79 protein-coding genes and 1 pseudogene are annotated in these 86,220 nt (G+C 43.7%); 22 read left to right on the top strand and 58 right to left on the bottom strand.

Translation table 11 applies throughout. The features are described 5' to 3' along the window. From KUG37_RS06300 to KUG37_RS06280, 5 genes are all read right to left on the bottom strand, one after another. On the bottom strand, positions 1-190 hold a 190-nt coding region (locus KUG37_RS06300; RefSeq protein WP_240627330.1), incomplete at its 3' end, for a GTP-binding protein. 92 nt (positions 191-282) lie between these two features. Then, positions 283-2,418 (bottom strand): elongation factor G, encoded by a 2,136-nt coding sequence (fusA, locus tag KUG37_RS06295; protein ID WP_216940315.1) that lies wholly within the window; start codon positions 2,416-2,418, stop codon positions 283-285. A gap of 128 nt (positions 2,419-2,546) precedes the next feature. Then, positions 2,547-3,017 (bottom strand): 30S ribosomal protein S7, encoded by a 471-nt coding sequence (gene rpsG / locus KUG37_RS06290; RefSeq protein WP_004279240.1) that lies wholly within the window; start codon positions 3,015-3,017, stop codon positions 2,547-2,549. Between the two features lie 178 nt (positions 3,018-3,195). Next, entirely contained in the window at positions 3,196-3,570 is a 375-nt protein-coding gene (rpsL, locus tag KUG37_RS06285; protein WP_002050319.1) for a 30S ribosomal protein S12, read from the bottom strand. 156 nt (positions 3,571-3,726) lie between these two features. Beyond that, complete coding sequence (locus KUG37_RS06280; RefSeq protein ID WP_216940314.1) at positions 3,727-5,211, bottom strand: EcsC family protein; 1,485 nt, start codon at positions 5,209-5,211, stop codon at positions 3,727-3,729. 274 nt (positions 5,212-5,485) lie between these two features. On the opposite strand from KUG37_RS06280, the gene KUG37_RS06275 reads away from it, so the two are divergent. Continuing rightward, positions 5,486-6,715 carry a beta-ketoacyl synthase N-terminal-like domain-containing protein gene (locus KUG37_RS06275; RefSeq protein WP_216940312.1) on the top strand — a complete coding sequence of 410 codons (1,230 nt, stop codon included), beginning with the start codon at positions 5,486-5,488 and terminating at the stop codon, positions 6,713-6,715. Positions 6,716-6,738: 23 nt separating this feature from the next. After that, positions 6,739-7,191: a CopD family protein gene (locus KUG37_RS06270; protein WP_216940311.1), complete on the top strand. Its 453-nt coding sequence runs from the start codon at positions 6,739-6,741 to the stop codon at positions 7,189-7,191. An 897-nt stretch (positions 7,192-8,088) separates the two neighbouring features. Here the strand turns inward: KUG37_RS06270 and cfa are convergent. From cfa to KUG37_RS06245, 5 genes and pseudogenes are all read right to left on the bottom strand, one after another. Then, positions 8,089-9,228, bottom strand: coding sequence for a cyclopropane fatty acyl phospholipid synthase (gene cfa / locus KUG37_RS06265; protein ID WP_216940309.1), 1,140 nt, complete (start codon positions 9,226-9,228; stop codon positions 8,089-8,091). A gap of 481 nt (positions 9,229-9,709) precedes the next feature. Further along, positions 9,710-11,130, bottom strand: a pseudogene (locus KUG37_RS06260) (amino acid permease). A gap of 168 nt (positions 11,131-11,298) precedes the next feature. Beyond that, entirely contained in the window at positions 11,299-11,664 is a 366-nt protein-coding gene (locus tag KUG37_RS06255; protein ID WP_216934881.1) for a RidA family protein, read from the bottom strand. A 47-nt stretch (positions 11,665-11,711) separates the two neighbouring features. Then, positions 11,712-12,824 (bottom strand): alanine racemase, encoded by a 1,113-nt coding sequence (gene alr / locus KUG37_RS06250; protein WP_216934777.1) that lies wholly within the window; start codon positions 12,822-12,824, stop codon positions 11,712-11,714. Between the two features lie 34 nt (positions 12,825-12,858). Beyond that, on the bottom strand, positions 12,859-14,118 hold the full coding sequence (locus tag KUG37_RS06245; RefSeq protein WP_216934779.1) for a D-amino acid dehydrogenase: 1,260 nt from the start codon (positions 14,116-14,118) through the stop codon (positions 12,859-12,861). 139 nt (positions 14,119-14,257) lie between these two features. On the opposite strand from KUG37_RS06245, the gene KUG37_RS06240 reads away from it, so the two are divergent. Beyond that, complete coding sequence (locus tag KUG37_RS06240) at positions 14,258-14,725, top strand: Lrp/AsnC ligand binding domain-containing protein (protein ID WP_216934781.1); 468 nt, start codon at positions 14,258-14,260, stop codon at positions 14,723-14,725. 78 nt (positions 14,726-14,803) lie between these two features. Here the strand turns inward: KUG37_RS06240 and lysM are convergent, their stop codons facing one another. From lysM to KUG37_RS06210, 6 genes are all read right to left on the bottom strand, one after another. After that, positions 14,804-15,301: a peptidoglycan-binding protein LysM gene (lysM, locus tag KUG37_RS06235; protein WP_216934783.1), complete on the bottom strand. Its 498-nt coding sequence runs from the start codon at positions 15,299-15,301 to the stop codon at positions 14,804-14,806. Between the two features lie 185 nt (positions 15,302-15,486). Continuing rightward, positions 15,487-15,723 (bottom strand): acyl carrier protein, encoded by a 237-nt coding sequence (gene acpP, locus KUG37_RS06230; protein ID WP_004646101.1) that lies wholly within the window; start codon positions 15,721-15,723, stop codon positions 15,487-15,489. Positions 15,724-15,806: 83 nt separating this feature from the next. After that, on the bottom strand, positions 15,807-16,541 hold the full coding sequence (gene fabG, locus KUG37_RS06225; RefSeq protein WP_216934786.1) for a 3-oxoacyl-ACP reductase FabG: 735 nt from the start codon (positions 16,539-16,541) through the stop codon (positions 15,807-15,809). Beyond that, on the bottom strand, positions 16,538-17,524 hold the full coding sequence (gene fabD, locus KUG37_RS06220; protein WP_216934788.1) for an ACP S-malonyltransferase: 987 nt from the start codon (positions 17,522-17,524) through the stop codon (positions 16,538-16,540). The genes fabG and fabD overlap by 4 nt, the downstream gene beginning before the upstream one ends. Before the next feature lie 222 nt (positions 17,525-17,746). Beyond that, the gene (rpmF, locus tag KUG37_RS06215) at positions 17,747-17,929 is read right to left on the bottom strand and encodes a 50S ribosomal protein L32 (protein ID WP_004279227.1); all 183 of its coding nucleotides are present in this window, start codon (positions 17,927-17,929) and stop codon (positions 17,747-17,749) included. A gap of 77 nt (positions 17,930-18,006) precedes the next feature. Beyond that, positions 18,007-18,564 carry a DUF177 domain-containing protein gene (locus KUG37_RS06210; protein ID WP_216934790.1) on the bottom strand — a complete coding sequence of 186 codons (558 nt, stop codon included), beginning with the start codon at positions 18,562-18,564 and terminating at the stop codon, positions 18,007-18,009. A gap of 97 nt (positions 18,565-18,661) precedes the next feature. Here KUG37_RS06210 and KUG37_RS06205 point away from each other — a divergent pair, with 97 nt between their 5' ends. The 3 genes from KUG37_RS06205 to KUG37_RS06195 all read left to right on the top strand — a co-directional run bounded on the left by KUG37_RS06205 (position 18,662) and on the right by KUG37_RS06195 (position 20,359). Then, positions 18,662-19,324 carry an elongation factor P hydroxylase gene (locus tag KUG37_RS06205; protein ID WP_216934882.1) on the top strand — a complete coding sequence of 221 codons (663 nt, stop codon included), beginning with the start codon at positions 18,662-18,664 and terminating at the stop codon, positions 19,322-19,324. A gap of 87 nt (positions 19,325-19,411) precedes the next feature. Then, positions 19,412-20,029, top strand: coding sequence for an L-threonylcarbamoyladenylate synthase (locus KUG37_RS06200; protein ID WP_216934792.1), 618 nt, complete (start codon positions 19,412-19,414; stop codon positions 20,027-20,029). A gap of 45 nt (positions 20,030-20,074) precedes the next feature. Next, on the top strand, positions 20,075-20,359 hold the full coding sequence (locus KUG37_RS06195) for a hypothetical protein (RefSeq protein WP_216934794.1): 285 nt from the start codon (positions 20,075-20,077) through the stop codon (positions 20,357-20,359). Positions 20,360-20,441: 82 nt separating this feature from the next. Here KUG37_RS06195 and KUG37_RS06190 read toward each other — a convergent pair whose 3' ends face one another. Further along, positions 20,442-20,921: a hypothetical protein gene (locus KUG37_RS06190; RefSeq protein ID WP_216934795.1), complete on the bottom strand. Its 480-nt coding sequence runs from the start codon at positions 20,919-20,921 to the stop codon at positions 20,442-20,444. Positions 20,922-21,435: 514 nt separating this feature from the next. Between KUG37_RS06190 and KUG37_RS06185 the strand changes: the two genes are divergently transcribed. From KUG37_RS06185 to rluB, 3 genes are read left to right on the top strand one after another with little or no spacing between them, the layout of a single operon-like run. Beyond that, on the top strand, positions 21,436-22,230 hold the full coding sequence (locus KUG37_RS06185; protein WP_216934797.1) for a ScpA family protein: 795 nt from the start codon (positions 21,436-21,438) through the stop codon (positions 22,228-22,230). After that, entirely contained in the window at positions 22,227-22,817 is a 591-nt protein-coding gene (gene scpB / locus KUG37_RS06180) for an SMC-Scp complex subunit ScpB (RefSeq protein WP_216934799.1), read from the top strand. Before KUG37_RS06185 ends, scpB begins: the two co-directional genes overlap by 4 nt. A gap of 41 nt (positions 22,818-22,858) precedes the next feature. Next, positions 22,859-23,914, top strand: coding sequence for a 23S rRNA pseudouridine(2605) synthase RluB (rluB, locus tag KUG37_RS06175; RefSeq protein ID WP_216934800.1), 1,056 nt, complete (start codon positions 22,859-22,861; stop codon positions 23,912-23,914). A 633-nt stretch (positions 23,915-24,547) separates the two neighbouring features. Here rluB and KUG37_RS06170 read toward each other — a convergent pair. From KUG37_RS06170 to KUG37_RS06145, 6 genes are read right to left on the bottom strand one after another with little or no spacing between them, the layout of a single operon-like run. Beyond that, on the bottom strand, positions 24,548-26,278 hold the full coding sequence (locus tag KUG37_RS06170) for an ABC transporter ATP-binding protein (RefSeq protein WP_216934802.1): 1,731 nt from the start codon (positions 26,276-26,278) through the stop codon (positions 24,548-24,550). 10 nt (positions 26,279-26,288) lie between these two features. Next, positions 26,289-27,440, bottom strand: a complete 1,152-nt coding sequence (locus tag KUG37_RS06165) for an ABC transporter permease (protein ID WP_216934803.1) — start codon at positions 27,438-27,440, stop codon at positions 26,289-26,291. A 7-nt stretch (positions 27,441-27,447) separates the two neighbouring features. Continuing rightward, positions 27,448-28,386 carry an ABC transporter permease gene (locus tag KUG37_RS06160; protein ID WP_216934804.1) on the bottom strand — a complete coding sequence of 313 codons (939 nt, stop codon included), beginning with the start codon at positions 28,384-28,386 and terminating at the stop codon, positions 27,448-27,450. Between the two features lie 12 nt (positions 28,387-28,398). After that, positions 28,399-30,405 carry a M3 family metallopeptidase gene (locus tag KUG37_RS06155; RefSeq protein WP_216934806.1) on the bottom strand — a complete coding sequence of 669 codons (2,007 nt, stop codon included), beginning with the start codon at positions 30,403-30,405 and terminating at the stop codon, positions 28,399-28,401. Positions 30,406-30,425: 20 nt separating this feature from the next. Further along, the gene (locus KUG37_RS06150) at positions 30,426-32,228 is read right to left on the bottom strand and encodes an ABC transporter substrate-binding protein (RefSeq protein WP_216934808.1); all 1,803 of its coding nucleotides are present in this window, start codon (positions 32,226-32,228) and stop codon (positions 30,426-30,428) included. A gap of 22 nt (positions 32,229-32,250) precedes the next feature. Next, complete coding sequence (locus tag KUG37_RS06145) at positions 32,251-34,008, bottom strand: ABC transporter substrate-binding protein (RefSeq protein ID WP_216934810.1); 1,758 nt, start codon at positions 34,006-34,008, stop codon at positions 32,251-32,253. A gap of 741 nt (positions 34,009-34,749) precedes the next feature. Between KUG37_RS06145 and KUG37_RS06140 the strand changes: the two genes are divergently transcribed. From KUG37_RS06140 to KUG37_RS06120, 5 genes are all read left to right on the top strand, one after another. Then, complete coding sequence (locus KUG37_RS06140) at positions 34,750-37,416, top strand: TonB-dependent receptor (RefSeq protein WP_216934812.1); 2,667 nt, start codon at positions 34,750-34,752, stop codon at positions 37,414-37,416. Between the two features lie 149 nt (positions 37,417-37,565). Continuing rightward, on the top strand, positions 37,566-38,270 hold the full coding sequence (locus tag KUG37_RS06135) for an energy transducer TonB (protein ID WP_216934814.1): 705 nt from the start codon (positions 37,566-37,568) through the stop codon (positions 38,268-38,270). 36 nt (positions 38,271-38,306) lie between these two features. Then, positions 38,307-39,197, top strand: coding sequence for a MotA/TolQ/ExbB proton channel family protein (locus KUG37_RS06130; protein WP_216934817.1), 891 nt, complete (start codon positions 38,307-38,309; stop codon positions 39,195-39,197). Positions 39,198-39,213: 16 nt separating this feature from the next. Continuing rightward, a complete protein-coding gene (locus KUG37_RS06125; RefSeq protein ID WP_216934819.1) occupies positions 39,214-39,642 on the top strand; it encodes a biopolymer transporter ExbD in 429 nt (142 codons plus the stop codon). 21 nt (positions 39,643-39,663) lie between these two features. Continuing rightward, positions 39,664-40,080, top strand: coding sequence for a biopolymer transporter ExbD (locus KUG37_RS06120; RefSeq protein ID WP_216934821.1), 417 nt, complete (start codon positions 39,664-39,666; stop codon positions 40,078-40,080). 57 nt (positions 40,081-40,137) lie between these two features. Here KUG37_RS06120 and bfr read toward each other — a convergent pair whose 3' ends face one another. Next, positions 40,138-40,602, bottom strand: a complete 465-nt coding sequence (gene bfr, locus KUG37_RS06115) for a bacterioferritin (protein ID WP_216934823.1) — start codon at positions 40,600-40,602, stop codon at positions 40,138-40,140. A 388-nt stretch (positions 40,603-40,990) separates the two neighbouring features. Next, a complete protein-coding gene (gene rlmF / locus KUG37_RS06110) occupies positions 40,991-41,965 on the bottom strand; it encodes a 23S rRNA (adenine(1618)-N(6))-methyltransferase RlmF (protein WP_216934825.1) in 975 nt (324 codons plus the stop codon). A gap of 314 nt (positions 41,966-42,279) precedes the next feature. On the opposite strand from rlmF, the gene KUG37_RS06105 reads away from it, so the two are divergent. Next, on the top strand, positions 42,280-43,347 hold the full coding sequence (locus KUG37_RS06105) for an aldehyde reductase (protein WP_216934883.1): 1,068 nt from the start codon (positions 42,280-42,282) through the stop codon (positions 43,345-43,347). A 70-nt stretch (positions 43,348-43,417) separates the two neighbouring features. Here the strand turns inward: KUG37_RS06105 and ligA are convergent, their stop codons facing one another. The 5 genes from ligA to KUG37_RS06080 all read right to left on the bottom strand — a co-directional run bounded on the left by ligA (position 43,418) and on the right by KUG37_RS06080 (position 51,746). After that, a complete protein-coding gene (gene ligA / locus KUG37_RS06100; RefSeq protein ID WP_216934827.1) occupies positions 43,418-45,457 on the bottom strand; it encodes an NAD-dependent DNA ligase LigA in 2,040 nt (679 codons plus the stop codon). A gap of 115 nt (positions 45,458-45,572) precedes the next feature. Then, on the bottom strand, positions 45,573-46,583 hold the full coding sequence (locus KUG37_RS06095) for a cell division protein ZipA C-terminal FtsZ-binding domain-containing protein (RefSeq protein WP_216934829.1): 1,011 nt from the start codon (positions 46,581-46,583) through the stop codon (positions 45,573-45,575). A gap of 1 nt (position 46,584) precedes the next feature. Next, positions 46,585-50,037 carry a chromosome segregation protein SMC gene (gene smc, locus KUG37_RS06090; RefSeq protein WP_216934884.1) on the bottom strand — a complete coding sequence of 1,151 codons (3,453 nt, stop codon included), beginning with the start codon at positions 50,035-50,037 and terminating at the stop codon, positions 46,585-46,587. Positions 50,038-50,048: 11 nt separating this feature from the next. Further along, positions 50,049-50,744 (bottom strand): GntR family transcriptional regulator, encoded by a 696-nt coding sequence (locus KUG37_RS06085; protein WP_216934831.1) that lies wholly within the window; start codon positions 50,742-50,744, stop codon positions 50,049-50,051. 198 nt (positions 50,745-50,942) lie between these two features. After that, on the bottom strand, positions 50,943-51,746 hold the full coding sequence (locus KUG37_RS06080; RefSeq protein WP_216934833.1) for a sulfite exporter TauE/SafE family protein: 804 nt from the start codon (positions 51,744-51,746) through the stop codon (positions 50,943-50,945). A 27-nt stretch (positions 51,747-51,773) separates the two neighbouring features. Between KUG37_RS06080 and KUG37_RS06075 the strand changes: the two genes are divergently transcribed. After that, on the top strand, positions 51,774-52,529 hold the full coding sequence (locus KUG37_RS06075) for a biotin--[acetyl-CoA-carboxylase] ligase (RefSeq protein ID WP_216934836.1): 756 nt from the start codon (positions 51,774-51,776) through the stop codon (positions 52,527-52,529). Positions 52,530-52,543: 14 nt separating this feature from the next. Continuing rightward, positions 52,544-53,287, top strand: a complete 744-nt coding sequence (locus tag KUG37_RS06070) for a type III pantothenate kinase (protein ID WP_216934838.1) — start codon at positions 52,544-52,546, stop codon at positions 53,285-53,287. Here KUG37_RS06070 and KUG37_RS06065 read toward each other — a convergent pair. The 3 genes from KUG37_RS06065 to ffh form a co-directional block, all read right to left on the bottom strand. After that, complete coding sequence (locus KUG37_RS06065; RefSeq protein WP_216934840.1) at positions 53,238-53,843, bottom strand: alpha/beta hydrolase; 606 nt, start codon at positions 53,841-53,843, stop codon at positions 53,238-53,240. The genes KUG37_RS06070 and KUG37_RS06065 overlap by 50 nt on opposite strands. A gap of 138 nt (positions 53,844-53,981) precedes the next feature. Next, on the bottom strand, positions 53,982-54,554 hold the full coding sequence (locus KUG37_RS06060) for an alpha/beta hydrolase (protein ID WP_216934842.1): 573 nt from the start codon (positions 54,552-54,554) through the stop codon (positions 53,982-53,984). Positions 54,555-54,706: 152 nt separating this feature from the next. Continuing rightward, positions 54,707-56,113 (bottom strand): signal recognition particle protein, encoded by a 1,407-nt coding sequence (gene ffh, locus KUG37_RS06055; protein WP_005172436.1) that lies wholly within the window; start codon positions 56,111-56,113, stop codon positions 54,707-54,709. Between the two features lie 138 nt (positions 56,114-56,251). On the opposite strand from ffh, the gene ccsA reads away from it, so the two are divergent. Next, the gene (ccsA, locus tag KUG37_RS06050; protein ID WP_216934843.1) at positions 56,252-57,061 is read left to right on the top strand and encodes an inner membrane protein YpjD; all 810 of its coding nucleotides are present in this window, start codon (positions 56,252-56,254) and stop codon (positions 57,059-57,061) included. Between the two features lie 60 nt (positions 57,062-57,121). Here ccsA and KUG37_RS06045 read toward each other — a convergent pair whose 3' ends face one another. Then, a complete protein-coding gene (locus KUG37_RS06045) occupies positions 57,122-57,883 on the bottom strand; it encodes a class I SAM-dependent methyltransferase (RefSeq protein WP_216934844.1) in 762 nt (253 codons plus the stop codon). 209 nt (positions 57,884-58,092) lie between these two features. Here KUG37_RS06045 and KUG37_RS06040 point away from each other — a divergent pair, with 209 nt between their 5' ends. Next, positions 58,093-59,028 (top strand): tRNA-dihydrouridine synthase, encoded by a 936-nt coding sequence (locus KUG37_RS06040; RefSeq protein ID WP_216934845.1) that lies wholly within the window; start codon positions 58,093-58,095, stop codon positions 59,026-59,028. A gap of 52 nt (positions 59,029-59,080) precedes the next feature. On the opposite strand, the gene KUG37_RS06035 is transcribed toward KUG37_RS06040, so the two are convergent. The 4 genes from KUG37_RS06035 to rpe form a co-directional block, all read right to left on the bottom strand. Next, positions 59,081-59,743, bottom strand: coding sequence for a nuclease-related domain-containing protein (locus tag KUG37_RS06035; protein ID WP_216934846.1), 663 nt, complete (start codon positions 59,741-59,743; stop codon positions 59,081-59,083). A gap of 34 nt (positions 59,744-59,777) precedes the next feature. Beyond that, the gene (locus tag KUG37_RS06030) at positions 59,778-60,260 is read right to left on the bottom strand and encodes a methylated-DNA--[protein]-cysteine S-methyltransferase (protein ID WP_216934847.1); all 483 of its coding nucleotides are present in this window, start codon (positions 60,258-60,260) and stop codon (positions 59,778-59,780) included. 72 nt (positions 60,261-60,332) lie between these two features. Continuing rightward, positions 60,333-60,650, bottom strand: a complete 318-nt coding sequence (gene sugE, locus KUG37_RS06025; protein WP_216934848.1) for a quaternary ammonium compound efflux SMR transporter SugE — start codon at positions 60,648-60,650, stop codon at positions 60,333-60,335. 626 nt (positions 60,651-61,276) lie between these two features. Next, positions 61,277-61,963, bottom strand: a complete 687-nt coding sequence (rpe, locus tag KUG37_RS06020; protein WP_216934850.1) for a ribulose-phosphate 3-epimerase — start codon at positions 61,961-61,963, stop codon at positions 61,277-61,279. A gap of 174 nt (positions 61,964-62,137) precedes the next feature. On the opposite strand from rpe, the gene KUG37_RS06015 reads away from it, so the two are divergent. Next, positions 62,138-62,434, top strand: a complete 297-nt coding sequence (locus tag KUG37_RS06015) for a DUF2218 domain-containing protein (RefSeq protein ID WP_216934886.1) — start codon at positions 62,138-62,140, stop codon at positions 62,432-62,434. Between the two features lie 48 nt (positions 62,435-62,482). Here KUG37_RS06015 and fghA read toward each other — a convergent pair whose 3' ends face one another. From fghA to KUG37_RS05980, 7 genes are all read right to left on the bottom strand, one after another. Continuing rightward, positions 62,483-63,319, bottom strand: a complete 837-nt coding sequence (gene fghA / locus KUG37_RS06010; protein WP_216934851.1) for an S-formylglutathione hydrolase — start codon at positions 63,317-63,319, stop codon at positions 62,483-62,485. Between the two features lie 47 nt (positions 63,320-63,366). Further along, positions 63,367-64,749: a C13 family peptidase gene (locus tag KUG37_RS06005; RefSeq protein WP_216934852.1), complete on the bottom strand. Its 1,383-nt coding sequence runs from the start codon at positions 64,747-64,749 to the stop codon at positions 63,367-63,369. Positions 64,750-64,869: 120 nt separating this feature from the next. Further along, positions 64,870-65,691, bottom strand: coding sequence for a class I SAM-dependent methyltransferase (locus KUG37_RS06000; protein ID WP_216934853.1), 822 nt, complete (start codon positions 65,689-65,691; stop codon positions 64,870-64,872). Next, positions 65,685-66,509: an undecaprenyl-diphosphate phosphatase gene (locus tag KUG37_RS05995; RefSeq protein WP_216934854.1), complete on the bottom strand. Its 825-nt coding sequence runs from the start codon at positions 66,507-66,509 to the stop codon at positions 65,685-65,687. The genes KUG37_RS06000 and KUG37_RS05995 overlap by 7 nt, the downstream gene beginning before the upstream one ends. A gap of 16 nt (positions 66,510-66,525) precedes the next feature. After that, entirely contained in the window at positions 66,526-67,191 is a 666-nt protein-coding gene (gene tsaB / locus KUG37_RS05990) for a tRNA (adenosine(37)-N6)-threonylcarbamoyltransferase complex dimerization subunit type 1 TsaB (RefSeq protein WP_216934855.1), read from the bottom strand. Positions 67,192-67,327: 136 nt separating this feature from the next. Beyond that, a complete protein-coding gene (locus tag KUG37_RS05985; RefSeq protein WP_216934888.1) occupies positions 67,328-67,855 on the bottom strand; it encodes a gamma carbonic anhydrase family protein in 528 nt (175 codons plus the stop codon). 17 nt (positions 67,856-67,872) lie between these two features. Continuing rightward, positions 67,873-68,487, bottom strand: coding sequence for a CoA pyrophosphatase (locus KUG37_RS05980; protein ID WP_216934857.1), 615 nt, complete (start codon positions 68,485-68,487; stop codon positions 67,873-67,875). A gap of 123 nt (positions 68,488-68,610) precedes the next feature. On the opposite strand from KUG37_RS05980, the gene KUG37_RS05975 reads away from it, so the two are divergent. Next, complete coding sequence (locus KUG37_RS05975) at positions 68,611-69,159, top strand: NUDIX hydrolase (RefSeq protein ID WP_216934890.1); 549 nt, start codon at positions 68,611-68,613, stop codon at positions 69,157-69,159. Positions 69,160-69,217: 58 nt separating this feature from the next. On the opposite strand, the gene KUG37_RS05970 is transcribed toward KUG37_RS05975, so the two are convergent. From KUG37_RS05970 to KUG37_RS05945, 6 genes are all read right to left on the bottom strand, one after another. Continuing rightward, the gene (locus KUG37_RS05970) at positions 69,218-71,146 is read right to left on the bottom strand and encodes a hypothetical protein (RefSeq protein ID WP_216934859.1); all 1,929 of its coding nucleotides are present in this window, start codon (positions 71,144-71,146) and stop codon (positions 69,218-69,220) included. Positions 71,147-71,166: 20 nt separating this feature from the next. Then, entirely contained in the window at positions 71,167-72,279 is a 1,113-nt protein-coding gene (gene filE / locus KUG37_RS05965; protein ID WP_216934861.1) for a putative pilus assembly protein FilE, read from the bottom strand. Between the two features lie 7 nt (positions 72,280-72,286). Further along, positions 72,287-73,951: an OmpP1/FadL family transporter gene (locus KUG37_RS05960; protein ID WP_216934863.1), complete on the bottom strand. Its 1,665-nt coding sequence runs from the start codon at positions 73,949-73,951 to the stop codon at positions 72,287-72,289. Positions 73,952-73,963: 12 nt separating this feature from the next. Beyond that, complete coding sequence (locus KUG37_RS05955) at positions 73,964-75,169, bottom strand: hypothetical protein (protein WP_216940306.1); 1,206 nt, start codon at positions 75,167-75,169, stop codon at positions 73,964-73,966. 33 nt (positions 75,170-75,202) lie between these two features. Continuing rightward, positions 75,203-76,036 (bottom strand): C39 family peptidase, encoded by an 834-nt coding sequence (locus KUG37_RS05950; RefSeq protein WP_216934867.1) that lies wholly within the window; start codon positions 76,034-76,036, stop codon positions 75,203-75,205. 188 nt (positions 76,037-76,224) lie between these two features. Then, positions 76,225-77,169 (bottom strand): DUF6160 family protein, encoded by a 945-nt coding sequence (locus tag KUG37_RS05945; RefSeq protein WP_216934870.1) that lies wholly within the window; start codon positions 77,167-77,169, stop codon positions 76,225-76,227. 259 nt (positions 77,170-77,428) lie between these two features. On the opposite strand from KUG37_RS05945, the gene KUG37_RS05940 reads away from it, so the two are divergent. Next, positions 77,429-78,760, top strand: coding sequence for an anthranilate synthase component I family protein (locus KUG37_RS05940; RefSeq protein WP_216940304.1), 1,332 nt, complete (start codon positions 77,429-77,431; stop codon positions 78,758-78,760). Positions 78,761-78,876: 116 nt separating this feature from the next. On the opposite strand, the gene hisC is transcribed toward KUG37_RS05940, so the two are convergent. The 7 genes from hisC to KUG37_RS05905 form a co-directional block, all read right to left on the bottom strand. Next, positions 78,877-79,965, bottom strand: a complete 1,089-nt coding sequence (gene hisC / locus KUG37_RS05935) for a histidinol-phosphate transaminase (RefSeq protein ID WP_216940302.1) — start codon at positions 79,963-79,965, stop codon at positions 78,877-78,879. A gap of 168 nt (positions 79,966-80,133) precedes the next feature. Then, the gene (hisD, locus tag KUG37_RS05930) at positions 80,134-81,438 is read right to left on the bottom strand and encodes a histidinol dehydrogenase (protein ID WP_216934875.1); all 1,305 of its coding nucleotides are present in this window, start codon (positions 81,436-81,438) and stop codon (positions 80,134-80,136) included. Between the two features lie 186 nt (positions 81,439-81,624). Continuing rightward, entirely contained in the window at positions 81,625-82,326 is a 702-nt protein-coding gene (hisG, locus tag KUG37_RS05925) for an ATP phosphoribosyltransferase (protein ID WP_004646025.1), read from the bottom strand. Then, a complete protein-coding gene (gene murA / locus KUG37_RS05920; RefSeq protein ID WP_216934877.1) occupies positions 82,326-83,582 on the bottom strand; it encodes a UDP-N-acetylglucosamine 1-carboxyvinyltransferase in 1,257 nt (418 codons plus the stop codon). Before murA ends, hisG begins: the two co-directional genes overlap by 1 nt. Positions 83,583-83,589: 7 nt before the next feature. Then, a complete protein-coding gene (locus KUG37_RS05915; RefSeq protein WP_216934878.1) occupies positions 83,590-83,841 on the bottom strand; it encodes a BolA family protein in 252 nt (83 codons plus the stop codon). Positions 83,842-83,973: 132 nt separating this feature from the next. Continuing rightward, complete coding sequence (gene raiA / locus KUG37_RS05910; RefSeq protein ID WP_216934879.1) at positions 83,974-84,306, bottom strand: ribosome-associated translation inhibitor RaiA; 333 nt, start codon at positions 84,304-84,306, stop codon at positions 83,974-83,976. Positions 84,307-84,490: 184 nt separating this feature from the next. Then, positions 84,491-85,942 carry an RNA polymerase factor sigma-54 gene (locus KUG37_RS05905; protein WP_216934880.1) on the bottom strand — a complete coding sequence of 484 codons (1,452 nt, stop codon included), beginning with the start codon at positions 85,940-85,942 and terminating at the stop codon, positions 84,491-84,493. Positions 85,943-86,220: the final 278 nt, after the last annotated feature.

Below are 86,220 nucleotides of genomic sequence, written 5' to 3'. Positions count from 1 at the left end.
TAATTGTAATACCACGTGCTTTTTCTTCTGGTGCAGAGTCGATTGCAGCATAGTCTTTCGCTTCGCCGCCGAATTTCTTCGCACATACAGTTGCAATCGCAGCTGTTAAAGTTGTTTTACCATGGTCGACGTGACCAATTGTGCCCACGTTAACGTGTGGCTTATTACGTTCAAACTTAGCCTTAGCCATGAGATCTTCCTTTTTAAACTACCCATGCAGGATCACTGCATGAGCACTTGGGTTTAACTATGAATTAGTTTGGGCTTATAGTAATCGAAAGATTACTCGTCGTCACCTTTTTTACCGCCAGACTGGAACTTGGAAATAATGCCTTCAGCCACGTTACGTGGAGTTTCAGCATATTTAGCAAATTCCATAGAGTAAGTCGCACGACCTTGAGACATAGAACGCATATGAGTTGCGTAACCAAACATCTCAGCCAATGGAACTTCAGCACGGATTGCTTTAGTACCACCAGGTAAATCGTCCATACCCTGAACCATACCACGACGACGGTTTAAGTCACCCATGATATCGCCCATGTAGTCTTCTGGAGTTTCTACTTCAACTTTCATGATCGGTTCAAGAAGGATAGGATCCGCTTTCATGAAACCATCACGGAAGGCATAAGAACCTGCCATTTTGAACGATAATTCGTCAGAATCGACATCATGGTAAGAACCATCAAACAATGTCGCTTTGATGCCAACTACTGGATAACCAGCAAGGACACCATTCTTCATACGTTCCTGGATACCTTTGTCAACCGCGCCGAAGAATTCTTTAGGTACAACACCACCTACAACTTCTTCAACGAACTCGTAGTCTTTACCAGCTTCAGGATCCATCGGCTCTAAACGTACGTATACGTGACCGAATTTACCTTTACCACCAGTTTGACGTACGAATTTACCTTCTTGCTCAACAGTCTTTTTGATTGTTTCGCGGTAAGAAACCATTGGTTTACCAATATTCGCTTCAACACCAAACTCACGCTTCATACGGTCAACAATGATGTCAAGGTGAAGCTCACCCATACCAGCAATAATCGTTTGACCAGATTCTTCGTCTGTACGAACGCGGAACGATGGATCTTCTTTCGCCAAGCGACCTAAAGCAACTGACATTTTTTCTTGGTCAGCTTTAGTTTTAGGTTCAACTGCAAGTGCGATTACTGGCTCTGGGAATTCCATACGCTCTAGAGTGATCACGTGATTTTCATCACACAATGTATCACCCGTAGTCGTATCTTTAAGACCTACACACGCTGCAATGTCGCCTGCACGAATTTCTTCAATGTCTTTACGATCATTTGCATGCATCTGTACGATACGGCCAACACGCTCACGCTTCATTTTTACTGGGTTATAACACGGGCTACCCGCTTTAAGAACACCAGAATAAACACGTACGAAGGTTAAGTTACCTACGAATTTGTCGTTCATGATTTTGAACGCTAACGCAGCAAACGGCGCTTCGTCAGACGCTTCACGAGAACCTTCAGACTCAGCTTTGTCATCAAGGATACCCTTGATCGCTTCAACGTCAGTCGGCGCTGGCAAGAATTCAATTACCGCGTCCAACATACGTTGAACACCTTTGTTCTTGAATGCTGAACCACAAAGCATTGGTTGAATTTCGTTTGCCAGTGTACGCTTACGGATACCGGCAACGATTTCTTCTTTAGTAAGCTCTTCGCCTTCTAGGTACTTGTCCATCAGTTCTTCTGATGCTTCCGCAGCAGCTTCAACTAGGTTAGTACGCCATTCTTGAGCTAGCTCAAGTAATTCGGCAGGGATTTCACCATATTCGAACTGCATACCTTGAGATGCTTCATCCCAGATAATCGATTTCATTTCGATTAGGTCAACAACACCCTGGAAGTTTTCTTCTGCACCAATTGGAACAACGATTGGCACTGGATTACCGCCAAGACGTGTTTTAACTTGTTCAACTGCACGGAAGAAGTTTGCGCCAGTACGGTCCATTTTGTTAACGAACGCAATACGAGGTACTTTATATTTATTTGCTTGACGCCATACAGTTTCTGACTGAGGCTGAACACCACCTACAGCACAGTAAACCATGCACGCACCGTCAAGAACACGCATAGAACGCTCAACTTCGATCGTGAAGTCAACGTGTCCCGGGGTGTCAATTACGTTAATACGGTGTTGTTCGAACTGGTTGCCCATACCTTTCCAGAAGCATGTTACAGCTGCTGAGGTAATGGTAATACCACGTTCTTGCTCTTGTTCCATCCAGTCCGTAGTTGCCGAACCTTCGTGAGTTTCACCAAGTTTATGGCTCTCACCTGTGTAGAACAAAATACGTTCAGAAGTCGTTGTCTTACCTGCGTCAATGTGCGCAGAAATACCAATGTTACGGTAACGAGAAATTGGGGTTTGACGTGCCATGATTTCTAGCATTCCTAAATTTTGTTGTTTAAAACAGGACGCTTTAAGCTGCGTAGCAACTTAAAGCGCTTTGGTGACAAAACCATGACGGTCTTATCACCTTCCTGAATAGGGCCTGTTTTATCTGCTTAGAAACGATAGTGAGAGAATGCTTTGTTGGCTTCAGCCATACGGTGCACATCTTCACGTTTCTTAACCGCAGCGCCTTTGCCTTCAGATGCATCAAGCAACTCGCCAGCAAGACGTAAAGCCATAGTTTTTTCAGAACGCTTAGCAGCAGCATCTACTAACCAACGCATCGCTAGAGCAGTACGACGGGATGGGCGCACTTCCATAGGAACTTGGTATGTAGCACCACCAACACGGCGTGCTTTTACTTCGACCATTGGACGAACTTTTTCAAGAGTAGTCTCGAAAAATTCAACTGGGTCTACTTTAGATTTTTCTTGAACGCGGTCTAAAGCACCGTAAACGATACTTTCAGCAATAGATTTTTTACCATCTTGCATTACGTGGTTCATGAATTTAGCGATTGTTTGGCTGCTGAACTTAGGATCCGGAAGGATTTCACGAGCAGCGACTACGCGACGTCTTGGCATTTTAAACTACCTATAAAGATGACACTTCAGGTTTATCCAGCATTAGCACAAAGTGTCATGTGCATTCGCTGGCCTTACTACACGTCGCTTGAATTTCACAAAATTAAATGCAGAAATCAGACAAGCGAGACGATAAAGGATTGCGGTTCTACGTTCTTAAAATTTAATTCTTAACGAATTATTTCTTAGGACGTTTAGTACCGTATTTAGAACGAGACTGGTTACGATCTTTAACACCAGCACAGTCTAAAGAACCACGAACGGTATGGTAACGTACACCCGGTAAATCTTTAACACGACCACCACGGATAAGAACAACACTGTGCTCTTGCAGGTTATGGCCTTCACCACCGATGTAGCTAGAAACTTCAAAACCTGAAGTTAAGCGAACACGGCAAACTTTACGCATTGCTGAGTTTGGTTTTTTAGGTGTAGTTGTGTAAACACGTGTACAAACACCACGGCGCTGTGGACAAGCCTTCAACGCAGGAACTTTAGATTTTTCAACTAAAGTCGTACGACCCTTGCGGATCAACTGATTTGTTGTTGCCATTTGGCAATTCTCCCGTTAATAAAAAGCCCCAAAAAAATACTACTTTTTGAGGGCATGCAATTGTAATTCAAGATGCAAAATTGGTCAACCTAATCAAGTCATGCAAATGCCGATTCTCACGACATTGCATGCTTTTATTTCAGCCTCAAAATTCGATTATTTTTTCGAATTTTTACCGGTTTTTTTTGTAACTTCTTGAATTTCAGATTCAGTTTCTGAATTTTCAGGCTCATCTCCCCCCTGCTCTGAAGCCTCTGCAGTAGATTCAGCCTCGGCTGCAGCTTCTGGATGAAATTCAGCTTCAACTTCCGGATCAAATGAAGTTTTGGTTAAAGCTGGTTGTTGTGACTGCTTCTCTGCCGTAGGCTCAACCAACTCATCGCTGAGTGCCTCCAGACCTTCACTTACCTTTTCATCTTCCTTCACTTCAACTTCTTGAGAACTCAGATCATTCTGCTCTTTTTTGACCAGCTTGACCTGGCTAATATTATCATTTCCCTCAACCGGAATCTCTTTATCCATGATCGGTTTATCTTTCGGAGGTTCAGCCACCTGAGAGGCACCATTGAGCAGTTTAGGGGATGCCTGTTGCAACAAACTGACTGCTTTCTCATAGGCAGCATAAGGTGAGAGTTCTGAATCCTGATGCTGAATCAGGTATTGACGTGCATGTGAGAAGGCCTCCTGAGCTTTCTGATTTACATCCTCAACAAAACGATGGCTATATACTGCACCAATACCTGCACTTGCCAGAGGAGTGAGTTTGGTTAATTGTTCCAAAATCGAAGTTTTTGGCAGATGATTCATCCATTCCCATTTAGACTCTACCTCATGACGACTTAGCCACTGCTTGATGGCACTGACATCATTATCAGAACCAAGCATTGCCTGTAACTGGGAAATATCATGGGTTTTAAGCGTATTGCTTACAGCTTTTAAGCCCCACAACAAGGTCTGCTTTTCTGCAATCAGGCCGAGGTCTATCTGTCTAAAGATATGCTGGACAATTTCCTGATCCTCTTCTTTACTCAGGTCAAAACCATAAGAACGGCCAACCTGATAAATGGTACGCAGCGCCATGAGTAAAGAAGCCGGGATATCGATCGCGGTGCCCAGCACTCCTGAAGCACCACTCACTGCGCCCTGTATTGCCGCAATCCATTTATTCTGCTCACCCAAAGCTTGTGAAATACGTTTCGAGCGATCGACGTCCTGAGTGAGTTCCTCTAAATTTTTCGCTCCAGCTTCATCCAGAATGGCATCCACTGAACTGGTTTGATTACTAAACTGGTTCAAACGCTCATAAAAATAATTGGATACTTTTTCTGTCAGGTCTGGAGAAACAAAATGCGCGACATTATTCACGGTATTAAAACGGTGCCCGAGAAGTTGACGGGATACGTTTGGAAGATGATCGCGGAGCATTTGCTGAGGATTGTCATATTTTTTAGCTGAAAAAGCGCTTTTCGTCTTTGCCGAACCATTAATCACCTGATCAGAGCCTGAAGGCTTTAGCGCCTTAGTTACCGAATCCGGTGCAACATGATTCAATAAATCCAATCCGGTTGAACTGAACTTTTTCGCCACTCCAAAGGCATTCGAAATCAGACCATTAGATTGTTTATTATTAGCATTTACCATTTTTTACCTCAGCATTCATGTGCTTGTATTTGGTATAAATACTAGGTGTAGTCAGCATTTATCTCAACTTTATTCTGTTTCATTTAGTAAAACCCCTACACGCCGACTCACAAACTCAACCGACTGTCACACGGCATAACATTTGCCATAAGATTTCAAAAGCCTTTCTGCTATCATGTTCCCCATCATGAAATAAGGCTTAGCGCTGAATTTGGCGATTTAAAAGTCCCTGTATCTGCCGCTGGGCATAGAGCTAAACTATAAGGATCTGTAGATGAAACGTGTTGTCATCACTGGCATGGGTATTAACTCGTGTATTGGTAATACATTAGAGGATGTAAACCATTCTTTACAAAACGGGATTTCAGGAACACGTTTTAATCCGACTTATGCTGAACTCAATTTCAAAAGTCATGTCAGTGCTGCAGCCGAGCAGGATTTTGACGGTATTGACCGCAAACTCAAACGCTTTATGGGCGTGTGTGCGATGTATGCCTACAACTCTGCCCTTGCTGCAGTCGAACATGCAGGTTTACAGGTTGAAGAATTAGCGGGTAACCCACGTTATGGTATTACCGGTGGTTCAGGCGGCGGCTCAACTGCATCTGTCATTGAAATGAACGAATTATTGCAAACCAAAGGCGCGCGTAAAGTCGGTCCTTTCTTTGTACCGCGCAACATGACTAACACCATTACAGCAAACGTTGGCGTAGCTTTCAAATTACAAGGTGTGGCACATACCATTACCAGTGCATGTGCAACCTCTGCCGATGCGATCGGCTATGCCTACAACCTGATTCAACTTGGCAAGCAGGATTTAATGCTGGCAGGTGGCGGTGAAGAAGATCACTGGTCACAAAGCTTATTATTTGATGCGATGGGCGCACTCTGCTCTAAATACAATGACAGCCCTGAAACAGCATCACGCCCTTATTCTGCTGACCGTGACGGTTTCGTGATTGCCGGTGGTGGTGGTTTTGTGGTGCTTGAGTCTTTGGAACATGCGCAAGCACGTGGTGCCAACATTCTTGCAGAAGTAGTAGGCTATGCAGCTAACTCGGATGGTGCCGACATGGTTGCGCCATCTGGTGAAGGTGCAACACGTTGTGTACTTATGGCTTTAGAAGAAGCCAAACAACACGGTATAGATAAGATTGACTATGTAAATACACATGGTACTTCTACTCCGGCAGGCGACATCACAGAACTGAAAGCAATGGAACGTGCTTTTGGTGAAGGTCAGGTTCCTCCACTAAGCTCAACCAAGTCCATGACAGGTCACAGTCTTGGTGCTGCCGGCGTACAAGAAGCGATTTATTCGGTTCTGATGATGCAAAATGACTTTATTGCTCCAAACATTAACGTGACCGAGCTGGATGAAGGTGCAAAACCATTTGATATCGTGCTTGAAAAACGTGACGCAAAATTGAATACTGTGATGAGTAACAGTTTCGGTTTCGGCGGCGTAAATGCCTGTCTCATCTTCAAAAAATGGGAAGGCTAAGCCGCCCATTTTAGGGTGACTTAATGGATGCTCCTTCTGATGCTTTCTTGTGGGTAAAAGCATTACATATTATTGCAGTGGTTTGCTGGTTCGCGGCTTTGTTCTACTTGCCGCGTTTATATGTTTATCATGCCATGAGCGAAGATGTTCTTAGCCATCAGCGCTTTGAAGTCATGGAGCGTAAGCTGTACCGTGGCATCATGTGGCCAGCTATGCTGGCCACTCTGATTACCGCACACTTTCTGGTCGACTGGGGTGATGCAACGCAGCATTACCATGAAGCCTTATGGTTCTACCTTAAAGTCGGCTTGGTCGGCTTATTGGTCATTTACCATCTGGTGTGTGGCTATTACCGTAAGAAACTGATTGATAATCCACATTACAAGTCACACAAGTTTTGGCGTTATTTTAATGAGATGCCAACCCTGATCTTATTTGCCGTGGTAATTCTGGTGGTGGTTAAACCGCAGTTTTAATTTATTTGATTTAAAAAAACCTCCAATAGGAGGTTTTTTTAAATCTTTTTTTACCCACTAATCCAAATCTTGCTTAAGCCAAGTTTTCCATAATACCCATGTAAGCATCTAGTAAATCCCACTTTTTCTAACTCAGGAATATGGGGATAATATCCAAAAATCTCGATGGACACCTATTTAAGAATTTAACGACAGGTAGAGACACTATACCAACGCTAAAAAAAGTCTCGTCAAACCTGTACAACTGAATTTAAACAGCATCTTATCGAGCAATGCCAGAAGCCAGATACATCGCTTGGAAAAAGCTACAATGCAACATCTGGTCAATGCCGATCTGCTGCATAAATCGCGTTAAAGCATATCGTCATAGTCAGATTATAGACAAAGCAAGAGAGGGAATGACGACTAAAATTTTAGGGTTAAGTGATAGTTTTGGAATTCAGTTAAATTCTACTTAATGCCCGGACACTTTATTGATTTAGTAGAAGTTAAGCCATTAATCAAAGCTACAGAGTTTCAAGTCTTATGGGCAGGTAAGGCATTTGATCGCTAATGACTTTTGCAAATTAAAAGAATTTAAATGCCTAGCCCTACGCAGAGAAAACCAGATTCAGGTTTTCACGCTATGATTCATCTTTTTGCCAGTGCAATTAACTCACGTTAATTCTCAACAGACCTTCATACAAATAATTTTCTTGTTACTTAAATTCGGTTTACTACCTCATGTTCATGACTGCTGCCTTTGCATTTTCTTGGCTTAAGCCTCAAAATCATTTTTAGTCCGAAAATCGCTCTAAATTGATCTTAAAGAACGTAGAAAAGTATGAGATCAGCAGAAATTTTCTGGATGATTTTAAAGAAACATTCTAATCCGTAACTCATCGTTAATCTCATATTCTAACGTGCAATTCGAACCTCTCCTTCTATACCATTTGGGCTGAATACGATTTGCCATAATTGTAATTCTCTTGCTCGAAATGCTCCGGCACAGGCATTTAAATAATAATTAAACATTCGTTTAAAGCGCGTACTATAATTGGCTTCAATTTCTGGCCACGCTTGAATAAATCTTTCAGACCAAGCCCGAAGTGTTAAATCATAATCGGTACCAAAATTATGCCAATCTTCCATAATAAATTTGTCACTACTAAAATGAGCAATTTTTTCGATTGAGGGTATGTAACCATTAGGGAAAATATATTTAGTTATCCATGGATCAGCACCAATCCTGGTTGTATTAGAACCAATGGTGTGCAATAAAAACAATCCGTCAGCATTTAAATTACGTTGTACGACTTGAAAATAAGTATCGTAATTTTTCAGCCCTACATGCTCAAACATGCCTATAGATGCGATACGATCGAATCGATCATTTAAGTTACGATAATCCATGAGCAAAATTTCAACATCGAGTCCTTTACATCGCTCAACTGCTAGCTTTTGTTGTTCTTTAGAAATAGTAATACCTACAACCGAAACTTGATAATTTTTAGCTGCATACTCGGCTAACCCCCCCCAACCACAACCAATATCTAATAATCGCATACCCGGCTGCAAGTCAAGCTTGCGACAGATTAAATCGAGTTTTTGTTGCTGGGCTTGAAAAAGATTATCGGTATTTTTCCAGTAGGCACAAGAATATTGCATATATGGATCAAGCATATGGTTAAAAAGATCATTACCAAGATCGTAATGTTCTTCACCCACCTTCCATGCTCTTTTTTGAGTCTGTAAATTTCTAATTCGAGAAATTGCAATTCTGAGGATATCTTTTAAATTATGCGGTAATTTTTTATCTAACTTAGCACGTAAAATTTTATAAAATAGAATATCTAGCCTGTCACAATCCCACCAGCCATCCATATAACTTTCACCAAGACCTAATGAGCCCTGCTGTAAGACCCGGTTATAAAAATCCTCATTATGTATGTGTATGTCATAAGGCTGGTCACCATTAATATGAATGCCGGCTTCATCCAATAATTTTGCCACGATATCTCTTAGGCCATTGTTTTTATGCTCAACATAGATATTCATATCTACTCCTACATATTCTAATTTTTGAATTTTATTAAATAATTATTTAATTTTAGATTGTTCGATCTCTTATGAATCTCATTCCAAGTATCAGATCAGATCACGCTTATTTTTTAGCAGCAATTCATCGGCCATTTGAGGATCCAGACTTTGCGCTCTGAAGAGATTAGCTAATGATTGCAAAATTTTGGCTCTTAGACTGTTTTTCTAATGTTAAGAGATGAGGCTCCTATTGTAGGTAGATCATTGCAAAAAGACTTTTATCATTAATAAAGTCAGCATCCGCTGAATCCGGTGTCTATTTTTTAATTTTGATCGGGTTTGGCCCTAGTTCTGCTATTTTATCAAATTAATTTTTTATCCATGATTCGCGGTTAACTCAATTTCCAATCATTATTAAAATAGATCCTCATAAAAAGGGAGTGGTTTCTTCCACTCCCTTTTTAATTATCCGAACCCATAATTACTGTATGTCTAAAGACTAATTACGCTTTTTTATTCTTGGTTTATACAGCAGACGATAGGTCACCGCCAGAATAATCAACCACAAAGGACTAATCATTAGCGCTTTTAGAGTATCAGACTCCAGACTTAAAATAATCAATGCAAACAACAGGAATGCCAATACGATATAAGACATCCATCCCCCACCCGGCATTTTAAAATTCGAAGCCGCATGCTTTTGCGGTTGCTGCTTACGGTAACGGATGTAGCACACCATGATGATGCTCCAGATACTGATAAACAGGATCACACACAGCGAACTTGCCAAGGTAAAGGCTTCCATCGTGTTTGGCACAAAATATTGAAACGCCGCCCCCAGCATGATAAAAGCACAGGAGAAAAACAACCCTGTGGCTGGTACAGCCCTGCTAAATAACCGAGCTAAAGCTTGAGGTGCCTGCCCATCACGTGCCAGACCAAACAACATACGGCTGGTCGAGAACACCCCACTGTTCATAGAGGACATCACTGACGACAAAACTACCAGGTTCATAATAATAGCGGAAGTCGGAATACCTGCATACAGGAACAAACTCACAAACGGACTTTGATCGGCAGGAATCAGATGCCATGGTGTGACCGACATGATCATTAGTAATGACAATACATAGAACAGAATGATCCGCGTAGGAATTGCGTTGACCGCTTTGGGTAAGTTCTTTTCCGGATCTTTGGTTTCTGCCGCCATGGTGCCGAGCAGTTCCACCCCAACAAAGGCAAACATGGCTATCTGGAAACCTGCCAGGAAACCAGTAAAGCCTTTGGGAAATAACCCGCCATGTGCCCAGACATTACTAAAGCTGGCAACGGCGCCACCCGGTGCCTGAAAACCGCTAAACACCATATAACCACCGACAACTATCAAACCGAGAATGGCTAAAATCTTGATCAGTGCAAACCAGAACTCAATCTCACCAAACAGTTTTACCGTTACCAGGTTAATTGCAAGAATAAACAGTACGCAGCCAACACTAATCATCGCCTGTCCCATCGGGGTAAAGGCTGTGCCCTCGGGCAACCAGAAACTCAGATAGTAATAATCGCCGCGAGATCGGCAATACCCACCAGCACCCAACCGAGCCAGTATGACCAGCCAATATAATAACCTGCACCCGGCCCAATCAGATCATGTGCCATATCAATAAAGGATTTGTAATTCAGATTGGACAGCAGCATTTCACCTAATGCACGCATCAGGAAGAAGAACATTCCACCAATGATCATATAAATGATCAAAATCGAAGGGCCTGCCAGGGCAATGGTTTTGCCTGAACCCATAAACAGGCCGGTACCTATACAACCACCGATGGCGATTAACTGTAAATGTCGGTTAGAGAGTTTTCGTTGCAACTCATGTGGCGACGATTTTACGTCTTCTGTGCTTGGGGTGGTCTTCATTTTTACATCCTTTTTAATTTTTACCACAGCTTTAAGCTGAATTTAAAGCGTTCAGTCCTCGAACGTTGATATGACATTTTCATACTTATTACTGCGCTGTTCAGTGAGATTTACTGCACTTGAACCAGCTCAATCATTGCGGGGCAGATTTAAACCTCAAAAATCAAATTAAGCTTGAGCTGCAATGACTGCAATTTCAATCAGCCAGTCCGGATTGACCAAATCTGCCTGAATTGTGGCACGTGCCGGAGTGCCATGACCTTGCAACCATTCCACCCAAAGCTGGTTCACAGTGGCAAAGTCATCTAGATGTTTTACAAATAATTGGACAGAAAGCAGCCGGCTTTTATCGGTATTTGCCAGGGCGAGCAATTCCTCAATTTTGGCAAAGACTTCCAGTGTCTGTCCGCGCATATCCAGATCCGTACTATTCGGCACCTGACCTGATAAATAGACAGTTTGATGATGTATGGTCACTGCACTCATGATTTGATTGCTGTTGAGTCGCTGGATCGCTGTATTTGCCTGTGTCAGGCTGATCTTCCTTGTTTTGGATATGTAAATAAAACTGAATTAAAAACTTAGCTTTCAATCTGAAAATTAACCCGAGCGGTCACTGCACACATCAGCTCATAGCCGATGGTGCCCGAGCTGGCAGCCACTTCATCAATCGGCAAAAGCACACCTTGAGAAGATTGCCCCCAAAGTACCACCTCACTACCTACATCCGCCTGTGGCAGTGCAGTCACATCGACGGCCAGCATATCCATGCTGATCCGACCCAGTGTATGCGTTTTCACTGAATCAACCAGTACTGGCGTACCGGTCGCCGATAGCCGCTGATAGCCATCGGCATAGCCACAGGCCACCACCCCGATCCGCATCTGCTGCGTGGCGATAAATCTGGAACCATAGCCAATGCTATCGCCTGTTTGAACAGTTTGAATGGCGATAATTTCACTGCGTAAGCTCATAGTCGGGAGCAAATTCCAGTCTTGAATTGTATGGGCTGGATAATCCGGCGAACTGCCGTACAGCATGATGCCGCTACGTACAATATCGGAATGCAGGGATTGATGATGCCGCAGAATGGCCGCACTATTACTGAGTGAGGTTTTACCCCCAAGCCCCTGAATGGTCTGGCTAAAAACAAGGTTTTGATGCTCAATTCCATCCGCTCCAAAACGCTCGCCATCCGCATCGGAAAAATGGGTCATATGAGTGATTGAACGGACATTGTTCAGCTGATGCAGTTCCTGCCAGATCTCTGCATATTGCTGCGGCTCGAAACCCAGACGGTTCATGCCACTATTCATTTTCAAATACACATCAAACTGTGCATCGGGCGCTATTTCGCCAAACTGTTTCAACCATTGCAATTGATGCCGGGAATGAATGGCAAAGCTCATTTCATGCTTTGCACATTCAAATAAATCTTCCAAGGCAAAAATACCTTCGAGCAACAGCAACGGTTTTTTGCATCCGAGCGCACGTAACCGTTTACCTTCTTCAATATCCAGAAAGGCAAACCCGTCTGCACTCTGAAGTGCCGTATAAACACGTTCAATCCCGTGTCCATAGGCATTGGCCTTGACCACGGCAAAAACCTGACTGTTAGGCATACATTGGCGTGAAACGCTCAAATTATGCGCAATTGCCTGTTGATGAATGATTGCAGTAATGGGACGTGGCATAAACTCCTCCTTGAATATTCCGCATCAGATAGTCTTAGGCCGCCTGGTGATAGCGTGCCAAAGACAAACCTTCGGTGCTGATTTCAGGATCACGTGCCAATACCAGATCACTGATCAATTTGCCCGAACCACAGGCCATGGTCCAACCCAATGTGCCATGTCCGGTATTCAGGAACAGGTTTTTAAAGCGGGTTTTTCCAATGATTGGCGTACTGTCTGGAGTCATTGGACGCAAGCCTGTCCAGAAGCTGGCCTGATTCATGTCACCCCCCGGGAATAAGTCACGGGTCACCATTTCCAGCGTGCCGCGACGGTCTTCATTCAGACCCAAGTTAAAACCGCTCAGTTCAGCCATTCCCCCTACGCGGATGCGCTGGTCAAAACGGGTGATTGCAATTTTATAGGTTTCATCCAGCACGGTAGATTGCGGTGCATAGGCCGGATCTAAAATAGGAATGGTCAGTGAATAACCTTTCACCGGATATACCGGTAAATTCAGTTCGAGCGGTTTAAGAAAATCACGCGAATAACTGCCAAAGGCCAGCACGTATTTATCTGCGGTGAGCACCTGACCATTTACCAGCACACCTTTGATCTGATCACCTTCTACAATCAGCTTTTCAACGTTTTGATTAAACTTGAACTCCACACCCATCCCTTTGGCATGCTCTGCCAGGGCATTGGTAAACAGATAGCAGTCACCCGTTTCATCATTGGGTAAATGCAGACCGCCGACCAGTTTGTCTTTTGCCTGAGCCAATGCCGGCTCTACACGCGCCAGTCCATCGCGATCCAGCAGCTCAAACTCTACTCCGGTTTCTTTCAGAACTTCGATATCGCGCTGAACCGCATCCAGCTGCGCATCTTTACGGAAAATCTGCAAGGTACCTTTAGAGCGGTTCTCGTAAGAGATACCAATATCACGACGTAAATTACGCAAACAGTCACGACTGTATTCAGCCACACGCACCATCCGCTCTTTATTCACGGCATAATCCTGGGCATTACAGTTTTTCAGCATTTGCGCCATCCACTGCAATTGCCACAGGCTCCCATCGACATTAATCGCCAAAGGTGCATGATGCTGGAACATCCATTTGACTGCCTTGAAAGGAATACCTGGTGCTGCCCAAGGAGTCGAGTATCCCGGAGAAATCTGCCCGGCATTACCGAAGCTGGTTTCTTGAGCCGGACCTGCCTGACGATCCAGTACAGTTACGGTTGCTTCCTGCTGCGCCAGATAGTAAGCGCTTGCCACACCAATCACACCACTACCCAAAACCAATACGCGCATTACTTTAGCCTCAAACATCTTTTTAGTTTATTTCACTAGTATATTTTCCCCTTAGTAGTTAAATTCACTATATTCAAACTGTATATTCAGTGAAATAAATATTTTTTCGAGCAGAATTAAAAAAAAGAGGGAAATCTTGATGCGTAAATTAGACCGCATTGATCGCATGATTCTGGATATCCTGCAACGCGATGGCCGGATTGCCATTAGCGAGCTGGCAGCGCGTGTAAACCTGTCAACCACTCCCTGTTCAGAACGAGTGAAACGACTGGAGCGCGAAGGCATTATCATGGGTTATTACGCGCGTTTAAATCCGGAACTGCTGGAACGCAATTTACTGGTCTTTTTGGAAATCAAACTTTCTGCCAAATCGGGTGATGTCTTTGATCAGGTCGCACGTAATCTGACAGAAATTCCGGAAGTACTGGAATGCCATTTAATTTCCGGTGACTTTGATTATCTGGTCAAAGCACGCTTAAAGGAAATGAGCGCCTATCGCCGCCTGCTAGGAGATTTACTGAAAAAACTACCCGCTTCTGCTTCATCACACAGTTATGTGGTTATGGAAGAAGTTAAAGAAAGTTTATATCTGGATCTAGGCATCTAGTGATTCTTAAAATCTTGATTAAAAAATAAAGCCCCAAATGGGACTTTATTTAGAAACGTATTTTTTAGACATAATGCCCTAAGCAGGAATACGCAATACCTGTCCCGGGAAAATATCATCCGCATTTTTGAGCAGTGGGCTATTGGCCTCAAAAATTTTATTATACTGGTTGGCATCACCATAAAATTCTTTAGAGATCTTGGACAAAGTATCACCTGATTTTACCGTGTAGAATTTACTTTCTGGTTCAGGACTGCTTACAGTCAGCTGATCATCTACTTTTGCCACATGATCAATATTTCCCACTGCCAGAATAATCTTTTCACGATCGGCCTGACTTTGTACCTGACCTCTGACAGTTGCCAGATCCGAAGCAGAGTTATAACTGATAGATAAACCGCTAATCGGTAGTCCCAGACTTTTTACATGACCGAGCAATTTATTCGCCACTTCTTGGGCAGAAGGCTCTGCAGGTTTTGCTGCAGCGGCTGGAGTAGTATTTGCTGGTGCAGCCTGCGGCTCTGCGGCAGCTGTATTTTTCTTACCGATACCTTTTACAAAATCAAAAAGACCCATATTGGACTCCATTCTTGTTGTTAATGTCACATCACTCCTATTTTTATAATAAAAATAGCCAAGCATAGTTAGTCATTGGTGACAGAAAGGTAATGGATTGTAAAACCCGGATTATTGCTGCAAACCGGCACAAAAAAACCACCTTAACGGTGGTCTTTTATGCTCAGCAAAGCTGAAATCGGCGATTAACCAAGTTTCTTAGAAACATAATCAATTGCAGATTGAACAGTTGTGATTTCGTTAGAATCTTCATCAGGAATAGTGATGTCGAAATCATTTTCGAAAGACATAACAAGTTCAACTAGATCGAGAGAATCTGCACCTAAGTCATCCATGAAAGACGCTTCGTTTTTAATCTCTTCGATTTTGATACCAAGTTGTTCTGCAACTGCTTGCTTAACACGTTGTTCGATATCGCTCACAGGAATTCTCCTCATTGCTTGTGGCGTTTTTAATGCCGTTAGTTTAATTGAATCTAAAAAATTTGGAAAGTTTATACTTGAGCTTAGCTCATGTATAAGCCCCCATTTACATGCATAACTGTACCAGTAATGTAACTGGCTTTATCTGAAGCCAGGAAACTTACGGCATTTGCGACATCCTGCGGATCACCCAAACGGTTTAACGCCACCTGCTCAGTCATTTTTTTGCGAATCTCTTCGCTTAACTGTTCCGTCATTTCAGTTGCAATAAAGCCTGGTGCAACCGAGTTGACAGTAATCTGACGGCTACCCATTTCTTTCGCTAGGCTACGACCAAATGCTTCAATACCGGCTTTGGCAGCAGAATAGTTGGCCTGACCCGGGTTGGCAAAGTGTGCCACCACCGAACTGATGTTGATGATGCGACCAAAACGCGCCTTGGTCATGCCTTTCAGCACACGCTTGGACAGACGGTATACCGCTTTCAGGTGAATATTTAAAATATCATCCCAGTCATCTTCAGACATACGCAATAGCAGATTGTCTTTGGTAATACCGGCATTATTGACCAATACAAGAACTGGGCCAAAGTTCTGTTCGATGTCTGTCACCAGTGCATCAATCGCAGCGCCATCCCGAACGTCTAGTACTTTACCTGCACCATTTTCAGCAAACTGTGCAGATAATTTTTCCGCACCTGCATCGGAAGTCGCCGTACCTACGACAAAATAACCGTCCTGAATTAATTGTTGTGCGATCGCAGCACCAATACCACGACTTGCACCTGTTACTAGGGCAACTTTACGTTCCTGTGTCATGCAATTTTCCCTTCTGCCGCCAATACGGTATTTAATGCATCTTCCAGACGGGACTGACTGTCCAGTGGAAGTGCTTTTTGAATATTCGGCAAGCGTTTCGCCAAGTTGGTCAATACATTACCCGGACCACATTCTACGATGTACTCAACGCCTTCATCTTGAAGGAATTGCAAGGTTTTGGTCCATTGTACCGACTCATAAAGTTGCGCGGTCAAAGCCTGACGCAATTCATCTACATTGCTTGCTGCCTGCGCGCTCACATTTTGTAATACAGGAATACGTGGCAGCTCAATGGCGGTTTGTTCCAATGCTGGAGCAAACTGTTCAGCGGCAGGTTTCATTAATGAACAGTGCGATGGAACCGATACTGGCAGTGCAATGGCTTTGCCGCCATTTTCTTTGGCCAGTGCCATCACCGCTTCAACGCGATCTTTATTGCCTGCCACCACAACCTGCCCTTGCGCATTGTAGTTCGCTGCTTCAACAGAACCTTCACCTGATTCAGTTGCTTGTGTACACAGCTCAATCACTTTGGCATCATCCAGACCCAAAATGGCAGCCATTGAGCCTACACCCTGAGGTACTGCAGTCTGCATCAGTTTACCACGCAGGTTCACCAGCTTTGCAGCATCACCCAAGCTTAAAGCACCCGATGCGACCAGAGCACTGTATTCACCCAGTGAATGGCCTGCGAGATATTTCGGTGCTACACCGCCAGCTTCCAGCCAGACGCGCCACAAGGCAATGCTTGCAGTCAGTAATACCGGCTGGGTAAATTCGGTTTGATTTAAGTTTTCGCCAGTTTGCGCAATCTGCCACAGATCAAAACCGACGGCTTCAGACGCTTCTGCAAATGTCTCGCGAATACTGGCAAACTGTTCTGCAAGTTCAGCCAACATACCGGCTTTTTGTGAACCCTGACCCGGAAACACAAATGCAGTTTTCGTCGCTGGTGCTGCTTGTTCGAGTGGTGTAGCAGACATAATAAAATCCTTTCATTCAAGAGGTGTACGTCTTTAGTCTTGACAAGAAGACTGACCAATAAGACCACCTAAATCATTGTGGAGCGCAATTTAGCATGTAATTTTGCTGGCGGTAATTGCCAAATACAACAAAAAACCGATACCCCTAAAATCAAGGACAAAAAAAAGGGAGCTAAATGCTCCCATTTTTTCTACTAAGCTTGACGCTTAATACATCACCAATTATTCAGCAGATGCTTTAGCGAATAATTGACGACCACGGTAGATACCATCTTTAGATACATGGTGACGACGGTGAGTCTCGCCAGTAGCTTGGTCTACAGTTAATGCATTCTCGGTTAAAGCGTCATGTGAACGGCGCATGTCACGGCGAGAGCGACTTTTACGGTTTTGCTGAACGGCCATGATGGCTCCTTACAAAGATCGAAAAAATGGATCAGAACAAATTCGATTGTCTTATACACAAGAGTATAACACAAAAATTAGTTAAGTTTACCCTTCAAAGCAGCCAAAGCTCCAAACGGATTATCCCGTTTCTCTTCAACTACTTCTTCAATGGCAGGTTGATGCTTATGTTCGCAAAATTCATGTTTAGGCGACAACGGCATCAACAATAACAGCTCATCTTCTATCAGCGCGAGTAAATCAGCCGACGCAGGCGCATCAATGCTACCTTTGGTGGTTGCTTCACTTTCACCTAGGACGATGAAATCAGCATCCTCATCCAAGCGCTCTATCAGTGACTCATCATCTACAAGCGCTAAGTGGAACGATGAAACCAGTTCAATTACTACAGTTTCCAGACAACGCTGGCATTCCATAGGAACTTTTGTTTCAACGTGACCATCTAGCCATGCAATACGATGATAGGCATCCATTGATAGCTTACAGTCTATGTTAATCAATTGATCATCAATTGATCCAACAGCTTCACGAGCAATACGAACAAAGCGAGACAATGGCAGTTGACCTGACCATTTATAGCCTTGTTCAGCCCATTTAAACGGCTCAATCTGTGCCGGAAAGGTATTTGCTGACATAATTAAGGCGGCAATTCTACAAATTCATGAGTACTCTGTCAAAGATTAAGATACAATTTTGCACTTATTTCGACAGACCATTTGGGTAAAACAAGATATGCATCTGTTGCAGCCGCAAACAGAAGTGAATATTTCATCACTCGTTAGCACACTTTCTAGTTCTGATTCTGACAGTTCAACACAGCAAGTGCAACTCTTAGCATGGCCGAATTTATCATCAGAAGCCAAGCAAGTTAACTGGCTCATCTTACACTTTAAGCATTGGTTTTCCCATCTGAATGTCACTTTAGTGCGTGGTGAATTTGAACCAGAATATTTCCCTGCAAGCATAGACAGCCCTGCCCGGATCCAGTTTGCACACGGTTTCTTCAATAGTGCCCTGCATGAAATTAGCCACTGGACCATTGCCGGAGACAAACGCCGTCTGCTGCCTGATCTCGGCTACTGGTATGCGCCGGATGGGCGTACCCGTGAACAGCAGGCTTTATTTGAACAGGTGGAAATCAAACCACAGGCGATTGAATGGATGTTTGCCCAGGCCTTTGGCCGTAAATTCCGGGTGTCTTTAGACAACCTGACTGGCGACGGCGGGGATGGCGCAAGCTTTAAAAACAATGTCTATGCCCAAGTGCAGGCCTATTTTAACGGTACAGCCAAACTGCCGCGTGATGCAGCCCGATTTATCCAATGTATCTGTATCTGTACCAGAGGTGGCAAAAGTTTACAATCTGATGAATTTTTACGTGAAATGCTTGATTAAATTACACAAATATACCTTTTTTATGATTGTCAGACATTGCTTGAGCACCACATAATATGCCATCAGTCCAAGCTTGGAGTAGCCTCTATGCTGCATTTACGCGTACATCCCGATAATCCGCAACCCCGCTTAATCAGTCAGGCAGTGGAACGTATCCGTGCGGGTGATGTCGTGGTCTATCCTACTGATGCTGCCTATGCGATTGGTTGCCAGATTGGTAACAAGAGTGCCATGGAGCGGATTGCGCAAATTCGTGGTCTAGGGCCAAAGCATCAATATGCGATTTTGTGTTGTGATTTATCCGATATTGCCACCTATGCCAAAGTCGACAATGCCATGTATCGTCTGCTGAAAAACAATACCCCGGCCATCACCACTTTTATTCTACCTGCCACCAGTGAAGTTCCTAAACGCTTGATGCACCCCAAAAAGAAAACCATTGGTCTACGTATTCCGAATAATCCAGTGTGTCAAATGCTGCTTAAGGAACTTGGTGAGCCATTATTGACCTCTACCCTGATTTTACCGGGTCAGAGCGATCCACTCGATGATCCTTATGACATTGAAATGCAACTGGGTAAACGCATTGATGTTTTTATAGATAGCGGTTTAGGAACTCTAAGCACGACTTCTATTGTAGATTTATCGGGTGATCATCCTGAAGTGCTTCGTCGTGGTATGGGAGATGTCAGCGCCTTTGAATAAATGCCGCCTGAGAATTTTCCACAAAAATTAAAGGAGTCAGAATGAATGGATTTATTTTATCTCCTGCTAAATCAGCAGGAATTTTCTGCACAGGATCTGATCTATGCAGAAATTCCCTGGACGCTGCAATCTCAGGTGGTCATGGTTAAAGCACATCCTTCTGCCAATCTCATTCTGGACATTGACCATACGGAATACCAATTTTTCCTGAAGCTAAGTCTGCTTAGACAGCTGTTACAGATCTATTCGAAGCAGAACGTATGTCTGGCAGAGACTTGCCAGCGCCTCATTGAGTTTGCGGACAAGCAACAAAATCATTCATCACCCTGAGAATATTAAAACAGCAAATGGTTTGATGTTATATGCCTATTCTTTGCAATTCGAGCGGTATGCGGTTGTTGCCAAAAACAGTTTAAGAATCTGAAGCACGTTCATAATGACGAACCGTCATGAAGTTTGGACACTGGGATAGCTTCTGTTCATGATGCATAAGTTCTTCACCCAGTTTATTTTTCAGATATACATGAAAAATAATCTGATCATCTTCCAGTACATTCAACATAGCCGTCCGTGCCTTGGGTTCCATGACTTTAAATGAATTGATCGACTCACAAGACATAGCCTGCATGTCCAGTTTAATCCGGTCATCCATCTGGTCTCCCTCATATACCATATGCCGCATGTAAAAACGGATATTGGGATATTGATCCAGCACACTAAAATCCATTTTCATGGCAGTCATGACAGGTCGGGCTCGTTCCACAAAAGCTGAAAATCCACCTGATTTCAGCCCCGTGCGTGCTTCATCTTCAAGCTGCATAATCTGATATTTTGGATAAGCCCAAAAGCCCCCGAGTGCGATCACTCCAATAACAAGCAAAATAAGTGGCATGTTTAATTCACCTTTTTAATAATTTTTGTGATTCTTGACTATTTTTCAGAAGTATAGCGTTTTTTTTGACCAAAAATTATAGGGAAATATTTTATTAATACCTATTAATATTTATTAATTTTATGTTTTTTAATGGGAAATCCGTTTGTAAATCACTTAACACCTGCCGTTAACTTATTTCACCTTCTGATAAGACTCGCTATGTTTAGCGAGCTTTTCAAACGAATTAACTGACATTCATCTACCCAACACGCTTGATCATCAGACAAAACATAACACGAAGATTCCTGAAGTATTTCCTGCTTTATTCTGCTGTTTTTTAAGGTACTATTTTTAATTAACCGATAAATTCCATTATTTTTTTAAGTTTTTATGGCTTTGGCCGCTTATTTAATTTATTTAAGGTTACTTTTCCAGTACAATGATAACGCTTAATCCTGTGCTTTTCTTTCGATCAGATACCGAAAATCAAGCCTTTGCATGCCTTTGAAAATTCGCGTGGCCTATAATTGTAATGACTCAAATTATCCATAACACTATGGAATCTGCTCCGCACATTCGGGTTCTGGATGAATGGCAGGATACAATTCCAGAGGATCTGTACATTCCTCCAGCGGCATTTGAAATTTTATTAGAACATTTTGAAGGCCCACTCGACTTTTTAATTTACCTGATTCAAAAAAATGGCTTTGATCTGTTGCAGGTCGATATCGCACCGATTGCAGCGCAATATTTGTCCTATATGGACGCGATGAAATCCCTGAATATCGAGCTGACGGCCGACTATATGGTGATGGCGGCTTTACTGGCAGATCTGAAATCGCGTTTACTGTTACCGAAACCGAAAAGCCTGGCTGCAATTGAACAGGATCCAAAACAAGAACTGATTGACCGTTTAGAAAATTATTTAAGAATTAAACAGGCAGCGGAACGTCTGGGCCAGATGCCAATTCTGGAACGCGACACTTTTACCACCAATGTCAGTCTGGGTGAAATCCAGCAGCCGAATGAAGGCTATTCAAGCGATTTACTGCGTGATGCCTTGCTTTGCATATTTAACCGTCCAGAACCCGTGATTCATCAGGTGCAACAAGAACCGGTACTGCTGGAAGAACGCATTGCCTATATTGAAAGTTGTATTGAAACTGGCAAAGTACTCAGTTTCAAGGAATTATTAAAACCGGGCCAAGGCCGCATGGGCATGGTAGTGACCTTTATGGCAGTGCTGGAACTGACCCGGCAACAAAAAATTCAGATTATTGCTACAGGTATTGAAGCCCCGCTCGCAATTCAAGGAGCCAGTCAATGACACTCGATCAAAATACGCTGTTATCTACAGAAGACAATTTGCATGAAGTCCTGATGCAGCTTGAAGCCATTATTTTTGCCAGTGACTCTGCGGTTTCCTTAGCTCGTCTGAAAGAAGCTTTTCAGGATCGTTATAGCAAGCAGGAATTACGTCAGTATTTACAACAACTTTCCATGCTGATGCATGGCCGTTCGATAGAACTGATTGAAACAGCACAAGGTTATCGTTTTCAAGTGCGTGCAAAATATCGTAATATTATTGCACAGACTTGGCCTGAGCGACCGGCTCGCTTGTCGCCTTCTTTACTAGAGACGCTTGCAGTGATTGCTTATCACCAGCCCGTGACTCGAGCGGATATTGAACAGATTCGTGGTGTCACGAATAACAGTCAAAACCTGCGTACGCTGTTTGACTGGAACTGGATTAAAGAGTCCGGATTTCGTGAACTCCCTGGAAGACCTGCGTTGTTAATGACAACGCCACAATTTTTAAATGCGTTTGGCCTGAATAGTTTGGGCCAATTGCCTCCCCTGCAGGATGCCAAGGAAGCTTTTATGGCCCTCGATGCAAATGCACCGAAGTCATAAATAGGTGAACTGTTGATAATTATTTCTAAGGTTATGCTGTCATGAGTGAAAAGTTGCAAAAGGTGCTTGCACGCGTTGGTTTGGGTTCTCGCCGTTATATGGAAGAAGTCATTGCTGCGGGTCGTGTAAGTGTCAACGGGCAAATTGCCCAAGTGGGTGAACGAATCGAACCAGGTGATGAGCTTCGCATCGATGGTCGTAAAGTTGCGTTCCAGATTGAAGACGAAATTCGTCGTCGTGTGATTATTTATTACAAACCTGAAGGCGAAATCTGCTCACGTAGCGATCCTGAAAACCGCCCCACTGTATTTGAACAGTTGCCTGCTATTCCGGGCGATCGCTGGGTGATGGTTGGCCGTCTGGATATTAACTCGAGCGGTCTGTTGTTGTTCACAAATGATGGCGAACTTGCCAACCGCTTGATGCACCCATCTAATGAAATCGAACGTGAATATGCAGTTCGTGTGATGGGTGAAGTTACGCCACAAATTCGCAACAACATGATCAAAGGCGTGGTACTCGACGATGGCCCGGCGAAATTCGAATCTTTCTCTGAACTCGGTGGTGACGGGATTAACCGCTGGTTCCAGGTGGTAGTAAAAGAAGGGCGTAACCGTGAAGTACGTCGTATTTTTGAATCACAAGGCCTGAAAGTCAGCCGTCTACTGCGTACCCGTTACGGTACTGTGATTCTGCCACGTGAACTGCGTACCGGTCGCTGGATTGAACTGGATAAAAATGATATCGACAACCTGACTAAAGCTGTGGAATTGAAACCACGTCAAGGTACCGGCTTATTTGGTATGGCTAAACGTCGTAATGAGCGTATGCAGGATAAACCGATGGCTGCACGCCGTGGTGGTTTCTTGCGTCAGCAGCGTCGTGACAGTGATGAACAACAGCCACAGAATAACACTGGCCGCGAGCGTCGTGATGACAATGCTTATGGTCGTCGTGACAGAAATGAAAACCAAAATGGTACGCAGTTCGTTCGTCGTGAAACCCGTCCGGATCAAGCATTTGGTCGTCGTGAAGAACGTGATGAAAATGCACCACGTCGTCCATACGGCGTAAATAAAGGCTTTAAAAAATTCTAAGCCCTCGTTAAACTAAAAGTCAGGCAATTGCCTGACTTTTTTTATAAAATAGAAAAATAACAATGAAAGATCGATTTCGTGCAATACCGTCTGTTCAATACCAGCCCTTACGCTTTTGGGTTTTATATGTACTTATCTATTATCTTACTTATCAGTTTCATTTTTATTTAAAAACCACGCAACAACATTGGTCTTTTAATCTCATGCTGTTTAATGAAGGGTTGATTTCCCCTATTCATCATCCAATCGAAACCACAGACGCTTATGGCAATATCTTTACACTTGTGATGATCGGTTATGTTTTAGTGCGGCATTGGATTGGTCATCGAAAAGTCTTAATGATCAACCCTCACACCATTTGTTGAAGTATTGGTAAGTTAAAAGTAAGTAAAGCTTTTCAATTAGTTGTAGATACAGAAATTCAATTCATTCAAATTCCACCCTATGAGCCAACGATTAATCTGATTCGACTCAAAAATCAACATCAAGAATTCACAATTAATTTATTGCAGTTTGAAAGAACACAGCGTGAAGAAATTCAGCAACGTTTGCAGGTTTTAAAATTACTGTAATAGCAAAATATAGACATAAAAAACGCCCAATGAATTGAGCGTTTTTTCATTATATCGATGATTAAGCTTGTACACCTTTTGGAATCGCACTGAGCAGGCGCTGAGTATATTCATGTTTAGGTGATTGATAGAGTTCATCTGAATTGGCAATTTCAACCAATTCCCCATGATTGAGCACCATAATTTGATCTGAAATATATTTCACCACCGATAAATCATGCGAAATAAAGATATAACTCAAGCCATATTCATCTTGCAGGTCTTGTAGCAGATTGAGGACTTGTGCCTGTACCGAAACATCGAGCGCAGATACCGATTCATCGCAAATTAAAACTTCAGGTTTTAAGGTCAGGCAACGTGCAATGGCAATCCGTTGTCGCTGGCCACCTGAAAATTCGTGCGGATAGCGATGAAAAGCCTGCGCGGGCAAGCTGACCCGTTCCAGCAGATCCAAGGCCATTTGTTTGCGTTCGGCATCATCCTGACCAATTTTGTGAATCTGCATCGGTTCCATCAGGATTTGTCCCACGGTAAAGCGCGGATTCAGAGAAGCATAGGGATTCTGAAAAATGATCTGGATTTTACGTTGATACTGGGTAAATTCCTGTTCAGACATGGCTAAAATATCACGCCCCTGAAACAGTGCTTTACCGCCTGTGGCTTGTTGCAGACGCATCAACAACAAGCCAATGGTGGTTTTACCCGAACCGGATTCTCCGACCAGTCCCAAGGTTTTGCCTTTTGCCAGCTGAAAAGAAACCCCTTTCACCGCCTGAAATTCATCTTTGCCAAACAGACCTTTGCGGCTATAAAAAGATTTTTTCAGATCACGTACATCCAGAATAATTTCTTCACTGCCCTTCAGTCCACGTGAGCGTTGCGGAAGCTGGGTATTCAGGTGGATATCTTCCAGCCAGGTTGAACCATCCTGTTTCATAAAATCACTGATCATCGGCAAACGTAACGGACGTTGCGATAATTGTGGACGGCAATGCAATAAAGCTTTGGTATACATATCCTGAGGTCGGTCCAATACGTCCTGAACTAGCCCCTGTTCACGAATTTCACCATGTCGCATCACAATCACCTGATCGGCAATTTCACCGACCAAAGCCAGGTCATGAGTAATGAACAGCATCGACATCTGACGACGCTGACGTAGAGATTCCAGCAAGTCTAGAATCTGCTTTTGAATAGTCACATCCAGTGCAGTGGTCGGTTCGTCTGCAATCAGCAGCTTGGGTTCACAGGCAATGGCCATAGCAATCATGACCCGTTGCTGCTGCCCACCCGAAAGCTGCCCCGGATAGGCATCGATTTTAGTTTCAGCTGCAGGGATCCCCACTTCATTGAGCAGTTCCAGAGTACGTTGCCGTGCCTGTTTTTTATTCATACCCAAATGTAGACGCAAAATTTCTGCGATCTGCATGCCTACCGTAAACACCGGATTTAGCGAAGACATTGGCTCCTGAAAAATCATGGCAATGTCTTTACCACACATCTGTCGCATTTCACGGGTTTTCAACTTGAGCAGATTTTTCCCTTCAAAGATAATCTGGCTGTCTTCTGAAATACGCGCGCTCTCTGCCGGGAGCAAGCCCATGGTGGCCAGTGAAGTAACCGACTTGCCACTTCCCGATTCGCCCACCAGTGCAACTGTGGTATTAGCTGGGATCTCAAAAGAAACCCCTTTCACGGTTTCGATATACTCTTTATTTTCACCTTTAAAACTGACACGCAGATTTTCCACGCGAAGTAACGCAGGTGCTTTACTTGGATTTATTTCAGACATCGTGGCACTCCTATTTCAGTTTTGGATCTAATGCATCACGGAGTGCATCGGTAAACATCGAGAAAGCTGTCACCAATACTGCCATTGCAATCGAGGCTGCCGCCAATTGCCACCATTTACCCAAAATCAGCTCGCTTTGTGCTTCATTCAGCATACTTCCCCATGATACTACTCCGATTGGCACACCAAACCCGAGGAAGCTCAAAATCACTTCAGATTTGATAAAGGCCACCACCAGAATAGACATCTGCACCAGGGCAATATGACTAACATTAGGAAAAATATGTACAAACATGCGACGCATATTACTGACCCCAATCGCCTTGGCAGCCAGCACATATTCACGTGCTGTATGCTTCATGTACTCAGCACGAACCAGACGAAAGACCCCGGTCCAGCCGGTCAGGCCTAAAATCAGGATGATCGATAGAATACCTTTCTGTTGCAATACCGCAGCAATCGCCAGAACCAGCAACAGATAAGGAATCGAGGTAAAGATATTATAAAACCAGTTCAGAACATCATCGATCCAGCCACCAAAATAACCCGCTAGCGCACCCAGTGCAGTACCAATCAGCACCGCCACAAATGCTGCGATCAAGCCTACCAGAATCGAGGTTTCTGCACCTTTAATGGTTTTCTGTAAAACATCCTGTCCCCATTTATCTGCTCCAAAGACCAGACTCTGTTTTAATTCGCTGCCCTGATCCATGAGCTGGCCACCCAGTTGCTGATTAATGGCCTGCATATCCGCTGCAAGTGGATCTGTCACGCCATAATAGTCAATGCTGCCGCCCATACCTTGCTCAGCGACAATTTCGGCATTTAATTCAGCGATAACTTCCTTTAAAGGATCGACAGGATTGATGGGTAGAGGCACAGATTCTGCGCCCTGTTCTTCACCAGAGGCAGCCGGGACTGGGGCTGCACTGATAAAACCTGGCGGTGCATAACTGACTGCCACTTCCTTATTCCAGTCTTTGGCAATCAGGCCGCTCATTGACAGCACCAGCAGCAGCAGATAGAACAGCACCACATATAAGGAAAACATGGCAATCCGGTCACGTTTCAAACGGCGCATGGCCAGTTGCCATAATCCTGTTGAAGCCGATTCAGGTGCTACTTCAGCCGCTTGTTCTTTTTTAAATATCGCACTCAGCATAATTCACCTACTTCAACTGTACACGCGGATCGACCCATTTATAGATCAGATCGGCAATCAGGTTGAATATCATGGTCGCAATAGCGACATAGACCGTAATCGCTTTAATCACAGGAAAATCAGACCGCTCTACGGCAATAATAACTTCACGGCCAATGCCGGGAATACCAAAGAAGCGCTCGATCAAAAAGGCTCCGATCAGTAACGCCGGTAACCCTGCCATCACGTCAGTGATAATCGGGATTGAAGCATTACGTAATACATGTACACCCATAATCCGGCGTTCGCCCAGGCCTTTGGCACGTGCAGTACGCACATAGTCCTGATTAACTTCATCCAGTACAAAACTGCGGTACAGACGTAATGTTGGTGCAATACTCACCACCAGCATGATCAATACAGGCAGCAAGGCGTATTTGAAAAGATTGTCAGCGAAATTATCACTCCAGCCCTGCACCGGGAACCAGCTCAGCTCATAAGCCAGGAAATACTGGAACACGATGATGTACACCAGAATACTGATCGACATACCGATGGTGCAGAGCATCATGATCATGCGATCGGTCAAAGAACCGCGAACCGAAGCCACACCCAAAGCCAAAATGATGGAAATAATGGTTTGCAAAATGGTCAATGGAATCAGAATGGTCAGTGAAGGTCCCAGACGGGTGGTGATAATCTGTGCCACCGACTCCCCTGTGCTCCAGCTCACCCCATAATCAAAGGTTAAAATCTGCTTGATAAAGATCCACAGTTGCACGTAATACGGTTGATCCACGCCCAGTTGCTGACGGATGTTCTCAATCTGTTCTGCATTGGCCATTTTACCGGCCAGAATATAGGCAGGATCTCCGCCCACCCAGTTGAACAGCAGGAAAATCAGCAAAATCACCCCGAGCATGGTCGGGATCATTTGCCAAAGCCGTCGAATAATATATGCCAGCATCGCTTACCTTCCTTAAATTTTCCCAGAAATTTCATTAAAGAAAGCTTTACTGTCCGGCTCACGACCCAAGAAGTCTTTCACCATTTGCTCGCCATGCTTTTGTCCGCCTTGAGACAGGATGGTGTTACGATAATGCGCACCCATTTTCTTATCCATCAGCTGATCGCCAAAGGAGGAAAGCATATCCAGCGCAATGACCTCAGACCACATATAGCTGTAATAACCCGCCTGATAGCCACCCATCAAATGCCCAAACTGTCCCGGAAACTGCTGACCGGCGACATAACCCAAGGCTGTTTTGCCTTCCATTTCTTGCCATAAGGCTAATGGGTCCGTTTTAGGTGCATCTTTATTATGCAAGGCCATATCATATTGGGCATATAAAGCCTGACGGGCATAATGCAGACCCCGTCCATAATTCTTCACGTCTTTTAGACGCTCAGTCATGGCAGCATCCACACGTGGACAGGCAGGCTCACAGTAATCGGCAACTTTTGACAAGGTTTCTAAACGGCGCGCCCACTCTTCATACATCTGTGAAGGAGCTTCAACAAAGTCACGCTCTACCGATGTACCGGACTGTTCTGTATAACGCGTTTTCGATAAAATTCCGTGCAGCGCATGACCCATTTCATGTACGAAGGTTTCCAGTTCATTACTGTTCAGGCCTTTACGGTTGAAATTGGTCACCAGCACTGATACCGGACGACGCTGACTCAAAGTACTGCCACCATAGGCGCCCCACACAGCGGCATGTCCATATTTGCCTTCACGCGGGTATTTATCGACATATAATCCACCCAGGAATGCACCTGTGGCTTTGTCATACACAGCATAATATTCCACTTCATCGTGCCAAGCCTTGACTTTCACTGGCTTGAATTCGATACCATATAAATCAGATGAAACAGCGAATAACCATTTTTGTGCTGCTTCTGTCGGAAAGTAATCTCGCAGTTTTTCCTGATCGACTTTGTATTTGGCCTGACGAAGTTTTTCACTCCAGTACCCCTGATTCCAGCGCGCAATTTCAGCTTTTTCCAGGGGGATTTTTAAGGTTTCAGCCTTGAACTGGCGCAGTTCTTCTACATCCTGTTTTTCTAAAGGGGCGACTTTTGCATAGACCTCGTCTAGAAAAGTATTCACGGCTTCAGGGTCTTTTGCCATGCGAAATTCAAGTGCAGAATGCGCATAGCTTTCCTTGTCAAAAAGTTGTGCCATTTCATAACGCAGATCAATGGCTTTTTTCATGAATTGCAGATTTTGTTCGGTTCCGCGGCGCGTATAAGCCGTCTGGTAGCGTTTGCGTGCTTCATCACTTTCTGCCAGTTCCATAAATGGCTGGTATTCTGGGGAATCAAAGCCGAGCAGATAATTACCTTTTTCATTTTTCTTTAAATTTGCGATGTAGCTTTCTGGCAAACCTTTCATTTCTGCTGGGGTAAATTCAACCTTTTCAGGATTATCACGGACGTTTTTGGAAAAGTCCTGCCCCAGTTTAGTGCTTTCTTCAATGATTTCCTTCAGACGCTTTTGTTTTTCTGCACTGAGTTGTACCCCGGTATTTTCAAACTGCTCCAGAATGTCTTCTAAAAACTTCTGATCAACCGGATCGCTGGCTTTCAGTTTTTTGAACTGGGCATACAGTTTCGGATTCTGATACAGGGTCGTTTGGTATTTGCTGATTTTAAGCTCACAGTCATCAGCTGCCTGACGCAATGCAGGATCCGGATCTACATTGCTATAGAGTCCTACTGCTGCACCGAAATCCCGGGCTTTAGCATGTAATTCATCCCATTCAGCCAGATATGGCCCAGCCTTGGCTTTATTTTTAATTTTCTTATTTTCAAATATCTGGATATCTTTTTGCATGGAGGCCAGACTGGCATCACACAAAGACGGAATTTCTGCAGCCTTGAATAATGGCAGCAGATGCGACTGGCTTTCTGCCGCTATACCCTGATACCCCCCCATCATTATTAAACATAAACTACTTAATTTTAAGGACTTTAATTTCATATTTATCTCCAGATTTTCATTTAATTTTTGGTATCAATGTCGATATACATCCATTCTGAGGACAGAATCGGATGGGACTTATGTCCAATAACTTGTGGTTGTGTCAGCGCATTACGGTAGGTGCTATATAGCATCAGGGTTGGCATGTTGACTTCTAAAATACGGGTCATTTTGCGATAAACCAGATCGCGCTCAGGACCCGGCGGCATGCTCTGACTTTGCTCATATAAACGGTCATATTCAGCATGCTTAAAGCAGGAATTATTGGTCACATTGACATTTTTGCCATAAAACAGCTGCATAAAGTTGTCAGCATCCGGATAATCGGCAATCCATGCAGAACTCTTAAACATGGTTTTACATTGTTTTTCCAGCTTAATACCTTCAGCAAATGGCATGGCCTTACTGGTCAGTTGTATATGAATACCGTCCAGGGTTTTTTTCCAGAATTCTCCTTGTTGCTGACCACGACTGGTATTACCAGTAATCAGTTCAATGACCAGAGGTTTACCTTCAGGTGTCTTTCGCCAGCCATCCGCACCGATTTTGTAGTTATAGCGATCAAGCAACATATTGGCTGCCTTGACTGAATAGGGAATACTGCTTTTATAGACGGAGGAATAGCCTGCTACCCCGGGAGGAATAGGCATGTGCAGTTTTGCCCCATCTCCTTTGAGTAAAACACTGATCATGTTTTCAACAGAGAAAGCCATTGCCATGGCGCGACGTAAGGCAATTTTTTCAGGCGTGAAACCGCCCACGACCGGGTTTTGCATATTCCAGTAATGATAGCTAATGGATGGCTCTAAAATACGTGACAGTTTTACCCCCTGCTTGACTAGCTCGGGTTTTAATTTGTCACCATCTAGTGCCTGGACCACTATATCACCCTCAATTTCGAGCAGGTCCAGTTCATTTTTCTTAAATGCCAGCATCCGTGATTGCGCTTCTTCAATGACCCTGACATCAATAGTGCCAATTTGTGGCATTTTTTTGCCTTGCATGGTTTTTACAATGGCCTGATCCTCTGCACTATTGGCTTTAAAGTCCCAGACAAAACCACGATAGTTCGGGTTTGGCTTTAAGATAATCCGTGAACCCGGGGTCCAGCGACTGAGTACATAAGGACCTGTTCCCACCGGTTTATTCATTACCCAACCGGCTTTGTCTTTATATTTTTCAATCACTTCACGAGCTACCGCAGCGGCCGGGCCATGTGCCAGTAACATCGGGAAGTTTTGATCCGGATTGTTCAGCTTTAATACTAAAGTGTAACGGTCAGGAGTCCGAATGCCCTCAAACGGATTTTCATAGACTTTGCCATTCTTTTTGGCCATGGCTACCCATGCGTCCAGCCCCTTGATTCGACCATCCAGCAACCAGCTGTTGGGGGAATGTAGCTTTGGATCGAGCAAACGTTTTAGGCTATAGGCATAGTCATATGCAGTCAATTCCCGTTTTTTGCCAGCGAAGACAGGATCATCCGCAAAGTAAATTCCTTTTTTGATTTTGATGGTATAGGTCAATCCATCCGCACTGACCTGTGGCATATCAACCGCAGTCAATGGCACCAACTTAGCTGGCGACGCCAGATAATCATAAGTGTACAAGGTTTCAAAAATAGCCGAATTAATCTTGGCCGAATAACGGTCATGAATATAACCGGGATCGAAACCAGTTTCAGCTGCAAGGAAGACTGTTTTTAAAACTTTATTCGGATTGGCGGGATTGGCAGCCCATGTGGGTGCAACACCCGCCATCATCAAACCGGCGACTAAAACTCCACTTGCCAGTTTTTTTAAAGCATTTGAATTTACGTTCATACTGGTTCTTAATCTTCTCAAGTTATTTTTTAACAGGTTCAATATCCAGATATTGCCAAACGGAGTTCATGATCGGATGCGCCTTAAAGCCTTTCACCTGAGGATGAATCAGCCAGTTGCGCACCCGTGTATTGTGTAAAATCCAGGGATTATCGGCTTCGATTTGCTGGTTCATCTTTTCATAATAAGGTGTACGTTGCTGTGGGGGCAGTTTCATCGCGGCCTGATACAGGGCATCGTAGGCTTTAGAGGTATAGCAGCTCAGATTACCCTGCTGGGCATTAGGACCATATAAGAGTTGAGCAAAATTCTCTCCTTCCGGATAGTCTGCAATCCAGGCACCGCCCCACATCATATGTTTGCATTGGGTGGCTTCTTTAAGGTTATCGGCAAAATTACTGATTTTAAATTCGATCCGCAGCCCAATCGCCTCCATATTCTTTTTCCATAATTCAGCTGCAATGACGGAAGAGCTCGAACTGGTGGAATTCATTTTTAATGTTAAAGGTTTGCCATCAGGCAAGGTCCGGTAGCCATCTGCACCTTTTTTATAACCGAAACGATCGAGCAGCTTGTTGGCCAATACCGGATTATAGGCAATACTATTTTTATACTTTGGATTATGTCCATTCACACCTTCGGGAATGGTCATTTCAGCTTTGTCTGCGTGTCCCTTATACAGCTGTTTGATGGCTTCACTCTGGTTATACGACAAGGCGATTGCCCGACGCAGGGCGATTTTTTCTAATGAGTTGCCACCTACTACAGGATCACGCATATTCATGATGGTATAGGTAATTTCTGCATCTTTATTGGGATAATGCAGAATGCCTTTTTGCTTGTATTCATTTTTTAGCTGTTTATTGACCAAAGCCTGTTCTGCACCACTTGCGGTGAGTCGGTCATAGTCAAGTTGACCAGATTTCAGGGCCAGCCAGCGAGATTGTTCTTCTTCGATAATACTGACCTTGACCATCCCGATCTGCGGCATTTTTTTGCCGCTCATTTCCTTAACCAGACGTTGGTCCCATGCGGCATTTTCCCCCTTAAAATCCCAGCTAAATCCACGATAATTGGGATTGGCCTTTAATTCAATCCGGCTACGCGGCACATATTTATGCAGTTGATAGGGCCCTGTCCCAACCGGGTGCTGCCCTGCCCGTGCGCCGTAATGTTCAACGGCTTCTCTGGCGGTGCCACTAAAAGTGACATAGGCCATAATATAAGGGAAATTAAAGTCGGAACGCGTGAGTGTAATTTGCAAGGTATATCGATCAAGTGCCTTTAGTCCTGCAATCGGTGCATCATAATTAAATTTGCCTGAAGTTTTAGCCTGCTGAATGGCGGCATCTGCACCCAGAATTTTCCCTTCGATAAACGAAAAAGTCGGTGAGTGATTTTTAGGATCCATCACCCGCTTCATGGAATAAATATAGTCTTCAGCAACCAGTTCGCGCCTTTTGCCTTTAAATGCCGGATCATCACTGAAGTAAATTCCGGGTTTAATCTTGAAGGTATAAACTTTGCCATCCTGTTCAATCTTAGGTAAGGCTTCAACAGTATTCGGGGTTAAAGTCGCTGGTCGAGCCAGATAGTCATAGCGTAACAGAGGCTCAAAAATAGCTTCAGCAATACTGCCACTATAAAAATTATAGGTTTTAACCATATCAAAACCATCGTCAGGCGCTTCAAATGCAATATTTAAAACTTTATCTGGCTGTGCAGGCGATTTTGCCAAAGCCATTTCCCCTGATGCCACTGCCAGCGCTAAAACTGTCATCCTTATAGTTACTGATTTCAAATTCCCACCTATTTCTATTTATTTAAAGCATTAAAATAATTAAGGTTTTTTGCAAGCATCTATCCTTTTTGATTTGCTTCATGTTTTTTTATTTTTTAACACTCCACCTATCTTATGACTCTAGCGTTTGAAAGCTAATTCCATGCCACTCTAGGCTTTAACACACAATTAAGTTTTTTTTCACAGCAAAAAACATATTTTTATTAATCATTTATAATAATAATGAATTGGAAAAGCACGCAGATACAATCTGCAGTATTTATTGCATTAATCCTACAATGACTTTCACAATATTGCACAAAAATAATTCACTAATGGGTCATTTTATAGCACACCTCAATTCAGCCATTTATAATTTAAAAAAATAAACCTTTATCTTTTAACAACTAACCATGTGTTTAATAATTGAACAAATATTTCCTTTAGCTCCTGTCATATCCTCATTACAGAATTTTAAAATGCCTACCAGTTCACATATTTTTCAAACAATATTCAACAATAATCAATAAATACTGATTTGCAATATCATTTTTTCTGATCACTTCCAATACAGCTTATCCGTTTTCCCTGACCACCAAGTTCTTTCTTTATAACCCCTTATAAAGTAAACATTTCTCAATATATTGAATATTTTTACAAGAATTACAGCTAACTTGGCACTTGCTTTGCTTAAAAAGAATACAGCATTATCTTCACACAACAAGAAAGGTGAACTTTACGATGAAAATAAACAGACTAGTCGGATCTATGGGGACTCCAACAGTTGGCAAGACAATACTCAAGTTAAGTACGCTTACCTTAAGTATGATGTGTTTGTCTTTAGCACATGCAGCCGATGAACCAGAAAACTCCGCCACGCAACCCACCAAGGTTCAAAAAGTGACAGTGACGGGTTCATCTATTAAAGGGGTAGCTGCACAAAGTGCATCGCCAATTACTGTACTTAAAGTTGAAGATCTGGTGAATCAGGGGGTCACCACTGTTGAGGAAGCACTTAATAGGGTCAGCGCCAATCAGGCCGGTTTTGCGGTATCCCAGAATATTGGTAAAAGTAATACTTCAGGCTCTTCTGCCAACCTTCGTGGTATTGGTACCGATAAGACCCTGATTTTATTAAATGGTCGCCGTCTGGCCAACAGTCCGTTCAGTACTTCTGAAGTTAACCTGAATATCATTCCACTTGCTATGGTCGACCGTATCGAAGTTCTGCGCGATGGCGCTTCTGCGGTTTATGGTGCAGATGCAATTGCCGGGGTAATCAACTTCATTCTCAAGAGAGAATATCAAGGTTTCGGCGTGTCTGGCGGACTTCTATTACCTGAACACAAGAATGGCGACGAATATGATGTTTCCATCTTCGGTGGTTATGGTGATCTGGACGAGCAAGGATTCAACGTATATGGGGTAATCGATTATCGTACGTCCGATATGATCATGGCGAAAGATCGTAAAGTTAGCCGTCGTGGTGGTCTGATTCCTGAATTAGGTATGGCGATCGGCTCAACTGCTGGCTTCCCAGCCAACCTGTCAAATCCAGGCGTAGGCATAGTTAACCCTTATATCAATCAGAACTGTAATAATGCACCAAATACGTTTATCTCTGGTTCACGTTGCCTGCTAAATACACAAGCATTAATCGGCATTACCCCGGATGAAGAAACCTTTTCCGCTTTAGCGAGAGGTACCTTAAAACTCACCGATTCGTTAAATGCGGTCGCTGAATATGTTTACACTAAAAGTGATGTAACCACTTCTATTGCACCCGATGTATGGGGTGGTAGCCTGACTATTCCAAGCACCAGCAAATACTATCCGGGTCAAGGAATTACCCCAGATATTGCTGGCCTCACAGGTCCGACCTCAACACTTTATTTACGTTCTCAAGCCGGTAACCGTGTATCTAAATCAGAGAATGAATCCAACCGGATCTTTGCGGGAATCGAAGGTGAAGCCTACGGCTGGGACCTCAACGGTGGTGTAACTTATGCCAAAGGCGAAGCGACTGATAATTTCGTCAGTGGCTATTTAAACCAAAGTAGAGTCCAGGCAGCTTTGAACGATGGCACACTCAATCCATTTGGCCCTCAAGCACCAGAAGATGCCGGAAAATGGTCTACTTTTGATGTCGCAGGTCCGACGAATCAGGCAACGCTAGATTCAACTACCGTGGATTTCACTCTAAGCCGTCCTATCTATGAATTGCCTGCAGGCGATGTCGGTTTTGCATTGGGTGCTAGTTACACTACCCAGGACTGGGAAGCTAAAGTGAATTCCGATCTTGTCCGTCAGGTGCCAGGCAGTGGTATAGACCCGGACAAACCAATCAGTAAAGGTGATCGCGATATCACTGCAATATTTACTGAATTTCACGTACCAATCGTAGCCGGGTTAGAAGCTCAACTTGCTGCACGTTATGATGACTATAGCGACTTTGGAGATTCTTTCAATCCAAAAGCCTCGCTACGTTGGGAACCGGTAAAAGAGCTGATGTTCCGTACTTCTTATAGCACAGGTTTCCGTGCGCCGAGCTTATGGGAAATCAACTCTCCGCAAAGTGAAACCTATACCAGTGCACCTTTCAATAACCCGCGTTTTTGTAATGCTGATGGCACACCGAACAACATCCAGTTTGCCGATCAGTGCGGTATGCAATTCAAGCGTAAACAAGGTGGCAACCCAGACTTACAACCTGAAGAGTCGACTTCTTATACTGCCGGTTTTGTCTACGAGCCAATCAAGAACCTAGTTTTCACAGCTGATTACTACAACATTAAAATCGAAGATCTGGTCGGCACAATCAGCCCGGATATGATTTTTGATGATCTTAATCGCTATGGCAACCTGATTGTTTATGCACCAGATGGCCGTATCCAGTATTTAGACACTACCTTACAAAATATGGGTGGCCTAAAAACTCAAGGGATTGACCTCAGCCTGAACTATTTAACCCCAATGACCGCGACTGGCCGTTTTGGTTTCGGAATTGATGGGACTTATGTCATCAAAATGGATTACCAAATAGAACCAGGTGGTGAATGGGAAGATTACGTAGGTATTTATGATGATCCAGCAGTCGTTCGCTGGAAACATATTGCCAATGTGAACTGGACTTATGAAAACTGGAGAATGTTGTTAGAGCAACAGTATGTCCGTGGATATGAAGATTTTTCGGAAACACGTGATGTAGGTGCATGGATGGTCTACAACTTTGCAGGAACATATAAAGGGTTCAAGAACCTTGAACTGACTGCAGGTATCAAGAATATGTTTGATAAAGAGCCACCTGCTTCCGATGCAACCAACAATGCGCAATATGGTTATGACCCGCGTCATGGTGACCCTACAGGCCGTAGCTACTTCTTACGCGGTACCTATAAATTCTTTTAATTAATCACTTCGCAAACACTGCTGCCAAGCGGTGTTTGCAGTTTTCCCCGTTTAATTTTGGTCAAACAAAAAATAATGCTGCCTGTAACTAAAAACAATTTTCTCATCAGTGCACTATTTCCTGTTTGTCTTAAATTCTAGGAGTCATGATGGGCACAAAGTTTGAAGACTTAGAAAAAAACTCCGCCAAAAAACTGACTGGTATTGGGGTGGTGGTTTTATTGCATATTCTGGTGGGCCTGGTGCTGATAGCTGGTATGGCAAAAGAAATAATAAAGCCGTCAGAACAGCCGGTAGAGCTGATGATCATTCAGGATATTAAGCCGCCTGAACCTGAACCACCAAAAGAAACACCACCTGAACCACCCAAAATAGTGGAGAAAGTGGCACAAGTGCCTGAGGTGAAACCGGTTGAAAAAGTAGTTCCTGTACAGAAAACACTTCCAACGCCGACTCAACCAACAACTGTTGCAGTACCTATACCTGTTGCAGCAAGTCCTTCGCCAAGTCCAGTAGCAGCCCCGGCTCCTGTTGTCGCAGCCGCTCCAGCACCAGCTCCACCTCAGCCTTCTGGAGTCACTCGTGGTGTTTCTGAAGGTGAAGCTGGATGTAAAAAACCTCCCTACCCTCGTGAAGCAGCAATGAGTGAAATTACGGGCGAGGTAGTAATTTCCGTATTTGTTGATGCAACAGGAAACGTTCAAGAAGCAAAAGTAAAACGTTCTAGTGGTGACCGCACCTTAGACCGTGCTGCCTCTAAAGCATTTAGCTTATGTACATTCAAGCCAGCTATGAAAAATGGCGAGCCACAAGCATCCTGGTATGAAATTCCATATGAATTTAGCCTTGACTAACAGATACAACAGATAAAGAAAAAAATCAGGAGATCCATGATGAAAAAATCACTAAAACCTTTAAAAAATATGACCGCTGCCGGTGTAATTGCCATCAGTACATTATTGCCTTTGCAAGCAGTTTTTGCAGAACAGTCGGCTACGCCAAATACAAGTGCAGTCACTGAAACAACAGCTGCAACAGCGGCAACACCCACCCCGCCACCACTTCCGGCTGAACCCGTAGCCGAAGAGCCAGCTTATAATCCTTATGGATTGGAAGCCATGTGGAGAGAAGGTGATATTGTTTCAAAGATTACCCTGTTTATTCTATTAATCATGTCGATCGGCACCTGGTACATCATGATCAGCAAATCCCTGCAACAAGGCAAAATACGCAAACAGGCCAAGCAAGCTGAAAATACCTTCTGGGAGTCCTCTTCTCTGGATAATGCTACCGAGAATCTGGATGAAGCCAGCGTCTACCGTTTTATTGCGGAAAAAGGCATCAAGTCAACCAAAAATCATGGTGGCAATTTACTTGAGCGTATTGATTTCAACACCTGGGTCACTATCTCAATTTCCCGTGCAATCGACAAAATCCAGAACCATCTGAGTGGCGGTCTGGCCTTCCTTGCGACAGTCGGTTCTACTGCACCCTTTGTTGGCCTGTTTGGTACGGTTTGGGGGATTTACCACGCGCTTACCGCGATTGGTGTTTCTGGTCAGGCTTCGATTGATAAAGTGGCAGGTCCAGTTGGTGAGGCACTGATCATGACTGCAATCGGTCTGGCAGTCGCAGTACCGGCAGTACTCGGCTACAACTGGTTAACTCGCCGGAATAAAGCGGTCATGGAAGAAGTGCGTACTTTTGGTTCTGATTTGCACGCGGTATTACTCAGCGGTGAAATCACCACCAATAACCCTGTTAATCGTGACGTGAAGTAAGAGTGAGGTATCAGCCATGGGAATGATGGTCAATTCAAACGACAGCGATGATGATGAGGTAATTGGTACCATTAATACCACACCTTTGGTTGATATTATGCTGGTTCTGCTCATTATCTTCCTGATTACTGTACCGGTTGCCATTCATACCGTACCTGTCGATCTACCCGAAGAAAGAAATGTACCGTATGAAACCAAACCAGAAAATGTTCAGCTGGCAGTCAATAAAGCTGGCGATATTTTCTGGAACGAAATCTATATCGCAGATAAAACAGTTTTATTAACCCGCTTACAGGCCGAGGCACAAAAGACGCCTCAGCCTGAGGTGCATATTCGTGGGGACCAGTTAACACCTTATGAGGCGATTGATCAGGTTATTAGCACCACCCAACAGGCCGGTATTGGCAAAATTGCTTTTGTCACCACTCCGCCCGCTACACCTTAAGCACAAAGAAGGATTAAGTTTATGGGTATGAATGTTGGTTCAAATCAAGATGATGATGTAATGTTAGATGTCAACATGACCCCACTGATTGATGTCATGCTGGTCTTGTTGATTATGTTTATTATCACGATTCCGTTACCAAATAACTCGATTAATATCGATCTGCCGAATGGAACCCCGCCTGTAACAGATGAAAAACCGCCTGAGCTGGTGGAATTACGTCTCGATGCACAAGGCAAGATTTTCTGGAATGAACAGCCCGTAGCAAGCCCTCAGGCTCTGGAAGTGCTTTTTCAGATAGTGGCCAGAAAGGCAGATCAGGACCAGATTAAAATCAAAGCGGATCGTACTACTGAATACAAGCATATCGCGATGGTGATGGCAGCAGCACAACGTCTGGATGTCAAAAAAATTGGAATTATGAGTAATAACAACTAATTATTTACAACATATTAAAAAACCCAGCGCATGCTGGGTTTTTTAATTCATCCGGTTTTACATCTGTGACTGAATATAATTTTGCAGGCCGATCAGTTCGATTAAACCTAATTGTTTCTCGAGCCAATAGGTATGATCTTCTTCAGTATCTGACATTTGCTGACGCAGCATATCACGTGTTACGTAATCGCCTTTTTCTTCACAGAGTTTAACGCCTTGTGCTAATTTTTCACGTACATGATATTCCAATGCCAAATCTGCCTTTAAACAGCTCACCACATCATGACCCACGTTAATGTCATCTCGGTTCATATTGGGTGTGCCCTCAAGGAACAAAACCCGACGAATGAGCGCATCTGCGTGTGCGGTTTCTTCTTGCATCTCATGATCGATACGTTCAAAGATTTTGCTTAAGCCCCAATCTTCATACATACGAGAGTGAATTAAATATTGATCACGCGCAGACAGTTCGCCACCGATCAACATATTTAAATAAGCTACGACTTCTAGATTACCGCGCATTTTTATCACTCCCAAGCATTTATAGACTTATTATGAAGAAAAGCCGAACTGAATGCAAAATAAATATTTCGTAAATATATGATTTTTATAAAATTATAATGAGAAGTACTTGCATTTACACCTCCAAGCCACATAATTCCCATTTAGAAAACAACATGTTGCACTCAGTACCTAACTTAGATTAACAGGATCAAGGTACTTTTATAGCGTATTGGTTTTTTGTAACTAGATTTAAAATCATGGTGGCATATCTTCACTGAACTGTATGCCAATCAAATAACAAACGCTTAGCGCATCAGTATCAGTTTTATCTAAGCGAACTTGAACTTGTTCATTCGCATAAACAAGCAAAATCTTACTCATGCACTTATCCCTAGCGAGGATAAGCTTAAGCTGAAGTCCAACGCGCATTTTTCCACGCTTGCTGTTGCTTTGAATCTAGAAAAGTCCAAGCAACAAAACGGCTCTCTTTTTGCCCCTGCGTCATTTTAATGGTTTTCACATCCACTGCTCCGCTGTTACGCAACGCATTTAAGAGCACAGGCAATGTTGTTTTCTTGGAAACGAGTGTACTAAACCAAAGACATTGCTCAGCAAACGGTATGCTCTCTTGTACCATCTGACAGACAAAGCGTTCTTCGCCACCGTCACACCATAACTCGTTTTTTTGCCCGCCAAAGTTTAACACCACCTTCGTCCGATCAACCGGTTTGCCAAGTTTTCTTAATTTTTGAGTTGCTGTGGCGTTTGCTTCATCTTGCGAGGCATGAAATGGCGGGTTACACATTGTCAAATCAAAACGATCTGAGGGTTTAATTACACCGTTGAAAATATGGTTCGATGTCTTCTGCAATCGAATCTGAATCCCCTTACTTAGGTTCGGATTTGCCTGCACAATACATTGAGCACTTTTAACGGATGCAGAATGAATGTCTGAGCCGACAAATTTCCAACCATAGCTACGATGACCAATGATCGGATAAATACAGTTCGCGCCAACCCCAATATCTAACACTTGAACTGCGTATCCTGTTGGGATCTGACCTTTATTGTTGGCACTCAACAAGTCAGCCAAATAGTGGATATAGTCGGCTCTACCCGGAATAGGTGGGCAAAGAAAATCTTGAGGAATATCCCAATATTGAATGCCATAAAAATGCTTGAGCAATGCTTTATTGAGCATTTTCACAGCGTGTGGATCAGAAAAATCCACTGAAAGATCGTTATATTTATTTGGGCTGACAAAAGGGGCAAGTTCCGGACAACGCTTGATTAACTGAGGAAAATCGTAATGACTACGATGCAGATTTCGTGCATGTAATTCCGATTTTTGTTGCGGAAAAGATTTCTTTGCTTGCGCCATGTGTATGCCAATAATCAACGAGAGAACAGAATCATCTGATAAGGCAGGATCTATACCTGCAAATGAATCGATATTGTACGTGAATTCAACTCACGATGACGACCCTATCCTTTTATTTGTCTGTCCCACACTCGCCAAATCTTATCATTTTGAAATAAGCGAAAAATAGTTTTTTGCATCGTGCACATGAGATCTCTTCTTCATTTAGAACACATGAAAGTCAATAATGAAAATCTATTTTTTAATTAATCGAAGACAAGAGTGAATATGATCAATATGATACAAACAAAATGAGTCAATTAAAGTTGAAGAATATGAATACCAAGACAACAACAACACCGATCCTCGTTACAGGCGCCACAGGCTATATTGCCAGTTGGGTCATTAAACAATTACTCGAAAAGGGGCACACTGTCCATGCCACGGTGCGTGATCTGAATAAACATAAAAGTTTTGCTCACTTAGAAAAAATTGCTGAAAGCAGCCCAGGCAGCTTAAAGTTATTTCAGGCCAATCTATTGAGTCCTGGTTCTTTTGCTGAGGCCATGCAAGGCTGCGAGATTGTCTTTCATATGGCCTCACCTTTTGTGGTGACCAATTATAAAGATGCCGTGAAAGATATTGTTGAACCTGCCGTCATAGGCACTGAAAATGTTTTAAACACAGTAAATCAAACTGCTTCGGTTAAACGCGTAATTGTGACCTCAAGTATTGCGTCTACTTATGGCGATGCGATCGATATTCTCCAGACGAAAACTAATCGTTTTGATGAATCACACTGGAATAGCACCAGCTCAGAAACGCATCAGCCTTATCCCTATTCAAAAGTCGCCGCTGAACGTAAAGCCTGGGAGATGGCAGAAGCACAGGATCGCTGGACACTCGTTTGTATCAATCCAGCACTGGTCTTTGGCAAATCCCTAACCCCAAACACTCAATCTGGCAGTGTCGAAGTCTTGCAGCAATTCGCCAATGGCATGACGCTACTCGGCGTTCCACCGATGTGGAATGGCGTCGTGGATGTGCAAGATGTGGCCGAAGCGCATCTCCGTGCTGCATTCGATCCGAAGGCCCAAGGGCGTTATATCATTTGTAGTGAAAGCTTGAGCTTGCTTGAAATGGGTCAAATTCTACGCGCACACTTTGGCAATAAATTCCCGTTCCCGCGTAATCAGTTGCCGAAAGCAGCCTTTAAACTCTTTGGACCATTGGCAGGTTTTAGCCCGAAGTTTGTTGAACTGAATATGGGCTATCCAATTTACTTTAGTGCGCAAAAGAGCAAAGATGAACTGGGGATTGAATATCGTCCGGTCAAAGAAAGTCTGGTGGAACATTTCCAGCAATTGCTTGATGATGGTGTGGTAAAAAAATATATTCCTTAAAATTTCCATATTAAAAAGCCACCTTCAGGTGGCTTTTTAATCACTGTGATTTAATCAAATTCCAAGCTCATCAAGCCTCAAGCTGGCCATAATCTTTCATCAAGGCAACAAACTGTTCTTCATTGATCACCGCCACACCGAGCTTTTCTGCTTTATCCAGTTTGGAACCGGCTTTTTCACCCGCCACCACACATTTGGTTTTGCTGGATACACTACCGCTGACCCGCGCGCCCAATGCCTGGAGTAGCTGAGTGGCTTCATCGCGCCCCATACTGCTTAAAGTCCCTGTAACCACCCAGCTTTCCCCATTGAGCGGCTGACGGGTCGGTGCGATCGGGGCATCCCAGTGAATACCTGCAGCCAGCAACCGATCCAAGACTTCCAGATTATGTGGCGCCTGGAAGAAATCTATAATCCATTCTGCGGTAATATCCCCCACATCCGGAGTTTTCTTTAATGCTTCCAGATCTGCCTGACGCAATGCCTCTAGGGTCTGGAAAGTATTGGCCAGCATGCGTGCCGTGGTTTCCCCGACCCCGCGAATTCCTAAGGCATAGATAAAAGCACCCAATGTAGTTTTCTTACTGTTCTCAATAGAATCTATTAAATTCTGTACAGATTTTTCACCCATTTTCTCAATCTGTAGCAGCTGCTCCCGATGTTCATGTAAATGGTAAATATCAGATACATCCTTGAGCAGATTCAGATGCAGCAATGATTCTGCCCAACGGTCACCCAGACCTTCAATATCCATCGCCTTGCGCGAGACAAAGTGACGAATTGCCTCAATCCGCTGTGCTGCACAATACAGTCCACCCGAACAACGCGCCAAGGCTTCACCTTCCGGCATGACAACCGGTGAATCACAGACTGGACATTGTTCGGGTAAATGCACCTCGACTGCATCAACCGGACGGAATTCTGGCCAGACTTTTTCAACTTTAGGAATCACATCACCACTACGATAAACACTGACAGTATCGCCAATACGAACATCCAGACGGTGAATTTCGCCAATATTATGCAGGGTAACATTGGAAACAGTCACTCCACCGACGGCGACCGGATTGAGACGTGCCACCGGGGTCAAGGTTCCGGTACGACCCACCTGCCAGTTAATATTTTCAACTGTGGTTAAGGCAGCGACCGCTGGAAATTTATAGGCAGTGGCCCAGCGCGGTTCACGACTCAGGAAGCCAAGCTGTTGCTGCTGTTTCAGGTCATTGACCTTGATGACCATGCCGTCAATTTCCACACTGAGGCTGGCACGCTCCTCAATGATCTGTTCGTAGACCTTTTGTACGTCCTGAATACTGTCACAGATAAAGTGACGCTCGCCAACAGCAAAACCAAACTGATGTAACCATTCCAAACTGGCGGACATGGTGGTTTGACCGTGATGCGGCACACACTGGGCAATGCCGTAAGCATAAAAAGCCAATGGCCGTGATGCGGCAATATTCGGATCCAGCTGACGCAAACTTCCTGCCGCAGCATTACGCGGATTAGCAAAGGTTTTTTCACCTTTCGCCGCATTAGACGCGTTTAATTTTTCAAAACCGGATTTTGGCATCAGTACTTCGCCACGTACTTCCAGTAAATCGGGAATGATGCCATTGACCGGCGTTAAAAGTTTCGGAAGATTACGAATGGTTCTGACATTCTGGGTAATGTCTTCCCCTGTTTCTCCATCGCCACGCGTTACCCCACGCGTCAATACTCCATGCTCATACCAGAGTGAAATGGCCAGGCCATCAAATTTCAGCTCAACATCATATTCAATTTTTTGATTCGGTAAACGCTCTTCAATACGGCGGGCAAAAGCCTGCAGATCTTCCTGATTAAAGACATTGCCCAGAGACAGCATCGGAACGGCATGGGTAACGGTCACAAATTTTGAAAGTGCTTGCCCACCCACTTTATCAGTCGGGCTATCGGACTGGATCAGATCAGGATATTGTTGTTCTAAGGCTTTGAGCTGATGAAAGAGCTGATCATATTCACTGTCCTCAATGCTCGGTTGATCCATCACATAATAAGCATGGTTATGCTTGGCAAGCAGTTGAATCAGTTGACGCATTTGCGCAATGACAGTGGCATCTTGGGTCATAATTTCACCATAAAAAAGGGCGGAAAATCCGCCCTGTAGAATATTCAGCTTTTGGCTATTATAAAAATTGCAGTCTACGGATTCAACTTGAAGATTGAATAAAGCAGCCCTAAACTTAGGTGACTTGTCCTGGGCGATAATCAATCGCTTGATGGCGCCAGAATTCACGTAATTGTGGGGTAAATTCCTGCTGGTTCTGGTCATAGACCAGACCATCCACTTCACGTGCAATCAAACGTGAAATACTATCCATGGTATCAAAGGCATTTTGTACATCGCTATGTGGCAAGGCCAGGAAGAAGGCCAGACCTTTGACTTCCTGAGTCGACAGTGTTTCCAGATCAAAGCCTTCCATACCCGTATCTGTCATTTGCAGTACTGAAAATAGCAGTTTTGAATCATCTTCGCTATAACGATGGAAACAGGCCAGTTCGCCATAACGTAGACCATATTTCAATAAAACTTTCAGGGTTTTATCACCCGAAAGTACACGGCCTTGCGGATAAATATGTAAAGAAATAATGGTTTCAGCACTGGATAACGCACTTTCATCATCCACTATTTTCTGTTCATGCAGATGGGCATCCAGAATGCTGCTTTCATCATTAAATTCAGAAATTTCTGCTTTTTCAATGCTGCTGTTCAGACTGAATTCGACAGCTGTATCTTTATTTTCAGGCTGGTTATTTTCCAGTTCTGCTTCAGCCGGCTTTTGCTCTACTGCTGTTTCGGCTGGTTCTGTCGCTGTAGACGTTGCTATCACGTTAGCTGCTGCCACATCGCTCGGCTCGACAGTTGCAGATGTTTCAACCGCCACTGGCTCAGTCAGGTTCGGTTTAGCCTTCTCCACCAGATTCGGTTTAGCCTTGCGAAATGCCGAGGGCTTTTCAGGAGCCTTTTCTTCTACGCTCAGGCTTGGCTCTACACGTTGTGCCGGATCTGTGTTCTGATTCGCCAGTTGCGATCGAACATGCCGAGGAATGACAGGGGTCTGGCTATCCGGGTCGATATGCAGGTTGGCATCCAGTGAAGGCACTGCCTCTACAGGTTTTTTGAGCAGTATTCTGATGCCCAACAGCATGATGATAATTGCAATAATAATCCCGATAATGGTGGTGATTTCCATATTATACCTCCGCAGCTAAGCCGTATTCTTTTGCCTGTTCCAAATTTACTGTCACTAATTTTGAGGTTCCCGGTTCAGGCATGGTTACACCTAAAAGATCAGTCGCCATCATCATTGCAAGTTTATTATGGGTAATATAAATAAATTGCACGTGCTCAGAAAGCTCTTTGACTAAATTACAAAAACGTCCCACATTGGCATCATCTAGTGGTGCATCTACTTCATCCAATACACAAAAAGGTGCCGGATTTAAGCGAAAAATCGCGAATACCAATGCCAATGCAGTGAGGGCCTTTTCCCCACCAGAGAGCAAAGCCAATGAGCTGTTACGCTTACCTGGTGGTCGGGCCATTAGTTTTACACCCGATTGCCATCCATCTTCAAGACCTAAACTCGCCTCACCACCTTCAAACACTTTAGGAAACAGGTTTTGCAGTTCGGCATTGACCTGATCAAAAGTGTGCATGAACAGTTTGCGGGTTTCCTGGTCAATACTTTTCATTGCAGCTTGTAGCTGTTCAACGGTATTTTCCAGATCCTGCATCTGGTGACTGAGTTCCTCATAACGTTTTGACACTTCTTCATATTCTTCAGAAGCCGCCAAATTGACTGCACCGAGTTTATCAAACTGGGCCTGAGCTTTTTCCAGTTTCGCCTGATGTGCTTTGATATCAATATTTAAGCCGCTGATGACATCATGGTTCAGTTCTTTGAGCTGTTCAGAATAATGCTGCAAATCAGATTTGGCTGCCTGCCAGGCCAGCCGTTTTTCTTCTAGCGTACCGCGGAGTTTTTCATCCTGCTGCTGGAAGCTGTGGCGCTGTTCGGTCAGCTGCTGCTGTTTGCTCTGCACCTGATTTAATTCGATCTGCCAGTCTTCCCAGGTCTTTTGCAGCTTTTCCGTGATCTGCGCCTGTTCATTAAACTGGCGCTGCAAAGCAGGCAATTCCAGCTGTACCGGATCGACAAACTTCTTGGCCTGCTCGATTTGTGCAGTAATTTGCTGAGACTGTTCTTTTAAAAACACCTGATCTTTTTGTAGCAATTCGATCTGTTGCTGGCTCTGCACACTTTGACGGCGTAGCAATTCCAGTTCCTGCTGTGCTTGCTGGCTAAGCTGCTGTGAATCATCCAGCTGAGCGCTCAATTCTTCCAGCTGGAATTGCAGAATTTTATAATTTGGCAATGCCTGTTCAAGCTTGATATTCAGGGCATGCAGATCAATTTCCAGATCATCTTTCTGCATGGCATCTTCTTCAAGCTGCTCATCCAGTTGTTGCAGCTGATGCTGTAATTGCTGCTTTTGTAGCGCGAAAGCCTGAGCACTGCTTTGTACCTTGGCAATATTGACATCGAATTGTTGCAGCTGCTTTTGTGCATATTTCTGCTGTTCACTAACACCTTGAATTTGCGACTGGAATTCCCTGATTTGATCATTCAGTTCAGGTAGCTGCTGTTCAGCCTGTTCTAATTGGGCCTTGAGTACTGATAACTGAAGCTCAATTTCATCCAGACGGATTCGGTGACTGAGTGCCCCCTGTCCGGCCTGACTGGCTTCATCATAATCCAGTGCAATAACCCAGTCTGGTCCCACATGATAACCATCCAGACTGAGTAGACTCTGACCTTGCAGCAACTCAGTTTGAAGCTTCAAAGCATCTGTTAGGCTCTCGACGACCGCGACTTGCCGCCACAGTGAGAAGTGCGGAGATTCAATCCAGTCCGCCAGACACATGATATCGGTAATTTGAATCTTATCTTGCACAGCATATTGTTTTAACTGGCGTGCATTCTTTTCAAGAAAGTTCTCGCCTTCTGCCAGAATCTGGGCAGACAGCCATTTTGCCAGAAACTTTTCGATCAGGCTTGCATGGATTTTGCCTGCATCCTTGAGCTTAAGCACATGCATCAACTGTACCGCATCGGCTTTGATATGTGGGTTGGCTTTGGTCAGCAATTGACTCAGGTTTTTCTTTTCTGAATGAAGCACCTGAATTTCAGATTTAAGCTGCATCAGCCTCTGCTGCTGTTCTGCCTGCTCGGTCTGTACTTGGTTCAGCTGATCTTGCAATACAGTGCGTTGTGCTTCAAATTTTAACAGCTGTAATTCTGTCTCAACTTTATCTCGCTGATACTGTTCCAGCTCATCTTGCTGGGCCTGTTGCTGAATCTGTGTATTTTGCTGTTGTAGCGTTTGTTTTTGCTGTTCAATCCGTTCAATATTCTTCGCCAGCTGCTCACTTTGTGCCAGCATCTGCAATTTACGCTGTTGCTGCTGCTCAACCTGAGTTTTGATCTGGGCAAATTGTGTTGCAACCGTACTGTGCCTTGACTTGAGATCAGTCAGATTTTGGCTATGCGCCTGACTCTGGCCATCTTGTTGCTGCAATTGTGCCTGCTGCTCTTCAGATTGCTGCTCTAAGGTATCGAGTTGCAGTTCAATTAACTGCAAACGCTCCTTGGTTTGGGCTTTTTGCTGTTCCAGCTTGATCAGACTGGTGGAATTTTGCTCGAGCAAAGACTGCTTTTGCTGCAGGGTGATTTCCAGTTCAGCCAGTTTTTTCTCGGCCTGTTGCCATTCACTTTGCAAAGGTGTGGATTGCTGAATCAGACGTTGAAACAGTTCACTGGTACTCCCTAAATCATGTTCAACGGTGGTCAGCTCCGAACGTACCAGCTTAAATTTATCCCCGAGTGTATTCATCTCCAGGGTATATTCTTCCTGTAAGCGCTGGCTTTGCTCACACTGGAAAGACAGGATTTCAATCTTGATCGTGCGGATCTGCCCTTCCAGTTCTTTATATTGAATTGCGCTTTCTGACTGACGTTTCAGGGTTTTTAACTGAGATTTCAGTTCAGAGGCAATATCTTCCAGACGCGACAGGTTTTGCGTAGTGTGATCCAGATGCAGCATGGTTTCACGGCGACGTGCCTGATAACGTGATACTCCGGCGGCTTCTTCAATATAGATGCGCATTTCTTCAGGCTTGGCATCCACCAGACGGTTGATCATGCCCTGCTCGATAATCGCATAGGAGCGCGGACCAAGACCGGTGCCAAGGAAAATATCGGTAATGTCACGACGACGGCATTTGCTGCCATTCAGAAAATATTCGGACTTGCCATCGCGGTTGACCTGACGACGTACTGCCAACTCGTTATAGGCATTATAAGCGCCGCCGAGCTTGCCATAGGTATTGTCAAAGCGCAGTTCCACACTGGCCATGCCCACCGGTTTGCGCTTGGCAGTTCCGGTAAAGATGACGTCCTGCATGCTGCCACCACGCAGCTGGCGCGCACTGGACTCGCCCATGACCCAGCGTATGGCATCAATAACGTTAGATTTACCACAACCATTCGGTCCCACGACCGCAGTACGATTATCTTTAAAATGTAAAGTGGTACTGTCGGCAAAAGATTTAAAGCCTGAAAGTTTTAAACTGCTTAAACGCATAATGTCCTGATTTAACGTCGTGAGCGTCTGGCCCACGCGAGTTCAATTTGTTTCATCCGTGTCAGAGATTCCAACACAAGGTTGCGCAAGTGTCGACAAAAATCTTCCATAAATAAAGTGGCCTGATGGGTTTTTCGTATTAAAATCGCTTCAGTGACCAGTTTAAATAAGTCGAAAGATTCCTGTAACTCGCGTCTGGAAATATTCAGGGTCAGAAAATAGCTACGACGCAAAGAAGGCAACAGTTCCTGATAGTAGCGCATCAGATAAGGATTCCCGACCATCTCATGCTGCTGGGCCATGCCCTGAAAGATCAAATCATAAAACTTTTCTGTGTGTCCTTGGCGTGTTTCAGCTTCCAATTGTTCTAATAATAACTGAATACGCTCAGCTTCATGGCTACGCCAGGTTTCTGCCATGCGATGCACCATCTGCCCGAGCAATAACGATGTCATGTCAAATAGGGCTCTAACCTGCAAGGCAGACATTTCCGAGACAATGGCGCCGCGGCGTGGGAAAATTTCGATCAGTTGGGTGCGTTCCAGCAATAGCAGTGCTTCACGTACCGAGCCACGACTGACGTCCAGCTCGGAGGCAATCCTGAGTTCCTGTATACGTTCGCCTTCTACCAGTTCGCCGCGAATAATCTGTTCGCCAATGTGCTTGGCAATCTGCTCAGACAAACTGTGCGCTTGTTCTAATGGCATACCGTTCCTGTCTTTATTTTTATGGATACTGGTTCAGCCCTTCATTTGGGCAATATTGCTATTAAACGGTTTTTTTTCGGTGAATACTGTGACATTGTCAGACAATCTTATGTCTGTACAGCCAACTCAAGTCCATAAAAAGGAGAATAGTGAACTATTCTCCTGCTGCGATGCATTGATTCAACCTGAACACTTGAATCAGGCGGTAAAACCCTGAACGATAAAATACAGGCCAACGGTGGTCAGTAATGCAGCAAAACATTTTTTTAATACTGCCGGTGAAAGTAGATGTGCCACTTTTGCACCCAGCTTGGCAGTGAAAAAACTCATCATGCTGATACCCATAAAGGCATAAATATGAATATAGCCAATGGTATTTGGAACCTCGACCTGCGCCTGTTTACCGAACCAGATAAACCCGAGCGCCCCTGCGACCGCAATCGGCAAACCACAAGCCGCAGAGGTTGCCACGGCTTTTTGCATCACGACTCCACAACGATTCAGGAAAGGTACTGTCAGACTTCCACCGCCAATCCCAAAGATGGCCGATGCCACACCGATCCCACCACCCGCAGCAATTTGTAGCGGTGTTGAAGGCAATTTTTGGTTCGGATCGACCTGAACATTGGCGCCTTTAAACATTCGAAACGCCACCCAGACAGCAAAGAATCCGATCAGCAACTGCAAACCCTGACCGGATAAATAATCAGCAATACCTGCACCCAAGAAGGAACCGATAATCAGACCCGGTGCAAGGTTACGAAAAACCGGCCACAGCACTGCCCCTCGTTGATGATGTGCCATGATTGAGCTGATAGAGGTCACAATAATCGTCGCCAAGGAAGTTCCCACCGCCATATGCATAATCACGCTGGGATCGTACTGGAGCTGGGTAAAAACAATGTACAGGATCGGCACAATGATCAGACCTCCACCCACCCCAAACAGGCCAGCGGCAAATCCGGCAATTGCACCAATCAATAAATATATGATTAACTCCATAACGATATTTACCACGTTTAGATTCAAATGGATGTAGAAACTCGTGAACTGCAACAACGATTAAGCGATGCAGGCCAACTTCCGGAAGTATTACTCATCAAACCGATTACCACATCGACCAATGATGATGTGCGCCAATTGGCAACCAAGGGAGTACAGCAGGTTCTGGTGTGCAGTCATGTGCAGACTCAAGGCCGTGGACAGCGCCAGCGTCAGTGGGTTTCACCTGAAGGGAACATCTATTTAAGCACATTGCTGCATACACAAAAACCCATCGATGGTCGTCTGGCGCTGGAAATTGCGTTAAATATCCTGCAAATGTCCAATCTGCAAGGGCTGGAATTACAGGTAAAATGGCCGAATGACCTGTATAGCCTGCATGGAAAATGGGGCGGTATTCTGGTCGAGCCGATTTCAACCACGCAGGTGGTCGTCGGGGTCGGGGTAAATATTGATCCTCTGCCCACCGACCTTCCAGATCAGCAGGTCAGCTCCTTGAGCGAGCTGGGATTGTCCCGCACCTCAAGAGTAGAACTGATTGCCCAGTTATATCTAGCAATTCAGCAGGCCGGACAATGGTTTAATTATGGCAGTCAGAATCTGGCGGCACGTTTTAATCGATCGGCTGCATTTATGCAAAAAGCAGTTGAATTTACCGATATACAGGGACAATATTCAGGCACTTTTCTGGGAATTCAGGATGATGGTGCGGTCAAGATTGCTACCAATCAGGGAATCCAGACGTTTTATCAGGGACAGCTCCGCCTGAAAAAGGGCGGATGAACAGGCATACATCAATGAAAAAATTATGGTTAGATATCGGCAATACCCGGCTCAAATACTGGATTACCGAACAAGATCAGATTATTGAACAGGCAGCGGAATTACATTTGCAATCCCCTGCCGATTTGTTACTTGGCCTGATCCAGCATTTCAAAGCGCTTGGGTTACATCAGGTCGGACTGTCTTCGGTACAGGATAAAACCAATAATGAGCGGATTCTCAGCATCTTAGAAAGTCTGCATATTCCAGTCATTTTTGCTCAGGTACAGGCAGAATATGCCGGTCTGGTCTGTGGCTATGATGAACCTTCTCAACTGGGCATTGACCGCTGGTTACAGGTACTTGCAGTGGCGACTCAAACGCATGAAAATTATTGCGTGATTAGTTGCGGTACCGCGCTGACCATTGACCTGGTGCAAGGACAAAAACATTTAGGCGGTTTTATTCTGCCGAACCTGTACTTGCAACGTGATTCACTGATCGAGCATACCAAAGGCATTAAAATCCCAGATGCTGCTTTTTCCGAACTCAACCCCGGACGAAATACCATTGATGCGGTACATCATGGCATTCTGCTGGGTCTAGTCAGTACTATTGAAAAAGTACTGCATGATTTTCCGGCACAGCTGGTCCTAACTGGTGGCGATGCACTACTGTTTGCGCAGCATCTGGGCCAGTATCAGCCCCGGATTGAACCTGATCTTTTGCTTAAAGGCTTGCAGCATTTTGCAGCTCATTTGCCAGACACTGTTTCATAATGTCCAGCAACTGGGGGAAATCGGCAAAGCCATCCTCCTTGTTAAAATGTCCGGCTTTTTTGATCTCAAAAATTTGTGCATTCAAGCTATGTGCTAAACGCAAGGAAATCGGTGCAGGCACATAGGGATCATTACTGGAAATCAGCATCACCGCACGTTTATAGCTATAGGGTAGGTTTTTCAGATCGAGTCGCACAGCCTGCAGCATTTTATTCAGTTCTGACCAGGCCACCAGCGGTGTATCAAAGGCTGAAACCAGAATGACACCGCCAATCTTGCGTTGCTGCTGAATATAGTGTTCCTGTAAAAAGCTTAAAACACTGAGGCCACTCAGGCCATGTGCAACTAAAAAGGTATGTTCATCCATATGCGGAATGTGCAGTTTCAGGTTCTGCTGCCATTCTTCCCAATTAGGCTGAAAAGGGTTGGCCAGCATAATCCGCTTTGACTCAAAACCGGCATTTTTAAGCTGGCGACTGAGCCATGGATACCAGTGATCATTGGAAGTCGCCTGATAATCCGGCACGATATAAACTTTCTTTATTATATTTTTCATAGGGTTTTACTTATTATAATTGAACGCAAATTGCATCGACAAAAAACTAGTTTTATACAGTCTGGAGATGGAATTCAAGTGCCTTTTTGAATACCATCTCATGTTCAATTTTAAAATTTAGCAAATACAACAATCTGCTTAAACTTCGGCTTTAATCAGATAGGGCTCCATCACTTTCCAGAGTTCCGGCAGATCAGTACAGCCTTGAGAATCAATAAAATGCCCATGGTGCTTGGCACTCACTACAATCGCATCCAGACTGTCCGCCTGTTCCAGGCTGAATTCTGGTGCAACCCGGTCATCTCCTTCAGAATAAATCACCACACGCTCTGCAATCTGCTGTTTAAGTAAATCAAAATCGATTTCAGCAGCATCAATAAAAGGGTTCACTTCATCCAGGCGACCCAACCGGCCATTAAATCCTGCGATCAATACCAGTTGCTGAATCTTCTGCTGTTTTAATTCTCTGGACAAGTAATGCAATACAGCCACAGTGCCCAAGCTATGTGCGATAAAAATACTGTCTTCATCGATTGCATCTATCTGTTCATGCATTTGCTGAGCCCAGGTGTCCAGTGCGGGTGTAGGCGATGGATCCAGCCGGAGCACGTTTAAACTGACATTTTCCTGCTGGGCTTTTTCCTGAATCCAGGGATACCAGTTTTCTTCCGGGCTTGCAGTATAACCATGTACGACAATCACTTGGGTCATTTGAAATTTCTCTTTATTTTGTACTGATGCTCCTGAGTCTGCCTGAATGGATTTTTATTTTGGGTAAGTAAATGTTGTTTTGTTTAAACCGGATTACCGATTTATCAGCAATAAAAAAAGGCGCATATTGCGCCTTTTTTTAAAAAGAAAACTTATTTTTTGTCGTTGCCGCCGAACAATGGACCCATGCCACCACCACCACCAAACTGTTTCTGCAAACCGCCGAGTGACTTCATCATTTTGGCCATACCCGATGGATTGGCAAATTTTTTCATCATTTTGGCCATCTGTGCATGCTGCTTGATCAGCTTGTTGACTTCTGCCACTTCCATACCGCAACCTGCTGCAATACGTTTTTTACGGCTTGGGTTCATCAAGTCCGGGTTGCGGCGTTCTTTGATGGTCATCGACTGGATAATCGCCTCCATTTTCTTGACCTGCTTTTCAGGGTTGGCTTGTGCCAACGCATCCTGCAGACCGGCATTGCTCATGCCAGGAAGTTTGTCCAGGAAGCCCATCATGCCACCCATCTTGTTCATCTGCTCAAATTGCATCAGCATGTCTTCAAAGTTGAAGCTGCCGCCTTTTTGCAATTTTTTCGCCATTTTTTCGGCTTTTTCTTTGTCGACTTTACGTTCAAGTTCTTCGACAAGAGAAAGTACGTCACCCATCCCGAGGATACGCTGTGCGACACGCTCAGGATGGAATGGCTCCAGGGCATCGAGTTTCTCACCCATCCCCAGGAATTTGATTGGCTTGCCGGTAATGGCACGCACAGACAGCGCTGCACCACCGCGCGCATCACCATCAGTTTTGGTCAGGATCACACCGGTTAAAGGTAAGGCATCATTGAATGCTTTGGCAGTATTTGCCGCATCCTGACCGGTCATGGCATCGACCACGAACAGGGTTTCAGTCGGGTTAATCGCTGCATGCAGCTCTTTGATTTCACCCATCATGTCATCATCGATATGCAAACGACCTGCAGTATCGACAATCAGCACATCGGCAAACTGGATTTTTGCCTGTTCAATCGCACGTTTTGCAATATCAATTGGGCGTTCATCTGCGTGAGATTCTAAGAAAATCGCACCCACTTCGCCTGCAACCGTTTGTAGCTGTTTGATCGCAGCCGGACGGTATACGTCGGCAGAAACCATCGCGACTTTTTTCTTTTGACGTTCTTGTAAGAAGCGTGCAAGTTTCGCTGCAGTTGTGGTTTTACCTGCACCTTGCAGACCTGCCAGCAGGACAACGACAGGTGGTTTTGCAGCGAGGTCGAGGCTTTCATTGGCCTCGCCCATCATTTTAGTCAATTCGTCATGAACGATTTTGACAAAAGCCTGTCCAGGGGATAACTGAGTCATCACTTCCTGGCCCAATGCTTCTTCCTTAACTTTCGCGATGAATTCACGAGTTACAGGTAACGCAACATCGGCTTCAAGAAGCGCCATACGCACTTCACGTAACGTATCTTTAATATTGTCTTCGGTTAGCTGCCCTGAGCCAGTAACATTTCTTAAACTCTGCGTGAGTCGTTCTGTTAAGGTATCAAACATTGCAAAATCCGCTTAAAATAGCCATGAGCAAAAAATTGTTTCTTAAAATAGAAAATTTATGCATAGAATGCTATAGGATACTGTAGTTCGCAGCGAATTTATATAAATGAATATTCATCACCCTTAAAAAGGTTTGACATGGTTAGCCTCCCCTTGGTTTATACGATCTTAGCATTAGTCGCTTATACCGCTTCCTTCTGGTATCTGTTCATTCATTTAATGTCTAAACGTCCTCCTAATCAATGGTTTGTCTCGCTAACCGCACTGCTGGGACTCGGTCTGCATGCGCTGGTTTTATATGGTGATATGCATACCCCGTTAGGCATCAATTATGATGTTTTTTCCCTGTTTTCCTTTACCTCAGGTCTGATGCTGCTGCTGAGTATTATTTATAGTACTTATCGTCCTATTATTGCCCTGAACCTGATCGGGATTCCAGTGGCTGCCACGGGTCTAATTCTCGGCTTTGTCTTTACCCAGCCCGCTAAAATCATTATCCAGAACTCTCTAGGCTTGGACATTCATATCATTTTGTCTTTGTCTGCTTATGCAGTATTGCTCATGGCCACCATTCAGGCCGTGATTTTGCGCTTTCAGGATCGCGAGCTGAAAAAGAAGCACAAACGCCGGGTCTGGGTCAGTTTATTACCCTCTTATCAGGACATGGAATCGCTCCTGTTTGATATGCTGATGACCGGTTTTGTTTTACTTACGCTCGCTTTGGGCTTTGGCTTTTTTACCATCGACAATTTCTTTGCTCAGCATCTGGCACATAAAACTGCGTTCAGTATTATTTCCTGGCTGGTTTACGGTTCACTGTTAATCGGGCACTGGAAGTTTGGCTGGCGTGGGCAGAAAGCTGTGCGCTTTACCCTGCTCGGTTTTGGCTTGCTGGCGCTGGGTTTTATTGGTTCTAAATTTGTGCTGGAAATGATTCTAGGGCGATAATTCTGAGCCTTGAAATATTCAATTCATTGTTCAATAAAAAGGCCTTAGCTTGAATATTCTTTAAACGGTTATACGCCCTGCACGCACTGATAATGGCCAGCTAATGACTCTGGGCAATTCTGGATCTTCCCATTCTGGCAATAAGGCATCTGCCAGTAAATTCAGTGGATTATGTCCGAGTGCTTTAGTGGCAGCTTTCACGGCTGACCAAGTACTCATATAACCAATTAACTGATAAAAGTTCCATTCAACCTGTAATACAAGTGGCTGAATCGTAATTTCCTGAAATGGAAATGGTAGATTTTTATATCCTTCATCTACATGGCGACGTTCAGGCGGCCAGTACGGTGCAAGCGTCACTTCATAGAAATGCTTAAAATAATGATTCAGATGTGGTTCATCCACACTGAACATGCCATAGCTAATTAAAGCCAGAATAGCATTGGGCCGGGCAATACGGCGAACTTCTGCGTAGAACTTATCCAGATTCAACCAATGTGCTGCCTGAGCCACCGAAATCAGATCAACACTCTGGTCAGCACACGGGATCTCTTCAGCGAGTGCCTGACCATACTGAATTTTTGGATGTGGTTTGGCCTGGGCGACCTGTTCACTACTCGCATCAATAGCAATCACCTGATCACAGTAATTCGCCAAAACCTCTGAAAGCTGTCCAGAACCACAGCCGACATCTACAGCCAATTTGGTACTTGGTGATAGGTCTGCCAATATTTTCCCCAATGCATCCGGATAATGCGGACGAAACAAGGCATAATCCTGTGATTGCTGGGAGAAATGATCCTTGAAATGAGGCTGTTCCATACTGCTACCTGAATATTTATTATTCTTTTCAATATAGCTATCAATATTTAAAATTCTATTATTTTATTGTGCTGAAGATAGCTCCTCTGTTGATATGTACTAAATTCATTCTCACGCTTACTCCCCTTTATAAGCGTGAAATTTAAACGGCCTAGACATTCAAACCAAAAAAACGTATAACACCGTTTTAAATTTACAGGTGTGCACCGTTGAAACTTGTGCTTGCTCCGATGGAAGGCTTAACCGATCCGATTATGCGTGATGTGCTGACATCCGTAGGTAGCTTTGACTGGTGCGTGACCGAGTTTATCCGTGTCACCGACTCTATTCTGCCCGATCATATTTATCACAGTTACTGTCCGGAACTGTTAAATGATGGCAAAACGGTAGCAGGTACACCGGTACATGTGCAGTTTTTGGGAAATAATCCGGAGATGCTGGCAGCGAATGCCGCCAAAGTAGCGGCCATGGGCGCACCCGCGATTGATATGAATTTTGGCTGTCCGGCTAAAACCGTCAATCGGCATCGTGGCGGTTCAGTCCTGCTGGATGAACCCGAAGTCGTGCATGAGTTAGTCAAAGCTGTGCGTGATGCCGTTCCTGCACATATTCCCGTGTCTGCCAAAATGCGTCTCGGCTATATGGATCGTAATTTCATGCTGGAAAATGCCCATGCCATTGAAGATGCAGGAGCTTCATGGGTTACGGTACATGCGCGCACCAAGGCCGATGGCTATACCCCGCCCGCATTCTGGGATCAGTTACAACCGATTCGTGAAGCACTCAAAATCAATGTAATTGCCAATGGCGAAATCTGGAGCAATGCCGATGCCAAACAGTGCCGTCTGGAGTCTGGTTGCGAAGACCTGATGATTGGCCGTGGTGCAGTGACCACACCGGATCTGACCCAATGTATCCGTCAAAATTCAGATGCGCCTTTGATGAACTGGAATGAATTACGAGGCTTACAAGTTCGTTTCCTGAATGGATCTTATAAAAAAGAAATGAACATGGTCGGTCGCTATAAACAATGGCTGGGCATGATGTCGAAGCATTATCCTGAAGCCAAAGCATTATGGGATGAAGTAAAACGAATTAAAGTTTTGACCGAGATTACTGAAAAACTGAAAGCCTCAAATAGTTAAATAAAAAAGCCTTTGAATCACTCAAAGGCTTTTTATGAATCTGCACATAACTTCAGGGCTGCTCGCGCTGTTTTAAATTCTCCACATGTTCCCGATTGGTTTTCCAGGATTTTTCTAACACTTCTTTTTCCAGGCGTAGTTGTATCCGTTTTAATTGCGTTTCAGAAATTATCTGCTGATCAAAACTTTTGACATAGTCGATCCAAGCTGCACCGCGAAACACATAATTTGGCATCGGTGTTTTAAACACGGCATCTGGCATAAATACAATCACGGAGTGCAATGTCTCCGGCCTAACAATATCTGCCAAAAGCGATTCTAATACTTTTATGTGCTTATAATTCTGATGAACCGGATTTTGAAATTTATAACTGTTTTTATAAATTTTCTGGGTCCATTGTTTTTGACGCTCGTTTCCAAAAATCCAGCCCTTATAGTTTTTGGTTTCAATCACAAATATTCCGTAAGGACTTAATAACAGATGATCGATTTGTGTGGTCGCACCGGCTCCATCTGGAAGCGTCAAATCATTGAGCAGAATGTATTGAGGACCTTTTAAATACAGTTTGACATAGGTGCTGACCGCGAACTCGCCTAATTTTCCTTTTAAAAATGGCTTGAATAATTTAAAAATCATCACGCCAAAGAAAAGCAGAAGAATCCACCCTAAACTGGACCAGAGTGGACTTAATAGCTGTATCGTAGAATGTTCCATATTCTAATTTTCATTTCTTTTCAATGTTTAGATATTAATGTGTCCGCTCAATATTTAACAGAATTTCTTTTTTATCTAACCCCCCTGCAAATCCTACCAGCTTGCCACTGCTACCAATGACCCGGTGACAGGGTGCAATAATCGAAATCGGATTTTTTCCGTTGGCTGCCCCCACGGCACGTACGGCCTTGATATTTCCTATCTGTACAGCAATGTCGCGATAACTTCGGGTTTGACCATAAGGAATATCCAGCAAAGCCTGCCAGACTTTTTTCTGAAAATCGGTTCCTGCAAAGTCTAAAGGCAGCTCAAACATGTCGCGCTGACCGGCAAAATATTCCTGGAGCTGGCCTCTGGTTTCAATCAATACCGGATGCTGCGGATCTTCCACCAAGGTCGCCAGTTTCACCCGACTCGGCTTTTCACAATCCCATAGTACGGCAACCAATGCTGTCGCATGTGCAACCAGCTGCAACTGTCCGACCGGAGAATCCATATAAACATAGCTTAAGTTCATGATCGCACCCTATTCCAAGCACTGGAGTTCATTTTATATATTAGCTCAGTTCAGCGAGGCAGGTGAAACAGATTATGAAGATGACAATTTCATCAGCACCAGACCAGAAATAATAAGTACCGCAGCCAGCATACGCATCGCGGTGGCGGGTTCACCCAAGACCAGAATGCCGACTAGAAACGAGCCTACTGCGCCAATTCCGGTCCAGATGGTATAGGCTGTGCCTAGCGGCAAGGTACGCATCGCATAAGCAAGTAAAGCGAAACTCAGCACCATGAAGACAATGGTAATAATACTGGGGGTTAATCTGGTAAATCCCTCAGACAGCTTCATCGAATAAGCCCAAACGATTTCAAAAACACCTGCAAGAATAAGTACAATCCAGGCCATGCAGCCCTCCTCCTTTTATATAAGAGTCAGGCCGTCCTGACGATTTTTCCTGTGAAGACCGACAGCTCATTCACAAGGGAGTTCGTTCCTCCTAATTCTGAAAATCTTATAAAACCACATTGCAGCAGTCTGGTTATTTTTACAAAAGATGACTTTTCGAGATACAACTTAACCTTGTCTTACTTAAATCTTCACGACATTCATGAAGCCAATACTTATGCTAGATGTTGCAAATGACAAGTCAGAAAGAGTTCCAATAATCGGGCATTTCATCCACAACAATACATAAGAATTAGCTCAGAATATTAAGTTATACACATCAATTAAATTTAAATAGGGCATGGAGAAATTACATGATGAAACATAAACCCACGAGACATTGATCACTTTTTAACTGGCTGAATTATTAACCCATGATGAATAAACAACCACCAAATACAAGGGTTATAAGCGATAAAAAAGAACCCGATATGAGTTCTTTTATACAAATATTGTCTAAGTCGCAATCAACCAGGCTACAAATGATTACATTTTATACAACATATCCATATGGTTATCAACATAGATATCTACACATTTATCCATAAAGTTATCCACATATTTATGCGCATATTACATTCTAGCGATTACAGTTGGATCTGACCTACTCTAGACAGTTCTAGACGCATTTCATCAATCACAGCTTTATAATCTGGTTTGCCAAAAATAGCGGATCCGGCCACAAACATATCCGCACCAGCTGCAGCAATTTCACGAATATTGCTTGGCGTGACCCCCCCATCGACTTCCAAACGGATGTCGCGACCTGAAGCATCAATCAGTTTACGGGCTTGACGTAATTTATCCAAAGTCATCGGAATAAATTTTTGACCGCCAAAACCAGGGTTCACGCTCATGAGCAGGATTTGATCTACTTTATCTAGCACATAGTCCAGATAATGCAGCGGTGTTGCTGGGTTAAATACTAGGCCAGCTTTTGCACCACCTGATTTGATTAACTGTAAAGAGCGGTCAATATGGTCGGATGCTTCCGGATGAAAAGTAATAATGTCCGCACCGGCTTCAAGAAAATCTCCGATCATGCGATCGACTGGTTTCACCATCAAATGCACATCAATCGGCGCCTTGATGCCATAGTTTTTTAACGCCTTACAAACGCCTGCACCAAAAGTCAGATTGGGTACATAATGGTTATCCATGACATCAAAATGAACAACGTCTGCACCTGCTTCCAGCACATTCTCGACTTCTTCACCTAAACGGGCAAAGTCAGCAGACAAAATAGAAGGGGCAATTAAATAAGGCTTGGACATGGGAGAACCTGGCTTGTTGAAATTGGATTTTTCCCATTATATCAAATCCGCTCTGGCTACTGTGACCTGGATGTTGCAAGATTAAAACGCTGTGTAACGCTTTGAGGCTTATGACGGCATCCGTGCTTGAGTTAAAGTGCTAGGATCATGATGAAAAAGTTTAAAAGAATGATGATGAAAAGTATTGCCCATATCCAGACACCACAAGCCGCACGCATTGCCAAACGCCTGGCCAATCACTGGAAACATAAATTTAATATTGATGAAACTGGACAGGCTTTTCTGATTCATTTTCCAAATGCGGAAGTGAGTCTTGCGCCGGAAGAAAATCATCTAACGGTAATGATTCAAAGCACTGATGAATCCATGGACCTGAATAAACTCGAAAGTGTGGTTCTGGATCATTTGATTCGTATGGGACAAGACGAATTAACCGCAAACTGGCACAGAACAGATATAAAAAAGCCCTGATGACTGAATATAAGCATGGCAGGACTTTTTAACAAAAAATCAGTCTACTCAGGATTGTAATTGCACGGCATGGAATTGCAAATGCTCATCCACAAAACTTTGAATAAAGTAATACCCATGATCGTAACCCTGATGTTCACGCAAAGTCAGCGGCTGGTTCACAGCATCACAGGCTTGCTGAAACAAGGCCGGATTAAGCTGGCTATAGAACTGATCCGAAAATCCCTGATCAATCAGAATATCATTGAACAATGCACCTTTCTCCTGAACCAAAGCGGTCGCATCATGTTTAAGCCATTCTTCTTTTTCAGCACCCAAATAATTTGAAAATGCTTTGTCTCCCCAAGGACACTGGCTCGGTGCACAAATGGGTGCAAAGGCTGAAACAGATTTGAATTTTTCCGGATACTTAAATGCCAGGGTCAAGGCACCATGACCGCCCATACTGTGACCGAATATACCGATTTTGCCAGGATGGATCACGAACTCTTCTGTGACCAGTGCATAGAGTTCATCGACAATAAAACTTTCCATCTGATAATGTTTAGCCCACGGCGCTTGGGTGGCATTAATATAAAAGCCTGCTCCCTGACCAATATCCCAAGTGTCACCTTCTGCCACGCCTTCACCACGTGGCGAAGTATCCGGTGTGATTAAAATCAGCCCTAATTGTGCTGCCAGACGTTGGGCATGTGCCTTGATGGCAAAGGTTTCTTCGGTACAGGTCAAACCTGCCAGATAGAATAATGCAGGACAGCTATGACCTTCTAAGGCCTGAGGCGGCAGATAAATTCCAAACTTGGTCGGTGTTTTAAGACAGCGCGAATCAAAACGATAAATACGCTGTTCACCTTCAAAGCTTTTATTGTTCTGTATAAGTTCCATGGTTATTCCTTATTATTGCAGCCGATCTTTTAGTGGCATTGCTCTATCTAGGGGGAGAGTGTCGCCGTACTGTTCTGTGGAAATAAACGTTGCTCCAGTTGTGGCAACATCAATTCCATATTCTTGCCAATCACCCATTGTGGTTCCGAAGATTCAAAGCCTTGAGCTGATTCCCATTTTGCTACAGTCGCTTTGGTCTGTTCGAAAGCAGTTTTCAAGCTGCTATTTTCACGCATGGCTTCATCAAAAAACGCACGGCCAAAATAGGTATAGTCAGCTTCGTTCGAACAACCAAAAGACTGACGGTCGGCTGCTGAAGCCGTAATCACCAAGGTATTCTCATTCTGTAATGCGGAAGCAAAGCTGCCTGAAAAACATGCCGAGATCACAATCACACGCCAGCGTATGCCTGATGCATCCAGCGTCTCACGCAACCATTTTGGATCGACCTGTGCCAGATCCAGCGGTGCATTTTCCATTTCAAATACATTCGGCAAACCATGAGAGGTCATATATAAAAATAACACATCACTTTCACGGTTCATTTGCTGGCCCATACGGCGCAGTGCCATCTCCATACTGGTTCTGGAAGCAATCGGTACGGTGGTACGTGTCGCCGGGTGATTGACCAAGGCAATAGATCGGCCAAAAGTCCCAAAACGGGTATCAAACTGTTCTTTAATCCGCTCGACTTCAGAATGAAATACATCCTGATAGCTTGCTCCAGCCACCCCCATGAAATACCAGTGCGATTGTGCAAACTCACCGTATTCAATATTCTCCAGAGCTTTATTCAGCAGAACCGGCTGGGCATAAAATGCATCTTCGGCAAAACTCGGTGGAATTTCTTCGACTTTCCAGATCGGCTGGTCTTTGACTGAAATCTGCCAGACCACCAGGGTAAACAAGGTCGCCAGCATAATCAGCGCACGCTCCCACCACGGCCATTTTAATTCACGCGAGATTACCCAGACCACTGCCAGACTTTGCCAGACAAACAGCATGACAAAGAGCGTTGGAATATAGTCATAGAGGATATAAGGCAGATAATCCAGATCCCCCAGATACTGGATCAGGCACTGGAACAGCATGATGTGGGTATCTAAAACCAGCCATAACAAGGCGGGCACCAGCATCAAGCGTGGATTATTGACCCGCTGTGACAGAAAAATACCGACAATCAGGGCAATAAAAGGCCAAAGTGCATAACTGATCAGACCTTGAGAGTTAAAATCTCCCATACGGCCTGAACTGAGCCAGCTAAACAAACTGTTGGCACAGCCTCCCAGAATCCCCCAGAACACCAATTGCAGGATGGATGGTCGAACCAGTTGCAAAGAACGCCGAGATCCCAAAAATAACCACATCCCGGCAATTTGGTTGCTCTTAAAATCGTGCCAAAAATTAATGGAGGGTTTAAAGTCGATCATAGGATTTCAAGGAGATGAGTAGCTCGCTAATGTGCTGAATAAGTTTATGCTTGATAAGTATTTAATCAATGCTAATTTTAAATATATAACAAATCTTTGCTTAATAAAGAAGCCATTATCTTATTCAGCTACAAGTTCATGCTGAAAATACGCATCAAAGCGACAAGCATCGCCTTGCCATTGATGATTAGGCTCTTTTCCTGCTAGAAATACCGCCAGACGTGGACGTTTGACCACGACGCGCTTGCCAATTTTTTGCGCCAGTTCCAAAAGATTATCGCCCAGATCCATTTCACCATCTTCAGGCAACAACATATGCAACAACTGCATCTGTTTTTTCACTTGCGCCTGTTTTTTGACTGCCTGCTGATTTTGGTCACGCTGCGGGAACATCGGATCAAGATAAACCACATCAACAATCTGCTGCTGCTCGGCCTGCTGTTTTAAATAATCGGCTGAATCTGAAAAGACCAGTTGAATCCGTGATACGACTTGACTCAGGAATGCATCAGACTGTGCACGGGTATGCGTATCTTCAAGCAAGGTAAACAGAATCGGATGCCGTTCAACCAAAGTGACTTGAGCGCCTAAATGTGCCATCAACAGACTGTCATGTCCAAGACCTGCAGTAGCATCAATCAAACTTGGTTTCTCAGCTAAATTACAGGCACGTGCAATCATTTCAGATTTTAAAGAAGCGCGTTTTAACCGTCCGGTTTCCGCTTGCCAGTCTGGTTGCATCTTCATGCCGTTGGCACAGAGCCAGAGTCCGTCAGCATCTACACAAAGGGCCAGTTCAGGATTTAAACGGAAAAAACGTGCATTGAGTTTTTCAACGGTTTCAATCTCAACCTGTACCCCACGAGAAGAAAGCACAGCATCGAAGTGCTGTGCTTTCTCTTGATATTCAGATTCGGCATATAAGCGAATCGCGCTTACCATAATTTCCAACCTGTATAGGCAAATAATAAAATCAGCAGACCCGAAACAATACGATACCAGGCAAAGATCATAAAGTCGCGCTTGGCCACATAGGCCACCAGCGCACGGATTAATATCAGTGCCGAAATAAAGGACACCAGAGTCCCGACGCCAATCACGGCCCAGTCGTCAGTGCTATTCAAGACATCATGGCTTTGATAAAGGTCTAGCAGACCTGCGCCAATGATCACCGGAATACCCAGAAAAAATGAGAATTCAGTGGCTGCCTTACGTGACACCCCCAGGAACATCGCACCAATAATAGTAGCACCTGAACGGGAGGTACCGGGAATTAGCGACAGGACCTGAATCAGACCAATCCAGATGGCATCTTTAATGCTTAGCTCTTCTACTTCATGTACACGGACTTGCGGTGGATTCTTTTCAATCCAGATAATGATCAAACCACCAATAATCAGCCCAATGGCAATGGCAATATCATTAAACAGAAACTGTTTGACCGTTTGTCCCAGAGTCAGACCAATCAATACAATCGGGATGGAGGCCAGAATCAGGCCAATACCTAAACGGCGCCCTTGTGGCTCACCGCTGACAATCCCGGTCGCTGCCCCCCAAAGACGGGCCCAATATTCATAAATAACGGCGGCAATTGCCCCCATCTGGATCGCAATGACGAATACATCACTCTTTTCCTTGGTCCAGAAATTCATTAATTCTGATGCCAAAATCAAATGACCAGTACTGGAAATCGGCAAAAATTCGGTAATGCCTTCGATAATCCCCATGATGGCCGCTTTGAGTAGCAGTAAAAGATCCATGCTTTATCCTAATTAATTATGCTTTACCTTGTTCTGGAATTTTTTTCCATGCGTTATCACGTAAATAAACCGGTAGTGCCAATTCTGCACTGACCCAGTGTTGTGCCTGTGCCGCTGCACGTGCAATACTGGCAATATCCTGTGCAGTCGCATACACATCTTTATAAGTTGAAGTTTCGCCTTGTACCAGTTCAGCACCTGAACCGACCGGGGTAAAGCGCACAGCCTGATGACCTTCTGCATAGCTTAACAGTTGCTCCTCATCAACCGGCTGCATAATCCCCTCTGCATCCAGTTGATAGCTCGCAATATAGACTTCACTCATGCGGGCATCCAATACGGCAGACACTTCAGTCAGGCCATGCAATCGGTAAGCTGCCTGCGCCAATGCCTGCAAAGTCGAAACCGGAATGACCGGCAAATCGTTTGACCAGGCCAGAGCTTGGGTCACTGCAGCATTAATGCGAACCCCGCTAAAAGAACCGGGACCACGACTGAAGGCAATCGCGGTCAAATCAGCAATGCCCAGCCTAAGATCTTGCAGACCTTGTTCAATCATCGGGAGAATGGTTTGCGTTTGTGCCTTGGCGCGCGCATCAAGCTGAAAAAATAGTTCTTGAGTATCATCGATCACAGAGACGGAACACTGCTCATTGGCAGTCTCCAATGCCAGCACTTTCATGCACAACCTTAATTCAGAGAATATAAAAAACGCGGATATGATACTCCACTCATATCCACTACGCGAGATTTTCCCGAAACAGATACAAAAATGCCTAGAAAATCTAGGCTTATGATTCAGTTAGTAGAACAGTGTTTTAGAGTTGCACTTCTTCCAAGTCCTGAAATTTCTGAAAATGCTTAGCATAATGCATGGCACTCATTTTCAGCTTTTGAATGCTGTCATCATCCAGGGTTTTCACCACTTTACCCGGCGAACCCATCACCACTGAATTGTCTGGAATCACCTTGCCTTCAGGAATCAGGGCATTGGCACCAATAATACAATTCTTGCCAATCACGGCATGGTTCAGAATCACCGCCTGAATCCCGATCAGGCTATTATCGCCAATCGTGCAGCCATGCAGCATGGCCTGATGCCCAATCGTTACATAACTCCCGATCTGCATCTCGATGCCGGCATCGGTATGCAGCACTGCATTTTCCTGCACATTGGTAAAATCACCCAATTTAATTTTACTGTTATCTGCACGTACTACGGCCCCAAACCAGACACTGACTTGTCGTCCAAGCTCGACCTGTCCAATCACTGTGGCCGTTGCTGCCACCCAGCCATCCCAGGGCTGATGTGTAGCAGTGGGAATATGTCCCTGAAATTTATACAGCATTGATAAAATCCTGTTCAATGGTTAAAAAATTTGGAGCGTTTAAAAGCCGGTGAATTAAGCAGAAATGGCCAGTCTTTTTTATAATCCAGTCCATACTGGAACAGAGAAATCAGCATACGTGCGGTCAACCCCCAGACGACTTCATTTTCTACCCGCATACTCGGAAAATATAAGGATTGCTGGGCAAAACGGACTTCATACGGCGTAGGCGTCACTTCAAGCAGATGCTGCAAAGAGGCAAAGAAAATCCGGTCAATTTCCGTCGGTTGAGGAGTCAGCTGCACTTTTGGAGGAATCAGTCCCACAATCGGTTTGACCAACATGCCATTTCGGGCTTTTTGCATGGGCAGATCCCCCACTAGATGTACATCAAAGGGATTCAGCGCTGTTTCTTCATAGGCTTCTCTTAAAGCCACCACAATATTACTGGTATCCTGCGGATCGCGCTTGCCACCCGGAAATGAGACTTCTCCGGCATGACTATTCAAATAAGCTGATCGGCGCGTCAGCAATACTTTCGGGTCAGCTTCATCTGTAATTGCAATCAACACGGCAGCATGCGCGGATCGAGTACGCCTGGAAAAGCGTAATCGTTGCTGTAACCTTTGTGTCAATTCACCGGCATCCATTCTGTCAGCCCTAATTATGATCATAATTTCATCATAGCTGATTTTAGTCAGGGCGGGAGAGAAATGATGCCAAATTTTGGTTTTTCAGTTATCCTGAGCTTACTTTTATCATTGATGATGAATATGAACTTCTGTGTGAATTGTGGACATAAAACCACAGCTAAAATTCCTTTGGGCGATCAGCAGATTCGCAGCGTGTGTGATTCATGCGGCTCTATTCATTATATTAATCCGAAAGTGATTTGTGGTGCTTTGGTGCTCTTTGAAAATAAAGTGCTGCTGTGCCGTCGTGCCATTGAACCACGCTATGGCCTATGGACTTTACCTGCCGGCTATATGGAACTGTTTGAAACCATGGAGCAAGGTGCTGCGCGGGAAACCCGGGAAGAAGCCGAAGCTGAAGTAGATATTGAACAGCTGTACTGTATGTATAACATTCCACGTATTGGTCAGATTTATGTGCTGTTTAAAGCCAATCTGATTGATGGAAAATTTGGTGCTGGTGAAGAGACCATTGAAAGCTGTCTGTTCGATGAAGCGGATATTCCCTGGACTGAACTTGCCTTCCCGAGTGTAGAACAGACCCTCAGACATTATTTTGAAGACCGTAAAAGCAATATTTTCCCCATGCATCTGGAAACCTTGGGCACACGTCTGGATCATACCGGTTAAAATAGATTTCATAAAAAAATCCCACACTTAGATGGGATTTTTTTATTTTGAAAGAATATTATTTGGCTTTGATTCGATAGCAATCTGCAAGTTTAAACTCAACCGACCCGCCATTTAGTTTGGCTAGTTGAATATCTGCAGGAGTTTCATCCTCATTATTACTATTATAAACTTTTTGAAAACTGGCATAGGTATTGGCCCATTGCACTGTATCACCTACCGAATTCAGGAAAGTTACACGTCCAGTCTGGCCAGCACTGCTATTCAGCACATTGGACAAGTTAAGCAGTGCACCGCCGATCACAATCGAATCTTTTGAATCCGGTGAAGACTGGATGCGCGAGTCCACCCCGACCAAGGCACCATTTAAAGTACCAAACTTTTCATTGGCCAAAATCAGGCGCATCGAAACTGCTTGATCAGCAACAAATGCACGCCCTAAAGTTCCGAGCCGGTATTGCTGTACCCCATTTAGCAATAGATTACTGTCTAATACATCACCCTGACAGCCTGCTACCGGGTCAGTCGCTAAATTGCTGGCAGACTGCATATTGGTGCGTACATCCCCGTTACTGTCAATCACAATTCCCAACGTAACTGGATTAACTGTGGTATCGGTAAATTTAAACTCCAGATTGGCATACATCGGGAATATATAGGCCTGACCAGCTTCTACGTTTTCAGCCGTTTTAAAGACCTGACGATCCAGATAACTAATCGGGAAAATCTTGTAGAGATCAAGACTTCCAGCATAGTTTTCACCATCGGCCTGTAAACGCCACAAACCCAGGTTGGCTTGGTCAGAAGCATCCAGTACTGTTTTGCCAGTCACTTTCTTATAGAAGGCTTCCTTACCCGCAATCACATAATCATTCAATAATCTGCCTTGATACAATTCAAGCGGGCCATTGGTATTTGCTACATTCAGGCGATAAGGCGTACGAATGGTTTTTGTAGCTGGATTAATCCATGAACTTTGTGGATCAGCAGTCATTTGTACCGGTTTCACCTTACGGATGAGTTGAGCATTAATACCACCCAAAGAAGATAAATTTTCTTTGGCCATTTTTAACTCAGTATCACGCCATTGCAGGCCACTGCCAAAGGTATAGCCCTGACGATCGGTAATCAGCATAAAATGGCCAAATAAATATTTGGTATCTTTCTTCTGAATATCACAAGGGTTTTTATTACACCCCACCAATCCATCTGAACCCGACAGGTTACTGCCAATCACACCTGAGGTTGAGAATAATGAAAACTCTGGCTGATACACGGCTGCGTTGGCAATCGTTACCAGTTTTTTGACTGTAGCAAAAGCAACTTCATCAGAAATCTGGCTGATATCAATAAAATCTTTAATTTTGGTCGCCAAATCAGCATCAGTCAGGCTAATATTCCCACGGATTTTAGCCAGATTTTTGCGCATGTCTTCAGTAATATATAAAGGCTGCACATCAGATGGATTAACAATACTTCCCTTTTGTAGTGCCAAAGCCTGCAAAATTTTAACCAGACGCATGGCCACCTGAACGGTAGGATCACTCGGCACCAAGTTACCTACCCGACGTCCGGTAATCCCACTTGCAATATCGATCACACTTAAACGCGGCAACTGGGTCTGTGCATTAAAACTGGCATAATCACTGAGTTTAATTTGACCTAAAATGATCTTGTTCGAACCAAAGCTTTGAATATAAAACTCAATATTATCTGTGTTTCGACAGGTTCCGGAAGCCACCCCATTTTTACTATCAAATAACGTAATAAACGTGTTTTCTTTATCACCACTACAGTTGAAGTTCAAACCATCGAGCGGATATTCCAAGCCCCACTCTACACAGTTATTTGTACCTGATATACAAGTACCATTAGTAGTGGCTTCATTGTTGTTTTCTGGAATAACATTGGCGCTTTCTCCACCACACCCGCTCAGTGCAGTCAAAAGTGTGGTTAAAGCAAATGGAAATAATATTTTCTTTTTCATCTTTTATACTCGAATAGTCCTTATCGAATGGCGACTAATTTTAATTGTCCGTGATTTGTCAGCATCTTGTTTTCAACATCTATCGCTGAGGCCAAAGGCGTCAATAATACATATTCAGTTTGTGCAGGAACCTGGAGGATCCCTTCAATATGCTCATGTTGAATAATATTCGCCTGTTCTTCCTGATTTTTAAATCCACCCGCTCCTTCAAGAACGCAGCCATGACTGTCTAAAAAAACGACAAAAGGCCAATAATAAGTTGGATTTTTCTGGCTAGACGCATAAGAATTGATCTGAATATTCTTGATATCAGATTGAATTTTCACCACTTCAAAATCAAATTCGTCTGCTTTAAGAGGCGCGCGAGGCCACAGGTTAACAGCTTTTCTAAGGCTGATTTCTTTAGCTTTTTTAACTTTCTTATCATTAAAACATTGTTTGCCCAAGCTATCGATGGTCTCAGGCTGTGAAATACGATAATAACTTTGTGCCAGTACCACAGGGCCGGAATCGACCTCTGGCTTTTGGAAAAAGGATTTTAATACGGATTGTCCGACCCCTTTTTCACGCTCAATCGTCTGGATCCGGGTCGTTCCGATATTTTTATCTACAACGCCTTCGGGCATGCTATAGAAACGTTTTCTACCTTCTAAATTAAATTCTTTATTTTCCAGATATTCACTATCCACATACTCAATGCCTTCAACCTGGCTAAATCCTGGTTTTTGCATGGTAACAACAGAAGATTTTACTCTAGTATCAGGAATGTGAGGAGCTTTCGACTCAGACTTTAATTGTGGTTTAGACTGAATCTGTTCTTGTGTAATATTCGGTTGTACTGGTTGTACAACCATATTATGGTCCTGCCCAGGTTTAACTTGTCTACTCTCTACGACTGGCACTTTTTCTAAGTTTTGCTTCACAGGCGTGGACTGAACTGCTGCAACTCCTACTTTTTTCGACAATGGAGATTTTTCTTCAGTTTTTTTATCTGCATGATGACGTGGCACAACTAATGGTCGCCCATCCGGACCAATAATCGTAATAAATTCTTTAGCGCTTGTAGAAAAAGACAAAGGTACCAGACTGAATACCAGTACCGCTGTCCATCCAACTTTCCCTGTCTTGATCATTTCTTCCTTACCAACGCGTGCGATAGTTCAAACCTAAAATGGTAATTTTGGTATCTGTTTTTATGTTCAAGCCTGCATATGGGTTTAATAGCAAATTATTTACCCCGGTCTGATTGGCTAAACTACTGGTATTTGCTGGAATGTGATCTTTACTGCGTAAGAAACCAATCGATAAATCCAGATCAGTGTCTGCATCAAAACGATAACCCACGCCCAAGCCAAATAACTGCGCACCATTAATAGGTACCATGGTATTACGCTTATCTTTTGGAATGGCACTGGTTCGTGGCTCATAACCTGCGCGAAGTTTTAGACGATCTGTTGCCGAATACTCCACCCCTATGCCAAAGTTCCACGGTGACTTAAATCCCATGGGTAAAGCCAGACTAGAATCTGTCACATTCCCTGACAAAATTTTGGCGATTTTTAAAGCGGAAAGTGTGCGATCGAACTCGAATTTAAACTGGTCCCACACCTTATAATCTGTCCATCCGACATCAAAATTCACTTGCAAGTCTGGCATCACCTTATAGGTGATTCCTGTCTGGAAATGTGCTGGGTATTCAAAATCCATCGACACCAGCCCAGACTCGCTGGAAGGAATATAATTCGGAAATCCAAGAATTGCAGCCAGAATTTGTCCGGTCGGTGAGGTCATTAAACCTTTGATCATTTCTTGCGGCGCTTTGGCATTATCAATATGGAATTTACCTTTTAGGCGCATTTTTGCCGCACTCTGGTAAACCATACCAAAACTAAAATCTTCGCGCGGTTCCCATAATAAGCCCAGGTTATAGCTTGGGCTCAAGTTTTGCTCGAGTGACAATTGCATTTGGCCAAATTTGCCAAATGGGTTCATGCCTTCGTCAGCATTACAGATCCCGAGTAAAAGAATGTCAGTAATAATGTCGGAATTTTCTTTAAACGGCGTACAAACGACCTCATCGATCATTCTTAACATACCAATCAGCTCATTGGGAAAACGCAAATCAGTTTTCATTGCAATGGCCTGATACGACATCCCGATAGACGCACCAATCGACAGTTGGTCATTGACTTCATAACCGATGGAGGGGGACAGATAAGTAATCCGTTCCAAAGCCACCTGCTGTCCCATAAAGTTTGCAGGACTTCCATCTTCCTGGCCAAACCCGGCCATTAAAGGTGCATAAATTGCAGTCGCATAGGTTGCTTTAGAACCAGGCGGATTGTAGGCAGCCCCCAAGGTCGGTGCAACCAAAGGAAGACCTTCACCCAAATCGACCATTTTTTTCAGATAAGGTACAAAAAGACTGACGTATTCCACATCACCGCTGACCGGGCCTTTAAAATCAGTACACAGATCAGATGAAACTTCAGGCCCATCATGACAAACCATGGGGTCATCAGAATAGCCAAATACGTTATATCCAGCCGGCACTGAAAATTCGCGCTGGATATCAAAATTAGCGACAATAATCTGCTGTTCAGTCTGCAGGCCCTTGATTTTAGTCAGGCCTGCCGGGTTAAAGTGGATGGCATTGACGCCTGGAGGATCCGCAGTAACAGCGTTCCCCATGGATAATGCGCGTAGATCCACCGAAAGGTTGGCACCTAGTTGCGCAAAGGTATAACTTGAACAGCCCGCAAGAATGATTCCTGTTAATAACGGGCTAAGTCGAATGGTTTTCATACGACGCCCCTATTAACTGATTTTTTTACCAAAACCTAAAATATCAAGCGGGAATGACAATCCCAACGAAACATCCGGCGCATCTTCGGTCAGCCCTAGGCCGACAGTACCATTTACAATCGTTTCTGGAGAAACCCTGACACCTAATGAAATAGCAAAAGTAGCACTGGTCTGATCTGCAGCAGAATAACTTTCACCGGTGTTATAGCTAAACTCAGCTCCCGTATTGAAGCTTTGTTGATAGGACATGGTCATCGAAACATCATAGTTAAATGAATACGCGAAACCGAATGCAAAACCCCCACTAATTCCGGGATCAAATTCTTCGATGATACGATAACCACGACGCTGGTTCAGACCTGATTCTTTAAAACCATAGTTGGCAGAAACCGATGCAAACAGTACGACCGGATCAATGTATTTACGCGTACTAGCCCCTAGCCCCGCAGAATAATATCCTTTGCCGACACCGAGATCTGTGGCTGCATTAATTTCGTAGGGGCTTTCACCCGTTTTGGTAGATAAATTTGCAAATAAAATCAGAGGTAGGCGGCCGGCTTTTAATGGGAAAGGTTCCCAGCGCGCGCCCATACTAATATCTCCCAGTCCAGCCGTAGAGGTATCTTTCAACAAGTCGGTCTTGGCCACCAAAGGTAGGGATGCAGTCAAAGTCAGGTTATCTTTCACCCCATATTGGAAAGTGAAAGTATTGGTCAGAGCATGTGTCGCATTTTCTTGCACCCGCAGTTGATATAATTGCCCCTGAGCCATTTCCAAGTCAAGCTGGGTGTCTCGGTAGTAGGTATAATCAATATCGTAATAAGATGAAATATCACCTTTTTTAATAAGGGAATATTGACGTTCGCTTGACGTAAATACTTCTTCCAGATTAGCTGCCTGGGTAGCATCACCTTCTTGTTGCTGTAAAGCTTGGGATGCATCTACAACCTGATTAGCCTGAGTCTCTACAGGTACCGCAGCTTTAACAGTAGTATCTTCAACTGCTTCATACCCACCTAGTTCTAACTCTTCTGTAGCCTGCGTTTCGATTTGCTCAGTTTGAGCCTGTACAGATGGAGCAGTTTCAACGACAATTTCTTCATCAACCGTTTCATATTCACCTAGTGCTGGTTCTTCTGCAGCAAATGCAACACCCATTACCATTTGAATGCTCAGTGCCAAGAACGTCTTGTTCATCCATTTACTGTTCATATCCATTTCACCATTTTAATTTTATTACTGTTTTTCGTTTTATTTGTTTTTGTAATACAGTCTCAGGAAGTTATATTGATATTCCCCAAATTTTTCTGATTCTGTATTACGATTGCGGTCCATACGGATTGTAGAGGCTTTATCAGCAATTTTGTCCATATAAAATTGTGGATACTGCATGTCGACCAAGGCATAGCGGTTGATCGTGGCATCCTCTACATGGCGCATATCTGATTCTTTTAATGCCAGAAAATTTTTGCGATATTGCTCAGGTACATTAATCAGGAACAAGGTGTTATTTTCCCAAATATCCTGAAAACGTTGCTCATCAAAACTGATATTACCGAGTGCCGGATCTGCAACATAAACCCGGCCATTTTTATAGCCTTTATAAACCACGAAATGTTTGAATCCGGCATAAGAAATCGGAACAATGGCGGGCTGGTCTTGATTGACTAAATCTTTGAATTCCCCACGGTAGCCTCCGCTTTCCAGTCCCAAGGCTGAAACAAAGCGCTTCATATCAAGCAGAGAAAAACTACGCCGTTCAACAATTTTATCCGTTTCACCGAATTTCATCAGCCCGCTCATGACTTGCTGCTCATCCAGCTGCGTACCGACATACCCATTGAGTAAGGTCGTAAGTGCTGCTGAACCGCAACTATAGTCGTAAGCTTGCCGCACTATGCCCTGAAATTGGTTTAGTATTGCAGGCTTGACTTCTACCGTTTCGCGGTGCATGCGCGTAAAAGAATCATTTCTTGAATCAAGGACTTCAGTATAGTGAACAGCGCCCGGTGGCTGTTTTTTGATATCTAGAGCTTCTTTGGCAGCGTAATACATCAATGCCGAGCCCAACGCGATCTCTAACATAATTATTAACTTTTCTTATAATTGGCATAATATGCCTATTTTTCTTTTTATAGAGTATTCACTCTACTTCCCTGTAACTAGAAAGATACCTTCTTTTTCAAAAAAATACAGCATTTTTTTTATTTTTTGGATAAATGATTCAGTCATAAAAAAAGCGCGTGTAAACACGCGCTTTTTTTCAATGAAGATTAGTGACCAGCAATCGTAATAATCGCACCTGGTACATATTGACCTTGCGCAGGGCTGAAATAAGTTTGTAAACCTTGGATTTCCATATCGCCGATTGATGCAGCATTACGGCTACCTAAGTGAATACCTTTCACATAATTATCATGCGCACCGCTTGTGCTGACAATACGAATATAACCTTTAGATGCCGTTTCCTCACCAAATACGCTAATAGACTGATTTAAAGCAAGATCTCTAGAGTTTGCATCTGTTAGTTTGATACTTTCAATGAAGATTTCACCTGCAGCACGTGTATCAGTTTTCGTTGAATTATCCAAGATTCCTAGGTCTTTAATTTCCAGACCACCGATCATATTTGCATTTAATTTAATCATTGCGCCTTGAGGTGCTGCACCCAACTGAATATTAGCAGTCATTGGGCCTGTTTTAAGAGATAAGCCAGATAAAATCGCATTGGTTTGACCTACACCACCACGGCGGATAGATGTTGCGTCATCAGCCGGTGCAGCGGCAGATCCAACTACACCAATTTCACCAATATGAATATCTAAACCAGATACTGCTGCTGCAATATTAATGAATGGATTCCCAGCACCAGCATCAGAGTCAATTTTCAAGTCAGCGAGGTTACGTGTAGGCAATAAATATGCACCACCATTGTCATAGTTTGCACCTACCACAATACCGTGGTTGGTAGTTTCACCGGTACCATTTTTCTGAATAACAATCGCACCTGCTGCACCTGTACCACCAGCTCCAGAATAACCATCATTATCATGAATATATAGTTTTTCAATTTCAATTTTTGAAATACCGATACCAATCGAGATACCTTCCTGACCCGTTGTTTCGCTTAGAGATGCCTCATCCATTGCCTGCATCGCCATCGCATTGGCACTAAATGCAACTGAAGTTGCAAGAACTAATTTTGTGAATTTTTTCATTGTTTACTCTCCCAAGAGTACTATTTTTTTTGATTGTGAATTACTCAGTGTTTAGGCTGTATTTTTTATTTTCTGACAGCTTAAGCATCTTTCCTTGAGCAATTTGCTAGCCCACTTAACTTAGCGTCGAGTCAGATTTTGATCAACTGTTGTTGGTCGCAATCTGTCGCTTACCGATAAACGGTATTTCATGATTTAACAATATTTTCCTGTCTGCTTGATATAAAATAGCGCGTCATATTGAACTCTGCTTAACTGAATGACCGAAGCTCTCTATCATCGTCCCTTAAAATTTGAATCACCTCTGGTTGCAGATGTATTATCCGCCTTAAAGACATTGGATCATCTGGTGTATTTAAATAATAATGGTCAGCCTTTTATTGCCTGCTGTGCTCAAGAGTATTTTGTTGCACAGACATCACAAATTCAGTCTTTTAAAAGAATGGAGATTGAACAATATCAACCTGGACCATCTGAGTTTAATTTAGAAATTGATGCATTAAAAAACCCTCACAAGAATGGATTTCATGGAGGTTATGTCGGGTTTATCGGCTATGATTATGCGGCTCAGCAGTATATTCAGTATCTAGACCGCCCTCAACCTGGTTTATTTATTGGTCAATTCACTTCTTACATTAAACCAAGCTCCGAGGGCTGGATGTTCTATAGTGATGATCCACAGGCAGAGCAGATCTTCAATTATATTCAGAACTTACTTAATCAAGATAAAACTCATCCAACATTTCAATTAATAAGCCCCTGCACTTCACGCTGGACCAAAGCGGTCTACAGCCAGGCATTTCAGAAAATTCAGGATTATATTGTTGCAGGTGACTGCTATCAGATTAATCTGACACAAGAGTTTAATGGTCGTGCCCAAGGTTCCCTCTTGGCAACCGCCCAAGCCTTCTGGATATTAACCGAAGCGCCTTATGCGGGTTATTTGCGTATTGGTGATTTTGAGTTACTCAGCTGCTCACCCGAGTTGTTTATTGACTTTGAGGAAAATCGAAAAATCATTACCAAACCAATTAAAGGCACCACGCCCCGCCATACCGATCCAGTGCTCGATGAACAATCCAGACAGACCTTAAAAGCATCAGAAAAAGATCAGGCAGAAAATGTTATGATTGTGGATTTATTACGTAATGATTTAAGTGTTTATGCCGAAACAGGCACTGTCAAAACACCGAAATTATTTAACATTGAAAGCTTCAATCAAGTTCATCATATGGTCAGTGAAGTTGAGGCGACTTTAAAAGCAGATGCCAATCCTTTTAAGGTACTCATGTCTGCCCTTCCGGGCGGCTCGATTACTGGTGCACCCAAGATTCGGGCAATGCAGATTATTGCAGAACTTGAAGGTGCACCGCGTGGCGCTTACTGTGGTTCTATGGGCTATTTCAATTTCGATGGTACCGGCTCCTGGAATATTCTCATTCGCTCGATTCAAAAGTATCAGGAAGATATTTCTTTATGGGCCGGTGGTGGCATTACCATTGCTTCTGATGGCGATGCAGAATACCAGGAATGTTTTGATAAGGTTTCAGCGATGCTGGATCTGTTAAATACATGGTATCAGCCTGAATAAATAAAAAAGCGAATCTTAAGATTCGCTTTTTTAATCCTTCCCAGCCTCCCTTTTTAAAAGAGAGGAAAAGGCCCCTCTTTCATAAAGATGAGGAGCACTACTCCGTAAGGGAGAAATTACGCCAAAATATCGTTTTTCAAGGTATCGACCAACCGCTGGTTTTGTTCGTCTGTACCAATAGTAATACGTAAGAACTGGTTGATCCGAGGTTTATTGAAATAACGCACAATAATGCCACGCTCGCGTAACTCAGTCGCCAATTCACCTGCATCTTTTGATGGTAATGTGGCAAAAATAAAGTTAGCACTCGAAGGTAATACCTTAAAACCAAGCTCATTCAGTTGGGTTACTAACGTTTCACGACTGGCAATAACTTTCTGATTTTGTGCTTCAAAGTATTCCTGATCTTCAAAAGAAGCCACCGCTGCAGCAATCGCAAAACGATCCATCGGATAGGAGTTGAAACTATTTTTGACTGCTTCAAGAGCTGCAATTAAGTGGGGCTGAGCAATGGCAAAACCAACACGCAATCCTGCAAGTGAGCGAGATTTAGATGTCGTTTGACAGATGACCAGATTCTCATATTTCTCAACCAGCTTGACTGCCGATTCAGCGCCAAAGTCGACATAGGCTTCATCAATGACTACGACTGAATCCGGATTGGCTTGCAGGATTTCTTCAATCGCAGCCAGACCTAAATCAATACTGGTCGGTGCATTCGGATTGGTGATGATAATACCGCCATTGGCTTGCTTGTAATCATCCACGACAATTTCAAAGTCATCATTGAGTGGTAAAACTTTGGTTTTGACACCAAAAAACTGACTATACACTGGATAAAAACTATAAGTAATGTCGGGATAAAGTACAGGCTGCTCTTGAACAAAAAATGCCTTAAAGATATGTGCCAGGACTTCATCTGATCCATTACCGACAAAGACAGTTTCTACTGGTACATTTTGCTGCTTGGCAATTGCCTGTTTCAGTTCTGATGCATCGGGATCTGGATAAAGACGTAAAATATCCGCCGAATTTTCCAATACCTGCTGTACTGCTGCAACTACTTTTGGCGATGGCGGATACGGATTTTCATTGGTATTCAGTTTTAAAATATTCTGGATTTTGGGTTGTTCGCCCGGTGTGTACGGTTCTAATTCACGTACTTCAGGACTCCAAAAACGCATTTGTTCTGCTGTAATATTCATTTTGTATTCTCTTTAAACCCTCTCCTAACCTCTCTTGCATTTCACTTTAAAGCAATGCTTAAAGCTCATTCAGGGAGAGGTATTTTCATGACTAAAGACACAAGATTTTTTGTGGTTTAAGTTCTCCTCTCCTTTTAGGAGAGGGTCAGGGAGAGGTTATAATTCTATTTATGGTTGATAACGATAACGTGCTGAACGCGCATGCGCATCCAGGTTTTCCTGCTGTGCCAAAATATCTGCTGTTTTCGCTAAGGTTTTAACACCTTCTTCTGAGCACATGATCAGGCTGGAACGCTTCTGAAAATCATAAACACCCAATGGTGATGAAAAACGCGCAGTACCTGAAGTTGGCAAGACGTGATTTGGACCGGCACAATAATCACCAATGGCTTCAGGCGTATAACGTCCCATAAAGATGGCACCCGCATGACGAATGCTTTCAGACATCATTTCTGCATCATCCAGACATAGCATCAGATGCTCAGGCGCCACCTGATTGATCAAATCCGACGCTTCTTGACGATCTTTTACGAGTACCAAAGCACCACGATTGGCAATTGAGGTACGGGCAATTTCTGCCTTCGGTAATGTTGCCAGATGCATTTCTATCGCCTGCTCAACATCATTCAATAACTGTTCATCTGGGGTGATGAAAATGGCTTGTGCCACAGTGTCATGTTCAGCCTGTGACAATAAGTCCATCGCTAACCATTCAGCGTTATTCTGACCTTCTGCATAAACCAGAATCTCGGAAGGACCTGCAATCATATCAATGCCAACTTGACCAAACACCGCACGTTTTGCCGCAGCCACAAAACGGTTACCTGGACCCGTAATTTTATCGACAGGTGGCACAGTTTCAGTACCATAGGCTAAGGCTGCAACGGCCTGTGCACCACCAATCGTGAATACCCGTGTTACACCTGCCAAGTAAGCTGCTGCAAGTACCAAAGGATTTAACTCACCGTTTGGTGCAGGAACCACCATGATAATTTCAGGAACACCCGCAACATGTGCAGGAACGGCATTCATCAGCACAGATGAAGGATATGATGCCAGACCACCCGGCACATAAATACCTACACGATCCAGAGGCGTTACTTTTTGACCCAAGGTATTGCCTAAAGCATCGACATAATTCCAACCATCTTGCTTTTGTGCCTGGTGAAATTCACGTACACGATTGGCAGCCAATTCCAGTGCTTCACGCACCTCGGTTGTTAGACCTTCAAATGCCGTTTTCAGCTGTTCTTGGCTCAGTTCAAGCTCTGAAAATTGATGCGCTGGATGTCGATCGAACTGTTGGGTGAGTTTAAGCACATGTGCATCACCATGCTGACGAACATCAGCAATGATTTGATCTACTGTTTTTAAAAGTTCAGGATCATTCACAGTCTCAAAAGCCAACAAGTCAGCAAAAGTCTGCTTGAAGTTTTGATCTTGGGTCGATAAACGTCGCATCAATTTACCCATCAGGTTTGAATTCGAAGGCTTTAGTTTACCTGTTTTCTAGGCTTTTGTCGGCAGACATAGTGCTCTAGCTCTATGAGTTTTATTGAAAATAGCTTTGGGTAAAATTGATGAAAGGATTTGAATAGAATCTGATATGCAGAGAAATAAAAAACCGCCCTGAAAGGACGGTTTTTTCACGCAATAAATTTAAGCCTGTTTTGCCTTTTCACGCTCTTCCACTGCCTTTTCAAGCTGTGCCAGAATCGGATTTAACAAAGCCTGCTTACGCTTGAAACTGGCTTTATTCACGATTAAGCGTGAAGATACTTTACAGATTTCTTCAAGCGGCTCTAAACCATTGGCGCGTAAGGTATTACCTGTATCCACAACGTCAACAATGTAATCACCCAGACCGACCAGTGGTGCAAGTTCCATTGAACCATAGAGCTTGATCACATCTACCTGTTCACCCAGGCTAGCATAGTATTGACGGGTCAAATTCACGTACTTGGTCGCAATTTTTAAACGACCTTTAGGACGCTGCATTCCCACCTTACCGGCTGTCATCAATTTACATACCGCAATTTTCAGGTCCAATGGTTCATACACGTTTTGCGCGCCATGTTCCATCAATACATCTTTACCGGCCACACCAATATCGGCTGCACCATTTTCAACATATGTTGGTACATCTGAAGCACGTAAAATTAAAATACGAACCTGTTTATGCGTAGTAGGGAAAATCAGCTTACGAGATTTATCAGGATCTTCTAAAAGATTAATCCCTGCTGTTTCTAGCAAAGGTAAAGTCTCTTTTAAGATACGCCCCTTACTTAATGCCAAAGTTAAACCATGATCAAAATTGCCCATTACGTCAAAGTTTGGATCATCGTTTCTCATATCGCTCATTAATTTACTCGCTTAATTTGGGCACCTAAACTTTGTAACTTTGCTTCTACATCTTCATAACCGCGGTCAATATGATAAATACGGTCAATCAGTGTTTCGCCTTCAGCGGCCAGTGCTGCCAGAACTAAAGAGAAAGAAGCACGTAAATCTGTTGCCATTACCGGTGCAGCAGAAAGTTTTTCTACACCAGTTACCACAGCATCATTACCTTCAACCTGGATATTGGCACCCATACGTGCCAACTCAGGGACATGCATAAAACGGTTTTCAAAAATCGTTTCAGAAATTGTCGCAAAGCCTTGCGCAATGGCATTCACAGCCATGAGCTGGGCTTGCATATCGGTTGGAAATTCCGGATGTGGCAATGTCTGGAAGCTCACGGCTTTCGGACGTTTACCCAGCATATCCAGTTCAATCCAGTCGTCACCACGGGTCACTTCTGCGCCCATTTCTTCAAACTTGTCCAGCACCGCTTCCATCAAAGATGGATCTGTATGCGTGGTTTTGATACGACCACCAGTGATCGCTGCAGCAGCCAGATAAGAGCCGGTTTCAATCCGGTCAGCCACGACAGCATATTCACAGCCATGCAGACTTTCAACACCAGTCACAATTAAAGTATCTGTATCCAGACCTTCAATCTTGGCACCCATCTTGATCAGCATTTGCGCAAGATCGGTGATTTCAGGTTCACGTGCTGCATTGCGAATCGTGGTCACGCCATCAGCTAGCACTGCAGCCATCAGAATATTTTCTGTACCACCCACAGTCACCATATCAAAGACGACTTCGCCACCTTTAAGACGACCATCGACTTTGGCATGTACATAACCGGCTTCCACTTCAATCTCAGCACCCAAAGCCTCCAAAGCTTTTAAATGCTGATCAACGGGACGTGAACCGATCGCACAACCACCGGGCAAAGACACTTTTGCACTACCATAGCGCGCCAACAAAGGACCGAGCACCAAAATAGAAGCACGCATGGTTTTCACGAGCTCATATGGTGCAAACTGGTTATCTAATGTGGAAGTATCCGCAATGACGGTATCGCCTTCATAGCTCATGGTGATCCCAAGACCGGCAATCAGCTTCACCAATGTCTTCACATCTTTGAGATCAGGAACATTTCTGAGCGTAATTGGCGTATCAGCAAGAATCATTGCTGCTAATAATGGAAGCGCGGCATTCTTAGCACCAGAAATACGCACTTCACCTTCGAGCTTGATACCGCCCTGAATTAAAAATTTATCCATTAATTTATTAAGCTCCAAATAAGCTTGCTTTGCGCCATTCTTCTTTTGTCATTGCTCGAATTGTCACTGCGTGAACTGCCCCACTGGCAATATGGCCATTGAGAGGAGCATAAACAGCTTGTTGGCGTGCAACTGGACGCTTACCTTCAAATTGATCATCCACAATACGGAGATCAAATTTTCCGCCCTGACCACTCACAGCAACATCCGCCTCGGGAAAAGCGGCTTCTAAAATTTCAGCGAGCTGTTCATTATTCATCACAAGACCTCTTATAGGACTAAGGGTGTAAAACGAGCCATTTTACTATAAATAGCAAAAATAATTCATGGATCCATACATTATATATATAAAAAAAAGAGGCTTTTAAGGCCTCTTTTCATCATTCATCCTTTATAAGGCGAAAGCATGCTGTTGTAAATGCATTTCTCGATATCGATCAATCTGCCGTTTGAGTTTTTCCGTTAAAATTTTAATCGAGGTATACATATCATCTGCAGTGGCATGGGCAAAAAACTCGATGCCCGGTAATCTGATAATAGCCTCTGCAATATGATTACTACTGCCCTTCCTGGAGCGTTTATCAATTTGATGATCTTTCGAGAGTTTCACTTGCATACTATTCACCTGATCGATGTGCTTAGTCATCTGTGAAAACTTGGTTTTTATACGTTCTTCAATTGCTGGCGTAATAGATAAATGATGTCCACGAATTGTTATTTGCATAGTTCTATCCCTCACCTTCGTTAGGATCAGAAGAGTCACAATATAAAATATATTAAATACAGTAACTTATAAACAAAATATCCGTATTTTAAGTTCTGAATTAAATCATTTTTACTGATACTCAAAAGAAAAAAGATTCATTATGCTGTCATAATGAATCTCTAGAATAGTCAGATTTTAAATTTCAGATCAAGACTTTTCGCTCAGAAGATGAAGGAATATGTAACGATTCACGATATTTAGCCACCGTACGTCGCGCCACATCAATCCCTTCATCTTTTAACATATTGGCGAGTGCATTATCAGACAAAGGTTTACGGGCATTTTCTTCAGAAACCAGTTTTTTGATTTTGGCACGAATGGCAGTAGAAGAAGCCTCACCGCCAGAGGTTGTGCCCACATGACTCGAGAAGAAATATTTCAACTCGAACAACCCACGTGGAGTCAGCATATATTTATTGGTGGTCACACGAGAAACAGTAGATTCGTGCAATTCAACTTCTTCAGCAATATCTCTCAAAACCAAAGGCTTCATGCCTTCAGCTCCAATTTCCAAGAACATTTTCTGATGTTCTACAATACAGGTAGCTACTTTTAATAGGGTTTTATGTCGCTCATCGATACTCTTAATAAAGTTTTTTGCTTCTAGCATCTGGTTACGCAGATACTGATTATCATCACTTTGATCCGCACGACGAATCATCTTGGCATAGAAAGAATTGACACGTAATTTTGGCAGCACATCCTGATTTAAATTAACTTGCCAAGAGTTATTTTTTTTCATCACAACAACATCCGGTACCTGATAATCTGATTCTTTGTTTTCAAATTCCAGACCTGGATGAGGTTTCAGGGTTTTCATTAAATCTACCGCACAGCGCAACTGCTCTGGATTCAAACCAGTCTGCTTGATCAGTTTGGGCAACTCGTTGTTAATCAGCAATTCATAATGTTGCAGAAGCTTAATCGCATCATTTCGGCAAGGTGTTGATACTGGCAGGCTATCAAGCTGGATAAGCAGACATTCTGCCAGGTTCCTAGAACCCACCCCCACTGGATCTAAACGCTGAATATGCTTCAGTACTACCGCTACTTCATCATCTTCAATTTCTTCATCAGAGTCCATAGTAGAGAGCAGATGCTGTGCCGAGGCCGTAATTTCGCTCAGATCCGCATCTAAAAAGCCTTTATCATCCAAAGAGTCTACAATGCAATAAGCGATTAATTGATCAATCTTTGAAAAGTTCAACAGATTAATTTGCTCAAGCATATATTCCTTAAGAGTCTGATGCCCTTGACGATTATCTTCACGCTCTTCAAATTCGGCCGCACCTAAGGTGGTAGGCTGATGAGTATAAACATCATCCCAATCTGTATCTACCGGCAGGTCATCAGGAAGATGGTCAGCATTGAGCTCACTGGTCAGGTCTTTGTGTTCATTATTTGATTCAATGGTAGATAAGCTTTCAATGGTAATCTGTTCTTCAACTTTTTCTAATAGAGGATTACTATCAAGTTGTAATTGAACTTCTTGTTCCAATTCTAGACTTGAAAGTTGTAATAGCCGGATTGCTTGCTGTAATTGTGGAGTTAATGACAGCGAGTTCGCAATTTTTAAGCCCACTGATAGTCTCATTCTTACCCCCTTAATAGAAAATCTCGTTTTATAAGCAATTTTTATGCCGTTTTATTTTTTATAGCATAGTTTTACCAAAAAACCTACAAATGGGATTTTAAATTTCTCGACTTTCCAGACTAATAATTTTTAACCAATTAATTTTAAACATAAAAAAACACCCCCTGTCTTTAGACAGGGGGTGTTTCGAATAATGAGCTGGCGATGACTTACTCTCACATGGGTAACCCCACACTACCATCAGCGCAAAGAGGTTTCACTTCTGAGTTCGGGAAGGG

It is taken from the genome of Acinetobacter sp. BY419, assembly GCF_019038395.1.
GTDB lineage: Bacteria > Pseudomonadota > Gammaproteobacteria > Pseudomonadales > Moraxellaceae > Acinetobacter.
Note: the sequence above shows the minus strand (reverse complement) of the source record. Positions and strands in the feature narration are given on the sequence as shown.

Excerpts from the sequence above, each read along its gene's own strand:
- alr (WP_216934777.1), bottom strand. The coding sequence starts at position 12,824 with ATGCCACGTCCCATTACTGCAATCATTCATCAACAGGCAATTGCGCAT.
- KUG37_RS06210 (WP_216934790.1), bottom strand. The coding sequence starts at position 18,564 with ATGTCAGCAAATACCTTTCCGGCACAGATTGAGCCGTTTAAATGGGCT.
- KUG37_RS06035 (WP_216934846.1), bottom strand. The coding sequence starts at position 59,743 with ATGGAACATTCTACGATACAGCTATTAAGTCCACTCTGGTCCAGTTTA.
- KUG37_RS06130 (WP_216934817.1), top strand. The coding sequence starts at position 38,307 with ATGATGAAAAAATCACTAAAACCTTTAAAAAATATGACCGCTGCCGGT.
- KUG37_RS06095 (WP_216934829.1), bottom strand. The coding sequence starts at position 46,583 with ATGGAAATCACCACCATTATCGGGATTATTATTGCAATTATCATCATG.
- KUG37_RS06160 (WP_216934804.1), bottom strand. The coding sequence starts at position 28,386 with ATGCTGGCATATATTATTCGACGGCTTTGGCAAATGATCCCGACCATG.
- hisD (WP_216934875.1), bottom strand. The coding sequence starts at position 81,438 with ATGGGTAAATTGATGCGACGTTTATCGACCCAAGATCAAAACTTCAAG.
- fghA (WP_216934851.1), bottom strand. The coding sequence starts at position 63,319 with ATGGAACTTATACAGAACAATAAAAGCTTTGAAGGTGAACAGCGTATT.
- KUG37_RS05940 (WP_216940304.1), top strand. The coding sequence starts at position 77,429 with ATGACCGAAGCTCTCTATCATCGTCCCTTAAAATTTGAATCACCTCTG.
- KUG37_RS06155 (WP_216934806.1), bottom strand. The coding sequence starts at position 30,405 with ATGAAATTAAAGTCCTTAAAATTAAGTAGTTTATGTTTAATAATGATG.
- rpe (WP_216934850.1), bottom strand. The coding sequence starts at position 61,963 with ATGTCCAAGCCTTATTTAATTGCCCCTTCTATTTTGTCTGCTGACTTT.
- KUG37_RS06270 (WP_216940311.1), top strand. The coding sequence starts at position 6,739 with ATGGATGCTCCTTCTGATGCTTTCTTGTGGGTAAAAGCATTACATATT.
- hisG (WP_004646025.1), bottom strand. The coding sequence starts at position 82,326 with ATGAGCGATATGAGAAACGATGATCCAAACTTTGACGTAATGGGCAAT.
- KUG37_RS06280 (WP_216940314.1), bottom strand. The coding sequence starts at position 5,211 with ATGGTAAATGCTAATAATAAACAATCTAATGGTCTGATTTCGAATGCC.
- KUG37_RS06205 (WP_216934882.1), top strand. The coding sequence starts at position 18,662 with ATGCATCTGTTGCAGCCGCAAACAGAAGTGAATATTTCATCACTCGTT.
- KUG37_RS05950 (WP_216934867.1), bottom strand. The coding sequence starts at position 76,036 with ATGTTAGAGATCGCGTTGGGCTCGGCATTGATGTATTACGCTGCCAAA.
- KUG37_RS06240 (WP_216934781.1), top strand. The coding sequence starts at position 14,258 with ATGCGTAAATTAGACCGCATTGATCGCATGATTCTGGATATCCTGCAA.
- KUG37_RS05960 (WP_216934863.1), bottom strand. The coding sequence starts at position 73,951 with ATGAAAACCATTCGACTTAGCCCGTTATTAACAGGAATCATTCTTGCG.
- ccsA (WP_216934843.1), top strand. The coding sequence starts at position 56,252 with ATGGTTAGCCTCCCCTTGGTTTATACGATCTTAGCATTAGTCGCTTAT.
- KUG37_RS06245 (WP_216934779.1), bottom strand. The coding sequence starts at position 14,118 with ATGCGCGTATTGGTTTTGGGTAGTGGTGTGATTGGTGTGGCAAGCGCT.
- KUG37_RS06065 (WP_216934840.1), bottom strand. The coding sequence starts at position 53,843 with ATGAAAAATATAATAAAGAAAGTTTATATCGTGCCGGATTATCAGGCG.
- KUG37_RS06125 (WP_216934819.1), top strand. The coding sequence starts at position 39,214 with ATGGGAATGATGGTCAATTCAAACGACAGCGATGATGATGAGGTAATT.
- KUG37_RS06070 (WP_216934838.1), top strand. The coding sequence starts at position 52,544 with ATGAAAAAATTATGGTTAGATATCGGCAATACCCGGCTCAAATACTGG.
- rpsL (WP_002050319.1), bottom strand. The coding sequence starts at position 3,570 with ATGGCAACAACAAATCAGTTGATCCGCAAGGGTCGTACGACTTTAGTT.
- bfr (WP_216934823.1), bottom strand. The coding sequence starts at position 40,602 with ATGCGCGGTAATCTAGAAGTCGTAGCTTATTTAAATATGTTGATCGGT.
- KUG37_RS06000 (WP_216934853.1), bottom strand. The coding sequence starts at position 65,691 with ATGGTAAGCGCGATTCGCTTATATGCCGAATCTGAATATCAAGAGAAA.
- ffh (WP_005172436.1), bottom strand. The coding sequence starts at position 56,113 with ATGTTTGATACCTTAACAGAACGACTCACGCAGAGTTTAAGAAATGTT.
- sugE (WP_216934848.1), bottom strand. The coding sequence starts at position 60,650 with ATGGCCTGGATTGTACTTATTCTTGCAGGTGTTTTTGAAATCGTTTGG.
- KUG37_RS06045 (WP_216934844.1), bottom strand. The coding sequence starts at position 57,883 with ATGGAACAGCCTCATTTCAAGGATCATTTCTCCCAGCAATCACAGGAT.
- KUG37_RS06195 (WP_216934794.1), top strand. The coding sequence starts at position 20,075 with ATGGATTTATTTTATCTCCTGCTAAATCAGCAGGAATTTTCTGCACAG.
- KUG37_RS06030 (WP_216934847.1), bottom strand. The coding sequence starts at position 60,260 with ATGAACTTAAGCTATGTTTATATGGATTCTCCGGTCGGACAGTTGCAG.
- KUG37_RS06005 (WP_216934852.1), bottom strand. The coding sequence starts at position 64,749 with ATGATCGACTTTAAACCCTCCATTAATTTTTGGCACGATTTTAAGAGC.
- KUG37_RS05980 (WP_216934857.1), bottom strand. The coding sequence starts at position 68,487 with ATGGATGCCGGTGAATTGACACAAAGGTTACAGCAACGATTACGCTTT.
- smc (WP_216934884.1), bottom strand. The coding sequence starts at position 50,037 with ATGCGTTTAAGCAGTTTAAAACTTTCAGGCTTTAAATCTTTTGCCGAC.
- KUG37_RS06150 (WP_216934808.1), bottom strand. The coding sequence starts at position 32,228 with ATGAACGTAAATTCAAATGCTTTAAAAAAACTGGCAAGTGGAGTTTTA.
- KUG37_RS06075 (WP_216934836.1), top strand. The coding sequence starts at position 51,774 with ATGGATGTAGAAACTCGTGAACTGCAACAACGATTAAGCGATGCAGGC.
- KUG37_RS05915 (WP_216934878.1), bottom strand. The coding sequence starts at position 83,841 with ATGAATAATGAACAGCTCGCTGAAATTTTAGAAGCCGCTTTTCCCGAG.
- KUG37_RS05905 (WP_216934880.1), bottom strand. The coding sequence starts at position 85,942 with ATGAGACTATCAGTGGGCTTAAAAATTGCGAACTCGCTGTCATTAACT.
- fusA (WP_216940315.1), bottom strand. The coding sequence starts at position 2,418 with ATGGCACGTCAAACCCCAATTTCTCGTTACCGTAACATTGGTATTTCT.
- hisC (WP_216940302.1), bottom strand. The coding sequence starts at position 79,965 with ATGAATATTACAGCAGAACAAATGCGTTTTTGGAGTCCTGAAGTACGT.
- KUG37_RS06120 (WP_216934821.1), top strand. The coding sequence starts at position 39,664 with ATGGGTATGAATGTTGGTTCAAATCAAGATGATGATGTAATGTTAGAT.
- KUG37_RS06185 (WP_216934797.1), top strand. The coding sequence starts at position 21,436 with ATGACTCAAATTATCCATAACACTATGGAATCTGCTCCGCACATTCGG.
- KUG37_RS06105 (WP_216934883.1), top strand. The coding sequence starts at position 42,280 with ATGAATACCAAGACAACAACAACACCGATCCTCGTTACAGGCGCCACA.
- KUG37_RS06165 (WP_216934803.1), bottom strand. The coding sequence starts at position 27,440 with ATGCTGAGTGCGATATTTAAAAAAGAACAAGCGGCTGAAGTAGCACCT.
- rpmF (WP_004279227.1), bottom strand. The coding sequence starts at position 17,929 with ATGGCCGTTCAGCAAAACCGTAAAAGTCGCTCTCGCCGTGACATGCGC.
- KUG37_RS06060 (WP_216934842.1), bottom strand. The coding sequence starts at position 54,554 with ATGACCCAAGTGATTGTCGTACATGGTTATACTGCAAGCCCGGAAGAA.
- tsaB (WP_216934855.1), bottom strand. The coding sequence starts at position 67,191 with ATGAAAGTGCTGGCATTGGAGACTGCCAATGAGCAGTGTTCCGTCTCT.
- KUG37_RS05955 (WP_216940306.1), bottom strand. The coding sequence starts at position 75,169 with ATGGATATGAACAGTAAATGGATGAACAAGACGTTCTTGGCACTGAGC.
- KUG37_RS05975 (WP_216934890.1), top strand. The coding sequence starts at position 68,611 with ATGAACTTCTGTGTGAATTGTGGACATAAAACCACAGCTAAAATTCCT.
- KUG37_RS06085 (WP_216934831.1), bottom strand. The coding sequence starts at position 50,744 with ATGCCATTAGAACAAGCGCACAGTTTGTCTGAGCAGATTGCCAAGCAC.
- KUG37_RS05970 (WP_216934859.1), bottom strand. The coding sequence starts at position 71,146 with ATGAAAAAGAAAATATTATTTCCATTTGCTTTAACCACACTTTTGACT.
- scpB (WP_216934799.1), top strand. The coding sequence starts at position 22,227 with ATGACACTCGATCAAAATACGCTGTTATCTACAGAAGACAATTTGCAT.
- KUG37_RS06080 (WP_216934833.1), bottom strand. The coding sequence starts at position 51,746 with ATGGAGTTAATCATATATTTATTGATTGGTGCAATTGCCGGATTTGCC.
- lysM (WP_216934783.1), bottom strand. The coding sequence starts at position 15,301 with ATGGGTCTTTTTGATTTTGTAAAAGGTATCGGTAAGAAAAATACAGCT.
- KUG37_RS06015 (WP_216934886.1), top strand. The coding sequence starts at position 62,138 with ATGAAAAGTATTGCCCATATCCAGACACCACAAGCCGCACGCATTGCC.
- rluB (WP_216934800.1), top strand. The coding sequence starts at position 22,859 with ATGAGTGAAAAGTTGCAAAAGGTGCTTGCACGCGTTGGTTTGGGTTCT.
- cfa (WP_216940309.1), bottom strand. The coding sequence starts at position 9,228 with ATGAATATCTATGTTGAGCATAAAAACAATGGCCTAAGAGATATCGTG.
- KUG37_RS06200 (WP_216934792.1), top strand. The coding sequence starts at position 19,412 with ATGCTGCATTTACGCGTACATCCCGATAATCCGCAACCCCGCTTAATC.
- KUG37_RS06145 (WP_216934810.1), bottom strand. The coding sequence starts at position 34,008 with ATGACAGTTTTAGCGCTGGCAGTGGCATCAGGGGAAATGGCTTTGGCA.
- KUG37_RS05995 (WP_216934854.1), bottom strand. The coding sequence starts at position 66,509 with ATGGATCTTTTACTGCTACTCAAAGCGGCCATCATGGGGATTATCGAA.
- KUG37_RS06190 (WP_216934795.1), bottom strand. The coding sequence starts at position 20,921 with ATGCCACTTATTTTGCTTGTTATTGGAGTGATCGCACTCGGGGGCTTT.
- raiA (WP_216934879.1), bottom strand. The coding sequence starts at position 84,306 with ATGCAAATAACAATTCGTGGACATCATTTATCTATTACGCCAGCAATT.
- KUG37_RS05945 (WP_216934870.1), bottom strand. The coding sequence starts at position 77,169 with ATGAAAAAATTCACAAAATTAGTTCTTGCAACTTCAGTTGCATTTAGT.
- rlmF (WP_216934825.1), bottom strand. The coding sequence starts at position 41,965 with ATGGCGCAAGCAAAGAAATCTTTTCCGCAACAAAAATCGGAATTACAT.
- murA (WP_216934877.1), bottom strand. The coding sequence starts at position 83,582 with ATGGATAAATTTTTAATTCAGGGCGGTATCAAGCTCGAAGGTGAAGTG.
- ligA (WP_216934827.1), bottom strand. The coding sequence starts at position 45,457 with ATGACCCAAGATGCCACTGTCATTGCGCAAATGCGTCAACTGATTCAA.
- KUG37_RS06170 (WP_216934802.1), bottom strand. The coding sequence starts at position 26,278 with ATGTCTGAAATAAATCCAAGTAAAGCACCTGCGTTACTTCGCGTGGAA.
- KUG37_RS06275 (WP_216940312.1), top strand. The coding sequence starts at position 5,486 with ATGAAACGTGTTGTCATCACTGGCATGGGTATTAACTCGTGTATTGGT.
- fabD (WP_216934788.1), bottom strand. The coding sequence starts at position 17,524 with ATGTCTGCTACACCACTCGAACAAGCAGCACCAGCGACGAAAACTGCA.
- KUG37_RS06140 (WP_216934812.1), top strand. The coding sequence starts at position 34,750 with ATGAAAATAAACAGACTAGTCGGATCTATGGGGACTCCAACAGTTGGC.
- KUG37_RS06135 (WP_216934814.1), top strand. The coding sequence starts at position 37,566 with ATGGGCACAAAGTTTGAAGACTTAGAAAAAAACTCCGCCAAAAAACTG.
- fabG (WP_216934786.1), bottom strand. The coding sequence starts at position 16,541 with ATGACACAGGAACGTAAAGTTGCCCTAGTAACAGGTGCAAGTCGTGGT.
- rpsG (WP_004279240.1), bottom strand. The coding sequence starts at position 3,017 with ATGCCAAGACGTCGCGTAGTCGCTGCTCGTGAAATCCTTCCGGATCCT.
- filE (WP_216934861.1), bottom strand. The coding sequence starts at position 72,279 with ATGATCAAGACAGGGAAAGTTGGATGGACAGCGGTACTGGTATTCAGT.